This is a genomic window from Rhodococcus sp. UFZ-B548, assembly GCF_903819475.1.
GTDB lineage: Bacteria > Actinomycetota > Actinomycetes > Mycobacteriales > Mycobacteriaceae > Rhodococcus_F > Rhodococcus_F erythropolis.
In genome coordinates, this window is sequence record NZ_CAIJDS010000010.1 from 57,672 (window position 1) to 160,187 (window position 102,516).

At 62.1% G+C, this 102,516-nt stretch carries 93 protein-coding genes (1 of these 93 cut by a window edge); 57 read left to right on the forward strand and 36 right to left on the reverse strand.

What is annotated here, in order from left to right:
• A protein-coding gene (gene lanKC / locus H7C86_RS11685) for a class III lanthionine synthetase LanKC (RefSeq protein WP_182261560.1) crosses the window boundary here: on the forward strand, positions 1-209 show its final stretch. The gene continues 2,374 nt to the left of window position 1, outside the view; the window shows 209 of its 2,583 coding nt (coding positions 2,375-2,583); the start codon falls outside the window, past its left edge; the stop codon is at positions 207-209.
• A 629-nt stretch (positions 210-838) separates the two neighbouring features.
• Here lanKC and H7C86_RS11690 read toward each other — a convergent pair.
• Complete coding sequence (locus H7C86_RS11690) at positions 839-1,462, reverse strand: hypothetical protein (protein WP_182261561.1); 624 nt, start codon at positions 1,460-1,462, stop codon at positions 839-841.
• 1,102 nt (positions 1,463-2,564) lie between these two features.
• On the opposite strand from H7C86_RS11690, the gene H7C86_RS11695 reads away from it, so the two are divergent.
• On the forward strand, positions 2,565-3,803 hold the full coding sequence (locus H7C86_RS11695; protein WP_151531343.1) for an HNH endonuclease signature motif containing protein: 1,239 nt from the start codon (positions 2,565-2,567) through the stop codon (positions 3,801-3,803).
• Between the two features lie 81 nt (positions 3,804-3,884).
• On the opposite strand, the gene H7C86_RS11700 is transcribed toward H7C86_RS11695, so the two are convergent.
• On the reverse strand, positions 3,885-4,772 hold the full coding sequence (locus H7C86_RS11700; protein WP_182261562.1) for an SDR family oxidoreductase: 888 nt from the start codon (positions 4,770-4,772) through the stop codon (positions 3,885-3,887).
• Between the two features lie 232 nt (positions 4,773-5,004).
• Between H7C86_RS11700 and H7C86_RS11705 the strand changes: the two genes are divergently transcribed.
• The 4 genes from H7C86_RS11705 (at position 5,005) to H7C86_RS11720 (ending at position 9,649) form a co-directional block, all read left to right on the forward strand.
• Positions 5,005-6,012, forward strand: a complete 1,008-nt coding sequence (locus H7C86_RS11705; RefSeq protein ID WP_003943163.1) for a diiron oxygenase — start codon at positions 5,005-5,007, stop codon at positions 6,010-6,012.
• 33 nt (positions 6,013-6,045) lie between these two features.
• Positions 6,046-7,773: an FAD-dependent oxidoreductase gene (locus H7C86_RS11710; RefSeq protein WP_019745838.1), complete on the forward strand. Its 1,728-nt coding sequence runs from the start codon at positions 6,046-6,048 to the stop codon at positions 7,771-7,773.
• Positions 7,774-7,985: 212 nt separating this feature from the next.
• Complete coding sequence (locus H7C86_RS11715) at positions 7,986-8,462, forward strand: Zn-ribbon domain-containing OB-fold protein (RefSeq protein WP_019745839.1); 477 nt, start codon at positions 7,986-7,988, stop codon at positions 8,460-8,462.
• On the forward strand, positions 8,459-9,649 hold the full coding sequence (locus H7C86_RS11720; protein ID WP_020909545.1) for a lipid-transfer protein: 1,191 nt from the start codon (positions 8,459-8,461) through the stop codon (positions 9,647-9,649). Before H7C86_RS11715 ends, H7C86_RS11720 begins: the two co-directional genes overlap by 4 nt.
• Before the next feature lie 30 nt (positions 9,650-9,679).
• Here the strand turns inward: H7C86_RS11720 and H7C86_RS11725 are convergent, their stop codons facing one another.
• A complete protein-coding gene (locus H7C86_RS11725) occupies positions 9,680-10,486 on the reverse strand; it encodes an alpha/beta hydrolase (RefSeq protein ID WP_080910312.1) in 807 nt (268 codons plus the stop codon).
• A gap of 168 nt (positions 10,487-10,654) precedes the next feature.
• Here H7C86_RS11725 and H7C86_RS11730 point away from each other — a divergent pair, with 168 nt between their 5' ends.
• On the forward strand, positions 10,655-11,626 hold the full coding sequence (locus tag H7C86_RS11730) for a helix-turn-helix domain-containing protein (protein ID WP_182261563.1): 972 nt from the start codon (positions 10,655-10,657) through the stop codon (positions 11,624-11,626).
• Here H7C86_RS11730 and H7C86_RS11735 read toward each other — a convergent pair.
• Both H7C86_RS11735 and H7C86_RS11740 read right to left on the reverse strand, forming a co-directional pair.
• On the reverse strand, positions 11,587-12,360 hold the full coding sequence (locus H7C86_RS11735) for an ankyrin repeat domain-containing protein (protein WP_182261597.1): 774 nt from the start codon (positions 12,358-12,360) through the stop codon (positions 11,587-11,589). The genes H7C86_RS11730 and H7C86_RS11735 overlap by 40 nt on opposite strands.
• Positions 12,360-13,070 (reverse strand): FadR/GntR family transcriptional regulator, encoded by a 711-nt coding sequence (locus H7C86_RS11740; RefSeq protein ID WP_182261564.1) that lies wholly within the window; start codon positions 13,068-13,070, stop codon positions 12,360-12,362. Before H7C86_RS11740 ends, H7C86_RS11735 begins: the two co-directional genes overlap by 1 nt.
• Positions 13,071-13,286: 216 nt before the next feature.
• Between H7C86_RS11740 and H7C86_RS11745 the strand changes: the two genes are divergently transcribed.
• The 5 genes from H7C86_RS11745 to H7C86_RS11765 all read left to right on the forward strand — a co-directional run bounded on the left by H7C86_RS11745 (position 13,287) and on the right by H7C86_RS11765 (position 20,876).
• A complete protein-coding gene (locus H7C86_RS11745; RefSeq protein WP_133727297.1) occupies positions 13,287-14,726 on the forward strand; it encodes an aspartate ammonia-lyase in 1,440 nt (479 codons plus the stop codon).
• On the forward strand, positions 14,726-16,171 hold the full coding sequence (locus H7C86_RS11750) for an amino acid permease (protein ID WP_182261565.1): 1,446 nt from the start codon (positions 14,726-14,728) through the stop codon (positions 16,169-16,171). The genes H7C86_RS11745 and H7C86_RS11750 overlap by 1 nt, the downstream gene beginning before the upstream one ends.
• A 15-nt stretch (positions 16,172-16,186) precedes the next feature.
• Positions 16,187-17,149: an asparaginase gene (locus H7C86_RS11755; protein WP_182261566.1), complete on the forward strand. Its 963-nt coding sequence runs from the start codon at positions 16,187-16,189 to the stop codon at positions 17,147-17,149.
• Positions 17,150-17,325: 176 nt separating this feature from the next.
• Positions 17,326-20,040 carry a LuxR C-terminal-related transcriptional regulator gene (locus H7C86_RS11760; protein ID WP_182261567.1) on the forward strand — a complete coding sequence of 905 codons (2,715 nt, stop codon included), beginning with the start codon at positions 17,326-17,328 and terminating at the stop codon, positions 20,038-20,040.
• Positions 20,041-20,054: 14 nt separating this feature from the next.
• Positions 20,055-20,876 (forward strand): hypothetical protein, encoded by an 822-nt coding sequence (locus H7C86_RS11765; protein ID WP_020909552.1) that lies wholly within the window; start codon positions 20,055-20,057, stop codon positions 20,874-20,876.
• Here H7C86_RS11765 and H7C86_RS11770 read toward each other — a convergent pair.
• The 3 genes from H7C86_RS11770 to H7C86_RS11780 are packed head-to-tail and all read right to left on the reverse strand — an operon-like array spanning position 20,868 to position 23,953.
• A complete protein-coding gene (locus H7C86_RS11770; protein WP_019745850.1) occupies positions 20,868-22,568 on the reverse strand; it encodes a SulP family inorganic anion transporter in 1,701 nt (566 codons plus the stop codon). The two genes, H7C86_RS11765 and H7C86_RS11770, sit on opposite strands and share 9 nt — an antisense overlap.
• The gene (locus H7C86_RS11775; RefSeq protein ID WP_019745851.1) at positions 22,565-23,278 is read right to left on the reverse strand and encodes a GAP family protein; all 714 of its coding nucleotides are present in this window, start codon (positions 23,276-23,278) and stop codon (positions 22,565-22,567) included. Before H7C86_RS11775 ends, H7C86_RS11770 begins: the two co-directional genes overlap by 4 nt.
• Before the next feature lie 15 nt (positions 23,279-23,293).
• Positions 23,294-23,953 carry a GAP family protein gene (locus H7C86_RS11780; RefSeq protein ID WP_019745852.1) on the reverse strand — a complete coding sequence of 220 codons (660 nt, stop codon included), beginning with the start codon at positions 23,951-23,953 and terminating at the stop codon, positions 23,294-23,296.
• Positions 23,954-24,210: 257 nt separating this feature from the next.
• Here H7C86_RS11780 and H7C86_RS11785 point away from each other — a divergent pair, with 257 nt between their 5' ends.
• Entirely contained in the window at positions 24,211-24,423 is a 213-nt protein-coding gene (locus tag H7C86_RS11785) for a hypothetical protein (protein ID WP_078377385.1), read from the forward strand.
• A 112-nt stretch (positions 24,424-24,535) separates the two neighbouring features.
• On the opposite strand, the gene H7C86_RS11790 is transcribed toward H7C86_RS11785, so the two are convergent.
• Entirely contained in the window at positions 24,536-24,952 is a 417-nt protein-coding gene (locus H7C86_RS11790; RefSeq protein WP_020909554.1) for a hypothetical protein, read from the reverse strand.
• 145 nt (positions 24,953-25,097) lie between these two features.
• On the opposite strand from H7C86_RS11790, the gene H7C86_RS37220 reads away from it, so the two are divergent.
• Positions 25,098-25,571, forward strand: a complete 474-nt coding sequence (locus tag H7C86_RS37220; RefSeq protein WP_259349088.1) for an SRPBCC family protein — start codon at positions 25,098-25,100, stop codon at positions 25,569-25,571.
• A 54-nt stretch (positions 25,572-25,625) separates the two neighbouring features.
• On the opposite strand, the gene H7C86_RS11800 is transcribed toward H7C86_RS37220, so the two are convergent.
• Both H7C86_RS11800 and H7C86_RS11805 read right to left on the reverse strand, forming a co-directional pair.
• Positions 25,626-26,306, reverse strand: coding sequence for a cation transporter (locus H7C86_RS11800; RefSeq protein ID WP_021345930.1), 681 nt, complete (start codon positions 26,304-26,306; stop codon positions 25,626-25,628).
• On the reverse strand, positions 26,297-26,641 hold the full coding sequence (locus H7C86_RS11805) for a helix-turn-helix transcriptional regulator (RefSeq protein ID WP_020909557.1): 345 nt from the start codon (positions 26,639-26,641) through the stop codon (positions 26,297-26,299). Before H7C86_RS11805 ends, H7C86_RS11800 begins: the two co-directional genes overlap by 10 nt.
• Positions 26,642-26,769: 128 nt before the next feature.
• Between H7C86_RS11805 and H7C86_RS11810 the strand changes: the two genes are divergently transcribed.
• Positions 26,770-27,534: an acyl-[acyl-carrier-protein] thioesterase gene (locus tag H7C86_RS11810; RefSeq protein ID WP_029256565.1), complete on the forward strand. Its 765-nt coding sequence runs from the start codon at positions 26,770-26,772 to the stop codon at positions 27,532-27,534.
• On the opposite strand, the gene H7C86_RS11815 is transcribed toward H7C86_RS11810, so the two are convergent.
• On the reverse strand, positions 27,525-28,121 hold the full coding sequence (locus H7C86_RS11815) for a CHAP domain-containing protein (RefSeq protein ID WP_021345932.1): 597 nt from the start codon (positions 28,119-28,121) through the stop codon (positions 27,525-27,527). The two genes, H7C86_RS11810 and H7C86_RS11815, sit on opposite strands and share 10 nt — an antisense overlap.
• A 131-nt stretch (positions 28,122-28,252) precedes the next feature.
• Here H7C86_RS11815 and H7C86_RS11820 point away from each other — a divergent pair, with 131 nt between their 5' ends.
• The 4 genes from H7C86_RS11820 to H7C86_RS11835 all read left to right on the forward strand — a co-directional run bounded on the left by H7C86_RS11820 (position 28,253) and on the right by H7C86_RS11835 (position 31,453).
• A complete protein-coding gene (locus H7C86_RS11820) occupies positions 28,253-28,768 on the forward strand; it encodes a toxin-antitoxin system HicB family antitoxin (protein ID WP_029256566.1) in 516 nt (171 codons plus the stop codon).
• A gap of 65 nt (positions 28,769-28,833) precedes the next feature.
• A complete protein-coding gene (locus H7C86_RS11825; protein WP_020909560.1) occupies positions 28,834-29,709 on the forward strand; it encodes a DUF4097 family beta strand repeat-containing protein in 876 nt (291 codons plus the stop codon).
• Positions 29,710-29,723: 14 nt separating this feature from the next.
• Positions 29,724-30,665: a daunorubicin resistance protein DrrA family ABC transporter ATP-binding protein gene (locus H7C86_RS11830; RefSeq protein WP_019745860.1), complete on the forward strand. Its 942-nt coding sequence runs from the start codon at positions 29,724-29,726 to the stop codon at positions 30,663-30,665.
• On the forward strand, positions 30,662-31,453 hold the full coding sequence (locus H7C86_RS11835) for an ABC transporter permease (protein WP_080910301.1): 792 nt from the start codon (positions 30,662-30,664) through the stop codon (positions 31,451-31,453). Before H7C86_RS11830 ends, H7C86_RS11835 begins: the two co-directional genes overlap by 4 nt.
• Here H7C86_RS11835 and H7C86_RS11840 read toward each other — a convergent pair.
• Positions 31,408-32,202, reverse strand: coding sequence for a 2-phosphosulfolactate phosphatase (locus H7C86_RS11840; RefSeq protein WP_182261569.1), 795 nt, complete (start codon positions 32,200-32,202; stop codon positions 31,408-31,410). The two genes, H7C86_RS11835 and H7C86_RS11840, sit on opposite strands and share 46 nt — an antisense overlap.
• A gap of 12 nt (positions 32,203-32,214) precedes the next feature.
• Positions 32,215-33,042 carry a transglutaminase domain-containing protein gene (locus H7C86_RS11845; RefSeq protein ID WP_080910299.1) on the reverse strand — a complete coding sequence of 276 codons (828 nt, stop codon included), beginning with the start codon at positions 33,040-33,042 and terminating at the stop codon, positions 32,215-32,217.
• A gap of 88 nt (positions 33,043-33,130) precedes the next feature.
• Here H7C86_RS11845 and H7C86_RS11850 point away from each other — a divergent pair, with 88 nt between their 5' ends.
• Complete coding sequence (locus tag H7C86_RS11850; RefSeq protein WP_225989364.1) at positions 33,131-34,144, forward strand: ABC transporter substrate-binding protein; 1,014 nt, start codon at positions 33,131-33,133, stop codon at positions 34,142-34,144.
• Here H7C86_RS11850 and H7C86_RS11855 read toward each other — a convergent pair.
• Complete coding sequence (locus H7C86_RS11855; RefSeq protein ID WP_020971204.1) at positions 34,119-35,411, reverse strand: MFS transporter; 1,293 nt, start codon at positions 35,409-35,411, stop codon at positions 34,119-34,121. The genes H7C86_RS11850 and H7C86_RS11855 overlap by 26 nt on opposite strands.
• A 132-nt stretch (positions 35,412-35,543) precedes the next feature.
• On the opposite strand from H7C86_RS11855, the gene H7C86_RS11860 reads away from it, so the two are divergent.
• A complete protein-coding gene (locus H7C86_RS11860) occupies positions 35,544-36,665 on the forward strand; it encodes an endonuclease/exonuclease/phosphatase family protein (RefSeq protein ID WP_070795484.1) in 1,122 nt (373 codons plus the stop codon).
• On the opposite strand, the gene H7C86_RS11865 is transcribed toward H7C86_RS11860, so the two are convergent.
• Entirely contained in the window at positions 36,636-37,715 is a 1,080-nt protein-coding gene (locus H7C86_RS11865) for an alpha/beta fold hydrolase (protein ID WP_029256572.1), read from the reverse strand. The genes H7C86_RS11860 and H7C86_RS11865 overlap by 30 nt on opposite strands.
• Positions 37,716-37,820: 105 nt before the next feature.
• On the opposite strand from H7C86_RS11865, the gene H7C86_RS11870 reads away from it, so the two are divergent.
• Positions 37,821-38,423 (forward strand): TetR/AcrR family transcriptional regulator, encoded by a 603-nt coding sequence (locus H7C86_RS11870; RefSeq protein WP_020971207.1) that lies wholly within the window; start codon positions 37,821-37,823, stop codon positions 38,421-38,423.
• On the opposite strand, the gene pip is transcribed toward H7C86_RS11870, so the two are convergent.
• The gene (gene pip, locus H7C86_RS11875) at positions 38,411-39,370 is read right to left on the reverse strand and encodes a prolyl aminopeptidase (RefSeq protein ID WP_070795481.1); all 960 of its coding nucleotides are present in this window, start codon (positions 39,368-39,370) and stop codon (positions 38,411-38,413) included. The genes H7C86_RS11870 and pip overlap by 13 nt on opposite strands.
• A 100-nt stretch (positions 39,371-39,470) precedes the next feature.
• Here pip and H7C86_RS11880 point away from each other — a divergent pair, with 100 nt between their 5' ends.
• The 10 genes from H7C86_RS11880 to H7C86_RS11925 all read left to right on the forward strand — a co-directional run bounded on the left by H7C86_RS11880 (position 39,471) and on the right by H7C86_RS11925 (position 55,056).
• The gene (locus H7C86_RS11880; RefSeq protein WP_029256574.1) at positions 39,471-39,929 is read left to right on the forward strand and encodes a hypothetical protein; all 459 of its coding nucleotides are present in this window, start codon (positions 39,471-39,473) and stop codon (positions 39,927-39,929) included.
• 4 nt (positions 39,930-39,933) lie between these two features.
• Entirely contained in the window at positions 39,934-40,530 is a 597-nt protein-coding gene (locus H7C86_RS11885) for a hypothetical protein (protein WP_020909569.1), read from the forward strand.
• Positions 40,531-40,614: 84 nt separating this feature from the next.
• Complete coding sequence (locus H7C86_RS11890) at positions 40,615-41,235, forward strand: TetR/AcrR family transcriptional regulator (protein ID WP_029256575.1); 621 nt, start codon at positions 40,615-40,617, stop codon at positions 41,233-41,235.
• A gap of 9 nt (positions 41,236-41,244) precedes the next feature.
• Positions 41,245-42,105 carry a 3-hydroxyacyl-CoA dehydrogenase gene (locus tag H7C86_RS11895; protein ID WP_029256576.1) on the forward strand — a complete coding sequence of 287 codons (861 nt, stop codon included), beginning with the start codon at positions 41,245-41,247 and terminating at the stop codon, positions 42,103-42,105.
• A gap of 201 nt (positions 42,106-42,306) precedes the next feature.
• Complete coding sequence (locus H7C86_RS11900) at positions 42,307-43,350, forward strand: ParB/Srx family N-terminal domain-containing protein (protein ID WP_021345944.1); 1,044 nt, start codon at positions 42,307-42,309, stop codon at positions 43,348-43,350.
• A gap of 182 nt (positions 43,351-43,532) precedes the next feature.
• A complete protein-coding gene (locus tag H7C86_RS11905; RefSeq protein ID WP_182261570.1) occupies positions 43,533-49,001 on the forward strand; it encodes a glutamate synthase-related protein in 5,469 nt (1,822 codons plus the stop codon).
• A 31-nt stretch (positions 49,002-49,032) separates the two neighbouring features.
• Complete coding sequence (locus H7C86_RS11910; protein ID WP_182261571.1) at positions 49,033-50,805, forward strand: sulfite reductase subunit alpha; 1,773 nt, start codon at positions 49,033-49,035, stop codon at positions 50,803-50,805.
• Positions 50,806-50,851: 46 nt separating this feature from the next.
• Positions 50,852-51,745 carry a hypothetical protein gene (locus H7C86_RS11915; RefSeq protein WP_182261572.1) on the forward strand — a complete coding sequence of 298 codons (894 nt, stop codon included), beginning with the start codon at positions 50,852-50,854 and terminating at the stop codon, positions 51,743-51,745.
• A gap of 132 nt (positions 51,746-51,877) precedes the next feature.
• Complete coding sequence (locus tag H7C86_RS11920) at positions 51,878-53,509, forward strand: ABC transporter ATP-binding protein (protein WP_182261573.1); 1,632 nt, start codon at positions 51,878-51,880, stop codon at positions 53,507-53,509.
• Entirely contained in the window at positions 53,509-55,056 is a 1,548-nt protein-coding gene (locus H7C86_RS11925; protein ID WP_182261574.1) for an ABC transporter ATP-binding protein, read from the forward strand. Before H7C86_RS11920 ends, H7C86_RS11925 begins: the two co-directional genes overlap by 1 nt.
• Positions 55,057-55,067: 11 nt before the next feature.
• On the opposite strand, the gene H7C86_RS11930 is transcribed toward H7C86_RS11925, so the two are convergent.
• The 3 genes from H7C86_RS11930 to H7C86_RS11940 form a co-directional block, all read right to left on the reverse strand.
• On the reverse strand, positions 55,068-55,655 hold the full coding sequence (locus H7C86_RS11930) for a sugar O-acetyltransferase (protein WP_037120624.1): 588 nt from the start codon (positions 55,653-55,655) through the stop codon (positions 55,068-55,070).
• A 258-nt stretch (positions 55,656-55,913) separates the two neighbouring features.
• A complete protein-coding gene (locus H7C86_RS11935) occupies positions 55,914-56,999 on the reverse strand; it encodes an ABC transporter substrate-binding protein (RefSeq protein WP_080910289.1) in 1,086 nt (361 codons plus the stop codon).
• A 54-nt stretch (positions 57,000-57,053) separates the two neighbouring features.
• A complete protein-coding gene (locus tag H7C86_RS11940; protein WP_182261575.1) occupies positions 57,054-57,884 on the reverse strand; it encodes a siderophore-interacting protein in 831 nt (276 codons plus the stop codon).
• A 172-nt stretch (positions 57,885-58,056) separates the two neighbouring features.
• Here H7C86_RS11940 and H7C86_RS11945 point away from each other — a divergent pair, with 172 nt between their 5' ends.
• Positions 58,057-59,643: an AraC family transcriptional regulator gene (locus tag H7C86_RS11945; protein ID WP_182261576.1), complete on the forward strand. Its 1,587-nt coding sequence runs from the start codon at positions 58,057-58,059 to the stop codon at positions 59,641-59,643.
• A gap of 30 nt (positions 59,644-59,673) precedes the next feature.
• Here the strand turns inward: H7C86_RS11945 and H7C86_RS11950 are convergent, their stop codons facing one another.
• On the reverse strand, positions 59,674-59,988 hold the full coding sequence (locus H7C86_RS11950; RefSeq protein ID WP_042953267.1) for a hypothetical protein: 315 nt from the start codon (positions 59,986-59,988) through the stop codon (positions 59,674-59,676).
• 174 nt (positions 59,989-60,162) lie between these two features.
• Between H7C86_RS11950 and H7C86_RS11955 the strand changes: the two genes are divergently transcribed.
• A complete protein-coding gene (locus tag H7C86_RS11955; RefSeq protein WP_182261577.1) occupies positions 60,163-61,278 on the forward strand; it encodes an agmatine/peptidylarginine deiminase in 1,116 nt (371 codons plus the stop codon).
• Positions 61,279-61,314: 36 nt separating this feature from the next.
• Positions 61,315-61,887 (forward strand): TetR/AcrR family transcriptional regulator, encoded by a 573-nt coding sequence (locus H7C86_RS11960; RefSeq protein ID WP_046379538.1) that lies wholly within the window; start codon positions 61,315-61,317, stop codon positions 61,885-61,887.
• Between the two features lie 3 nt (positions 61,888-61,890).
• On the opposite strand, the gene H7C86_RS11965 is transcribed toward H7C86_RS11960, so the two are convergent.
• Positions 61,891-62,547 carry a TetR/AcrR family transcriptional regulator gene (locus H7C86_RS11965; protein ID WP_182261578.1) on the reverse strand — a complete coding sequence of 219 codons (657 nt, stop codon included), beginning with the start codon at positions 62,545-62,547 and terminating at the stop codon, positions 61,891-61,893.
• A 167-nt stretch (positions 62,548-62,714) separates the two neighbouring features.
• On the opposite strand from H7C86_RS11965, the gene H7C86_RS11970 reads away from it, so the two are divergent.
• The 6 genes from H7C86_RS11970 to H7C86_RS11995 are packed head-to-tail and all read left to right on the forward strand — an operon-like array spanning position 62,715 to position 70,492.
• On the forward strand, positions 62,715-64,103 hold the full coding sequence (locus H7C86_RS11970) for an NAD(P)/FAD-dependent oxidoreductase (RefSeq protein ID WP_175470368.1): 1,389 nt from the start codon (positions 62,715-62,717) through the stop codon (positions 64,101-64,103).
• Entirely contained in the window at positions 64,100-65,254 is a 1,155-nt protein-coding gene (locus H7C86_RS11975) for a serine hydrolase (protein WP_182261579.1), read from the forward strand. Before H7C86_RS11970 ends, H7C86_RS11975 begins: the two co-directional genes overlap by 4 nt.
• Positions 65,251-66,291 carry an NAD(P)-dependent alcohol dehydrogenase gene (locus tag H7C86_RS11980; RefSeq protein ID WP_020909584.1) on the forward strand — a complete coding sequence of 347 codons (1,041 nt, stop codon included), beginning with the start codon at positions 65,251-65,253 and terminating at the stop codon, positions 66,289-66,291. The genes H7C86_RS11975 and H7C86_RS11980 overlap by 4 nt, the downstream gene beginning before the upstream one ends.
• 19 nt (positions 66,292-66,310) lie before the next feature.
• Positions 66,311-67,972: a class I adenylate-forming enzyme family protein gene (locus H7C86_RS11985; protein WP_182261580.1), complete on the forward strand. Its 1,662-nt coding sequence runs from the start codon at positions 66,311-66,313 to the stop codon at positions 67,970-67,972.
• Positions 67,969-69,714 carry an amidohydrolase family protein gene (locus H7C86_RS11990; protein ID WP_070795468.1) on the forward strand — a complete coding sequence of 582 codons (1,746 nt, stop codon included), beginning with the start codon at positions 67,969-67,971 and terminating at the stop codon, positions 69,712-69,714. Before H7C86_RS11985 ends, H7C86_RS11990 begins: the two co-directional genes overlap by 4 nt.
• Positions 69,704-70,492, forward strand: a complete 789-nt coding sequence (locus H7C86_RS11995) for an SDR family NAD(P)-dependent oxidoreductase (RefSeq protein WP_029256589.1) — start codon at positions 69,704-69,706, stop codon at positions 70,490-70,492. Before H7C86_RS11990 ends, H7C86_RS11995 begins: the two co-directional genes overlap by 11 nt.
• A 2-nt stretch (positions 70,493-70,494) precedes the next feature.
• Here the strand turns inward: H7C86_RS11995 and H7C86_RS12000 are convergent, their stop codons facing one another.
• The 3 genes from H7C86_RS12000 to H7C86_RS12010 form a co-directional block, all read right to left on the reverse strand.
• The gene (locus H7C86_RS12000) at positions 70,495-70,974 is read right to left on the reverse strand and encodes a carboxymuconolactone decarboxylase family protein (protein ID WP_019745891.1); all 480 of its coding nucleotides are present in this window, start codon (positions 70,972-70,974) and stop codon (positions 70,495-70,497) included.
• A complete protein-coding gene (locus H7C86_RS12005) occupies positions 70,971-72,095 on the reverse strand; it encodes a dihydrodipicolinate reductase (protein WP_182261581.1) in 1,125 nt (374 codons plus the stop codon). Before H7C86_RS12005 ends, H7C86_RS12000 begins: the two co-directional genes overlap by 4 nt.
• 61 nt (positions 72,096-72,156) lie before the next feature.
• Complete coding sequence (locus H7C86_RS12010; protein WP_182261582.1) at positions 72,157-72,837, reverse strand: NUDIX hydrolase; 681 nt, start codon at positions 72,835-72,837, stop codon at positions 72,157-72,159.
• Positions 72,838-72,915: 78 nt separating this feature from the next.
• Between H7C86_RS12010 and H7C86_RS12015 the strand changes: the two genes are divergently transcribed.
• The 6 genes from H7C86_RS12015 (at position 72,916) to H7C86_RS12040 (ending at position 82,963) form a co-directional block, all read left to right on the forward strand.
• The gene (locus H7C86_RS12015) at positions 72,916-74,853 is read left to right on the forward strand and encodes an O-acetyl-ADP-ribose deacetylase (protein WP_182261583.1); all 1,938 of its coding nucleotides are present in this window, start codon (positions 72,916-72,918) and stop codon (positions 74,851-74,853) included.
• A gap of 270 nt (positions 74,854-75,123) precedes the next feature.
• Positions 75,124-76,266: an Ig-like domain-containing protein gene (locus H7C86_RS12020; RefSeq protein WP_182261584.1), complete on the forward strand. Its 1,143-nt coding sequence runs from the start codon at positions 75,124-75,126 to the stop codon at positions 76,264-76,266.
• A gap of 29 nt (positions 76,267-76,295) precedes the next feature.
• Positions 76,296-78,041 (forward strand): Ig-like domain-containing protein, encoded by a 1,746-nt coding sequence (locus tag H7C86_RS12025; protein ID WP_259349089.1) that lies wholly within the window; start codon positions 76,296-76,298, stop codon positions 78,039-78,041.
• A 104-nt stretch (positions 78,042-78,145) separates the two neighbouring features.
• Positions 78,146-80,269: a phosphocholine-specific phospholipase C gene (locus tag H7C86_RS12030; protein ID WP_182261586.1), complete on the forward strand. Its 2,124-nt coding sequence runs from the start codon at positions 78,146-78,148 to the stop codon at positions 80,267-80,269.
• An 80-nt stretch (positions 80,270-80,349) separates the two neighbouring features.
• Positions 80,350-81,732: a cellulase family glycosylhydrolase gene (locus H7C86_RS12035; protein ID WP_259349090.1), complete on the forward strand. Its 1,383-nt coding sequence runs from the start codon at positions 80,350-80,352 to the stop codon at positions 81,730-81,732.
• A 169-nt stretch (positions 81,733-81,901) separates the two neighbouring features.
• Positions 81,902-82,963, forward strand: coding sequence for an alpha/beta hydrolase (locus tag H7C86_RS12040; RefSeq protein WP_021333328.1), 1,062 nt, complete (start codon positions 81,902-81,904; stop codon positions 82,961-82,963).
• Positions 82,964-82,970: 7 nt separating this feature from the next.
• On the opposite strand, the gene H7C86_RS12045 is transcribed toward H7C86_RS12040, so the two are convergent.
• Complete coding sequence (locus H7C86_RS12045) at positions 82,971-83,297, reverse strand: helix-turn-helix domain-containing protein (RefSeq protein WP_019745900.1); 327 nt, start codon at positions 83,295-83,297, stop codon at positions 82,971-82,973.
• A gap of 56 nt (positions 83,298-83,353) precedes the next feature.
• Here H7C86_RS12045 and H7C86_RS12050 point away from each other — a divergent pair, with 56 nt between their 5' ends.
• Entirely contained in the window at positions 83,354-84,238 is an 885-nt protein-coding gene (locus H7C86_RS12050) for an SDR family oxidoreductase (RefSeq protein ID WP_020909596.1), read from the forward strand.
• A gap of 60 nt (positions 84,239-84,298) precedes the next feature.
• On the opposite strand, the gene H7C86_RS37225 is transcribed toward H7C86_RS12050, so the two are convergent.
• Both H7C86_RS37225 and H7C86_RS12055 read right to left on the reverse strand, forming a co-directional pair.
• Positions 84,299-84,427 (reverse strand): hypothetical protein, encoded by a 129-nt coding sequence (locus H7C86_RS37225; protein ID WP_003943237.1) that lies wholly within the window; start codon positions 84,425-84,427, stop codon positions 84,299-84,301.
• A 179-nt stretch (positions 84,428-84,606) separates the two neighbouring features.
• Complete coding sequence (locus H7C86_RS12055) at positions 84,607-85,179, reverse strand: TetR/AcrR family transcriptional regulator (RefSeq protein WP_182261587.1); 573 nt, start codon at positions 85,177-85,179, stop codon at positions 84,607-84,609.
• A gap of 53 nt (positions 85,180-85,232) precedes the next feature.
• Here H7C86_RS12055 and H7C86_RS12060 point away from each other — a divergent pair, with 53 nt between their 5' ends.
• Positions 85,233-85,670, forward strand: a complete 438-nt coding sequence (locus H7C86_RS12060) for a DUF2867 domain-containing protein (protein ID WP_019745903.1) — start codon at positions 85,233-85,235, stop codon at positions 85,668-85,670.
• Here H7C86_RS12060 and H7C86_RS12065 read toward each other — a convergent pair whose 3' ends face one another.
• Genes H7C86_RS12065 through H7C86_RS12075 form a run of 3 tightly spaced genes read right to left on the reverse strand, consistent with a single transcriptional unit; the run spans position 85,671 to position 89,570 of the window.
• Positions 85,671-87,299, reverse strand: a complete 1,629-nt coding sequence (locus H7C86_RS12065) for a sodium:proton antiporter (RefSeq protein WP_046379552.1) — start codon at positions 87,297-87,299, stop codon at positions 85,671-85,673.
• Between the two features lie 37 nt (positions 87,300-87,336).
• Positions 87,337-88,002, reverse strand: a complete 666-nt coding sequence (locus H7C86_RS12070) for a YoaK family protein (protein ID WP_019745905.1) — start codon at positions 88,000-88,002, stop codon at positions 87,337-87,339.
• Positions 88,003-88,016: 14 nt separating this feature from the next.
• Entirely contained in the window at positions 88,017-89,570 is a 1,554-nt protein-coding gene (locus H7C86_RS12075; protein WP_021345977.1) for an MBL fold metallo-hydrolase, read from the reverse strand.
• A gap of 244 nt (positions 89,571-89,814) precedes the next feature.
• On the opposite strand from H7C86_RS12075, the gene H7C86_RS12080 reads away from it, so the two are divergent.
• Positions 89,815-90,792: an ABC transporter substrate-binding protein gene (locus tag H7C86_RS12080; RefSeq protein WP_060937769.1), complete on the forward strand. Its 978-nt coding sequence runs from the start codon at positions 89,815-89,817 to the stop codon at positions 90,790-90,792.
• 33 nt (positions 90,793-90,825) lie between these two features.
• Here the strand turns inward: H7C86_RS12080 and H7C86_RS12085 are convergent, their stop codons facing one another.
• Positions 90,826-91,311, reverse strand: a complete 486-nt coding sequence (locus H7C86_RS12085; protein WP_020971240.1) for a hypothetical protein — start codon at positions 91,309-91,311, stop codon at positions 90,826-90,828.
• A 71-nt stretch (positions 91,312-91,382) separates the two neighbouring features.
• On the reverse strand, positions 91,383-92,261 hold the full coding sequence (locus H7C86_RS12090; protein ID WP_182261588.1) for an alpha/beta fold hydrolase: 879 nt from the start codon (positions 92,259-92,261) through the stop codon (positions 91,383-91,385).
• Positions 92,262-92,343: 82 nt separating this feature from the next.
• On the opposite strand from H7C86_RS12090, the gene H7C86_RS12095 reads away from it, so the two are divergent.
• Positions 92,344-94,284: a BTAD domain-containing putative transcriptional regulator gene (locus H7C86_RS12095; RefSeq protein ID WP_182261589.1), complete on the forward strand. Its 1,941-nt coding sequence runs from the start codon at positions 92,344-92,346 to the stop codon at positions 94,282-94,284.
• A gap of 10 nt (positions 94,285-94,294) precedes the next feature.
• Here H7C86_RS12095 and H7C86_RS12100 read toward each other — a convergent pair whose 3' ends face one another.
• Both H7C86_RS12100 and H7C86_RS12105 read right to left on the reverse strand, forming a co-directional pair.
• Positions 94,295-95,869 (reverse strand): carboxylesterase/lipase family protein, encoded by a 1,575-nt coding sequence (locus H7C86_RS12100; protein WP_182261590.1) that lies wholly within the window; start codon positions 95,867-95,869, stop codon positions 94,295-94,297.
• Positions 95,870-95,981: 112 nt separating this feature from the next.
• Positions 95,982-97,310, reverse strand: coding sequence for a diacylglycerol kinase family protein (locus H7C86_RS12105; RefSeq protein ID WP_020909604.1), 1,329 nt, complete (start codon positions 97,308-97,310; stop codon positions 95,982-95,984).
• Between the two features lie 154 nt (positions 97,311-97,464).
• Here H7C86_RS12105 and H7C86_RS12110 point away from each other — a divergent pair, with 154 nt between their 5' ends.
• From H7C86_RS12110 to H7C86_RS12125, 4 genes are read left to right on the forward strand one after another with little or no spacing between them, the layout of a single operon-like run.
• Entirely contained in the window at positions 97,465-97,899 is a 435-nt protein-coding gene (locus H7C86_RS12110; protein WP_182261591.1) for a hypothetical protein, read from the forward strand.
• A complete protein-coding gene (locus H7C86_RS12115) occupies positions 97,896-98,159 on the forward strand; it encodes a hypothetical protein (RefSeq protein WP_019745914.1) in 264 nt (87 codons plus the stop codon). The genes H7C86_RS12110 and H7C86_RS12115 overlap by 4 nt, the downstream gene beginning before the upstream one ends.
• Positions 98,147-98,791, forward strand: coding sequence for a TetR/AcrR family transcriptional regulator (locus tag H7C86_RS12120; RefSeq protein WP_020909606.1), 645 nt, complete (start codon positions 98,147-98,149; stop codon positions 98,789-98,791). The genes H7C86_RS12115 and H7C86_RS12120 overlap by 13 nt, the downstream gene beginning before the upstream one ends.
• 10 nt (positions 98,792-98,801) lie before the next feature.
• Positions 98,802-99,440, forward strand: a complete 639-nt coding sequence (locus tag H7C86_RS12125) for a DUF5701 family protein (protein WP_182261592.1) — start codon at positions 98,802-98,804, stop codon at positions 99,438-99,440.
• On the opposite strand, the gene H7C86_RS12130 is transcribed toward H7C86_RS12125, so the two are convergent.
• On the reverse strand, positions 99,437-100,870 hold the full coding sequence (locus tag H7C86_RS12130) for an amidase (protein ID WP_182261593.1): 1,434 nt from the start codon (positions 100,868-100,870) through the stop codon (positions 99,437-99,439). The two genes, H7C86_RS12125 and H7C86_RS12130, sit on opposite strands and share 4 nt — an antisense overlap.
• A gap of 68 nt (positions 100,871-100,938) precedes the next feature.
• On the opposite strand from H7C86_RS12130, the gene H7C86_RS12135 reads away from it, so the two are divergent.
• The gene (locus H7C86_RS12135; RefSeq protein ID WP_020971247.1) at positions 100,939-101,571 is read left to right on the forward strand and encodes a TetR/AcrR family transcriptional regulator; all 633 of its coding nucleotides are present in this window, start codon (positions 100,939-100,941) and stop codon (positions 101,569-101,571) included.
• Positions 101,568-102,422 (forward strand): alpha/beta fold hydrolase, encoded by an 855-nt coding sequence (locus H7C86_RS12140; RefSeq protein ID WP_182261594.1) that lies wholly within the window; start codon positions 101,568-101,570, stop codon positions 102,420-102,422. The genes H7C86_RS12135 and H7C86_RS12140 overlap by 4 nt, the downstream gene beginning before the upstream one ends.
• Positions 102,423-102,516: the final 94 nt, after the last annotated feature.

The window sequence follows — 102,516 nt, forward strand, 5'->3', positions numbered from 1 at the left end:
AGACGCTTGCCCAGCAGTTGCAGCTTCTGGGCTTACACAGCCTCAATCACGCAGGAGGACTGCACTTTCCAGGTGAACAGAACCTGAGACTCTCGACAGACTGGGCAACCGGATCTGCAGGAATACTGGCGTCGCTCCGACATACCGGATCGGCAACTGCCCGACAGTCGTTTCCACTGATGTGCGCGTCGAACTGCCACATCGCCTAATTGTTCGGAAGTTATCACCCACGGCAGATTGGAGCACAGAAGTACCAGGCGAAAAACCTGGAATTAAATCAACACCGCAAGCAAACTCGATCGATCAAATCCATCGGCAAGAACGCCGATCAACAAAGGAAATGACAATGGACGCTATTCTCTCCCTTCAAGATCTGTCAGTCGCCGCCGGCAACGTCGGAGACGCAGGCCAACTCGAGCAGAACGCGGCAATCAGTTCGCTCAGTTTCTTCTGCCTCTGACCTCAGGCCGATACCTCGGAGAAGGTCCGGGGTATCGGCTTTCGGAATCCGTGCGGATCACCAGACGAACAGTATTGTTTCATCATGAGACGCATCCGCACTTCACCGAGCTGTATTTGCCGATGATGTGCGCGACCTGGCGGCAATGCCGAGGGCAGATCGGGCGGCCAGCGGCGGTGATATTCCTCCTGATCCTGACAGCCGCGTTTTCAGGTTGGTTCGTTCAGCGTTCGGCGAGAGTTGGGACTTCGGGGACATCTGCTCACGCTGGTACGACGGAGGTGGCAGTTGCCGCACCGACACCGCCTTGACCTTCACGACGCTTTTCGTACTCCTACTTCCCTTCGCCTCCGGAATGCTGGTCGGGTGGTTTGAGTTTCAATAGCTGTCAACGACAAGATGAGGGAATCGGTACCATCCGCCCCCGATGTCTTCCAACTGGAGCTGATTGAAGGTCTTGTCGGACACGCCATCGGGTGCGTACACCCAGCCTGGATTGTCCAAGATGTCCAATCCATCTCGTGCGTCATAGAAATAGACGTGGCCTTCACTGCTGACGTTGGCATAGGAGATATCGAATCTGCCGATTCGTAGATCACGATGATACCCATTGGAATAGGGATCGTCAGGTTCTTGAAGTAGTTGCTGTGCAACGGTTTCGAACTCATCCCGATACTGATCGAAATGTGGCTGCCCCGCGGCCGCGATCCCGAGCGCGATCATCACGAGAACCGGAACAGCGACAACGGACCACAACCATCGGCGTCGCTGCCACCAGCACACTCCGAGCAGCACGATTGCAACAGTCGCGGTGAGGACCCAGAGAACGATCGCACCGGCGATCGAGAGTGCACTATCCGCAGGTTCGGGCCAGGTGAGATGGCATTTCGCTGCGACATACATCGCCGACGCCGACGCTGCGATAAGTGCGTTTACCAAACCAACCCAACGAAGAGCACCGGACCTTCTCGTTGCCTGCGAGTTCGACACTGCCTGATCCATTCGATGAGGATAGCGAGCTGTTTGTCGCGGACTAGCAGTAACCACTTCCCCGATCTCACGATCGATTGTTTCTCGGCACGGAGAAAGTGTCCACGGTGCTATCTTTGCTGAGTATGGGAGGCAGGGCTACGAGGATGGCCGATTTGGACTACCGACGTCAGGAGAGTTCGGCGACTCCCAAAGTCGACAGGTCAATTTTGAGGACGCCTGGATTCGGTGGATCGCAGCAACCAACACCATCGTCACCTCATGATGACGTGACTGTTACGGGCGAGTCGTGAAGATTCGATTATTACGAGCAAGCCAAGCGTCTTTAGCAATATCGCTGATCGCACTAACCTTGGTCTATTTGTTGGACGCATTTTCTTTGCGCCTCCAACATCAGCCCAGCTGGTGCATTGATCACTATGGAATCCCATCACGATTCAATTATCTCCTTCCCGGCCGGGCTGAGAGGGTAGCGGCAGGAATTACAGACTTCTGGGGATGGTTCCCTCCCGGCATGAGCTGTACATTCACTGATGCAGTGACCAAAGAAAGCGAAACGGTGGCACCGGCCGCGGACAGGTCGTACATCGTCGTCGTTCTTGTGGCGCTGATCATGATCTCGGCTGTCGGCGTATTGTTCGGCCGCCGGAAGCGCTGAAGATTGGTTCTGGCTCGGGACTGCAGATGCGCACTCGACACCAGACCGATGAGTAACAAATCGGTGTCCGTCATATCCGGCGCTTCCACTACTCGTCGATCTTCGCGAATCCACCGGCCGTGTTCGAGGGTATTTCTTGCGGTCCTGGTGGTCTTCGTTCCCATCACGCTGGCGATGACACTCCTGGGCCTGGTGCTCGGCTGGACCCATACGCTTGCCGGGGACAGGCGGCAACATGATCGACGCCGATTACACAATGTGCTGGGGCTCAGACAATTCCGACGTGATGCTGTTGCGCTCCGGGTTGATGGTGGCGCTCGCACTCGTCGGCGCACGTGGACTACGTCGGCGACCCGCCTATAACCGACTGTCCGAAATGTCGAAATCGATTTGATAGAAGCAATTTTCGATCCACATTCTCTTGTGTTCGAAACTTTGTTCGATTAAGCTTTCGGCATGGACAGTCGGGATGCGTGGCAGCTGGATGGCGAGGACCTCAAGAGTGAGGTTCTGGATCTGGTGCGTGTCCGGCACGAGTTGCAGTCGCGGATGGTGTTGCTGATCGTGGAGATGTTTTCCCGTGAGGTTCTCGGCGGGAAGGGTTTTCGGGCGATCGCGCAGTGGTTGCATGGTTCGACGAATCTGGAGATCGGTGAGTGCAGCTTGCTGGTCGGGTTGGCGCGGTTGTTGATGCTCGAACCCGTTGTGGGCGATGCGTTTCACCGTGGTGACGTTGATGCGTTGAAAGCCCGTCAGGTCGCGTCGTTCTGTCAGCATCCACCGAAGAACATGACCCCGGCCGATGTGGACAAGGCCCGGGGGATTCTGCTTGGCCTAGCGTCGAAGAACATCGCGGATTGTGATGCGGTGCGGGCAGCGATCCGCCGAATCGAGAAGCAGTACGGCAAGCGTGAGGACGGGGTCCCGGTCGGCGAGGATTCCGAACGTAACGAGTTCTACGCCTCGAAAGGCCTGTACGGCAGAGTAACTGTGAAGGGTGATCTGGATGCGGTCAACGGGGCCCGTCTGATCACGCTGCTGTCGAGCCTGTCCGCTCCGACGCCGGAGAAGGACGGTGTCAAGGACACCCGTACGCCGGCATTACGACGGGCGGACGGGTTTTGCGAATTGTTGCGCCGGTACGAGCGGGCGGGGTTGGGTCCGATCGAAGGCGGCGTGAAACCACACATCACGGTCACCGCGTCCGCGAAAGACATGACGGACCTGCAGGCGTTGAAAGACCTGTTGCCGTCCACCGAGGAGCTGGGATTCGCGTGGACGGATTGGGTGGGCCCGATCAGCATCGACACTGCACGGATGCTCGCCTGCGACTGCACCGTCACCCGAATCTTGTTGGATGAGAATGATGTTCCGCTCGACTGCGGCAAGGAAGCGAGAACGGCAACGGTGCCGCAGAGGCGGGCGTTGGCGGTTCGGGATGGCGGGTGTGCGTTTCCGGGGTGTGGGACTCCGTCGGGGTGGTGCGATGCCCATCATATCGTTCACTGGAACGATGGTGGCCCAACAGATCTCGACAACCTGATCTTGTTGTGCGGTCATCACCACCGGACGATGCACCACACGGAATGGCGGGTGGAGATCGGACCGGATCGAAAGACGGTGTTCTATCCACCGATGTCGATCGATCCGTATCAACAGCCGATCGGCGGGAACAGCCCACCCACAGCGGCGTGAATCGCGACAATCGAATACATCAGCACCGGGGACGAACCATGCCCCGGTGCTGGTGCACGTTTCTGGTCAGATCCCAGCCCCTCAGATCCCGGCCCTTCGCACGAGAGCGTCAGTGGCAGAAGCGGATACAACGTCAATCGCTCGTAACAGCCCCGCGTACCGCGGATACAGCTCGACGGGACGCGTATTGATCGCCCTCAAGATCCACGATGCAGCTTGATCGGCCGTCAGCGCCGGCTGGCTCACGTAATCCGCCGTCGGCGCGATCATCGGTGTTCGTATGAGTGGGAATTGCACTGTGGTGACATCGACACCGGTGCCGTGACATTCCGCGCCGAGGCTTCGGCCGAAGGCACTGAGAGCAGACTTCGACGCGTGGTAGGCACTGAACCTCGACATCACGCCGGCAGTGACTCCCCAGGTTCCGACGTTGATGATGTGTCCGGACTTCGCCTCGAGCATCGCGGGCAGCAGACGCAACGTCAGTCGTGTAGGTCCGAAGTAGTTGAGTGCCATGGTGCGCTCGTAGTCGTGGAATCGGTCGACCGAATCCAACGCGGTACGCCGGATCGAGCGACCCGCATTGTTGACGAGGATGTCGACCGACCCGAATCGATCCGCGATCGTCTCCGCGAGTTCGTCGACGGCTTCACCGCGGGAGAGGTCCGCAGGCACGATGTGCGCCCACCCTCCCCTGCGGTGGATCTCGTCCCGTACGTGTTCGAGGTTTTCCTCACCGCGAGCGACCAGGATCATCTCGGCTCCCCGGCGAGCCAAGAGATGAGCAGTGGCCTCGCCGATCCCCGAGGAAGCTCCTGTCAGAACGATCGTCTTGTCGGAGAGCGTGACGCCTCGTGACGGAACAAGGGAGCGCAGACGCGTCGGCGGACTCAAGGCAATATTGCTGAGCAGCGTTCTGATCACATCGGCCTCGGTTCGATCTTCGCGTGCGTTTCGGTGCGAACCCATCCCTGAACAGCCAACTTCGAGCGCACCGCGGAAATTACTCAAAAGTAAGTTATGGCGCCGTTTCGACCGTGTCAAGAATTCGTCGAGATCCAGGAGTATCTGCCACTAGCTTTTCCTGATACCTCGGGTTACATTAAACCCAGACCGAGTGCCAGCGATCACACAACCGGCCCTCGATTCCACCGAACACCGCGAGAAATACCAGCGGTGACCGAAACGAAGAGGAGACGCCATGACGCTCACATCGCCGCTCGACAAGCGCGGAGAAGCATCCGACGACTCGTACAACGAGACGCTTCGACTCCTGTCCGAGGGCTCGGTGCACAAGCACTTCGACCCGTACCTCGACATCGACTGGGACTCCCCCGAGTTTGCCGTCGTCCCGAACGATCGCCGCTGGATCCTCCCGGCCGAGACAGATCCGCTGGGTGCTCACCCGTGGTACCAGTCGCAGTCCGAGGCCAGGCAGATCGAAATCGGCATGTGGCGCCAGGCCAATGTCGCGAAGGTCGGTCTCCAGTTCGAGAACATTCTGATCCGCGGCATGATGCAGTACGTCTTCTCGCTGCCCAACGATTCGGCCGAGGCGCGCTACTGCACGCACGAGTCGGTCGAAGAGTGCAACCACACGATGATGTTCCAGGAGATGGTCAACCGCATCGGTGCCGACGCTCCCGGCATGAGCCGTCCGATGAAGATGCTTGCACCCTTCATTCCCCTCGCTGCGGGCCCGTTCCCCGAACTGTTCTTCGTCGGTGTCCTCGCCGGTGAAGAGCCGATCGACCACATTCAGAAGAGCATCCTGCGCGCCGGCGGCCAGATCCACCCGATCATGCAGTCGGTCATGGCCATCCACGTAGCCGAGGAAGCGCGTCATATCTCGTTCGCGCACAAGCTTCTGAGCCGTCGCATCCCGCTGATGTCACGCCCGAACCGGTTCGTCCTCTCGCTGCTGTTCCCGATCGTCATGCGCATTCTCTGTGACGCCATCGTCATCCCGCCGAAGTCCTTCTGGAAGCAGTTCGACATCCCGAAGTCCGTGAAGAAGGACCTGTTCTGGGATCTGCCCGAGTCGCGCCAGACCCTGCGCAACTACTTCGGTGACGTCCGCATGCTGGCCACCGACACCGGCCTGATGAACCGTGCCTCGCGCCTGGTGTGGAAGGCCTGCAAGATGGACGGCCGCGCATCACGTTTCCGTAGCGAACCTCACCGCAGCTCGCACAACGCCGCCGCGTAGCTCCCGGACAGTCGAGATCGGACTCATAGCGCCATGCCACACGTAGTCACGCAGTCCTGTTGCAGCGACGCCTCGTGCGTCTACGCCTGCCCGGTCAACTGCATCCATCCGACGCCGGACGAGCCGGACTTCCTCACCGCCGAGATGCTGCACATCGATCCGCAGGCCTGCGTCGACTGCGGCGCATGTGTCTCGGCCTGCCCGGTCGACGCCATCGTCCCCGAGTCGAAGCTGACCGACCCGCAGCGAGTCTTCCTGTCCATCAATGCGGACTTCTACAAGGAAGAGCGGCCCAGGCCGCTTCTCGCCAAGGTCATCCCGGCAGCCCACGTCGACAAGGGCCGACCGCCGTTGCGCGTTGCGATCGTCGGTTCCGGACCGTCGGCGATGTACGCCGCGGACGAGTTGCTGACCCAGCCTGACGTGCAGGTCAACGTCTTCGATCGCCTTCCTGTGCCTTACGGCCTGGTTCGCGCCGGCGTTGCTCCGGACCATCAGAAGACCAAGCAGGTCACTCGCTTGTTCGACAAGATCGCCGCACAAAAGGGTTTCGAGTTCTACCTCAACGTCGAGATCGGCAAGCACATCTCGCACAGCGAACTGCTCGAAAATCACCATGCGGTGCTCTACGCAGTCGGCGCTTCGTCCGACCGTGGTCTCGGCATTCCGGGTGCTGATCTGCCTGGCACGGCATCGGCCACCGACTTCGTGGCCTGGTACAACGGCCACCCCGATCACGCCGACGACGTCTTCGACCTCTCGCATCGCCGCGCGGTCATCATCGGAAACGGAAACGTCGCGCTCGACGTCGCTCGCATTCTGACGGCCGATCCCGAGAAGTTGGCGGGCACTGACATCTCCGCTCACGCACTCGCCGCTCTGCGGAAGAGTCGCGTCGAAGAAGTTGTCATCGTGGGTCGACGCGGAATCGCGCAGTCCGCGTTCACAGTCCCCGAGTTCACCGGCCTGATGGCACTGCCGGACATCGAACTCTCTGTCGGACCCGACGACATGGTTCTCGACTCGGCCACCGAAGAACTGGCAAAACGCGGCGAGCTTCCGCATGCCGTCGAGCAGAAGTTGCGTCTACTCGAAGCCCTGAAGAACCGCGATCACGTCGACGTCGGCAACAAGCGCATCACGTTGCGCTACCTGCTCACGCCGACGTCGATCACCGGCGACGATCAGGTCAGTGGAATCGAGTTCGCTCGCAACGCCCTGGTCGACGCCAACGGAACCGTGCAGATCGAGGCGACGGGCGATACCGAGACCATCGATGCCGGCTTGGTCCTCACCTCGATCGGCTACCGCGGAGTGCCCATCACCGGCGTCCCGTTCGACGAGCGTGCTTCGGTCATTCCGAATGAGAACGGCCGCGTCCTCGAAGCTCCGAACGGCGATCCCGCAACCGGCGTCTACGCGACCGGTTGGATCAAGCGCGGACCGAGTGGGTTCATCGGCACCAACAAGTCCTGCGCGCAGGAAACGATCAGGATGCTCGTCGACGACTTCAACGACGGACGCCTGACCAACCCGGTCGCCGACGACTCCGCAGTCGATCGTCTGGTCCGGGCGCGACAGTCCGACGTAGTCGACCGCGAGGGCTGGCACGCCATCGACAAGGCGGAACTGGAACGCGGCGCTGCGCACGACCGTGTCCGCGAAAAGGTTCTGGATCAGGTCGAGATCACCTCCATCCTCGACGCTGCGGCCCGGGTGAAACCGGCGCGTCGATTCGGTCGACCCGTTCGCGCTCGCTGATCCGCTACAGGTAAACAGCTACTTTCACGCACACGGCCCCGCCTGCAGACTCGTCTGCCCGGCGGGGCCGTCTGCGTTCCGGCAGCGTCCCACTCAGCGAAAATTTTTGCCCGTCAGCGGCCAAAATCGTGTAATACTGCAACCTGTTCCAGTAAGCGGCACAGCGGGCCCACGATCCCCCGGATCAGGCTCGCCAACCAGATGAGGATTGCATGAGCGAGACTGCAACGCCGGCGCCGAACGGGAGTGTGACACCTGCAGTAGAGGGTTGGTTCACCACCGGCGACGAACCTGCTCTGATCGGCACGAAGTGCCAATCCTGCGGCACCATTTCCTTCCCTCGTGAGGCGACGTTCTGCAAGAACCCGAGCTGCTTCAGCGAGGAGTTCGACGACGTGGAACTCTCCCGCCGCGGCACTGTCTGGTCGTACACCGACGCGCAGTACCAGCCCCCGCCGCCGTACATCCCGCGCTCGGATCCGTACGAGCCTTTTGCTCTCGCAGCAGTCGAGCTGCCCGAGGGGATCGTCATCCTCGGCCAGGTGGCCGACGGATTCGGCGTCGACGATCTCAAGGTCGGCAATACCGTCGAATTGGTTGTCGAGCCGCTGTACACCGACGAAACCGGAGTACGTACGACGTGGCGCTGGAAGCCTGTCGCCGCAGCTGATCAGGAGTCGCAGTCATGAGCAAGGACGTCGCAGTACTCGGTGTCGGTATGCACCCCTGGGGCAAGTGGGGCCAGTCGTTCGTGAAATACGGCGTTGCCGCCGCTCGCGCCGCGCTCGCCGATTCGGGCGTGAATTGGCAGGACGTCGACTTCATCGTCGGCGGCGAGACAGTCCGCAACGGTTACGGCGGATACGTCGCCGGAGCCACCTTCGCACAGGCACTCGGCTGGAACGGCGCTCGCGTCGCCACGTCGTACGCAGCGTGCGCGACGGGAGCCCAGGCACTCGACACCGCTCGCGCACGAATCCTGGCCGGCCTCAGCGAAGTTGCCCTGGTCGTCGGCGCGGACACCACCCCCAAGGGTTTCCTCGCTCCCGTCGCCGGTGAGCGTTGGGACGACCCGGACTGGCTGCGCTTCCGCCTCATGGGTATGACCAACCCGGCGTACTTCGCGCTCAACGCGCGTCGTCGCATCGACCTCTACGGCGCCACCGCGGAGGACTTCGCCAACGTGAAGGTCAAGAACGCCAAGCACGGGCTCAATAATCCGAATGCGCGCTACCGCAAGGAAGTCACCGTCGAGAACGTGTTGGCATCCCCCGTGGTGTCCAATCCCCTGCATTTGCTCGACATCTGCGCGACGTCCGACGGCGGCGCCGCAATCTTGCTGACGTCGATGGAATACGCCCGCAAGATGGGCATCGCGGAACCTGTTCGCATCAAGGCTATTTCGACGGTCACGCCGACGTTCCCGCAGACGATCATGGATATGCCGAACTTCTCCACCGATTCCAGCTCCGCCGTCCCGGCTCCGGAGCGCACGTTCAAGGAATCCATCGGCTATGCCGCGTACGAGGAAGCCGGAATCTCTCCCGAAGACGTCGACGTCGCCGAGGTCTACGACCTCGCTACCTCGGTGGAACTGGACTGGATCGAAGACCTCGCGCTGTGCAAGCGGGGCGAGGCCGAGCACCTTCTGCGTGCGGGTGACACCAGTATCGGAGGCCGCATCCCGGTCAATCCGTCCGGCGGTCTCGCATGCTTCGGCGAAGCCGTTCCCGCACAGGCACTTGCGCAGGTGTGCGAGCTCACCTGGCAGCTGCGCGGACAAGCCGAAGGCCGTCAGGTCGAAGGCGCCCGCATCGGTATCACCGCCAACCAAGGTCTGTTCGGACACGGCTCCTCGGTAATCGTTTCCGCCTGACCCTGTTCTACTTTCGTGGCGGTCGCACACTCACCCGTGAGCGGCCGCCACGATCACGTCTGCCACTGCCCCTGGCTGTGAGACCAGCGAGGCATGGGAGGTCGGGAGTTCGCTTGTGTTCGCGCCCATCCGGTTTGCCATGAACCGCTGCGCCGAAGCTGGGATCACGCGATCCTCACCGGCGACCAGATACCAGCTCGGTGTGTTCGCCCACGACGGTGGCCCGCCGAGTTCGAGGTTCGCCCACAAAGCGGCGGACTTCTGGTGAGCCAACATGGTTGCCGCCGTCTCGTCGGAAACGTCTTGAGCGAAGACGGAATGGAAATACTCGTCCGTGACGTAGCCGTCGACGTTCTTCCCGCCGATCGCGTGAGGATCGTCGACGATCTTCAATCCCAGAGCCGGAGGAAGCAATTGGCTGCCAGGGAATCGAATCGGGTCGATCGTGATCTGTACCGGCTCACCCTCCACCGGACCGAACGCCGCGATGTAGACCAGCGACTGGACTTTCGGATCGTGGACATTGGTGATCACCGCGCCGCCGTACGAGTGCCCGACGAGAACGACGGGGCCGTCGATGTCCGCAACCGTCTTCTCGATCACGGACGCGTCGTAAGCCGGCCCGCGCAAAGGATTGTCCGGCGTCACGACGCGATAGCCACGCGAGCGTAGGTCGGCGGCAACTCCGTCCCAACTGGTCGCGTCGGCAAAGGCTCCGTGAACCAGAACGACAGTTGGCTTGGGGCTTGCCACCGCAGCACCGGAACCGAAGATCAGTCCGGCCGCGACTGTCATGAGCATTGCCAGAACTGCTGTGAATACACGTGAGATCTTCATGCGTTTCCTTCACTCTCGTAGGCAAGCGAGAAACTGCGGTAGGCCGGGACACGCCCGTTTCGATCCTAGAAATACCTGCTGCGACGGACGTGACTGTCCGTGCAGACTTCTGGGCTCACGGTGCACAAATTCTGGTTGAGCGTCCACATCCCGGGGCATCAAGGCTGCATGGCTTTGCTCCTGGATACTTCCGTGCTGGAGCCTGACCAACGCACGGACGCCTTCGTCGACGCGATGGGACGCGCATCGGTTCCCTGTGCGATCCACTTGGAGGATCCGGCGGGCGTGAGCGCCCGGATGAACGTGTGGAATCTGGGCGCAGCATCACTGTTCCGCTCCGAGTCGACGGGGATGCGATTGACCAGAACACCGCGGCACGTGCGATCAGCGTCGATGCCGGTTCTCGCGATTGCCCTGCAGGAGAGCGGAATCGGCCATCTAGATCAGCACGATGAACAACGCAGAGTCCCGGCCGGTGAACTACTCATGACGGACCTGACGTCGACCTACGATTTCTCCTGGACGGGAACGGGCGCTTCCCAGTGCCTCTACGTTCCGATGGATCGGCTGGGACTACCGATCGACACCGTGCGAGACGCTGCCACGCGACCTCACCACAGCAACCTGTACCCCTTGATGATCGCGCACGTTCGTGAATTGTTCCGCAGCGCCGATCAGTTGGAGACCGATCCTGCCGCCGAACAATTGGGCGAGGCCTCGATCGAACTGGCGCGCGCTTTGGTCGCATCGATCGCGCATGCAAATCCCGACGCCTCCGCTCCGAGATCGGCACTCACGTTGACATCGATCCGCAGATACATCCGCGAACACCTTCACGATCCGGCGCTGCATCCTGCACGAATTGCCCACGCCCACAACATCTCACTGCGTCAGCTGTACAAGATCTGTTCGGACAACGAATTCCGGCTCGAGCAGTGGATCATCACCCAGCGCCTGCAGAAGGCTCGGGACGAACTGGCTCGACCCGCTACCGTCGACCTGCCGATCGCCACCATTGCGCGCCGTGCGGGATTTGTCGACGCCGGACACTTCAGCCGACGCTTTCGACAGGCCTACGGGCTGAGCCCGACTCGTTGGCGTCAGCTCCGCGATTGCAGCAACGCCACAACGTCTGACTGACCACGGCTTTCGGCATTGTCCAATGCGGTCTTTCCCGACGCATCCCGGATCGAGGGATCTGCCCCGGCGTCGAGAAGCTGAGTGATCACGTCGACGTAGCGCGCCGAGCCGTCGCCGTACACAACGGCCTCGAGAAGCGCCGTCCACCCCGGATCATTGACGTGATTGACCGGTACCCCGGCAGCAATCAGCATCCGGACGGTCTCGACATGCGCGTGTTCACTCGCGGGAATCAGAGCCGTACCGCCGTAACGGTTCACGCTGTCGACATCCGCGCCATGGCTGAGCGTCAGTGCCAGAATCTCGTTCAATCCCTCGGCTCCGGAATACAGGAAGGCCGAATCCTGCATGGAGTCCTTCGCATTCACGTCAGCTCCGGCAAGAATCAACGTAGAAGCCGCAGCGACGGCGTTGTTCTTGGTGGCCTCGACGAGTGGAGTCCGTTCGCCCTCGCCGCGCGCTTCGATGTTCGCGCCGGCAGTCAGGGCAGCGGTAACAGCTGCGGGATCATTGCGGTCCACAGCATCGAAGAGCGCGCGTTCGGATTCCGGCGTCGATGGTGGATTTACACCCGTAGGCGGTACAGCTGCCGTTGTTGTCGCTGACGTTGTTGTCGCTGACGCCGCGGTGGTCGGCGTCAGCGGGGTGTCGGACGAACTGCAACCAGCCAACGCTCCGGTCACCGATGCCGCGAAGATTGCGCAGGCGAGGACAGACCTGCGCGGCCGCACCATCACAGCGAATCACTTTCTTGGACAAGTGTTTCGAGCGTCACCCTGACGGCGTCCAGGTGTTCGGCCATCGCCCTGGAGGCGTGGTCGTAACTCCCGGATGCAATTCCTTCGACTATTCGTTCGTGTTCCTCGTTCGACTTTTCCTCGCGACCGGCAACAAGATTGAGTGTCTCGGATTGCCTTGTCAGCGCTTCACGGATATCGACGATTACCGACTCGAAGACACGATTCCTACTGGCTTTTGCAATCAGTCCGTGAAATTGGGCGTCGAGTGCAACCCATACGAGCGGATCGTCCTCGTCACGCATCTGCTGAACCAGTCCGCGGAGTGCTGCCAGTTCCTCCGCGGTGTGCCGTTGCGCAGCCCATCCTGCGGCCGGAATTTCGACATGAGGCCGTGCTTCGACCAATTCGTTGGCCGCATAGCTGCCGAAATCGAGGTCTCGCGCTATCGAATCACTGACGACGAAGGTGCCGAGCCCGGATTTTGTCTCGGTGAGCCCGAGGGCGTGGCACGAGCGCAGGGCTTCGCGGATAACCGATCGACCGACCCCGTGCCTTTCGGCCAGGGACGCTTCGGACGGGAGACGCTCTCCGACTGCCAGATCGCCGGAGGCTATTGCGGCACGAAGGTCTGCGAGGACTGCCTCGGCAGCACTCACCCGCGCGGCGACTGGTCGCCTGGTGGCCCAGCTGTCTGACAGGTTCATGCCGTCATTGTTGCGACTGCCGAAGTCCCGCGTCAAACATCGCACCTGGTGACGGGTTGACGTGCAGGAGTGAGCGAGGTAACAATTAGACCTGTCAGACAGCCTGATAGCCCGATAGCTGGGCGGGTCTACTACTTGTCCGTCAGCGCTGCGATCCCGAAATACACCCACCGCGCAGAGTGATGCTTGCGCGAAGAGACACGAGGAATTGATCAAGTGCTCGAAACGCGAACAGAACACGATCTGCTCGGCGATCGCGAAGTTCCAGCCGATTCGTACTGGGGAATCCACACCTTGCGCGCGATGGAGAACTTCCCGATCACTGGTCGAACAATTGCCACGAACCCGCATCTGATCCGCGGCATCGCTTACGTCAAATGGGCCGCAGCCAGCGCAAACGAGAAGCTGGGCATCCTCGATGGCCCGCGAGCCGAGGCCATCTCACAGGCATGCAAGGAAATCGTGGACGGCCGGTGGCACGAACAGTTCGTAGTGGATGTCATCCAGGGTGGTGCCGGAACGTCGACGAACATGAATGCCAACGAGGTAATCGCCAATCGCGCATTGGAAATCCTCGGCCACCGGCGCGGCGACTACGAACGACTTCACCCCAATGAGCACGTGAACCTGAGCCAATCGACCAACGACGTCTACCCCACGGCCGTCAACATCTCGACGATCTTCGCTATCGAGGACCTGCTGGATGCACTTCGTGTACTCCAGAATGCGTTCACGACCAAATCTCTCGAGTTCGCCGACACAGTGAAGATGGGACGCACCCAACTGCAGGACGCCGTGCCGATGACTCTGGGTCAGGAGTTCGGCACCTACGCGGTCATGATCGAGGAGGATCGAGCGCGCCTGGCTGAGGCTGCTCTTCTCGTTCACGAGATCAACCTCGGCGCCACTGCTATCGGCACCGGTCTCAACGCGCCTGCCGGCTACGCCGAGGTGGCCTGTTCCGACCTGGGCGCACTAACCGGGCTGCCGCTGGTGTTGGCAACGGATCTGGTCGAAGCGACCCAAGACGTGGGCCAGTTCGTCCACCTCTCCGGCGTACTCAAGCGGGTCGCTGTGAAGTTGTCCAAGGTGTGCAACGATCTTCGGCTGCTCTCTTCTGGTCCGCGAGCCGGATTGAACGAGATCAATCTGCCGCCGGTGCAGGCAGGTTCGTCGATTATGCCGGGCAAGGTCAATCCGGTAATTCCCGAGGTCCTCAATCAGGTCGCGTACGAAGTCATCGGCAATGACGTGACGATTACGATGGCTGCGGAATCCGGGCAACTCCAACTCAACGCTTTCGAGCCGATCATCGTGCACTCACTGTCCGAAGGAATGCGACACCTCGGTGCGGCTTGCCGCATTCTGGCGGACCGGTGCGTACTCGGTATCACGGCCAACACCGAACTGTTGCGCGCGCGAGTCGAAGACTCCATCGGCCTCGTCACCGCGCTCAACCCCTACATCGGATATACCGCGTCCACACGGATTGCCCAGGAGGCGTTGATTTCCGGGCGTCGCGTCGCCGATCTCGTGATCGAAGCGGGCCTGCTCGACCGCGAGGAACTCGATCGGTTGCTCAGCCCCGAACATCTCGCCAATCTCCGCGTTGCGGGCGAGAAGCCTCATGCTACCGCCGTTGCGGAGGAGGTTTGATGACCGTCGAACGGGAAGAGACACCCCACGCCGAGGTTGCCGCTGAAGAGGATCTCGGATATCAGAAGGCGCTCGGCCCCAGACAGATTCAGATGATCGCGATCGGTGGTGCGATCGGAACAGGCCTTTTCATGGGTGCGGGAGGGCGACTCCAACAGGCGGGCCCGGCCTTGGTTCTCGTGTACGCGCTGTGCGGGTTCTTCGCCTTCCTGATCCTGAGGGCACTCGGCGAACTGGTGATGCACCGACCGACTTCGGGATCCTTCGTTTCCTACGCACGCGAATTCTTCGGCGAGAAGATGGCTTTCGCTGCGGGTTGGCTGTACTGGATGAACTGGGCAATGACTGCCGTGGTCGATGTCACGGCTGTGGCGTTGTACATGAACTTCTTCAAGAAGTACTGGGCGCCACTGGGGCACATCGATCAGTGGATGTTCGCTCTGATCGCGGTGGTGTTGGTTCTCGGACTGAATCTGGTGTCCGTGAAGGTCTTCGGAGAGCTGGAGTTCTGGTTCGCGTTGATCAAGGTCGTTGCGTTGACCGCGTTCCTCGGGTTCGGTGTCTATTTCGTACTCTTCGGCACACCCATCGAAGGACATTCCTCCGGATTCAGCCTGATCACCGACAGTGGTGGGCTGTTCCCCAACGGAATACTTCCGGCAGTCGTGGTGATTCAGGGCGTCGTGTTCGCTTACGCCTCAATTGAACTCGTGGGAACCACGGCCGGAGAGACCGAAAATCCCCGGAAGGTGATACCCAAGGCAATCAACACAGTGATCATTCGGATCCTCGTCTTCTACGTGGGATCGGTACTACTGCTCTCGCTGTTGCTCCCGTACACGGAGTACCACGCCGGTGAAAGTCCATTCGTCACATTCTTCGGTTCGATCAACATCCAAGGCGCGGATGCGATCATGAATCTGGTCGTTCTCACGGCAGCCTTGTCTTCCCTCAACGCCGGATTGTATTCGACCGGACGAATACTCCATTCGATGGCGATGGCAGGCTCGGCGCCTGCCTTCGCTGCCAAAATGAACAAAGCCGGAGTGCCGTACGGGGGAATCGCACTCACCGGCGTGGTCATCCTGTTCGGCGTCGGGCTCAATGCTGTTGTCCCAGCGCAAGCCTTCGAAATAGTCCTCAATCTTGCAGCCCTCGGCATCATCAGTGCGTGGGCAGTCATAGTGTTGTGCCAGTTGAAGCTCTGGCAACTTGCGAAACAAGGCAAAGTCACCCGCCCTCCCTTCCGCATATTCGGCGCACCGTACACCGGGATCGCGACACTGGTTTTTCTTGCGGTCGTTATCGTATTGATGGCATTCGACAACCCTGTTGGAACATGGACCGTCGGCTCCATCGCGATCATCGCACCGCTGTTGATGATTGGTTGGTACGGCGCCAGGAATCGCATTCGCGAGTTGGCCATCCATCGACCCGCAGCTTGACGTGAAAGGACCTCAGTGTCGAAAGTCGCAGTCGTCACCACTGGTGGCACCATCGCCAGCACCCGAGATGCGCACGGAATCAGTCGGCCCGCAATCACCGGTGCAGATCTGCTCGGCAATGAGCAGACCGACATCGATCTTCGAGTCGTGGACGTGATGTCGAAGGACAGCTCGAGCATGACCTTCGCGGACATGGATCGTGTTCGCGACGCCGTAGCCGACGAATTGAAGGATCCTGGACTCGACGCGGTGGTCGTGCTTCACGGCACCGACACGATGGAGGAAACTGCGTTCTTGTTGGACCTGCACCACGACGACCGACGTCCGGTGGTCTTCACCGGGGCGCAGCGCACTTTCGACCATCCCGAGTCCGACGCTCGTTCGAATCTGGCCGCGGCGATCGCGGCCGGACTCGACATCTCGTCGCGGGGACGTGGTGTCCTCATCGCCTTCGGCGGTTCGGTCCACCCGGCCGCAGGTACGCGAAAGGCCGACACCACGGCACTTGATGCCTTCCGCTCCTTGCGCATCGATCCGGCACTGCTGCACACTCCCGAACCATTGCCGTGGCATCCCATTTCGAACACCCGCGTCGACATCATCGCCGTGTATCCCGGGGCAGACCGCGTACAGATCGACGCTTGCGTGAGCGCCGGGGCAAATGGACTCGTTCTCGACGGACTCGGTTCGGGAAATGCCAATCCGACGATCGTCGAGGCCGTCCGAGACTGCGTAGGCGCTCACATTCCGGTGGTAGTGACAACTCGTGTGCCCTCGGGGCCAATCTCCCCGGTTTACGGAGGTGGTGGCGGCGGCCACGACTTGATCGCCGCAGGCGCTGTATTTTCCACCGATCTTCGGGCCGGTCAGGCACGTGTACTTCTGGCGGCCTTGTTGTCAGATCCGGATCTCGTGGGCCTGGAAAAGGCATTCGACCGATATTCGAGGTTTGCTCGCACCCCGCCATTCAGGCGGTAGCACTGGCGACGCCGTCGTAGTTCGAACGCACCCCTCGCTAAATCAGGGACTTTGGTCCGAATCTTTTGATTTGGACGCTTAACAAGTGTCCGAATTGGGTAGTTTCACATCATCTAACTCGTTACGTATGTCGATCCAGCGGTCACGTCCAGTGCAGCCAGTCGAACAGGAGTCGGATGAGCAGCCCATTTCGTGATGCCGCTGCAGTGACGCTCGACGCGTCTCACCGCGTCGGGCACACTCACGCGTCGGACGCGCCTGTCAGCGGGCGCTTTCACCCACCCTCTGCAATCAAGGGACTGGTTCCACGTCCCCGGTTGCACCAGAAACTCACCGCGTCCACCACTACCGAGGGCTCGGGGCCCGGGTCCGTCGGGCTGCTTTCTGCACCGGCCGGAGCGGGAAAGACCCTGCTGCTGGCGAATTGGGCTCGTGAGTATTCGCGGGCGTCCCCTGACGTGGACCTCGCCTGGCTGACGTTGGCCGAGCGCGACAACAACGTGTCGGTGCTGTGCGAATCCCTCGCCGAGGCCATCTCGACGCCTCTCGACCCGGCCGGTCGCGCGCCCACCGGGCAAGGGTTCCCGGCACAGGCGGGATCGAGACGACCCGTCGAACAGTGGCTCGCGCACTTCGCGGAAACCGTCGAAGCTCACGATCGCCGAACGACGCTGATCCTCGACGATGTGCACACACTTCACGATCCGATGTCGATCGGTCTTCTCGACCAGATACTCACGCACACGCCGGACAATCTGTCGATCATCGTCGCTGCTCGATACGAACCTCCGCTCACCTGGCATCGTCTCGCGCTCGATGGCCGACTCACTCGCTTCGCATCCACCGATCTCGCCTTCGACCGCACCGAGATCACTGCGATGTTCGGCGAATACGACATCACCCTCGGCGACGACGAGCTCGCAATCGTCGAGAACTTCACCAAGGGGTGGGGCGCTGTTGTTCGCCTGACCGCAGCGTTCCTGGCAGGCCGGAGCGACATCGGTGATGCATTGAACGAGTTCACCCATACGCCGCGCCCGATCGCCGACTTCCTCGTCGACGAGGTCCTGACATCCTTGCCCGAGCATGTCACGACATTCATGTTGCGGACATCCGTCGTCGATTCGTTCTCTGCTCAACTCGCAGAAACGTTGACCGATTCGAATGCGCGGTCCGAGATCGACGCTCTGATTCAATACAACTTCCCCGTGACGCGGACCGACTCCGCTGACCACACCACGTGGTTCAGCTACCACCCCCTTCTCCTCGAACACCTCCGCGCAGAGTTCCGTCGGGTCGATCACGAGGAGAGAAATCGCGCGCACCTTCGAGCAGCAACCTGGTTCGAGAGTCATCACTTCGAACTCGAGGCGCTCGAACTCGAGGTGTCGATCGGCGACCCGTGCCGCATCCTCGCTTTTCTCGAGCGCTGCGGACTGGGCCTCGTACTCGACGGGCACAGCGGAGACGTCGTCCGAGTGCTCGAATCCGCGCCGACGCAGGTCTCCGAATCTCCGATCACCCGCCTGGTCCTGGCTGCGGCCGCCCTCCATTCCGGTGACATGACCTCTGCGACAACGTGCCTCGACCTTCTCGCGGCAACTCATCCGCCCATTGCAGACGACCCTCTGTTCCTGGCCATGAGTCTGGAAATCTCCTGCGCTTCGCCAACTTCTGACAACAATCCATTGGTTTCGCGCCTGGTGCGGCGTCAGAACAGCACTCACTCGGACGTCGAAGCCTACGCTCACCTCGAGGTAGCGACGGCCCTCCTACTCAAACGTGAGTTCGACAGGGCAACTGTCGAATACACCCAGGCGGTCGCGCTCGGAACACTACGAGGCAGGTCGCGATTCGTACTGAAGGCACTGACCGGGCTAGGATTTGTCGCCTCACTCAGCGGGGACATCGAGGCGATGAGGGCACACTCCACCTACGCCATCGACTACGCGGTCGAACACCGAATCACAACGACGGCGGAGTACGAGTTGTCCGCGTCCGTGGTGGCCTTCGCTGCATATCTCTGCGCCACCAGCGAACTTCCGTACCGCATACCGACTATCGGAAACTACCGGAGCACAGATGTTCTCGGCGCCAGCGTCCCGGCATTCGGGTGGCACACCGTCGTCACGTTCGGGCTCCACAGTCTCGGCGACGCGGCCGATCGACGGTCGACCGCTGCCGACGTCCGCGATGCGATGCTCAGCGCAATCGCACTGCGCACCTTCTCATTGGCGACTCTTGCCCTACTCCCACCGGTCGTGAACGCATGCCTGTCGGTCGGCGAAGTGGAATGGGCCGGCCGACTCGTGCGCGATGCGGCTGATCAGTTCGGCGAGACTTCCGAGATACACCTGGCGCGAGCTGCCGTGGCTTTCTCGTCCAACAAGTTCGCAGAAGCACTCGTCGAGGTTTCCGAAGCCCTCGGATCCACCGAAGAGCCTGTGCTCGCCCACACCGTCTACGCCTGGACACTCGAGGCTGGGATCCACGCTGCCACCGGTCACGAGCGCAAGTCGTTTCGTTCGCTGCACAAAGCCCTGCGAGCCGCAGAAACCGGTGGGCTGTTGCGACCTTTCCTCGACTACGGCGCGTCACTGCGTCCGATCTTCGACGAGTTCAGTGGGCACTTCGGCGATCAGGAGGCTTTTGCCGAACAGGTACGCAACCGCATTCGTCCACAAGAGCTGGTGAGTGCACCGATCCTCACACCGGGCGAATACACCGTGCTGCGCGAACTGGCCTCGGGAGACACCACCGAGTCGATCGCCGACACGCTGTTCCTGTCCGTCAACACCATCAAGACGCATCTACGCGGGATCTATCGGAAGTTGGAAGTAAGTAACCGACGCGACGCACTCAAGGCTGCGCGCCGCGGCGGACTCATCTGAGCAAGACTGCTTCCATGCCCCCGAAGCTGTACTCCGATACGCGCGATCGAATGACCGTCTGGGCGAGACGCACACCAAGCCGACGGTTGGCTACCGACGCGACGATCGACGTCTTCGAAGTCGGACTCGTCGACAGCGCCATGACTTTGGCAGCCCAGGCGTTCACGTCCTTGCTGCCGGTGATGATCGCAGCGTCCACCCTGGAAAAGTTGAAGCCCTTGGCCGATGTCGCCAGAGACGACCTCGGGGTGCAGCTTCCCGACGCCGTGATGACCGACACCTCCACTGCGGCCGCGTTCGGGATTGTCGGCTTGCTCATGCTGTTGATCAGTTCCACGTCCTACGCTCGCGCCCTTGGCCGGATGTACGGACGAATCTGGAGTGTGCCGACAGCGACACTTCGCCAGGCATGGCGGTGGATCGCGGTCGTGTTCGTCGTCGCCGCGTCAGTGGTCGGTGCTGCGCTGTGCCGCGAACTGAATGCCGTTCCGAGGGTGGGCAGTCTCCTGGAATTTGTTGCGGTCTACGCAGTGTGGGCACTGGTCTGGACTGCCGTGCCCATGCTGTTGACCGCCAATCGCATGACCACTCGTATGTGTGTCGGGTCCGGCTTGCTCACCGCGACGGGTCTGACCGGACTGCACGTGGCCGGCACTCTATTTCTGCCGCGGATGACCAAGACGTCTCAGGACGAGTTCGGCCTTCTCGGCGTGATGTTCACCGTGATCGGGTGGCTGTTCATCTTCTCTGCCATCGTGGTGGTCGCGTCGTCGATCGTCGGATCGGTCGCAAAAGATGCGGGGCCACTGGGAATCTGGCTGCGGACGTCACGCTGAAGTGTTGTCCCGGCCCTCGAGTGCCTGCGAGACGGTCGGATAGACGTCGACCTTCAGCGCACCCTCGTCAGCCCCGGACAAGACATCGCGGAACTGACCGATGTCGCGGGCCACCCGGAAGCTCACATTCTTGCGAGCCAACGAATCTCGAAGCTGAGCCAACATCTGGGCCGCGCTGACGTCGATGAACGGTGAAGTCTCGGCGTCGAGAATGACCGTCGTGGTCCCGGTAGTCACCATGCCGGTGATCTGATCACGCACGTGATCGGCATTCGCGAAGAAGAGTCCGGATTCGACCCTGACCACCACGACGCCGTCGAGTGTCCTCAGATCAGGATGGCTGCTGGTGTCGACCCAGCGCGTGCCGTCCTTGGCCAGAGCAGCCACGTGCGGTTTGGAGACTCGATACAGGAGCAGCAGCATCGAGACGACGATTCCGATGATCAGACCGGGCAAGGTATCGAACAGGAGAACTCCGAACATCGCCGCGACAGCGGCGGCGAAATCGGCCCGAGCGGCGTGCCCGTAGATGCTGCCCAATCGCTTCGTCCAGACCCGGTACAGCGCTGCGAGAGAAGAGAAATCCACTAGTTCGATCACTGCGGCGATCACCACCGCCGATAGCGTCGCTTCCGGTAGTTTCTCGAACAACCCAGTCAGGAACAGCAGTGTCAGCAGCGTCAATGCGGCGACCACCAACCCGCTGACCTGTGATTTGGCACCCGCTCCCCCGTTGACAGCCGTCTTCGAGAGGCTGCCGTTGACCACCATTCCCGAGCAGATGCCCGATCCGAGATTGGCGGCCCCCAGTCCTACCAGTTCCCGATTGGCGTCGATCGTGTATCCGGCCTTCGCCGCGTATGTCTTCGCAGCGCCGAGACCTTCGGCGAAACCGATGAGTAGAACACCGACGGCCGGCCCCACGAGGTCGAGGTAGTCCTCGGCTCCTACTCCACTCGGCAGGCCCATAGTCGGCAAGCCCGAATCGATGTGTCCCACGATGTCGATGCCACGGTCATCGAGTCCGAACAGCGCCACTGCGGTAATCCCCAGTAGCACAACCAGAAGCGAACCTGGCACCAGCGGGAGCCATCGCTTGACTCCCAGAACCATTGCCAAGCTGAGCAATCCGATGACCACCGTCGGACCGTCGACCTCGCCAAGTTCCTTGATCACCGTCCACGCCTGGACGAAGAAGTTCCCCTCGCCCTTGTCCACGCCCAGGAGTTTGGGTACTTGACCGATGATGATCGTGAGCGCCAAACCGACTATGAATCCCTTGAGAACCGGCTCGGAGATGAAGGATGCGATGAATCCGAGGCGCATGAATCCTGCGAGCAATCCGACGAGTCCGGTCACTATCGCGAGCCCGACCGACAACGCGACAAATCTGGTGTCGTCTCCCGACGCCAGTGGAGCGATCATCGCCGCGGACAACGCGGCAGTGGCCGACATCGGTCCGACGATCAGATGCCGCGAACTACCAGCTGCTGCATACAGAATCAGTGACGGAACTGCAGCGTAGAGCCCGACCACCGGCGGAACTCCGGCGATGGTGGCGTACGCGAGCGCTTCCGGGACAAGGACAGCCCACACCGTGAGGCCGGCGATGATGTCTGGTCGAAGCCAGCCTCGCTGATAGTCGGACAGTGATCCGAAGACCCACCACGTCCGTGTGTGCGGAGCACTCATAGCCCTTGCACCCCTTTACTGATCTGCATCGCCGCGATCAGGACGAGGAGCCCGACGTTCAGCAAGTGCGTGTTGGTGGCTATCCAGGTGCGGATCTTCTGCAGCGGTTCGGTGGCCTCCTCCTTCTTGATCAGGAGAAGGGCGACAGGCACGGCGACCGAGGTCACGGACACGAGAGAAAAAATCACGGCCGAGACGATCTGCGACGTCGGCGCCACGGTGCTGAGGCGAAAGTTCATGGCAGCGGCAATCGCACAGGACATGTCGATGGGATTGAGAACGAACAGCGCGAACCCGAGCACACCCGATCGCATCGGCTGGAAGTGTTCTACCGACTGGAGCATTTTCGGCAGTTGAGGGGCCGCCGCGACAACGTCTCCCGGAGCCACTGCAGCCGCCATTGCCTGTACTCCGCGCCGACTACGCGTGTAGACGAACCAGGCACCCGCGAGCAACGTCACGCCGAGAACGAGGTGGAGGATGGGCACCCACAGGGGTGGGTGTGTTCTCTGATGAACTTGGAGTGCGGTCAAGATGATGTACGACCCGGCCAGGGCGACAACTATTCCGAGATACCACCCGATCAGATACGCGATGCTGTTGAGACGCGCTCGTTCGGAAAAGAGCACGGCGACAACGGCGACAACCGCCAGCGGGCTCATGATGATACCGAGTGCCAGCGGGATCTGTTGCAGTAGCAGCGATCCCATAACTACCTCCCGTTGTCAGAGACCGCCGATGCCCTTACCGATGAGAACAACACCGATAACCAGGATCAACACACTCATCACAGTGGCGTTGTTGTCCTGCAACCACACCTTCAGCTTGGCCAGCGGACCGCGCAGTCGCTCCGCTGCAACGAGGTAACCGATCACGGGCACGCACACTGTCGAGGCAGCGATGATGGTGAAAACCAGAACCGCGACGACTACTTCGCCGGAGCCCAATGACGCAGAGCCGATCGAGATTCCAGCCGCGATACACATCATCAGATTCTTCGGATTGATCGCTGCCAGCGCGAAGCCCAAGCCGAGGCCCTTGGCAGCGGTCATGTCGTCGATGGCTTGCATCCACTTCGGGGTTTCATGCTCGCCACCGCGCCCACGCCATTGCTTCACTCCGAACGCAAGCAGCAACACACCCAACGCCAGCTTGATCCACGACACCGTCGCAGAGGGATCGCCTTCGGAGTCGCCGAGCTTGCTGGACAGGAGCACGAAGATCACAGTGGCGACAACTATTCCGAGTATCCAGCCCAGGGCGAATCCGACGCTGGTGCTACCGGCTCGCTTGGACAACAACATCAAGATCGCCGCGATGATCGGGATGGGCGATACCGCAACACCGACCGCTAAGGGTAGAAGATCCCCGATGACAGATCCCATGCCGACCTCTTCTCTCTCCCGGTCGACACTAGGGGTGACGTTCCTTCGCAGCCTCACACAAAAGGGATGAACGGAGCCGCGATGACATTCACCCGTTGGGGATGACGCCTCGGGAGCGTGTGGGAGCAAGACTGGATCTCACGGATACGGAGTCCTGGATCGAGCGGCGACGCCGATTGCCCCTGACCACACGTGATTTCGAGGCTCGACGCGGTACTGACCGAACCTCATGGCCCTACGAAATGGAGCGGACACTGATGAATGCTCCCACTCGGTATCAATTCCTCATCGACGGCGAAGTGTCGGACCGCGTCAAAGCGGCGTTTCCCGAACTCAGCGTTGCCAGTGCAGCCGGCGGATTCACCAGTTTGTACGGGCCCGTCGCGGATCACACTGCTATGCGAAGCATCATGGCCCGCCTCGATTCCCTCGGCTTGACCGTAGCCGAACTACGAAGGCTCCCAGACTGATCCGAGCCGACTGATCCGAGCCGGCCCTCCGTCGGATCGTCCCCCGCGCACGAGCGATGGTCCCGACCGAGTCGATTCGGTCGGGACCAACTGCTCTCGAGTTGTTCGGCGCCTAGACTCTGTCTGTGTCCCAGGTCGCGACGGCCCAGATCACAACGACGTCGAGCGCGATGACCAGGATCGACCACAGCGGGTAGTACGGCATCCACAAGAAGTTGGCGATGATCGAGAGCGACGCAATGACTATCGCCGCCGCCCTGGCCCACACTGCACCGGTGAAGAGGCCGAGAGCCACCACGATTCCGATGATGCCCAAGATGATGTGGATCCAGCCCCACGTCGTGATGTCGAACTTGTACGTGTAGTTGATACCCACGACAAACAGATTGTTGTCGGCGACCGCCGCAATGCCCTGAAGCAGAGCGACAATGCCTGCGGTGAGCAGCAGAATTGCTGCTGCAAACGTCGTACCTACCGCGAAACCCTGCCGGACAGGGTGATTCGCGGGTTCCCGCGGTGGAGCAGTCATCAGCGTTCCTTTCGACAGAATGCACTTCCCATACTCAGTCTCGAGGGGCTGGGAAGCGAAAACATCACCCGTCGCGGATGAACCGCAGGTCACCGACCCGTACCCGCTTGTCGGCGTCGCAAACCAACATTGGCAGACTGGCACTGTGCAACACACCGTGGTCGTGATTACCGATATCTACGCTCCACCAGCAGTGATCTTCGATCTCGAACTCGACATGGACGAACACTCCGCCTCGCTCAGCGCAACAGATGAGGTGGCAGTCACCAGTACGGGTAGATCGACGCTGGGAGAGGGCGACGAGGTGTCGTTCACTGCTCGGCATTTCGGGTGGAGATTCTCGATGACAAGCCGAATCACGCAGTACAACCGTCCGTACTCGTTCACAGACGAGCAGGTCCGCGGCCCGTTTGCCGCAATGCAACATGAGCACGTCTTCGACGATCAGCCGGGTGGGTGGACGCGGATGCATGACCGCTTCACGGTTACGGCCCCTTTCGGCGTGCTCGGACACCTGGCACTGAGGTTGGCTGTCGGCCCGTATCTGCGCCGTCTTCTCGAGCAACGCGCCGCGCACATCAAGACCCGCGCAGAAGGTGGCACCCCTTTCATCGAGTGAGCACCCTCTCCGACGCGCTGCAGACGGTGTTCACTCAATTGAACCTGTGCTCACTCAGCAGCAGTCGCACTCGTCACCGCTCTCGGGCACCGCCACAACCGGGCAGCACGGATCACCCTTCCACGCGTTGATGCCTTCCTTCACGGCGATGACGGCGATCACCAGTGCCGCAATCGGGTCCGCCCACGACCAGCCGAGCACCGAGTTGAGCAGCAAACCGACCAGCAAGACCGCAGAAAGGTAGGTGCAGAGCAGCGTCTGCTTCGAATCCGCGACCGCCGAAAGCGAACCCAACTCCCGACCTGCTCGGCGTTGCGCATAGGACAGAGCCGGCATGATCGCCAAACTCACTGCAGCCAATACTATTCCGACGCTCGTGTGCTGCGCTTCACCCAGACCGAACAGCGACCGAATCGCGTCGAACGAGACGTACGCAGCGAGCCCGAAGAACGAGAATGCGATCACTCGCAGTGCCGTCTTCTCACGGCTCGTCGGATCCGGAGCCGAGAACTGCCAGGCAACCGCTGCCGCCGAGGACACTTCGATCACCGAATCGAGGCCGAAACCGAACAGTGCTGCGGACGACACCCGTGTGCCCTCCGCCAGCGCGATGATCGCTTCGACGACGTTGTAGCTGATGGTGATCGCCACGAAGATGCGAATTCGTCTCGACAAGAGCGCACGCCGGGCAGTCGAGAGGCCGCCACCGTCAACGGGCGCAACCATCAGCAGCATCCTTCTGATTCACTGTCCGGGCAGTACGACGGATCCACCGCGAGTACGACCCCGAGCAGGTCGTCGAGGGCCTGACCGATATGTGCGTCGGCGAGTTCGTATCTGGTCCGGCGCCCTTCCGGGACGGCCACTACCAAGCCACAACCGCGCAGACAAGCCAGATGATTGGACAGCTTCTGCCTGGTCACAGCCAGTGTTTCAGCGAGGTCGGACGGATACCGAGGGGCGGTTTTCAGTTCGAGCAGTATCCGTGTCCGAGTCTCGTCGGACAAGGCATGCCCGAACCTCGCAAGCACCGCCACGTTGGTCACCACATCTACGCCCTCGACATCCATACGTACGACAGTACATCGAAATCTGTATTCAGAAAACACTGAACTTAGATGGTTCAAGATCCCTCCATCGGGTAACGCAAGCGTGAAGCCACCCGACCGGATAAGCGAACACCGGGAGTCCACATCCGATGAACCGTACAAAAGTCGACGATCACGTAGCGATGGCCGAACTACCGACAACCGGCAGCATCTTCCAGGTCTCCTGGCCGGTGCGTACGGGCGACATCCACACCGACAAGCAACTGCGCCTCGACGCGATCGCGCGCTACCTCCAAGACGCGGGCTTCGACAATCTCGTCGACCGCGGCGCCATGGATACACACCCGCTGTGGATGGTGCGAAGGACGGTGATCGACGTACTCGAACCCGTCGTCTGGCCGGATCGAGTTCATCTGCAGCGCTGGTGTTCCGGACTCTCCAGCAAGTGGTGTTCGATGCGGGTTCGGATCAGGTCCGACAGCGGTGGATTGATCGAGACCGAGGCATTCTGGATCAACATCGACCCGAAAACCGGAATGCCGGCAACCATCAGTGAAAAGTTCACCGCTGCCCTGGCATCGACGGCCGTGGACGAGCATCTTCACTGGCGTCGGTGGATCGACCCCGACACCGACGATTACGCGGATTCTCCATTCCCGTTGCGCTCGAGCGATTTCGACCCTTTCGATCACGTGAACAACGCGATCTATTGGCAACCCGTGGAAGATGCACTGCCTGAAAAATTACGAAGCGAACCCTTTCGCGCGATCCTCGAGTACACCCAGCCCGTCAAGAGAGGTGAGCAGGTGAGCGTGCGAACCGGCACGAACACGCTGCACATCGACGCCGGCGGCGAGGCACGTGCATCCGCTCGATGGTTTGCCCTGACCTCGAACCACAGCGATCAGGGGTGAAGTTTTCCGAACCCCACGACGGCGGAGTCGGATTGCCAGTGAAGATCATGGACCCGCACCTTGCCGAACTCGTTGCCGCCGACCGTGATCGCCGAGTCACCGTCCACTGCCACAACGATGTTGGTGTGCTGACCTACCCATCTCGAACTGTCGTAGATCACCACATCACCCACGCTCGGGGTGTACCCGCTACCGTTCTCGGCGTACGCGCCGATTCCCTGGTAATACTCCTGCAAGGTGTACACCCCCGGGATACGCCAGCTTCCGGAGTTCGGGTTCGACAGCGGTCTACCCGCTTCCCTCATGATCCAGCTGACAAAATCGGCGCACCATTCTTCGTCGATACCGTCGGAATAGAAAGTGCCCGGACGGTCCCGCTCGTGCTCGGATTGCAGCAGTTCGAGCACTCGAGCCTGGTCCGCAGTCACCGAACTGGCGTCGACCGTCGGGAACTCGGCAGTGTCCCAGGGCAGATACCGCGAAGGCGCGACCGCGACGACAACCGCCCCGACCACGATCACGACGCCGAGCACCCCGGCAATCCAGAGCAAGATACGGCGGCGACGGTTGGGTTCGGCAGGACTCACCCTTACGAGTGTGCCAGCCTGCCGAGAATCGAAGCGCCAACCACCCCGATGACCTGGCACTTCTCATCAAACTCACACGAATGTGCCACCAAACTATTGCTATGGCATCAAAGTGGTGCCATAGTGATGCCATGGACTTGACACCGTACGTAGACAACCTTCGCCACGAACTCGCGGTGGCGGCCGAAGCAGGCGGAGAAGACGCAAAGGCCCTCGCCGATCGTTTGACCGCACCGCTGGAATCAGCAGTGCGACTCACCCTTCTCGACGCATTGTCTGCGGCAGCCGCCGAGATCACGCGTGACCTCGCCCCGGGCTCGGTGGACCTGCGCCTACGGGGACGCGAACCCGAATTCGTGGTGGCACCAGCCATCAGCGAACCGGCTCCGGCCCCCGCCGAAGAGGAACCGACTCCGGCTCCGCGCCCCGTCACGGAGTCCGACGACGCCTCGATGACTCGAATCAACTTGAGGCTGGGGCAAGACCTCAAAGACCGGATCGAGGCGGCGGCCAAGGAAGCCGGGATCTCCGTGAACGCGTGGCTGGTTCGCTCGGCTGCAACTGCGCTGGAAGGCGGCATGAGCAGAAGCACTCCGAGACAGCGCACGTCCCAAGGCTCCGAGAGCTTCAGCGGCTGGGTGCACTGACACCGGCTTCACCTTTCGCACGACCCTCTATCACCAACCGAGACAACCTCATCGGGAGTATCACCATGCCTACATTCAGCACACCTGACCCCATCACCTTGAACTTCGACGTGGCAGTCGGACACATCCGGATCGCTGCGAGCAGCCGCAACGACACTGTCGTGGAAGTGTTGCCCAGCAACTCGTCTCGCGAGGTAGACGTTCGAGTCGCCGAACAAACGCGCGTCGAATTCGCAGGTGGCCGGCTACAGATCAAGACTCCGAAACAGCGCGGTCTCGGCATTTTCGGGAAGACAGGATCTGTCGACATCGCCGTTCAGCTTCCCTCCGGCTCGGAACTCGAAGGCACTGCAGCAGTTGCCAGCCTGCGCGCCGAAGGCACTCTCGGACGCTCACGCGTGAAGGTCTCGGCCGGAGATTGCACACTGGACACGACCGGACCGCTCAACGTCAGCACCGGCGCCGGAGCGATCATCGTCGAGCATGTGGCCGGTGACATCGACACGAGCACCGGGTCCGGAAGCATCCGCATCGGCCGCGTCGACGGCAACGCGGAGGTCAAGAATTCCAACGGCGACATCAACATCGGCACGATCACCGGCGCGCTGAAGGCGAAGACCGCCAACGGAAGCGTCGCCGTCGAACACGCCGAATCCGACGCGAGTGCCGCAACCGCCAACGGCGACATCCGTTTCGAGACCATCGAGAGTGGAGTCGTATCCGCCAAGACGGCCGCCGGGCGAATCCATATCGGCGTTCGATCCGGAACCGCCGCACGATTCGACGCTCATACGTCCTTCGGCCGCGTCGACAACCAGATGAATGCCACGCACGGTCCGGCTTCCACCGAACGCCGGGTAGACGTCCGGGCACAAACCAGCTACGGCGACATCGTCATTCGACGTTCGGAGCCCCGAGAAGAATCCAACAAGAAGATCTAGCGAAAGGAACGCTGATGTCCCGTAAACCAGCCATCACCGCGACGGGTCTGAAGAAGGCCTACGACGACAAGACGGTACTGGACGGAATCGACATCTCTGTCGACCGCGGAACCGTCTTTGCACTCCTCGGCCCCAACGGCGCCGGCAAGACCACCATCGTGGAAATCCTCTCGACCCTCGTTCCCGCAGACGGCGGCGACATCCGCATCGCCGGGTACAACCCTTCCGACGATCCTGACGCGGTGCGTTCGCGCATCGGTGTCACCGGACAATTCTCGGCGGTAGACGACTACCTGTCCGGCGAGGAAAACCTTCTCCTCATGGCCGATCTTCACCACCTCGGCAAGGACGAACGCCGCACTCGCACTGACGAACTCCTGGAGATGTTCGATCTGCAGGACTCCGCGGACAAACTCGCGTCGACGTACTCGGGCGGAATGCGCCGACGGCTCGACCTGGCAATGACGTTGATCGGACGACCGGAGATCATCTTCCTGGACGAGCCCACCACCGGCCTCGATCCCCGGAGTCGACGCACCATGTGGCAGATCATCCGGGAGTTGGTCAAGGGCGGTGTCACCATCTTCCTCACGACGCAGTACCTCGAGGAAGCCGATCAACTGGCCGACCACATCGCCGTCCTCGATCAGGGACGGATAGTCGCCCAAGGTACGGCAGCGGAACTCAAACGACGCATTCCCGGCGGCCACATTCGTCTTCACTTCATCGACCGAGACCAACTCGACTCTGCTGCTGCTGTTTTCGACGAGTCTACCCGTGACGATGCCGCCTATGTCCTGCAGGTTCCCAGCGACGGCGGTGTCCGCTCGCTGCGCTCTCTTCTCGACCAACTCGACGCTCACTCGATCGACGTCAAGGAACTCTCCGTGCACACACCGGACCTGGACGACGTGTTCCTGACTCTGACCGCCACCGAAAGGACCGACGCGCGATGACCACCATGACGCTTGCCTATCAGGACTCGAAAACCATGCTGCGTCGCAGCATTCGACACATCCTTCGATATCCGTCGATGACGGTGATGCTTGTCGGGATGCCAGTCGTCTTCCTACTGCTGTTCGTATACGTGCTCGGCGGAACGCTCGGGAACGGCCTCGGCCCAGGCGGTGGCGGCCGAGCCGAGTATGTCAATTACGTTGCACCGGCGATTATTCTGATGACTGTGGCATCAGCGGCACAAGGTACTGCCATCTCCGTCGCAACCGATATGACCGCGGGGATCATTGCACGATTCCGCACGATGGCGATCACGCGCACGTCCGTCCTGACCGGTCACGTTCTCGGCAGTCTCCTTCAGACGGTCGTGAGCCTCGTTGTAGTCATCGCCGTGGCGATAGCCGTCGGCTTCCGGCCTACTGCAGGCTTCGTGGAGTGGGTTGCCGCGTTTGCTCTCCTCATCCTGGTCTCCATCGCGATGATCTGGTTGTCCGTTGCCTTCGGCCTCGTCAGCAAGAGCGTCGAGACGGCCAGTAATCTTCCAATGGTGTTGATCCTCTTACCTTTCCTGGGAAGCGGATTTGTCCCCACCGACTCGATGCCGACCGTGCTGCGATGGTTTGCCGAGTATCAGCCGTTCACTCCGATCATCGAGACTCTTCGAGGACTTCTTCTCGGCGAAGCGATCGGGAACAACGCCATACTCGCGATCGGATGGTGCGTCGCAATCACCTTCCTCTCCTACCTCTGGGCGCGGAGTTTGTTCAATCGACGCCCGGTGCGCTGACCTCGAAACACACGATCTTCGAGAACAGGTACGGTGTCGCTGTCGTCGAGTTCCGAGGCGATGGCGACGTCGTGTGGAAACCCCATGACGATCAACTCGCGTCCTGAGGCACAGTCTCGCAGGCGGTCCTCGTACGAATCCGACACCGCTGTCCAGGCATCCGCCGCCATCCGCGCCTCGGGCGACAGGGAACCTTCCCAACCAGCCGCGGTCAACGCCGTGACAACCCCGCCGGCGCCCCACAGATCCTCCACTGCCGGGCGCAACTCTCCACCGGGCCACTTCTCCCCGGATGCGACTATCGCAACCCGCGATCCCGGACCATGTTCGTGCACAATCCAATCAGCGACGGCGGAAGCGTTCCTCAATGAAGCGCCGACACACACCGCAACCTCGGACGCCAACGCAAACGCGATGGTCGACCCGTTCGGCGACGGCAGTACCAGCCGACTCGGCACCTCGGCCCCGCGAATCGTCTTGGGAGACAGACTGATCTGTCCCTCCCTGGCCACACTTCGTCGTACTGCAAGAACCGCATCGGCATCACGCGCGTAATCGACCGCACTCTCGTCGTTCCAGGAATAGGGAAGTACGTCGATTCCCGCATCGGCGGCGACGCTCAGCGTCGTCGTGAACGAGAGGACGTCTACCACCACTGCCACATCGACGCCGACAGCAATTGCTTCGGCGCCGCGCAGGCCCCAGTCGAATCGAAGTCCGTACTCGAGTTGGCGATGCTCCGGATTCATCGCACCAGCATCTCAGAAACGAATCAGCTTGTCCGGCACGCACAAATCCTCGTGCTCGTACAGCGCTCGCACGGCAACTGGATCGTCGCCGGCGCACACCTCGGCTATATCGTCGAGCAGTAGGTCGTAGTCGGCGCCGGTCTTTCCGTCGTAGGCGTCCGTCATACGACCCCACTCGTCCCACGGCAGGGTTTCGACCTTGTTCATCGCGGCAAGATCCTTCACTGCGTTGCCGCGGATCTCGGCAGGCCCCCAGTTCTGGGTGCCGTACACCCCGAACTGGGACCCGTCGATCTCGCCGCGTCGATACGCCAGCCACGCCTCACCACCACTGAGGAATTCTCCCGGCTGCAGGTTATGGGCGCGAGGAAGGACGTTCTGTCCGAGGATCTCCGAATCGATGCGGATCCACCGCTTGCCGGCGTCGTCCCAGTACTCGGTGATCCAGTGGTCCACGCCCTGTCCCGGTTGAAAGTAGGTGGCAAAACCACAGCGGACGCGAGCGGCAATTCCGCGATAGCGCAGAAACGCACAACTCAAAACAGCAAAGTGCCGACAGGTTCCGACGAGCCGCTTGTCGGGTTCTCGGGCGGAGGTCACCGGTGCCGGATCGAGCGCAAGCAAGCGTTGGAGCAGAACGCTTGCCGGCCGGATCTGGTTTTCGTCGAATCGGTCGGTGGGCAGATTCAGCGACCGCGCATCGGTGGGTTGGACCACCAGGTACGGCACTACCCGGCATATTTGCACGGGGTCGGTGGGGAGCGACTCGAGGGCGAGCGGGTCCACTCCGTCGATGCGGGTGAACGGTCCTGCTGATGTGTAGTCGAGAACCGCCGTCATGGGCGGAGACTAACAAACACTGCCGACACTGCCGCTCCACTATGGTTAGGGTCCCATAACCATGAAACCCGAGGTTGCTGTGAACCCAATGTTGAGCCGCCGTGCCATGCTGTCCGTCACCTTCGCAACAGCAGCAGGTTTTGCCCTTGCTGCCTGCGGCGACAGCGCGAAGGACGAATCCACTCCCGGCACCGAAGGTGCTCACGCCGAGGCCAACGCCTTCCCGGTGACGATCGACCACAAGTTCGGCTCCACCACCATCGGGCAGGCGCCCAGCCGCATCGCAGCGGTCGGCATCGGCGACGCAGACGTTCTGCTTTCCCTCGGGCTGACGCCCGTCCTGGTCCCGGTGTGGAAGGGATCGACCGACGACGGAATCGGAGTCTGGGCCGACTCGGCAGTCCAGGGCGCCGAGCCGACACCACTGGCCAACGCCACCACCGATTTCGACATCGAAACGATCGTGGCAGCAGCGCCTGACCTGATCATCGCCGTCAACAACGCGATCGACGAGGATCTGTACAAGCAGCTCAGCGCCATCGCGCCGACTGTGCTTCACGCCGCCGATCAGACGGATTGGGTGCTGCCCTGGCAGGAAGTCACGACCCGCATCGGTACGGCTGTGGGCGTTCCCGCGCAGGCAAAGCAGGAGGTCCAGGAAGTCGAAGACCTCATCGTTCGCACCCGCGCGGAGAACCCCCAGTTCGAAGGCAAGACAGCAGCTCTCGTCATTCGCTGGAGCGACGGAAATCTGCGGGCGTTCAGCCCTGAGGCAGCGCGCGCTCAGTTGCTCACGCAATTGGGATTCACGGCTCCTGCCGCACTGAAGGATCGGTTCGCGGGCAAGCTGAACTACGAGATCTCCGCCGAAAACTACGACCTCCTCGAGTGCGACTACCTGCTCTTCGACAACTACGAAAAGGCTCGCCCCGAGATGGAGACGCAGCCGGCGTTCACCAATCTGAACGTGGTCAAGACCGGCGGCCTGATCAGCTTGGACCCCATCGTCAGTGACGCGGTGTCCATGCCGAACCCGCTCACCATTCCGTTTGTGCTGGAAGATTTTGTAGCAAAGATCAATCAGACGATCGCGGGTCGATAACCTTCGTTCGACCGGACCACACCCACAACACCACAGCCGACACGGCCACGCAGACCGAAACGATCACCCATGGTGACGCCGGCGCTGCGTGGCCGTTGTCGACTAGGTCGTACACGAATCCGACTCCCACGGTTCCCAGGAGCGCGAGCAGACCGCCGATCGTGTTGAGCATGCCGAAGTGCGCTCCGAGGTTGCTTTCACGACCGAGGATGGCAATGGTGTCTCGCATCGGCGGCACCATCAACATCTGTCCCAGGTGCAGCAGCCCGATCCACACCGCCAGACCGACTATCTGCGTCGACGCCGAAACTGCGGAGTCGACGCCGGTGACCAGCGGAACCAGGAACGACACCGAAATGAGCACAAGCCCGAAGGTGATCGCGCGTCGATGCCCGATGCGGTGGGCAACCGCGACCGTCGGTCCCTGCCCGACGATCACCAACACCGCTGCGCCCACGTAGAACCATCCCAGCGCCGACTGTGAACCGATACCGCGCTCGAGCTGTTCCGGCAGCATCAGGTACAGCTGGCTGTACGCAACCAGCTGAAAACTGCAGAGCGTCGCGAAGAGCAGAAAGTTGTTGTTGGTCAGCACGCTTCGCCAGACGTCGCGCAGCGTATAGGTCGACACCGGGCCGTCGTGGGCATCGCCCGGCCGCGGGAACCAGATGAAGAACCCGACCCACATGATCGCGAACAGCAACGCCGCGCTCGACGCCGTCCACGAGAACGGAAACATCAACAGAGCAGCACCCAATGCCGGACCGATCACGGTTCCCAGACGACTGCACATCTGTTCCACTGCAAACAGATCCGTACGACGCATGACTCCTGAGGTTTCGAGTTCGCGTCCATATTCGGCGTTGGCCGACTCCACTGCGGGTGCGAACAGAGCCGCGGCGAACCCGACCAGAAGCACACCGACGATCACCGCCGCCATACTCTCGGCCAATCCGAGCATCAGGAAACCGACCACGCGAACTGCGATGCCCAGCAGAATGATCGGACGCTTGCCGAACCTGTCGGCGAGGCTTCCACCGATGAAGAACATGCCCTGCTGACTGAACATCCGGAGTCCGAGGACCAGGCCGACAATCCAGGCCGCGAATCCGAGGTCTTCCGAAAGGTGCACCGCGAGAAAGGGGACAACCAGATAGAACCCGATGTTGAACAGCACCATCGAAAGAAGGAGCAACTTCACCACCGGCGGCAGGACACGAACCTTCGCGAAGGTCTTGTTACCGGGGAAACGCTCACTGAGTACCACGACCAGAAGACTATTGCCCGCGCGGTGTTCTGTGGAAATCTGCCATTTTGCAATTGGTTAACTGTCCGTTTAGGTAGCGATGGTAATCATCTTCCGGGGGTTCGAGCACACGACAACGAGAGCCGGGATTTGATGAATGGATTGACGCGCCGTCAGATGGTCAAGGCGATGGCGGTAGCCGCAGGGACAGTCACCGCAAGCGCATTTACCTTGGGTGCCAATACCTCCGTCGCGGGGGCGAACCCCGCGCAGGAGATCAAAGTGCTCTCCCTCAATACCTGGCACGGCGGAACCAAGATCAACGGTGGCCTGCAGCTGATCGCCGACATGATCATCTCGACCCAGGCGTCGATAGTTCTCCTGTCGGAAGCCGGCACTGCGACAACTGTATTGGCCGACATGCTGACCAAATCAGGAACCACCTTCTACGGAGCAGCGTCCTCCGACGTGGGGATTCTCTCCAAGTTTCCGATCGAGGAAACAGCCGACCTGAACTCGATGATCAAGGCAGTCGTGACGGTCGACGGCAAACAAATCGCTGCTTACTCGGCACATCTGGCCTACACGTCCTACGCAACCTATCTACCGCGCGGATACGGCGCGGGTGTTCCCACGCCTGGAGAGTTCTCCGAGTTCGGCTGGAACAAGATGCCGTCCGGTCCGGTCACGGACCCCGAGACGGTTCAGCGTGTGAACGTCAATTCGGGACGACCCCTGGCAATTTCGACGTTCATCGACGATGCGGCCGCAGAACGGGCGAGGGGCAGGTCCGTCATCCTCGGCGGCGATTTCAACGAACCGTCGGCCCTGGACTGGACCGACGGCACGCGAAATCTGTTCGACCACAACGGTGTCGTCATTCCGTGGGAATCCACCCGTCTGCTCGACGAAGCCGGATTTGTCGATGCATACCGCAGCAAGTACCCGAACCCGGCTACACACCCGGGCTTCACCTGGCCGTCCGACAATCCCGACGTCGACACCTCACAGCTCACCTGGGCACCCGAGGCAGACGAACGCGATCGGATCGACTACATCTTCGCCGACCGCGCTTCCGAGCTGAAGTTGGGATCTGTAGGAATCATCGGACCCCGAAAGACGATCGTGCACAACAAAAGAGTGGAGGAGAACTCCCAGGACAACTTCATCGCTTCACCGACGCCGTGGCCGACCGATCACAAGGCCGTTCTTGCGACGTATCGTTTTGCCAGCTTCGGCGGCGGATCATCTACCGGTTCGTGGAGCGGTTCCTGACAGGGCATCTCGTAGCCAGTCGATCATCATCGGCGTCAACTCGGGCAGCTTGGTCACTGCGCAGTGCCCCGCATCCGGGATGACGTGTACCTGCGTGTTCGGGCGCTCTTCGAAGAGTGTTGTGTCCGAGAGCGGGATGTGAACGTCGTCGGCCCCGTTGACCACAAGCATCGGGGTCCGGCCGTCGTCGGCGGTCATCAAGACACTGCGATCGAACGCACGGAGACCCTGTACCAGCGCCTCTTTGGTTGCCGGGGCATCGAAACCCAGTGCGTTTCCGACGATGTCGCCCATGCCGTAGACCAGGCGCTCGGCATTCACGGTCTCGAACGCACCCTTGACCGGGGCGCCGATGTTGATCACCGCATCGACGGCGCCGGTCAACCCCGAGCGCACGGCGAAGTTGCCGCCGAAGGAGACTCCCAGGTGCGCCACCTGCCCGTTGCCGAGAGCGCGAGCCGTCGATACGAGCCCGTCGATCACCTCGTCACCGAAAGCATCAAGAGGAACGGGTGATTCACCAGTTCCCGGCTGATCGAAAGCAACAACCGTCACCCCGGCGTTCGTCGCGAACGCACTGGCCAACGGATGCATGTCCATCTTCCAGCCGTCGACGCCGCCGCTGAGCAACAGGACGGGTGCGTCTTCGTACCGTCCGTCCGCCGAGAGGATGTGTACCGGTAGCTCGATCTCGCCGTTTCGGTAGGGCAGGGAGAGGATTCGACGCTCGAACTCGAGCCCGAATCCTGTTGCTGCCTTGACGTATTCGTCCACCTGATTGCGCAGAGCCCGTCGACGGGATTCGTTGGCCAGCACCGGGAACTTGGCGATTCCGTAGATCATCGCTGCCAGGGAATGATTGCCGGCCGCGGAGTACTTCGCCGCCAGCGCCGACCACTCGTACGACCAACCACCCGGCGCGTCGGCCCAGGTCGAGTTGATGGACGCGCGCAGTTCCTCGAGATCCGAGACGGGGAGCCCGAAGCTCAGAAACTGTCCTGTGCGCTCTTCGAAGAGGCCTCGGTGATCGACAGGAAATTCGTATGACATGGGAAACACCCCTCAATTCATCTCTAACGCAACGATCAGTTGCATTAGCTCAGTGAACCATGTGTCTCCAGCTAACACAACACCTTGTTGCGATAAGGTTGACCCATGACCTCGACACCACAACGGCCCGGAGGGCGTAGCGCCAGGGTGCGCGAGGCCGTCCTGGCGGCCACCGCGGCCGAACTGTCCGAACGCGGATTTGCAGCGATGACCATCGAGGACATAGCCGCCCGTTCCGGAGTCCACAAGACCACGATCTACCGGCGATGGAGCACGCTGTCCCAACTGGTGGCCGACGCGGCCGTCGAGGTATCGGCAACTACCGTCCCCATCCCGGATACCGGTTCCATCGAATCCGACCTGCGCGAGATGGCCAGATCGATAGTCGCACTGGTGACAAGCGAGTCGGGCGGCGCGTTGGTGGCTGCACTGTTCTCGGACGCGGTTCGTACGCCAGAAGTGGCGAGACTCAAGCGCGAGTTCTATTCCGCACGTTACGAACTGGCCGACATAGTGGTCCGCCGAGCAGTCGAACGCGGGGAAATCTCCGAGAAGGTCTCAGCTGCTGATCTTCTGGCGGCCGTCGCCGCGCCCATCTACTATCGCCTGTTGGTCGCCGATCTACCTGTCGACCAGTCGGTTGCCGATCGCGCTGCTGCCGGCGCGCTCGCTGCGGCGCACGCCGGAGCACTCGATCAGACCGAATGAGCCAGTAAATTCAGCGCTTCCACGATTGCCTCGTTGAATCCACCCCCGCCATGCCCGGCGTCGTCGAGCACCACCAACTCACTGCCCGGCCAACGCTGGTGGATCGCCCAGGCAGTGTCGAGTGGTCCGGAAATGTCATACCGGCCGTGCACGAGAATCGCGGGAATCTCGGCGAGACGGTCCATTCCGTCCAGGATCTGATTCGGCGCGAGGAAGCAATCGTTGGCCCAGTAGTGCGTGACCAGCCTGGTCATCACCCGACGGAAGTCCGGATTCTGGTATCGAACACTCGGAGTCCACCCCGGCATCAGCGACACATGTACGTCTTCCCAGCGGCACCACTGCACCGCAGCATTTTCCCGCACAACAGGATCCGGATCGGCGAGCAGTCGCGCGTATGCCGCCGGGACGTTCCCGTCACGCTCTTCCACCGGCAGCGGCGCGACGAACTCTTCCCATTCACGCGGAAATATCCTGCCCATGGCACGGGTGATCCATTCGATTTCCACTCTCGTCCCGCCGGTGATCGCGCCCAAAGCCATCGCGATCACCCGCTCGGGAAACGCTTGGGCGTACACCAGACCCAAACTGACGCCCCAAGAAAGGCCGGAAACGATCCATCGTTCGATACCGAGATGTTCACGAAGACGCTCGATGTCGTCGAGGATGTGCGCCGTCGTGTTCACCGTGAGATCGACGTCCGGGCTACTCGCGAGAGGAAGGCTGCGCCCACAGCCTCGTTGATCGAACAGAACTGCGCGAAAGGTTTCGGGATCGAAAAAACGCCTGGCGCCGACAGTGCATCCCGCACCGGGACCGCCGTGGAGATAGAGAACCGGGACACCGGCCGGGTTACCGACGGTCTCCCAGTAGAGGCTCTGACCATCGGGCACTTCCAACAGTCCCGACTCGTACGGTTCGACGGGCGGGTACAGGACAGCGCTCATGGGCGGTAATTCTTCCATCAACCGACGTGTCCGGTAAGCAGCACGCGTCCGGGCTATGGCCTAGCGTGGACAGGACACCTCTGCGACGGGAGTACACCAGATGCGTGATGGGTTCAGGTTGCCGGGGTACGGCGGCGCCGCGGTATTCCTTCGCAGTCATGCGGCACCCGCCGCTGTCTTCGAATCCGACGTACCCACACTCGTTTTCGACGTAGGCCTGCTCAGCCCCGATCGGTTCAATCAGTATCTCAGCAGACACACCGACGAAGGATTTGTCGAACGGCTGGCGGCGTTCTTCTTTCACGCGGCCGCAGACTTTCATCCCGAGAAATCGCTTCCGGCGTTCACCGACGAACGACTCGGGCTGATGATCTCGGTCTGTTCCAGCACCGATCGAGAGGTGGAACTCGACTTCTCACTCGCCGAGGATCCCGAATCGGAGGACACCGAACGCGACGAGATGACCTTCGAGACAAGCCGAGTCGTCCTCGCGACCTCGGCTCAAACGGTTTCTCGACTCACCGGTGGAGTAACCACCCACTTCGACGGAGAGTGGTGACGACATGGGTTTCCTCTTCGAGGTTCTCGATTTTCCCGACGGCAGTCGGATGACCGACCTGTGGAACAACACGTGGGCCGAGCCGGCAACCGGAGAGGAGATCGCGTCCGGCCACTTCATTCACCTCGGAGACGATCAGCACGTCGACGTGGAGACAGATTTTCTCAGTAGCCACCTCCCCTTCAACGTGGCAGGCTTCGGCGGAGTCTTTCCCGACGGCAAACCCTGGATGTTCGTCATGCAGAAGGCACCGGCCGACCTCGCGACCAGGCTGCGCGGTGAGGACGATCCACACTCGCTTCTGCGCGGATCACTCGACCGCGCCATGTCTTTCAATCCCGATGCACTGGTGGCCGAGGAATTGTCCTGGAGGCATGACGATCTGGTGAAGGTGTACGAGGAAGAGGGGATCCCAGCAGCATCCATCGCCGGCTGGTCGGCCGCGGACCTCCTGCGCGGCCTCTTGGCGCAGTGTTGTAATGCCGAACTTGCCGCCGTCGTCGCCGGATACCCCGAATGTGCCTACCCCGAATCGGCGCATGCGTGCGAAGCAGACGTGTTCTCCGACGTGTTCGCCGGTTGGGTCAGCGGACTGCGGTGATGTGACGGAGGAGACCCCACCCTCTCAATATTTCGGAGTAGACTCATTTATGAGCGTGATCCGAAATGAGACGAGGTGAGCGGGATGACGAAATCGAACCAAGAGTTGGGTCGTCGTGAACGCAACAAACTCGAGAAGCAGACACGCATCTTCGACGCCGCGGCCGAACTGTTCGCGGAAAAGGGCTACAGCGCAGTCACAACTCAAGAAATTGCCGATCGCGCCGATGTAGCCGGTGGCACCCTCTTTCGTTACGCCGCAAGCAAAGCCGAGCTACTGCTCATGGTGTACAACGCGGAGTACCGCAAGCAGATCGAACTGGGAGAAGAGCGTGAGGCCAAATCGACGGGCACAGAAGATCGTGTGCTCGAGCTGGTTTCACCCCTGCTGATCGCGAGTCGCCGAAACGACGAGAACACCGGCATCTACCAACGCGAAGTGTTGTTCGGCGAGCCCAGCGAGTGTTTCCGGGCCGAAGGTCTGGAACTCTCGCAGCGCCTGCAAACGCGGATTGCGCAAATCTTGCTCGAGGGGCACCCCAACCACACCACCCGAACCATCACTGCAGCGCGAACGATTTCCAACGTGCTGCACTTCGAAATAGCCCGCGCGGCATTGGACCGGATCACGGCTGACGAACTCACGAACATCGTTGCCGCACAAGTTCGATTGACGCTTGCCGGACTACCCACCGAAAAGGATTGAGGATCGAAAATGACTGAACTGAAGCAGATCACCGTTCTGGGTACCGGAGTTCTCGGCTCGCAGATCGTCTATCAGACCGCCTATCACGGATTCGACGTCGTCGCGTACGACATCAACGCCGAGGTCATCGAAAGGGCCAAGGCTCGGTTCGACTCGTTGGCCGCGGCCTACAAGGCCGAAAACGTCGAGGGCGCCAAGGAAGGCAAGGCCGACGAAGCGCTACAACGTATTACGTACTCGTACGATCTCGCCGAAGCCGTGACCAAGGCCGATCTTGTCATCGAGGCAATTCCCGAGGACATCGCCATCAAGCGCGACACCTACGAGAAGCTCGCCGCAGTAGCTCCTGAGCACACGGTGTTCGCAACCAACTCCTCGACGCTTCTGCCGAGCGACCTCAAGGAGTTCACCGGCCGCCCCGAGAAGTTCCTCGCACTGCACTTCGCAAATCACGTGTGGGTCAACAACACTGCCGAGGTCATGGGCACCGAGTCCACCGACCCCGCCGTGTACCGCGAGGTCGTCGAATTCGCGAAGAACATCGGCATGGTGCCGATCGAACTCAAGAAGGAGAAGGCGGGTTACGTACTCAACTCACTCCTGGTCCCGCTCCTCAATGCAGCATCCGACCTGCTGATCGACGGCATCGCCGATCCCGACATGGTCGACAAGACGTGGCGTATCGGCACCGGAGCCCCGTTCGGCCCCTTCCAGATCATGGATGTCGTCGGGTTGACCACCGTCTACAACATCTCCTCCCAGGGCGGCGAGAAGCAGCGCGCGTTCGCCGACTACATCAAGAAGAACTACATCGACGAAGGCAAGCTCGGCGTCGCTGTCGGCGAGGGCTTCTACAACTACAAAGGCTGATCAAAAGCCGGGCTGATCAACTGCAGGGCTGATCAACCAACAGAGCTGATCAACCAACAGGCTCACCGCGCGGTGGCTACGACGTGAATTCACGTGGTAGCCACCGCGCGGACGTCTGTTGTCAGTAAGTCCGAAACCACCCTGAGCGATTGTGACGCAAGCTTCTTCACGTGCGAACCCATCCTCAGGAGAGATCCCCACATGCGTCGTTCCGCCATCTCGGCACTCACAACACTGGTACTGCTCGGCGCCGGAACACTGGTCAGCACACCCGCTGTCGCCGCTCCCCTCGCGTGTGGCGGAATCTCCACCGGTTCGTTCTCAGGCTCCGCCGGCGGCTCGGAGTACCTGTGCGCCAAAGAAGGTGACCTTCTGGACGTGCGCATCGGCGACGTTCATGCGACGCAGCCTTCCCTCGGCTACGACGAGGTGTACTACAAGCTCGGGCGATACACGCTCGGAAAAGACACGATCAACAAGAAGTTCGACGACTGGTGCGAGGCGAACGGCCAGATCCAGGCTGCGACCGCTACTCCTGCCTCGACGCTGAAGGACCCGTCGTCCTTCACCTGCCAGCTTCCAGTGGGTCAGGAAACCGCCGAGAGCATCGCGCCCATGAAGACCGTGGTCGTCGGACCCCGCGGCGATCTCTACCTGACCGACGGTCACCACACCCTCACGTCCTTCATCGAGACGGCCGACGGAGGCCCCGACCTGCACGTGCGACTGCGGGTTCTCGGCAACCTCAGCGGCCTGAGTGAAGGCGCCTTCTGGACCGAGATGGAAAAGAACAAGTGGGTCTGGTCGCGTGACGTGGACGGAAACCAGGTACCGGTCCAGTCCCTGCCGAAGAGCGTCGGCCTGGCCAACTTCGCCGACGACAAGTACCGCAGCCTGATGTACTTCTCCCGCGACATCGGATTCGCCGCCGGCACGATTCCGTTCCAGGAGTTCTACTGGGGTGCGTGGGTCCGCGACGCCGCGCCCGTCGACCTCACCAACTGGAATCGCGACGACCTCTCCAGCTACCTGGCCACCGTGAAGTCGGTGACCAAAGCACAGACCGCGTTGGCGGGTGATGCCGTCGTCGACAGCGGGTTCACGGCCGCCGATCTCGGAGTCCTGCCGGCCTGGAACGACGGCAAAGCGGAGTCCAAGGGCGAGTTCGCAAAGCTGTCGAAGCCGTACACAGACGACAAGCCGGGCAAGATCGCCTACGCACTTGCCTACAAAGCAACCCTCTGACCTGCTCAGATCCAAGTCACACCCAGCAAACTTGACTAAGGTAAGCCTCTACTCAGTAGTCTGATCCCATTCGGGTGCCGCTTCATCGAAGCAGCGACGCCCTGCCCTGACGGAAACCATGCCGTCGTATCTGCCCGGTCGATCAATCTCCGGGCAACCAGGACAGGGAGAAGGTTGCTGCAGTGAGCACGTCCATCGTCGGTTTGTACGACCCCGCAGATGACAAGAGCAGTTGCGGGGTCGGGTTCATCACGCGCAAGGACGGCGTGCAGACCCACGATGTCCTGATCAAGGGCAGCGAAGCGCTCTGCTCGGTTCCGCACCGCGGCGGTATGTCCTCCGAGGGCGTCGGCGACGGCGGCGGCGTCTCGGTGGACCTCTCCCTCCGGTTCTTCCGCAAGGTAACCGGGCGCCCCGACCTTCGCGCCGGACGCTTCTGCGTCGGCAACTTCTTCCTTCCGGACGACGACGCCCAGCATGCACGCGCTGCCGCCCTGGTCGAACGTGAACTTCTCGATCGCGGTTTCACCACTCTCGCAGTGCGCGACGTCCCGGTCGACAACTCGGCGATTCGGCCGGCCGCGATCGCGCATCAACTTCCGGTCAGGCAGTGGATTTTCGAGGTCCCCACTCCGCGTCCCGAGCCTGCGGTAGTCGATCGCCTCGTACACGAGGCCCTGCTCGCCATCGAGGCAATCGCGTACAACACGCCTGCACTACGCGGTTTGTACCCACTGTCCCTCAGCGCGAGGACTCAGGTTCTCAAGGGCCGCTTGAACTCCGACGAAGTGATCCCGTACTTCCGCGACCTGGTCGACCCCGATCACGCTGTCCACACGATGTACTTCCACACGCGGTTCTCGACCAACACGGACCCGCATCCCACGATGGCGCAGCCGTTCCGGTTCATGGCTCACAACGGAGAACTGAACACCGACAAGAAGAATCGGCTCTCCGAAGCTGCGGTGGCCAGTGCAAAACGACGTGCGATCGTCCGTCCGCCCGGTCAGTCCGACAGTTGCCGACTCGATCAGACTCTGGAAGCTCGCGTCATCGAGGACAGCGTCGATTTGGTGACAGCTGTGGTCTCGATGATGCCCCCTGCCTGGGAAAACGACACCACTCTCTCCCCCGCAGTGCGTGCGATGTTCGAGTACTTCTCGCTGTACGAGGAGAAGAACGACGGACCGGCAGCGCTGGTGTTCGGCGACGGCACCATCATCGGCGCCCGCCTGGACCGCCTCGGCCTGCGTCCACTTCGCACGATCGAGACACACGACTACGTGTGCGCATTCTCCGAAGCCGGACAGATCGCGTTCGCACCCGAGACGGTGATCCACCGTGGCCGCGTCGAGGCCGGCGGAATGCTGTACTTCGATCATCGCGATCGCCATACCTACACTGCCCGTGAAGCTCTGGAAAAGATCGCCGCACAACGCGACTACCGGTCTCTGCTGGAGCAATCGCGAATCCTGATCGAAGACATTCCCGCCGTACCTGCGGAGAAGGTCAGCTCACCGACGCGCTACAACGGAACGTTCGAGGTTCATCAGCGCTACATGGCGTACTCCCTGGATCAGGAGAGCTTCAAATTCCTGATGGATCCGATGCTCACGCACGGAGCCGAGAAGGTATCGGCCATGGGTTACGGCAACGCCATCAACGCGTTTTCCGATCGTGAAGGCGGTGTGGCACGCTACTTCTCGCAGCGATTCGCCCAGGTCACCAACCCTCCGCTGGACAGCATCCGGGAAGCGGACGGCATGACCCTCCGGGTTGCATTGGGCGCGAAGATGACCGCCGGACAGTCCAAGCAGATCGTCATCTCGTCGCCGATCCTCGGGCATCTGGACATGCTCAAGATCCGTGAACAGCAGCACACCCCGCATCGCCGATTCGAAATGCTCTACCCCGCCGCGGGTGACGCGCAGGCGATGGTTGACGCGATGACCGCGCTCGGCGACGCCGTTGTCGCCTTCGCGGCCGAACAGGGCGGAATCGCAGTCCTGACCGACCGGCACGTATCGCACGAGCGCGCAACACTTCCCGCGATCATGGTCGTCGGAGCGTTGAATCAGCGCCTCATCGACGCAGGCCTGCGATTGCGCGTCTCTCTCATCGTCGAGAGTGGCCAGATCGAGTCCTCCCACCACGTTGCGGCTGCGCTCGGATTCGGCGCTTCCGCCGTCTACCCGCTCTCCGTTCAGTTACGAGCCGAGGAGAAGTTCGCCGCTGATCCGGATGCCGCGTTCAGACGCTTCGCGAAGGCTGCCGAGAAATCCCTCATGAAGACGATGGGACGCGTCGGCCTGTGCACTGTCGAGAGCTACATCGGCGGAGAGTTCTTCGAACCCAACTTCCTCGATACGTCCGACCCTGTTCTGCGCCAGTGGTTCCCCAACATGAAGTCACCGGTGGGCGGCGTCGGTTTCGACACCGTCGCGGTGACCTCGAAGCAGTGGCACGAGCGTGCAAGTGAAGTCGAGGGTGAAAAGGACCTGCCACTGCTCGGCCTGTTCAAGGAGCGCGCAGACGGCGCGGGGCATTCGTTCGGTACCACCGCAGTCCGCAAGTACGTCGAACTCACCGAAGAGAAGATCGCGTTCGACAGTCCCTCAGGTACCGAACAATTCGATGCTCTACGCCTGCTTCCGCTCGGGCGACTCGACGATGCATTCCGCCTCGATGCCGGGGCCTACCGGGCAACGAGTTTCGACCGGTTGACCACCGAACAGATCGACGACTTCGACATCACTGCCGGGTACCGTGATTTTTCGACTGTGATGGCCGCGGAACGATCGCGTCGGCCCGCAGCGTTGCGCGACGTCATCTCTGTTCCCGGCGACGTCACGTTTGCGGTCACGCCAGCCGAGTTCGCCGAGCAGATCAGCCGATTCTCGGTGCACGGCAACACAACGATCGTGATGCGCGGAGTCCAGTGTGAATCCGCCGCAGACGACCGGTACACGCTTAGCCTGGACGGTCCACTGGCCGGTGACAGCGCGCGAGCAAAAGCGCTCGGCGACGCTCTCTGCGCCACCTTTGCCGCCGATATCACCATTGAAGCCATCACACCGGATCTTGCGCTGAGGGCAACCGGCATTGGGGCAGAGTTCCTGTCCAAGCTGAGGGTCGCACCGGCAGGTGTTCCTCTCTCCGCGGTACAGAGCGCCAGCGACATCACCCCGAAGTTGGCGTCGGGTGCCATGAGTCATGGCGCACTGAACGCTCCGGCGCACGAAGCCGTCGCACACGGCACGAACATGGTCGGCGCGATGTCCAACAGCGGCGAAGGCGGCGAACACCTTTCGCGCTACAACACGATTCGTGCGTCGCGCATCAAGCAGTTTGCATCCGGACGCTTCGGAATCTGGGCGGGATACCTCGCCGACCCGATGCTCGAAGAGATCGAGATCAAACTCGGCCAGGGCGCAAAACCCGGTGAGGGCGGGCAGCTTCCGGCCGCCAAGGTCACCGTCGACATTGCTGCTGCCCGCGGCGGAACGCCCGGCGTCGAACTGGTATCGCCGCCGCCGCACCACGACACCTACTCCATCGAGGACCTCGCTCAGCTCATCCACGACTGCAAGGCAGCGCGCATCCGGGTGATCGTGAAGTTGGTGTCCTCGGAAGGAATCGGCACCATCGCCGTCGGTGTCGCCAAGGCCGGCGCCGACGTCATCAACGTCGCCGGAAACACCGGTGGCACCGGCGCCGCTTCGGTGACCAGCCTCAAGTACGCGGGCCGTGCGGCCGAGGTCGGTATCGCAGAGGTCCATCAAGCTTTGTGTGCCAACGGGCTTCGCCAGAAAGTCGTTCTGCGATGCTCGGGCGCGCATCAGACCGGCAGCGACATCATCACTTCCGCGCTACTGGGCGCAGACAGCTTCGAGTTCGGTACGTCTGCGCTGATGATGATGGGCTGCGTCATGGCCAAGAACTGCAACATCAAGTGTCCGGCCGGTCTGACCACCAACCCGGAACTGTTCGACGGCGATCCCCGCGCCATGGCGCAGTACCTTCTCAACATCGCTCACGAAACTCGTGAACTGCTCGCGAATCTGGGAATGCGATCCCTTCAGGAAGCGCGGGGTCGAACTGATCTCCTGCATCTGCTCGATCACCCGTCCATCGTCGGCAATCTGAAACTGGACGCGATGTTCGAGTCCGCTCCGGACATCACCGTCGACAATCCCGTTTACCTCGAGCGTGAGTACGCGCTCGACGAGAAGATCATGGACGAGGTTCGCACGGTGCTCTTCAACCGTGGCGAGGACTCGATCGCCGTGTCCGGATCTGAATTCGCCGAAGGTGCACTGCACCTGGGTAACCGGAACAAGAGCGTCGGTGGGCAGTTGGCGATCGACCTCGAACGCGAACTCAACTACGGAGCGGCCGGCCTTCTCGCTCCGGGGGTACTGACTGACGAGCGTGGGCGACGATATCTGGCTCCGGGCAGCGTGCGCGTCCTGACGACCGGATCTGCTGGCCTCTCGTTCGGCGCATTCTGCAACGACGGCATGCACCTGGAACACACCGGGACATGTAACGACGGTGTGGGAAAGAGCATGAGCGGCGGCGTGATTGCCGTGTGCAGCCCAGGCGGCGGCTCCAGTGACGCCGGCGGAAACGTGTTGATCGGCAACTTCGCGCTCTTCGGCGCCACCGGCGGACGAGTGTTCGTCGAAGGTGAAGCAGGCGATCGCTTTGCAGTTCGCAACTCCGGCGCCAGTGCTGTCGTCGAAGGTGTCGGCGACTTCGCCGGCGAGTACATGACCAACGGTGCTGTCGTGAATCTCGGCGAGTTCGGCAAGGGTGTCGGCAACGGCATGAGCGGCGGGTTCTTCTACCAGTACGACCCTCGCGGCGAACTGGCACTGCGAGCAAGTACCGATTCCGTACTGCTGGGTTCGATCACCGCTGCGACCGATCCTATAGCCGCCGTCCACAACCACGCGGTACAACTCCTGCTCGAACTGCATGTGGAAGCAACGGGATCCGCACTCGGAACCCGACTGCTCGAGAACTGGGAAGTCGAACAGCACTCGTTCGTCTACGCCATGCCCAAGGCATTGATGCTTTACCAGGACAGCGATGCAATCCTGGCTGCGAAGTCGCACAAAGAGCTTCTCGAAGAATTGGCGTCCGCCATCGCAGCACGTCAGGTCCGCACGTTCAAACTCGCAGTGCGCGATGGGCGCCCCGCGCTGAACGGAGCAGTCCCCGCCTACGGCGAGACCGATACCGCGACGATGTATGCGCTGCTCAGTGCGTACACCGTGCTTCACTTCGCACAACAACTCGCCGCCGCCCGCACGCCGGGTGCGTCCGGACCCGACGATCCAGCAGTGCAGAAGGCGGCCCGAAACCTGGTACTGACCGAGGACTTCGCCCTCGTCCAGCACTTGGTCAAGTACTCGAAAGAGATTCTCGCCGGCTACGACGACGAACAGTTGGCTGCGTTGATTGCAGCCAAGCGCGTCGACGACTACAAACAGGCGCTGAGCCTGCGCAACGTGTTGGCCATGGACAGCCCGGCGACGTACGGCTGGATTCTGTTTCAAGACAACAAGAATCGGGACAAGCTCGGATCACTGCCGAACTTCGACGAACTGTTCGCTTCGCGCACGATCCCCGACCTGGTGTCCTGACCTCCTCCCCCGAACGTAGGTGAGCTTCAAAATGGAAATCCCGTACATCCCCGAATACGCACCGTTCAACGGCGACCAACGCGCGTGGCTTTCCGGATTCCTGGCCGGTCTACACTCACGAACTGTCATGCCCGGTCAAACCGGTGCTGCAACAGCGACAGTGGAGAGAACTGCCGGCGCGGCAGTGCACATCCTCTACGGAAGCCAGACCGGCAACGCGGAGTCCGTGGCCGAAGACGCGGCCGCAGCTGCTCGTGCCCACGGTCTCGAACCACTTGTCGCGGGTCTGGACACCGTGGATATCAATGCACTTTCCGCCATGCGCCGGGTGCTCGTCATCACCTCCACCTACGGCGAGGGCGAGATGCCTGACAACGCGCAGCTGTTCTGGGATGCAGTCGAATCCGAGAGTGCGCCCAGGCTGGAGGGTCTCTACTTCGGAGTACTCGCACTCGGTGACACCAGCTACGACGGGTTCTGCCAGTCGGGAAAGAACATCGACGCCCGATTCGAAGCACTCGGCGGGTCCCGGGTTGTCGACCGCACCGATTGCGACGTCGACTACGAGGATCCGGCGGCCGAGTGGATCGTTCGGGCGGTCGCTGCGGTAGCCGGTGTCGACGGTGATGCGGGGGCCGCTGCCTCGCCGGTTGCGTCCACTCCGACGAAGACCAAGTCCCAGTGGACTCGCAAGAACCCTTATCCTGCAACCGTCCTCGCCAACCGACTGTTGTCCGGCGAGGACTCCGCCAAGGAAGTCCGCCACTTCACCTTTGCGCTCGGCGAGGACGGTCTGGACTACGAGGCCGGAGATGGATTGGGCATCCGCCCGATCAACGACCCCGCTCTCGTCGAGGCGATCATCCTTCAGCTCGGTGCGAGCAGTGACTACGTCGTCACCGCGAAGGACGGCTCGTCCGCACCGTTGGACCAGGTGTTGACCAGCGACTACGAGATCTCGATTCCCTCGCGCGATTTGATCGAAGACATCGCCCGACGCAGTGGCGACGCCGAACTGCAGCACATTCTCGACACGGAAGATCGGGAAGCGCTCGATGCGTGGCTGTGGGGCAAGGACGTTCTCGATCTCCTGCAGTTGGACAACAGCATTCGCTTGAATCCCGAAGATCTGCTTGCACTTCTGCGCCCGCTGCAACATCGGGTCTATTCGATCTCCTCCAGCCCGCTGGCCCACGACGGCACCGTGCATCTGACGGTAGCGAGTGTGCGCTACCGCTCGGGCGAGCGGGACCGCGGCGGCGTCTGCTCGACGTACCTGGCGGACCGCGTCGGCGAGGGAGATCGGGTCGGAGTTTTTGTCTCCAAGAACAATTCGTTCCGCCTACCTGCCGATGACACTGCTCCCGTCGTGATGATCGGACCCGGCACCGGTATCGCACCCTTCCGTGCTTTCCTGCACGAGCGTCGCGCACGCAACGCGTCGGGGCAGAATTGGCTTTTCTTCGGCGATCAGCATCAGTCGAGTGACTTCATCTACGAGGACGAGTTGAACGGTCTGACCCGTGACGGTGTCCTGACGCGTCTCGATCTGGCATTCTCGCGTGATCAGTCCGAGAAGGTCTACGTCCAGACTCGTATGCGCGAGCATGGCCGAGACTTGTTCGACTGGCTCGAAAACGGTGCGCACGTGTACGTCTGCGGCGACGCGACCCGGATGGCAAAGGACGTCGACGACGCGTTGCACGAGGTGGTCGCCGAGCACGGTGGGTTGGATGCGGACGCCGCCGAGGATTACGTCAACAACCTCAAACGATCGAAGCGGTATCTACGGGATGTCTACTGAGATGTGCCCGCACCGTGGCGAATGCCGTTGCGCAGCTTTGGCGCGCATGTCGGACCTGGACGCACTGCTTGCGCGTCCAGGGTTCCGCGGCGGACTGATCGACACCACACCTGAGGTAGTCGGCAAAATGTTGCCGCTCTTGGACGACGCCGTAGCGATCACCGTTGCAGGTCCGGTGGCTGTCAACGACTCGGGCAAGTACGCCGTTCCAACAGTTCCCGGCGATCCGCTGGTCTGCACGCCGGGACTTGTCTCCCTACGTTTGAAGCCTTCCGCCCTCGGTTCGGTGGTGACCACTGACCCAGAACAGCACCTGCCCCCGACGCTTCGGATGTTCGATACCCACGGATCGAGTTCACACACTACGTATTTGACCCCGACCTCGGATCGTCTCGCCTTCGAAGCGATGCGAACTGCACCGAGCACTATGAGGGAAACAAGCCCTCCCGCCCAGACATCGAATACTCCCGCCTTTTGGGCCGAGGCCGATCAGCTGACGCAGCTCGACTTCATCCTCGCGGACAGCGGCAGCGAACGTCGTAGCGGCTTGGTCGCTCTGGGTGCCCTCGGCTACCGGAGAATCGATCCTCACCTCATGGCTGCCGGGATGGAGCACCTGTCCTACCATCAACTACCCGTCACGACAGTAGTCGCCGGCAACGGCTGCCTGCAGATTCACCGCGGTCACCTCGACGCCGCAGCCATGTTCGGCGGGACATTGACTCTAGCCTCGGACACCTGCCGAACGATGATCGATCTGAACGGCGTCTCGGAGTGTTGGCTGACCCGCACCCACGGAGTGCACGGTTTGACGACGTCTGTCGAGGTGTACGACTTCCGCCGCAAGTGCGTAGCCGTGTTCACTCAGACTGGCCCAACCGAATCCGCGGTCATGGCCGTATGGGAAGACGTCATGAGTTCCATTTCGGCCGCATCCTGAAGACCGAAGTACGACCCATTCGGGTGTAAGAAATCGGCGCATCGCGATAACTGGACGTGACGACCGAAGCCTAGCCTTGGGTTTCGGTCATTTGTCGTGTCTGCACCCGGACGCTGATTCAAGGAGTTATCCATGCCCCGCCCTCTCGTCGAACCGTCGCTGGTCCCGGCTTTGCGCCCGGCGCTGCCTGCATTGGCCGCCGGGGTGGTCGCGGCGGCAGCGTCGGGGGTCGCGATGCTCGGTGCGCTCTGGAGCGTCGTGCAACTCATCGGTGAACCGTCGATGACTTGGGCCGGGTGGGCATGTGGGCTGTGGCTCACCGGGGTAACGCTCGCGGCCACGTCGTCGTGGCTCTCGCATCACGCCGAGTCGCTCTTCGAGGCCAGGCTTCGACGCCAGCTCGCAGCTCATCTCGTTCGACTGCCCGCAAGTACGCTGTCCCGCTACAGCGGAGACGCACTGAGGAGGCTCGTTTCGGACGACATCTCGGCGCTGCACCATATGACTGCGCACCTACCGGCCGAGTTCGCCACACTCATCGTGGTCCCGGCGGTCACGATCGCTGTGCTGGTCGCCTCAGCCGGCCCCGTGGCGCTACTCGCTCTGGCTCCCGGCATCGTGGCAGCACTGTTCTACTTGTTCGTGATCCCCAGAATGGCCGCTCGGCACAGCGCCGAAAGTGCGGATGTCATGGGCGACATCGTGACCGCTGTCGACGACTATGCCCGCGGTATCCACGTCTGCCGGATCTACGGCGCGCAGACCGGCGCTGCCGCCGACTATGCAGAATCGACAGCACGGTTCACCCGGGGAATGCAGGAGCGCGTTCGACTCGTGGCTACCCCCGCGGCCGTCGCGGTTGCCCTCATGCAGGCGACGGCGACGTTCGCGATCGCCTATGCCGTCGGATATCGCTGGGATGCAACGACATTGGCCGCCACTATTCTCTTCAGCCTCGCAATCGTGACACCGGCCCTGCGGCTCGGGCACGGCCTCGACTACGTCGCGGCTGGACGCGCTGCTGCAGTCCGGCTCGCCGCTGCCCTGGACGAACCCACCCTCCCTGCCGGTGAAGCACTCACCGTTCCGGCGTCGAGTCCCTCCGACCGCCTGGAGATCGTCGACCTGACCGTCATGATCGCGGACCGCAGAGTCGTCGACGGCGTCACGCATGCATTCCGCCCAGCCGCGATCACTGCGATCACGGGACCGAGTGGAGCGGGCAAGTCGACGCTCCTGAAAGCACTGGCCGGCTTCGAGATCCCGGAACTCGGTACCGTCCGCTACGCGGGCCAGAGCGTCGTCACGATCGACGAGAACCTGCGGCCACAGTCCATTCTGCTCACACCCCAGGGCACAGACGTGTTGCCGGCCACGGTGCGCGAGAACATCGCACTGGCCGCCCCCGATGCAACGGACGCAGAATACACCGCCGCACTACGCCGGGCACAGATCGACATCAGCCTCGACACCGACGCCACTTCACTCTCCGGCGGAGAACGTCAACGCGTCGGGCTCGCTCGGGTATTCCTCTCGCCCGCAGCAGTACTGCTGCTCGACGAGCCGACCAGTGCGCTCGACGATCGGACAGCGGCCGAACTGCTGAAGGAACTGCGCCACTTCGCGCACGCTGAAGGGAAGACGATCGTGATCGTCACCCACGACCCTGCTCTTGCAGACGACGCCGACGATCGACTCGACCTCGACAGTCCCAACTCGCACAACGCCGCCTCGCGTAATGCCGCCCTGACTGGAGCCGAATAATGAACAGCGCCAATGCAGCCCGTCGCCGCTTGATCACCATCGGATTCGGTTGGGTGTCCGTTGCAGTCCTCGAGGCGATCGCGTACACCACCCTCGCCCTCTCGATCGCTGATCACCGGTCGCCGGTTCTCGTGCTGGCCACGGCCGCAATCGCTCTCTTCGTGACCGTCCTGGTCTCGCGGGGTGGTTACTTCACCGGGGCTCGACTCGTCGGCGATCTCTACGATGCGCTCGGCGACGCCTTCGCCCGCACCAAGCTGTCGTGGTTCACCGACCACAACCGGGCGCTGCTCGCCACTGTCGCCGGGCGCGGAATCCCGTCACTGATGAGCGTTCCCGCGCACCAACTTCAGACCTTCCTCGTTACGCCACTGATACCGCTGCTCCTACTTCCTGGAGTCGCGGTCGTCGCGGGGCCCGGCGTCATGCTGTTCGTCGGCGGACTGCTCGCCGTGTCGCTCGCGGCTCAGACGCTCGCCCAACGCGCTCTCAGCCGAGCGGACGCGCGCCGGCACGAGGCCGAACTCGCAGCAACGCAGTCGACTCTCGAGCTCACCGATCATCTCGAATTACTGCGCACGGCAGCCGGTCCCACACGTTCCGTCGAACGCATCGAGCGAAGTTGGCGGGATCAGGAAACCGCGCTTGCACGGACCAATCTCGCCGCGGCACCAGCGACATTCATCTCGGCGATCGCCACTATTGTGCCACTGGCAGGCGCAGTGATCTTCCTCGCCGCCACCGGATTCGACGATCCCGCAGCCGCTCTAGCGCTCGTCATCCTCACCGCCCGCGCCGCTGCCCCGCTCGACGAACTCGCTCTGGCCGGAATCGGAGTCAATGAACTGCGTGCAACGGTTCGCGATTATCGGGCCGCGACTTCGGCTCCCGCACTACCCGAGCCCGCGTCCCAGGACGCCGCGCGCCCTGTTGGAACTGACATCAAGGTCGTCGGAGTGGACCACGCTCCGGTTCTGCGCGGCATCAACGCGGAGATCCCCGCCGGGGAGCGTGTTCTCGTCGCAGGGCGCTCGGGTACGGGGAAGAGCACCCTTCTCGGGCTGCTCATGCGCTTCGACGACCCGGACGAAGGCAGCGTCACTCTCGGCGGAGTTTCATTGCGCGACTTGCCATACGACGACCTGGCTGCTCACATCGGCTACGTGCCACAAGATCCACTCGTGTTCTCGGGCACGCTCGGCGAGAACATCGGACTGGGAAGACCGGGCGCTACCGAAACCCAGATCGAGGAAGCCTCCAGGCGCGCTGCCCTCGGCGCCGTTCTCGACCGCTCGACGCTCGGCATTCATCAGGACATCGGTCACCAAGGATCCGCTCTCTCCGGTGGCGAACGTCAGCGGGTGGCGATCGCTCGTGCCTTCCTCAAAGACGCTCCCGTCCTGGTGCTCGACGAGGCTACTTCGGCTCTCGACGAGGGCACCGAGCGCCGCATCGCCGGCGCCGTGCGGGAATTGGCGGCTACCGTCTTCGTCGTCACCCACCGCGACCCCGCCATCTGGGAGCCCACCCGCACGATCACGCTCTGACATCGCAAGCCCTAGTGCTCGCGTTGCAGTCCTTCTACTTCGGCAGGTGTACGACGGACAACCCTTGCAGGCGATCCAGCAGCAACGACGTGATCGGGAATGTCATGCAACACCACACTTCCGGCACCGATCACGGCGTTATGACCGATCGAAACTCCTGCACCGACGGTGACGGAGGCACCGAGCCACGTGTTCTCGCCGATGACGATCGGAGCCGCTCGCTCCCATCCCTCGCGGCGCCGTCGATGATCATCGACAGGGTGCAACGCTGTCATCAGCTGGGCTCCAGGCCCGATCCTCACGTCCGCACCGATCGTGATCAGCGCATCATCCATGAAGAACCCGTTCGCGTTGACGAATGCGTTGGCTCCGAGCCGAATGTTGTGTCCGTAGCTGCATTGGAACCGCGGCACCACCAAAGCTCCGTCACCTACCTCACCAAAAAGGCTAGCGAGAGCCCGTGAGCGGACAGCATCGTCGTCCGCCGCAGCCCCATTGAACGAGTCGAGTCGACGCCAACACTCCAGCCGCCGCTGCCGCAGCTCTTCATCATCGAGATACCACTCGCCACGAGCAAGACGATCCGCCTGTTCTCCCACCCGCGGATCGTCGCACACCGCGCCACCGCACTCCGACTGGGCACACCGCACCCCACCGAGCGCTACAACGGGGCGGCTCCAATGCAGCCCGGACGGCGAACGGGATCGCACACCTTTACCGCCGGACCGATCACCCCGGGTAGCGCGACTTTTTTGTTCCATCGGTGGCCCCAACCCCGGACACCTGCTGTACGAACAACCCGTCGCCACACAATCATGTGGCGACGGGTGAGTGCTTTCCGTTCTCCAGTTGTACGCCTACAGCTTCGCGCTGATGAGCGGCACGATATGTTCAGCCGCCCACGTCGTTCCGATCGGGCCACCGCTCGTGATTGCCCACAGAACATCCCCGCCGTCGGCGGTGCGAGGAGGCAGGCCAACCCAATGACCGGAGGACACAGCGCCGAGTGCTTGGAAGAGCTTCCCGCCGGTCAGCTTGTCGAAATCCTCTTCGCTGCCGGCGGCACTGCGACCGATCAGCAGGAAATCCGCATCGATGTTCTCGAGAAGTTCCTCTCCGACCGTGCTCTGAGTGACGAACTCTTTCGCACGCGGGTTCTCGGCAAAACCAAGCTCACCCAGGAATGTTGCCGGCGCCGAACCTGGCGCTGAAAGATACTGCAACCCATTGCCGGTGCCGTAGAAGATCGCCCAAGTCGCAGTCAGACCCGCGAGTTGCGGGTTCTCCTCACGCACTTTGGCGAAGTACTGATCATGCTCTGCCACAACCTTCTCAGCCGCATTCGAGAGATCGAGGGTCTCGCCCAGAACACGGATCGACTCCTTCCACGGCACGAGCATCCGCGACTTCGTGTCGGGGCTCGTCACCACCGGTGCGATGGAGGACAAGCGCTCGTAGTAATCGCCCATGGACAAACCACCCAGGCCGTCAGCCCAGCCGACGGCGACGATGAGGTCCGGTTCGCTCGCGGCGATCGCTTCGACGGGAAGTGTTCCACCCATCGCGAACTCGAAGGTGTCGAGATTCTCTGCGTCGTAGGGCAACAAGTACGACTGGGAAGCCGATTCCTTCACCATCGACGAGGAGAGGACGGGTTTGACGCCGAGCGCGAGGAGCATTTCCGTGTCGACGGCATTGGGCACGATCGCGGCGATCCGCTCCGGTCGTTTCTCGAGAATACTTGTACCGTATGGCGATTCCAGGGTCAGCGGGTAGGTGGTCGTTCCTTCCGCAGCGGGAAGGGCGTTCCCCTCCGAACCGGGAGAGGACGCCGTTTTCGAGTCTTCGGCCGAGGCCGAGCACCCGGTCACGAGTAGCGCTGCGGCGAGCGCGGCCCCGATCAGTCCGGTGATCCGTGATCGTCTGGTGCGCAGGACTGTCATTTCTGCCTTTCGGTGTTGCTGAGGTGAAGGTGTTGGGTGAGCGATGGAGCCAGGTCAGGAATCTGTACGCACGGCCCCGCCGCGTTTCCAGTAGCCGGTGAAATCGATGTGGGCCTTCGCAATTCCTCGATCACGAATCAAATGACGCCGAAGCGAGCGAACCGTCGCCTGTTCGCCTGCAAGCCAAGCGAATACGCGTCCGTCAGGCCATTCGGCAGCACTGACCGCGTCGAGCAACAAAGTAGTAGCGCCGGGCTCGACCCCCTCGTGCGGCAACCACGTGACACTCACCCCGGACAACTCGCGCACCGATTGGATGTGAGCCGAGTCCGCAATTTCGACGAACACATGCCCCCTGGCATCGGCGGGCAATTCCTCGAGCAGACGTGCGATCGCCGGCAACGCGGTCTCGTCACCGACGGCCAGCAGATACTCGTGATCTTCCGGGAGTCCCTGCGATACAGAGGGGCCCGCGATGTGCATTCGGTCGCCCGGGCTGGCGTCCCGCGCCCAGGTGGTAGCCACTCCGTCGCCGTGAACGACGAAATCGACGTCGAGTTCCCTTGTTTGCGGATCGTAGCGGCGCACGGTGTATGCGCGGGCAAGCGGACGGCGCCCCGCAGCGAAAGTCACACTGCCGTCGACCATTACCGGCAGGACCGGGTCGGTTTCGCCGGGGTAGGTGAACAGCAACCGGATGTCGTCGTCGAAGCCCGTACTCGCGAAGGCGGGTTCGGCAATTCCGTCGGCGTTGGTGAAGGTGTCGAGTTGGGCTCCGGTGAGCGTCACTCTCCGCATGCCCGGCGTCACCTCTGTCACCCGATGTACCTCGAGTTCACGCAAGGTAACGGGGTACGCCGTTGTCGGACGGGTGTTTCGGGGCACGGAAAGTCTCCTCGGAAGCGCACAGACGGGGGGTCCGGCCCACGTTCGATCACGGCGGGTGGGCCGATAAATAAAGCTAGCCTGCCCTAATCGGATAGGGTTATCCGTGCGTGCCGACTTTTTACACTCATCGGTCGGATGGAAGAGAAAGCATCGACGTCGGGAGGGCATCGTGGGACCACGGTTGGTGTTCCCCGCAGGCGAAGTCCCCGAGATCCCCGCGGCTCGGCTCGCCTCGACCGCGAATGAACGCGAGCCACTGCTGTTCTGGGTACATACCGGGCGCGCAGAATTGCAGATCAGCGGCCGTACCCGCGGTGTGACTGCGGGGGCGGCAATCTGGGTACCGGCGGGAATCGCGTACAGCATCCGGGTCGATCCGGGCGCGGTCGCATTTCCCATCCCACTGCCCGCGGCCGACCTGCCGCCCGCGTTGAACCGGGTCATCGACTTCGAGATCCCAGCAGACTGGCAGGACTGGCTCGTCCACCAATTCGCGCACAACTTGGGATTTCTTCGGGGTGAGACGGCAGCGGGAGCCGGACTGATCGAGCTTGTCGCGGGTGTTCACTCCGACGGGAACGACAACTCCCCGTCATACTCCCCACCGCGCTTGCCACGCTCGACCGAAACCCTCGAGATCGCACGCACGCTGCTGCGGACACCATCCGACGACACCGAGCTTTCCCGGTTCGCCCAGCAACTCAAGATCGGTGTCCGCACCCTGCAGCGCCGATTCACCGAGGAAACGGGATTGTCATTCGTGCGCTGGCGTACTTCGGCCCGGATCGCGGCAGCGACCTCATATCTGGCCGCCGGCCGCGAAATCGGCTGGACGGGTAGCCAGGTCGGATTCGCGACACCCGCGGGCTTCACCCGCGCCTTCCGAGAACACACCGGCATGACACCCACCGACTACGCACGCGCCAACCGGCGCCCGACGCCGCCCCGTGAAGACGAGACCCTGGCACAGGGCGTTGCATTGTTGTCCGAAGAAGGCGCCCGGTCAGGATCGGCACCAGCACCCCCGACGATCCCCGCAAGTGGAACGTGGGCACGGGTCAACGACTTTCACGTCGTTGTCTGGATCTACCGAGGCTCCGCCCGGGTCACTTTCGGCGACCGAACCTGGAATCTGCGACGGGGTGACGCGATGTGGCTTCCCGCTGGAGTGCGCAACAGCGTCGAGATCGCCGAAGGCTCTTTGTTACTCCCCCTCGGATCCCAGCCGGGTGCCTCTCCCGTCACCGCACCGCCCCCACGTGTGCTGCACTTCGCGCGCGAAGCGCAGGCGTATCTGCTGCACACGGTGGTCGCCAATTACACCCACCTGCGCCCCGAGATCCACGACCCCGCGCGGATCGCGAGGCTGATTCGAAGTGCCGCGGCAGTGCCCCTACCCAGCGGCGATCAGGCCGATCCAGTCGAAACGATCCTTGCCGCACTCCGGAAGAACCCCGCCGATTCGCGCACTCTGCCGGATTGGAGCGCTCGGCTCGGCGTCGACGAGGACATGCTCCTCAAAGACTTCGTAGCGGCCACCGGCCAGAGCTTCCCGCGCTGGCGCGGTCAGTTGCGGATGACCCTCGCCCGCGCTTATCTCGAGGAGGGCCTCGCGGCCGGAGAGACTGCCCGTCGACTCGGATACGCGCACGCGTCCGGATTCACCAAGGTCTTCATCGCGGCTCACGGCATGTCGCCCCGGGACTACCAGCGCCGCGGATGGCGAGGAACGGTCGAAGGACTCATCGACTCGTGACCTTCCGTCGGATAATTCCTTCAGTTCCCACTACACGAACAGTGCGGCAGCCATTCCGGCAAAAACCAGCGAGATGGCAAACAAGTAGAGACGCAGAATACTGCGGTACCTCTTGCGAGCATGCTCCACTTCATACGAGCTACTCAGCGTTCGGAAGAGAACTATGAGCATCAGAGCGACGGCTGTGAACAGTGTGACCACGATGACCCAGTCCGTCGTGGTTTCCACTGGCGCTTTGCCGTCGTCGCGAATTGCCCACTGAGCCAAAAAGTTCAGCAAGAACCCCAAGATGATGCCAAGCGAAGTCACCATCGGCTGGCGGGTATCCCGAATGTCATCGTTCATGATCACTACTTTCTTGACTAAATTTTCAGTCAGGAGCTAGTCTCTGTGCAAGCAAGTGAGCGCCAGACGCACCTGGTGTGATCGAACAGTAGCTGGATGTTGCCCCACTCGCGCGCGATGAACAGATTCCTCCAAGACCACGCGAGCCCGCGAGAAGCAGAAGGAGTCACCGCAATGCACAGACGTCGGTTCATACAGGCAGGCGCAGCCGCGCTCAGTGGCCTCTTCCTGGCAGGTTGCGGCGATTCCGACTCAGCCTCGGGCGGGAGCAATGGCAGCGACGATCTTCGCGAGTGGGTGATGCCGGAAGAGGGCGATCCGCACAAGCGCACCTGGATGGCGTTCGGCGCCAGTGAAGCGATCTGGGGAGCCGCCCTCCTGCCCGAGGTCCAGCGCAACCTCGCGACGATCGCGCAGACTATCGCGCAGTTCGAGCCCGTCTCGATGCTTGTCCGTTCCGAGGAACTGGACTTGGCACGAACCCTCGTCGGCCCATCGGTCGAACTGATCGCCGCCCCTCTCGACGACCTCTGGATGCGCGACACCGGCCCCGTATTCGTGAAAGGCAACGGGACCAAAGCGGGTATCGATTTCAACTTCAACGGTTGGGGCGAGAAGCAGGATTTTGATCAGGACGGCCAAGTCGCAGCGTTTGTCGCCGCCCGCGCGGGAGTCGAATCATTGCCTACCGACCTGATCCTCGAAGGCGGCGGCATCGAGGTCGACGGCGAAGGAACAGCCATCATCACCGAAAGCTGCGTCCTCAACAACAACCGCAACCCGGGATGGTCGAAGTCGGACGTCGAAGCCGAACTCGGTCCCCTGCTCGGCGTCGACAAGATCATCTGGCTACCGGGAATCGCAGGCAAGGACATCACGGACGGCCACACGGACTTCTACGCCCGCTTCGCGCGACCAGGCGTCGTGGTCGCAGGCCTCGACACGGATCCGGAGTCCTTCGACCACGACGTGACCGCACGCCACCTCGAGATTCTCGAGAACGCGACCGACGCCCAGGGGCGGAAGCTGGAAGTGGTTGTTCTCGAGGCACCTGTTTCGATCAGGCCGCAGTTCGAATCAGATGATTTCGCAGCCGGATACATCAACTTTTACGTGTGCAACGGAGCAGTCATCGCCCCTGAATTCGGTGATCCCGAGGCCGACCAGGCTGCCAGAAGTGAATTGGAGCGCCTCTTCCCCGACCGTCGCGTCGTGCAGATCAACATCGACGCCATTGCCGCCGGTGGTGGCGGCATTCACTGCACCACCCAGCAGGAACCTGCGGACTAGAAGCCCGTCCCGACCACCCTCGTAGAATTCGGACTCGTGTCGAACCGTCAAACGGAAATCTTGGAAGCGGCAGTCCGCGTCATCGCCCAGCACGGCGTGCGCGGGCTGAGGGTGGAAACGCTCGCCGCCGAGGCGGGGGTGTCGACCGCGCTGATCTACTACCACTTCCAGAACCGCGCCGGTGTGCTGCGCCGGGCCCTCGATCACATCAACGATCGCGCCGCGCTGTACACCGAGGATGCCTTCACGGAAACAGACCCGCGCGCGCAGCTCGACCAGATGCTCCTGCTGGAGTTTCAGAACTCGCCGAAGATTCGCGAAAACAGCATTGCATGGGGCGAACTTCGGGCAAGCGCCGTCTTCGCAGACGAGCTACGCGAATCACTACGTACCACAACGCAGAAATGGGCAGACGACGTCGAATCCTTGATCCGGCAAGCTCAGGACGTCGGCCTCGCTGATCCGAAGGCAAGCCCGGCCGACGCCGCCGAACGACTCACTGCACTGGTCGAAGGCCTGAGTGAACGCTGGCTGAGCGGCTCGATTTCCATCGAACGAGCAAGAGAACTCCTCATCGGTGCGATCAGCGTGGAGATCGATCCGAGCTAGCCCCTACCGCTCGCCGCCGCCCTTGGATTCCGGCGACAGGGCCGGGAACCAGATGTCGGTCAGAACCTCGGCCGCCTGCATCCGAGTCACGTCGATCGTCCCCTGCACGGCCCAGCGTGTGAAGAATCGCTCCAGCTGGCTCACGAGCAATTCGACGCGCAACCTCGCCTCGTCATGCTGTTCCACCGGCCACCGACCCAGATACTTGGGCATGGCATTCGGCAGTTCGGTCATACCGTCTCGCGCTGTCTCGCGGAACTCCGGTTCGAGTGCCACGGCCTCGTCCCACGCCGGCAGCAGGCGCTTGTTCTCGTCGAACCAGTCGAAGGCACGTTCCAGCCATGCGGTGAACTCCACGCGAGAGTTCGTGTCGAGGACCCGATCGAGATCGATGTAGAAAGCGAACGCACTCGCCGCTATCCCGGCCGCGCCGATCGTCTTGAGCATCTCCACCTTGCTGGCGAAATGCACGTAGAACGTGGCTCTACTGCATCCGACGACCGAGGAGATGTCGTCGACCGTGACAGCCGCGTATCCCCGTTCCTCGAACAGAGTGCGTGCGGCGTCCACGAGTTTGGCCCGCGTCGCGCGTTTCTGCTCGTCGCGAAGGGTTCCCCGCCTGTTCTTCGGGCCATCGGTAGTCGTGCTCACGTCGCCCACCTTGCTCGCATTTCGACTTCCTGGCAAATCACCGACTCACCGTCATCAAAAAACATTGCGTCATTCATTGACACATCGTCAGCGAATGGCGCACTATGACTCAAGTCACTTCTCGGGCTTCGATTCTTCTTCGCGCACGCCCGAGACAGAACAGAAAGCGATGGCGAATGAGCCCCTCCCCCTTGCCGAGCGTCTGCATCATCGGCGCCGGGCCTACCGGAATCACGACGGCCAAGCGAATGAAGGAATTCGGAATACCCTTCGACTGCTACGAAGCGTCCGACGAGGTCGGCGGAAACTGGTACTACAAGAACCCCAACGGAATGTCGGCCTGCTACCAGAGCCTGCATATCGACACGTCGAAGTGGCGCTTGGCATTCGAGGACTTCCCGGTCTCTGCCGACCTTCCCGATTTCCCCCACCATTCCGAACTCTTCCAGTACTTCAAGGACTACGTCGAGCATTTCGGCCTGCGTGAGTCGATCATCTTCAACACCAGTGTTGTTGCCGCAGAGCGTGATGCAAACGGACTGTGGACGATCACGCGCTCGGACGGCGAAGTCCGCACCTACGACGTCCTGATGGTCTGCAATGGTCACCACTGGGATCCCAACATCCCGGATTACCCGGGCGAGTTCGACGGCGTCCTCATGCACAGCCACAGCTACAACGACCCGTTCGATCCGATCGACATGCGCGGCAAGAAAGTAGTCGTGGTCGGAATGGGGAACTCCGGCTTGGACATTGCTTCCGAACTGGGGCAGAGATACCTCGCCGACAAGCTCATCGTCTCGGCACGCCGCGGCGTGTGGGTGTTGCCGAAATACCTGGGCGGCGTGCCGGGAGACAAACTGATCACCCCGCCCTGGATGCCTCGGGGGCTGCGCCTGTTCCTGAGTCGTCGATTCCTCGGCAAGAACCTGGGAACCATGGAGGGCTACGGACTACCCAAGCCGGACCACCGCCCCTTCGAGGCACATCCGTCAGCCAGTGGCGAGTTCTTGGGACGCGCCGGGTCCGGCGACATCACCTTCAAGCCGGCGATCACCAAACTCGACGGAAAGCAGGTTCATTTCGCCGACGGCACCGCGGAGGACGTCGACGTGGTCGTCTGCGCCACCGGCTACAACATCAGCTTCCCCTTCTTCGACGACCCGAACCTGCTGCCGGACAAAGACAACCGATTCCCACTCTTCAAACGCATGATGAAGCCCGGAATCGACAACCTCTTCTTCATGGGACTCGCTCAGCCCATGCCGACGCTCGTAAACTTCGCCGAGCAACAGAGCAAGCTCGTCGCGGCCTACCTCACCGGTAAATACCAGCTGCCGTCCGCGAACGAGATGCAGGAGATCACCAAGGCCGACGAGGCGTACTTCCTCGCCCCCTATTACAAGTCACCGCGCCACACCATTCAGCTCGAGTTCGACCCGTACGTCCGCAACATGAACAAGGAAATTGCCAAGGGCACCAAGCGTGCCGCGGCCTCGGGGAACAAACTACCTGTTGCGGCGCGTGCAGCAGCACACGAACTCGAGAAGGCGGATCGCGCATGAGCACGGTGAACGGTCACTGCAACAACGAGTTCGAAGCCGTCCGCACCGCCTTCGAGGCGCAACTCGAATCCGGTGAGGAGTTGGGTGGCTCCATCGCCATCACCGTCGACGGAGAAGCCGTAGTAGACATCTGGGGCGGATACGCCGACGAATCCCGTACCACTCCTTGGGGCCCGGACACCATCGTCAACACCTTCTCCATCACCAAGACCATGACGGCTCTGTGTGCGCTCCTGCTGGTCGAACGCGGCCAATTGGACGTGTACCAGAAGGTTGCTCACTACTGGCCCGACTTTGCGGTAAACGGCAAGGAAGACATCGAAGTTCGCCACCTTCTGTCGCATACGTCTGGCGTCTCCGGTTGGGAGCGCCCGATCGAGCTGAAGGACATCTACGACCTCGAGACGTCCACCGCTCGCCTCGCTACCCAGAAGCCTTGGTGGACCCCAGGTACGGCGTCGGGCTATCACGCGATCAACTACGGCCATCTCGTCGGTGAGGTCATTCGTCGCATCGACGGTCGGACCCTCGGCAGGTTCTTTGCCGAAGAGCTTGCCGGTCCACTGGGAGCCGACTTCCACATCGGCACGTCCGGAGAGCATTTCGGTCGAATAGCCACCATGGTTCCGCCGCCCGCGTTGGAGTTCGACCTGTCCACGCTCGACCAGGACAGCATCTTCATCAAGACCCTGACGTGCCCACTGCTCGACTACCCCGAGGTCAACACCGCGCCCTGGCGGGAGGCTGAGATCGGCGCAGTCAACGGCCACGGCAACGCACGTTCTATCGCTCGGATCCAATCCGTGATCTCGAACGGTGGTGTGCTCGACGGCCAGAAGCTGCTCTCGCAGAGCACCATCGACCTGATCTTCGCGATCCAAGCCGACGGTATCGACCTCGGGATCATGACTCCGCTCAAGTTCGGCATCGGATACGGACTGCCGCACCCGGATACCGCACCCCTGGTTCCCGACGGACGCGCCTGCTGGTGGGCCGGTATCGGCGGCTCGATGCTGGTCAACGATCTGGACCGTCGGATGACTTTCGCCTACGTCATGAACAAGATGGCACCCGGTCTGATCGGGTCCGACCGCAGCAACGCCTATCTGAGCGCTGCGTACAACTCCGAGATCAGCGAGGTCAGTTCATGAAGGCAGCTCAGCTCATGGGGCCTGGCCTCCTCGAGATCAACGACGTGCCGATCCCCGAGATCAGTCCATCGGAACTGCTGATTCGGGTGGGCGCAGCGGGAATCTGCCACTCCGATCTGCATCTCCTGCACTTTCCGTACAAGATGCGCGAAGAACCGCTGACCATCGGCCACGAAATTGCCGGAACGATCGAAGCCGTCGGGAGTGGCGTCGACGGCCGTTCCGTCGGAGAGCGTGGCGTCGTCTACCTGTGCTGGTCCTGTGGACAGTGCCGAGAATGCATGAGCGGCAACGAGAACATGTGCCTCGCCGCTGGACGCACCGCGATGCCGCCCTGCCCCGGGCTCGGTCCCGAAGGCGGAATGGCCGAGTACGTCAAGATCCCGGCTCGCTCATTCGTACCCATCGGAGACCTCGACTTCCTGCAGGCCGCACCGCTCGCCGATGCAGCACTGACGAGCTACCACGCCATTCGCGGCGCACGCGAACATCTCCAGCCCGGTGCCACCGCCGTCGTGATCGGCGTCGGCGGACTCGGTCACGTTGCAGTACAGATACTTCGCGCAATCAGTGCCGTGCGCATCATCGCCGTCGATGTCGGACAGGATCAACTCGATCTCGCCAAACGTTGCGGCGCCGACATCACGCTCGAATCGGGACCGGACACCGCGCAGCACATCCTCGACCTCACGTCGGCCAGAGGCGCAGAAGTCATCTTCGACTTCGTCGGTATCGACGCAACTGCACAGATGTCCGTTCAAGCGGTTGCGCCGAACGGCGCGTATCGCATGGTGGGTCTCGGAGGCGGAAACCCCGGAATCACAGCCGAAGCTGCCGGCGGACCTGGCTGGCCGTGGGGCGCATCGATCCGGAAGTCCTATGGCGGCACCAGAAACGACCTCGTCGATTCCATCGCCCTGGCACAGGCCGGTCTGGTAACGGTAGAAGTAGCCCGCTTCGACCTCGCTGATGCCCGCGACGCACTCGACCGTCTCGAACACGGCAAGGTCACCGGACGCGCAGTGCTCGTACCCTAATCTTTGAAAGGCACTTCACGTGACTACTTCCGCTGATACACAAGCATTCATCGCGTCCGTCATAGCTGGGCTGACCGGCCCCGGTGGTCCTTTCGAGATGCAAGTCGAGGATGTACTCGGCAGCTCGATGCCCGTCATGAAGAACCGTGACAAGGCACTCGGCGATGTGCTCGCCGCATCCTTCGATTACGGATCACGCGACTACCTGGTGACCAAGGACCGACGCTTCAGCTACCTCGAGCACGGCGAGGCCGTAGCAGCATTGGCCACTGCGCTGCGCGAGCGTTACGGCGTTCGCAAGGGCGATCGGGTGGGCATCCTCGCCGCCAATACGCCGGAATGGGTGATGACCTTCTGGGCGGCTCAGTCGCTTGGCGCCATCGCCGTCGGGTTCAACTCGTGGTGGGTGGCCCGTGAAGTGCAATACGGCATCGATCACACCACTCCCACCGTGGTGATCGCCGACGCCAAACGCGCACAAGTTCTTTCCGAAGTGAACACCGATGTTCCCGTGCTCACGATGGAAGAAGATCTACCGGCCTTGATGGAGAAGTATTCGGGTTCGGCACTGTCCCGCACGTCCGTCGACGAGGACGATCCGGCCGTCATTCTTTACACGAGCGGAACCAGCGGCCGCCCCAAGGGAGCTGTTCACACTCATCGAAACGTGTTGGCCGTCATCGACTACCACCGCTACAGCGATCGCCTCGCTGCGGCGTTCACCGGCCGACCCAGTGACGGCCGACCCAGTGACTTGCGGTATCTGCTGACCGCGTCGCTGTTTCACATTGCAAGCCTGCATAACCTGGCGATCCCACGACTCGCGACGGGCGGAGCCGTGGTCATCCATCAGGGCGCCTTCGACGTCGACGAAGTCCTTTCCCTTGTCGAACGCGAGAAGGTCACCAACTGGGCGGTGGTCCCCACCATGGCAACCCGTCTCCTCGAACATGGCAGTCTCGAGAAGTACGACCTGACCTCACTGAGCGCCTTTGCACTCGCGTCTGCGCCGTCATCTCCGGCTTTGCAAGACCGCCTGCGCGCGCGACTGCCTTTTGCGCAGCACACCTTGGTCGACAGTTACGGGCTCACCGAATCCTCCACCGGCATTTCGGTTGCCACGCCACCAGAACTCGCCGCGTTCCCCGGAACTCTCGGACGGCCCATCATCGGTGTGAGTGTGGAGGTCCGTGATCCATTCGGTGTTGCGGTTCCCGACGGCGAGGAGGGCGAAATCTGCGCTCGCAGTCCGTATGTGATGTCGGGATACTGGAACGACGAGACTGCAACTGCTGCCGCCATCGGTCCCGACCGATGGCTCCGAACCGGCGACTTCGGAGTTCTCGAAGACGGCCGACTCCGCCTGACGGGCCGCCGGTCCGATCTGATCCTGCGCGGCGGCGAGAACGTCTACCCTCTCGAAATCGAGCAGACTATCGACGAGCATCCCGCGGTACTCGAATGCGCTGTGATCGGCATTGATTCGGCAGACCTCGGCCAAGAAGTGGCGGCCGTTGTCGTTCTTCGCAGCGAGGGAGCGGCGACCGAAGAAGAACTACGCGACTATGTCGCCGAACGACTGGCCTACTTCAAGGTGCCGGTGAAGTGGAAACTGAGCACAACTCCTCTGCCTCGCAATGCAACCGGGAAGACGATACGCACAAAGGTGGCTATCTCATGACCTACGACGCCGTGATCAACAACGGTCTGTGGTTCGACGGCACCGGGGCGAAACCAGCTGTCCGCAATCTGGGTATCCGAGGCGGGCTGGTCACTGCCATCTCCCTCGATCCACTCGACGAAACCGACTGTCCCCGTGTCATCGACGCGCGGCGCAAGTGGGTGATCCCGGGCATCGTGGACATCCACACTCACTACGACGTCGAGATCCTCGAAGGCCCGGCGCTGAGCGAATCTCTCAGACACGGGGTCACGTCGATCTTTGTCGGATCGTGTTCCCTGTCCACCATTCACGCCAGCCCGTCGGACGCCGGCGACCTTTTCGGCCGCGTCGAAGCTATCCCACGCAAGCACGTCGTCGAAGCACTCACGCGGGCCAAGACCTGGAACTCCGCGAGAGAGTATGTTGCTGCACTCGAGGCGCTTCCGCTAGGTCCCAACATTGCAGCCTTCATCGGACACTCCGACATGCGAGCCGCCGAGATGGGACTGGATCGTGCTACCAGGAAGGACGTGCACCCCACCGACACCGAACTCGCGTCGATGGAAGCACAGTTGACCGAAGCTCTCGACGCAGGATTCGTCGGGATGTCCAGTCAGCAATTGTTGTTCGACAAACTCGACGGTGAGACCTGCCGATCACGCACGCTGCCGTCGACGTATGCAACCACGAAAGAACGACGCCGACTCAATGCGATCCTGCGCCGCCGAGGACGGGTATTTCAGGCCGGACCTGACCTCTCCAACCCGATGAGTACCGGAGCGATGGCGTTCTCCAGCGCGGGTATCTGGCGTAAGCGACTCAAGACGAGCATGCTTTCGGCGGCCGACATCAAGTCCAACAAGTTGGCCGTGGTGATCCTCGGCCCACTGGCACACTTGGTCAATCGACTCGGCGGAGACCTGCGCTGGCAGCACCTGCCAGTTCCCTTCGAGGTATATGCCGACGGCATCGACCTGGTTGTCTTCGAGGAGTTCGGATCCGGCGCTGCAGCACTGCATCTGACCGACGAGATGGAACGCAACGTTCTGATGCAGAGCGAGAAGTACCGTCGGCAATTCCGCAAGGACTACGATCAAAAATTCGGCGTCAAAGTCTGGCACCGCGACTTCTTCGACGCCGAAATCGTCTCCTGCCCCGACGAATCCCTTGTCGGCAAGAGCTTCGGGCAGGTCGGCGTCGAACGAGGCGGCCTCCACCCTGTCGATGCATTCCTGGATCTAGTCCTCGAACACGGCACGAAAGTGCGTTGGCGCACAACCATCTCGAACCACCGGCCGGAGATTCTGGACAAGTTCGCCCAGGACAACGGCGTCCAACTCGGGTTCTCCGACGCCGGAGCGCATTTGCGCAACATGGCGTTCTACAACTTCGGCTTACGACTGCTACGACGTGTCTACGATGCCCAAAAGGTCGGCCGTCCCTTCATGACCGTCGAGGCAGCGGTGCATCGCCTCACCGGCGAACTGGCCGAGTGGTACGACGTCGATGCCGGGCACCTTCGATTAGGTGACCGCGCCGACCTGGTTGTGATCGATCCCGCCCATCTCGACGATTCACTCGAGGCGTACGCCGAAAGTCCGGTCGTGGAGTACGACAACCTCTCCCGCATGGTCAATCGCAATGATCAGACCGTCACCGCAGTGTTCGTCGGCGGCGAGTACGTCTTCGGCGACGGAGAAGCAGCACCCGTTCTCGGCAACCGCCGAACCGGAAAGTTCTTGAAAGCAGGTGCCCATTAACACGTCCAGATTTGCCGGCAAAACCGCGGTTGTCACCGGCGCAGCATCAGGTATCGGTGCAGCCATTGCACTACGACTTATCGGCGAAGGCGCACAGGTAGCCGGAATCGACATCGATGCAGAGGGTTTGAAGGAGATAGCCTCCCAGCACGGCGCGTCTTTCCTCGCCGTTCCCGCTGACGTCACCAAGGAATCCGATGTTGCCGAGGCTATTGCCGCTGCGGCAGCGGAATTCGGCGGTATCGATCTGGCTTTCAACGTTGCCGGGGCGTCGAGGGTTGGGCAGATCGTCGACCTCGACGAGGCCGACTGGGACTTCACCATCGACCTGGTGCAGAAGGGCGTCTTCCTCTGCACCAAACATGAAGCGCGGCATATCCGAGAGCACGGTCGCGGTGGTGCGATAGTCAACGTGTCCTCATTGAACGCGCACGTACCGAGCCCCTACGGGAGCGCGTACGCGACAGGCAAAGCCGGGGTCGAGATGTTCAGCAAGAATGCCGCGATCGAACTCGCTGCGTCGGGGATCCGGGTCAATGCCGTTCTACCCGGCCTGGTCGACACGCCACTGGTCGCGCCGGTCATGAACTACGAACCCGCCCGCGACATGTTTCTCAGCCGAATTCCCATGTCCCGAGCGGCAACTCCCGACGAGATCGCAGGCCCCTGCCTCTATCTCGCCAGCGACGACGCCTCGTACATCACCGGAACCAGTCTGGTCGTCGACGGCGGCTGGGAGGTCTCGAACTACCCGGATCTGACGACGCTGGGCAACTAGGTTCAGTTGCCGGGCAACACACATTGAGTATCGAGGCCGAGGACGTGGTTGAGCCGGCCGAAGGCCAACCACGATCCGAGGCACATGCTCAACTCGACGATTTCTCGCTGGGAGTAGTGAGCGGTCATACGTTCCCAGAACTCGTCGTCGAGCCCATGGTGGTCGAGGGCGTATCTCTCGGCGTATTCGGCAGCGAGGCGTGTCCTGTCGTCGAACGCATCTGTGGTGCGCCAGTCGGTGACAGCCTGATCGAACGTCGACTCCACAGTCTCGCCGTCACGCTCGGTGCGCCAGTCCTGACAGAAGATGCACCCGTTGATCTGAGCGATCCGAAGCCTGGCCGCCTCGAACTCGCGGAGTCCGAGAGTGCCGTCCGTGTAAACCTTTTGGGAGAACCCGGCGGCCGCGGGCCCGATGCCGGGGACCATCTCTCCCCACACGTAGCCGATCGGGTTCTTACCTTCGGGTATGTCGATATTCATGTGAGTACCTCCGAGTTTCGGGCACCGAGCTTGCCGACGCCGGGTGTGAGCGGAACGTCCAGCGCGTCGTATAGGCCGGGTTCGGCCTGACGTAGCCACGGAATTGCGTTGACGAGACGTCCTACGGCCGTGGCATTTCCACCGGCCGCGCGGTTTCCACCTTCATCGGTGGCTTCGACGTTGATCTCGATTCGTGGTCGCCCTTCGACGATCACCTTGTGCGCGCCGTCGCCTCCGTCGGGCGGGAGCGGCCAGTCGCGGGCACAGGACGGATGAATACGCGTGACGTGTTCGATCACGATCAGGGGTTCCCCGCCGACGATTCCCTGAACCTCGAATCGCAGTGCGCCTTGGGTGCCGGCCGCGAACTCCCCCATATGTTCGGTCGACACGGTTTCCTCGAGCGGGCGGCGCAGCAAGGTCTCGCGGATCTCGTCGAGTTCCACCCCGAGCGCTCGGGCGATGAGCCGAATCTGCCCGCCCCAGACCATGGTGGGAACACTGGGCGCGACCATCGGAGGTTCGTAGTCCATCGGCTGACCCATCCCGATCAGGTAGCGGACAGAATCCGGCTGTTCGTAGGTCGTGTAGTCGAAGATTTCCTGACACCGGATCTGGTCGATTGTCCCCGCGAGCCCGCTGACGAGAATCGGCAGGATGTCGTTGCCCCAGCCTGGGTCGATACCGGAGACGAACAGAGCGCCGCCGCCCGTCTTGGCTGCAGCTTCGACGGGATCACGAAGTTCGGGAGGCGCAGATTTCGGGTCGTACAGCGCATATACCGACGGCGTGACCACTACAGCTCCGGCGGCCAGCGCCCGCGTGATGTCGGCAACCGCGTCATCGGGCCGGATGTCGCCGGACGCCGCGTAGACCACCGCGCCGGGGGACGCTGCGAGCACGGCATCGGCGTCGTCGGTAGCCGCGACGCCCAGGTGCACTCCCAGATCGGCGAGGTCACCGGCGTCTCGCCCGACCTTTGCGGGGTTGGCAACGATGACGCCGACAAGTTCGAGGGCCGGATTGGCTGTCACAGCGCGAATCGATGCACGCCCGACGTTGCCGGTACCCCACACGACAGTCGGAATCTTGGACTCGGCTTCATTCGAAACTGCACCCATCAATCGGACATTACCCAGCTCAGCGCGTCAGGTCAGCAGAACTGCAAGAATTCGTTTCACTTCATCCGGTCAAAAATGCCATTGCCTGCGCAGCCAGTGCGCCGTCACCCCGCCTCCGGTACGTCTCGGCGGGTCGGCCGTTACCTGGTCTGCTCATCTCGCCGGTACTTTCGAGCGCGTCGAACACCTGTCGGCGGAAGCTGTCCTTCTGGAACGGACGATCGAAGATCACCTCGTACAGTCCCCGAAGTTCGGCGACGGTGAACGTCCCGCCCGACAATCCGTCCGGATCCACGTACGACGCATACCTCGTGCGTAGGTCCGTGACCGCGAGTCGCACCATGTCGGCATGGTCGAACGCGAGTCCCCTCACTGCCTCGTCGTCGTACACATCGACGAGAAGCGCCGAATCGGGCAGTGCCGATTCCGGTAGGCCCGCGGTATGCGCGACCGACAAAACCCATCCACGGTCGTCGCGGTCCGGTCGGTCGAAGATCGCCAACTGGTGAAAGCTCGTCTGGGTCAATTCTGCCTTGACCGACAGGGCACGATCGGCTGCGGCCGTGAGCAATTCGCGTTCGTGCAGAAATGTTCCCGGTAGCGCCAGCGCACCGAGACGGTGCCGAACCACCAGAACTTTCAGAGATCCACCGCTGTAGGTCAGCACCGCGACGTCCACTGCCACAGACGGACGCGGATAGTCCGTCAATCCCTTGCCGCTCGTGCCTGTCCATTTATTCACCCTTGCATGTTATCTCAAACATGATCTATGGTTAGCGCAAAGTTGATCAAACGATCATCGCGAACCGAAGAGGTGGCTATGAAACTCACCGCACAGCAGTCCGATCGAGCGGCCGGCGTTCTGCTCGGCACCGCAGCAGGAGACGCACTCGGCGCCGGCTACGAATTCACCTACCCGAAGGCCGAGGTCACGATCGACATGATCGGTGGCGGCCCGTTCGACTGGGCGCCGGGAGAATGGACCGACGACACCTCGATGGCAGTTGCGATCGCCGAGGTGGCCGCTACCGGAATCGACATCGGAAGCTCTGACGGTCTCGATGCCATTGCAGCACAGTTCATCCGGTGGTACGACTCGAAGCCCGCGGACATCGGCAACCAGACGCGAGCAGTGTTGTCTGCCCGCTCCGAAAGCGCAGCGGCGATGGCGGATCGTGCGCGGGCGATCAGCGGCCGCAAGGCCGGCAACGGCTCGCTCATGCGCACCGCTCCCGTCGCCCTCTCCTACTTGGACGATGCAGAAGGTGCCAGGTCGGCAGCGCACCGGATCAGTTCACTCACGCACGACGACCCGCGTGCCGGACAGGCGTGCGAGTTGTGGACCCATGCCATCCGCCATGCCGTTGTCACCGGCAACTTCGACGGTGTTCGCGGCTTCCTCTCCGTTGCCGATCAGGACGTCGCCGAATACTGGGGCCCGCTGCTCGATCAGGCCGAAACCGGGAACCCGCAGGACTTCTCCAAGAACGGTTGGGTGGTGCATGCACTTCAGACTGCTTGGTGGGCCATCACTTCCACGGACAATGCCGACGCTCGCCACCTCCAGTACGCATTGGAAGCAGCCGTACGAGCCGGCGGGGACACCGACACGACTGCGGCCATCGCGGGTGGCCTCCTCGGCGCCCGTTGGGGAGCGTCGGCGGTTCCCGCCCGCTGGCGCCGAATCATGCACGGCTGGCCGGGATACCGTTCCTCCGATCTGGTTCGCCTGGCGATCAAGACTGCTCGCGGCGGTACCGACGACAAGAACGGATGGCCGTCGACGGCAGAACTCGATTACTCGAAATTCCGCGGAACCCACCACCTGACCACGCATCCGCACGACGACGGCGTCATGCTCGGCGGCGTCGATGCAGTGTCCACTGCGGACTACGACGCCGTGGTCAGCCTGTGCCGCATGGGAACACGGCAGGTCAGCTCCGATCACGTCGAGTTCTGGTTGGTCGACGACGGTCACGATTCCAACGCCAACCTCGAGTTCGTTATCGACGACGCAGCGCGCACCGTCCAGGCGTTGCGGGCCGAGGGAAAGCGCGTACTCCTTCATTGCGTTCAGGCGCACAGTCGCACACCGTCGGTTGCGGCGCGATACTCGATGTTGATCGGACGTGACCCCTACGACGTACGCTCGGCTATGCCGTGGGCTCGCCCGAAGCGTGAACTCTGGAACACGGCAGTCGGAAACACAGCCGTCGGACACACAGCCGTCGGGTACCCAGGAGGATCCATGGCCGCTATTACCGTCGTCGAAGGTGACATAACGACGCTGACCGTCGACGCCATCGTCAACGCGGCCAACTCCAGGCTCCTCGGCGGTGGCGGTGTCGACGGCGCGATCCACCGGGCCGGAGGACCGGAGATCCTGAAGGCCTGCGAGGTATTGCGCAACACCAGCCTTCCCGACGGCCTCCCGGTGGGTGCGGCCGTGGCCACCACCGCGGGAAAGCTCCACGCCAAGGCCGTGATTCACACCGTCGGCCCGAGGTATTCGCGCTCCGAGGACCGATCCGGATTGCTTCGGTCGGCGTACACCCGCAGTCTCGCCGTTGCCGACTCGATCGGCGCACGAACCGTCGCCTTTCCGTTGATCTCGGCAGGGGTCTACGGCTGGCCGAAGGAAGATGCGGTCCGACAGGCCGTTTCAGCGATTCGCGCGGCGAAGACCGAGGTCGAGACGGTCACACTGGTCGCATTCAACAAGGAGACGGCAGAACTGATGCGCCGCGCGATCGCCTGACCGTTTACCGGGCCCACTTCACGCCACGTTAAAGCAGTGCAGAGCGGTCAGAGAAGTGGAGAAATTTCGCCGGTTGGACGTTTGTCCAACAATTTGTCCGAATCGCATATTTCGCGGCTCGCTCTGTGTTCTACTCCTCTCCAGGGTTTGAGCTGGTGGTGAGCAAACGACGAAGACGTATTCGCTTCTCTGTCAGCTCGAGGCCGGTTCCCGGACCCGGCTTCAAGCCGAGAGCTCGATCTTTTCGAGCGCTACTCAAGGAGAATGTGAATGGTGTCGACGTTGATGCGCCGAGGAGTAGGGGTGGCCGCATCCTTGACCGGATGCGTTGCCCTGGTCGTCGGCGGAGCGGGAGTTTCATCCGCCGCTGATGTGAACCTTCCGTTCACGGCATCGTGTCACGGGTGGCAGTTCCCCGGTCCGATCACACACAACGAGACGCGTGATTCCGGCGTCACGATCAGTGCCCCGACCGTGGTTCCGCCGAACTCGACATTCACCTACCGACTCGCCCCCAAGCCGATGACGGTCCCCAATGACGGCTACGACCTCAGGTCCGTCGTGAACTGGACGCGTCTCAAGTTCGATTTCGACATCCCTGCAGGCACCTCCTACGTGGGGGCGCAGATCGTGGCCGGCACCAGCTCGAATCTGGGTGGGGTCGCCCCGACGATCACGCGGGTGAACGATGCCGGTTCACCCGATCCGAATGGGACGCATCTTCGTATCTCCGGCAACAACATCACGGCGGGCAACGGACCCAACACCGACGACAACGGCGGCGGCGGAATCGAGGTCGGTGGAGGAAAGACGTTCCAGCTCCCGGCAGTCGACGTCACCGTCACGTCTGGGGCTGTGGGAACCCAGATCAAGCCCATGCTCCGCGTTTCCGACACCAACTCCGGTTCCTACGACAGTGCCGCCAACTACCTGACCTTCCTGCAACAGGAAACCCTGCTCGGTGGCGTCAAATACTGGCTGACCACCAATTGCTCACCACGCGACAATCGTTCGGCCGGATTGAACGCAGGCGGCCAGCCGCTCGCCGTGATCAATGTCGACTCCAGCCTCGCTCAGACACAGACGCGAATCGACGCACCCGGTAAAGCTGTCGTCGGTGACTCCGTGGAGCTGACGGCAACGGTCACTCCTTGGCCGTCGGGAGGAACAGTGCAGTTCCGTGACGGAGGGGTCGACCTCGGCGCTCCGGTGGCCGTCGTCAACGGTGTCGCAAAGGCCAACCGCACGATGACAACAGCGGGCGACCACAACATCACGGCGTACTACACGGGATCTGCCGGTTTCATGGAATCGATATCGGGCGCCGTGACGATCAACGTGGTCGAACCGTCCGAGCCCGAGCCTGGCACCGGTAGCCTCGGCAGCCTTGGTACCCCCGGATTCGGGTCGTGAAAACTGTGAGCAGAAACCAGGATTCGTCGATGAACTCGAAACTGTTACGCGGCTCTGCGATTGCAACCGTCTCGGTACTGGCCGGCGGCTTGTTCTCCATCGTCGGCGGCGGAATCGCCTCTGCTGCCCCCGAGACCAAGAGCGTGGCCTTCACAACTGCATGCCATGTGCGCGAGATGGACGGTGCGGCAAGCCCGATCACGTTCAACGAGACGCTCGGCTCGGGGGTCACCATCACCGCGCCGACCACCGCGGCACCAGGTGAGACCATCACCTACCGGGTGCAGCCGAACGAGATGAAGGCAAACGGCGGCGGCCATGCCAGCCGTGGAGTCGTGCATTGGGCCCGGATCAAGTACGACTTCGACATCCCGTCGGGCGTCGAATTCGTGAGTTCCCAGCTTGTGGCGGACAGTGCGTACGGCCTCGGATCCGACAGTGCCACTCCAACAGTCACACAGATCGACGACGGCGGCAATCCATCGGCATCCGGTACGCACCTGCGTATCTCCGGATCGAATCGGACCATCGGAAACGGTCCGTCCTCCGCGGTTCGATCGAGTGACGGCATCATCGTCGGCGCCAACACCAAGTTCCGACTCCCCGCAGTCGACGTCACAGTCAAAGCCGGTGCGGCTGGTAGCGAGATCAAGCCTTCGCTGCGAGTTTCCGATCCCGGCTCCGCCAACTACGACGATGACCGAAATGCGCTCACATTCGTCCAGCGCGAAAAGGACGTCTTCGGAGTCAACTACTGGGAGCGCTACAACTGCTCCCCGCGGGACAACAGGAACTCCGGCCTCAACGCCGGTGGGCAGGCCCTGACCACCATCTACGTCAGCCAACCGACAACCACCACAATCCAGATGCCCGGCTCGATCCAAGCCAGCACACCGACAGAGCTTGTCGCAAAGGTGGATCCGGCGCCGGTCAACGGAAACGTGCAGTTCAGGGTGGACGGCGCTGACGTCGGTACACCTGTCACGCCCGGTGCCGACGGCACTGCCCGGCTACCGCATACCTTCTTCACCGCCGGAACCGCGCGGGTCTCCGCAACGTTCCAGGGAGTCAACGGATTCCAGAGTTCCAACTCGACAGAGGCGATAGTCACGGTGACTGCCGCACCTGTCGTCAAGCAAACCGACACTGCCGTGAACGTTCCTACCGATGCAAAGACGGGCGTATCGGTGTCGCTGAGGGCGCAGGTCACGCCGACCCCCACTGGTGGCACTCTCCAGTTCAAGGATGGCGCTGCAAATATCGGTGCCCCGATCCCGGTGGGCGCTGACGGAAAAGCCACTCTGGAACACGCATTCACCTCGGCCGGATCTCATGCAGTGTCGGCCTACTACTCCGGCGCAACAGGATTCATGCCGTCGATGGCATCAGCCCAAACGGTCACCGTGTCTGATCCCGCGCCGTCCGATGTCACCACCTCGACCTCACTGGCAGCTCCTACGACGGCCAAGCAGAATGTCGCGGCAGAACTTTCCGCAACGGTCAGTCCTAATCCGGGCGGGGGTTCGGTTCAGTTCTTCGACGGTGACCAACCCATCGGACAACCCGTTGTCGTCGGTGTCGATGGTGTGGCGCGACTGACGCACACTTTCGCATCGACGGGCGATCATCCGATCAAGGCGGCATACGCCGGGCGAAGCGGATTCACGCAGTCTGCGTCGGACGAATCCGTCGTAAAGGTTTCTGCTGCGCCTGATGATGGCGGAAACGGCGGCTCGGGCAGCCTCGGTTCGCTGGGCGGTCTCTTCGGTTCCTGATCGCATTTCTCTCGACACTGTTGCCGCTGCACCGATTCGGAGCAGCGGCAACAGCATGTCGCGGCCGTAGTCATAGCACTGATTGATTGATCGATGGAGCACAAGTGTCCAGGAATTCCTTTTCTCGACGGTCGTTTCTCGCCGCCGGGGTCGGTGCGACTGCAGTCGCCGCCGCTTCCCTTCTGCCGCCGTCGCTTCAACGTGCACTGGCGACACCCGCAAACTCCGGCGGGCTCGATTCGATCGAGCATGTTGTCCTCGTCATGCAGGAGAACAGATCTTTCGACCACTACTACGGCGCTCTGAGGGGTGTTCGCGGCTTCGGGGATCCGAATGCGTTGCGTCTACGCAGCGGCCAAAGCGTCTTCGAGCAACCCGGGCTTACCGGTCCTGTGCTCCCCTTCCCCATCCGCGATTCCGCTGCTGCACAACGCATGGACGCCCAGAACGTCACCGGGCTGGATCACAGCTGGGCAGGCGGACATGCCGCACTCGCCGACGGCTGGCACGACGGTTGGATTGCGGCAAAGACCGGTACGACGATGGCGTACTACGACCGGCAAGACATTCCCTTTCATTACGAACTGGCGGACTCGTTCACGATCTGCGACGCCTACCACTGCTCCGTTCCGACGTCGACGAGCCCCAACCGGAACTATTGGGTCTCTGGATACACCGGATACGAGCCACTTTCGCCGAATCCAACCGAGTCCGTCCTGCCTTCGGATCCGCCCGGCCCCGAGGGAAGAGCTGTAACCAATGCGGCCTACAACCCCTGGCACGCCGGCTACGGATGGACGACGGTTCCCGAGCGGTTGCAGTCCGCCGGCATTTCCTGGAAGACCTACCAAGAGTGGGACAACTTCGGAGACAACAACCTCGAATACTTCACTGCCTTCAAGAAAGTGGCGGCAGGGCTGCTTGGTCGGCCAAGCCTGCTCCCCTACGAACTGCAGACCTTGGCCGGGTTCTATCTCGCCCTGCCGTCGATGCCGGCGCCGGTCCAGGACGCAGCGGTACTGGCCCTCGAGAATGCTGCAGACCAACTGTCGCCTGCTGATCGCCAACTCTACGATCGCGCACTGTACCGATCCCGGCCCGGCACACTGGCCGCCGAGTTCAGGAAGGACGCCGAGTCGGGCCGACTGCCGCAAGTCAGTTATCTCGTTCCGTCCGAAGTGGATTCGGAGCACCCATCGGGATCGTCACCTGCGGCGAGCGCAACACTGCTATATCAAGTGCTCGACGCCGTCGCCTCCGATCCCGATCTGTGGGCGAAGACGGCCGTGATCGTCAACTTCGACGAGAACGACGGGTACTTCGACCATGTACCGCCACCTCGACCACCGCGCTCGGTCGAAACCGAATGGGTCGGCAATCAGCCGCTCGGCCTCGGCCCGAGGGTGCCGATGACGATCATCTCACCGTGGACTGTTGGCGGTTTCGTTTGTTCACAAGTGTTCGACCACACGTCCGTCACGCAATTCCTGGAGAAGCGGTTCGGAATCACGCAGCCGGAAATCGACCCGTGGCGACGCACGGTGAGTGGCGACCTGACGTCGGCGTTCGACTTCGCCAACCCGCGTAGCCGACCGACTTTGGCGCGCCCGCAGCCCACTCCGCCTCTGGAACCGCGGTGGACACCGACCCCACCCACCGAACAGAGAATGCCCCTGCAGGAAAGCGGCACTCGACCAGCACGGGCCCTTCCCTATCAGCCCGACGCCTACACGACGGTGAACCCGGAAACCGGCTCGTTGACGGTCCATCTGGTCAATGCCGGTGCCGCATCAACTCACCTGGCCTTGTACCCGTACGCAGGTGAGTTCGACGAGCCACGGCATTACGACCTCCTGGGCGAGGTCGATGACATCGTTGCGCTCAGTGATCGCATCTACAGCCTGACCCTGTTGGGTCCCAATGGTTTCAAGCGCGAGTTCAGTGGAGCGACAGACAGTGCGGCAGCTTCGCTCGACGTCTCGACAACCATCGACGCAGGGTCGCGCGCGCTTGTACTGACCGCGAACAATTCCGGAAGTCGTGCACTCTCCGTCGACGTCGACGGGGACCGACGGAAGCTCGCTGCCGGCGCACGCGGCCGGTGGGCGGTGGCGTCGGTGGACGGCTGGTATCAGGCCACTGTGACGGTCGACGAAGATCCTGAATTCAAGCGCGTGCTCGTCGGACACATCGAAAACGGGCGTACCAGCGTAAGCCAACCGACGTGAATCGACACCGAGTGATCAAGACCAGGTCTGAATCCCCAGTCGGACAAGTCAATCCATCCACACATCCAGGAGGAGTTTCCGTGCGCCGTATCCCGCTCTCAGCACTGATAGTCGCGGGCTCACTGATACTGGGCGGCGGAATCGCCGCTGCCGAAGGTAGCCTGCCCACGTCGGGGAGCGCCGGTGGCACTTCGATGTCGCCGTCGTACCTGACCGATGACGCCGGCCGCTCCTTGATCCTGCGAGGGTTCAACACGGCGTCGAGCGCAAAAAGCGCACCCGACGGCATGCCGAAGTTCACCGAAGCCGACCTCGAGCGCGAACATGCAGACATGGGAACAAATTTCGTGCGGTTCCTGATCTCCTGGCGTTCGGTCGAACCGGAACCAGGACAGTACGACCAGGAGTATCTCGACCGCGTCGAGGACCGGGTCAGCTGGTATGCCGAGCGCGGCTACAAGGTCATGCTCGACATGCATCAAGACGTCTATTCCGGCGCGATCACACCAGAGGGCAACAGCGGCAACGGCGCCGGCAACATCGGCAACGGCGCACCGGCCTGGGCGACATACATGGACGGCCTTCCGGTCAGCCCTCAAGACCGCTGGGAGTTGTACTACATCCAACCCGGCGTGATGCGCGCATTCGACAACTTCTGGAACACCACCGGCCAACACCCCGAACTGGTCGAGCACTACGCGAACGCATGGCAGGCGGTGGCCGAACGTTTCGCAGGCAATGACACCGTCGTGGCCTACGACCTGATGAACGAGCCGTGGGGCGGTTCCCTCCAAGGCCCCGCATTCGAAGGCGGGCCCCTCGCTGCCCTGTATCAGCGAACCACCAACGCCATCAGGGAAGTCGATCAGGACAGCTGGGTGTGCGTGGCCCCGCAGGCCGTCGGCGTCAACCAAGGTGTCCCCAGCGGACTGACGAAGATCAACGACCCACGAGCCGGCGAACAGCGAATCGCCTACTGCCCACACCTGTACCCACTGCCCCTCGACCTCGGTGACGGATACTCCGGCCTCTCACGCACACTCACCGACGCGACCATCGACACCTGGCGCGACAGCGTCGAACACATAGCCGGAAACGTACTCGGCGGCGTCCCGGTCATTCTCGGCGAATTCGGGCTCGACACAACACTGCCCGGCGCAACCGACTACATCGACCGCGTCTACACGACCGCCCGAGAACTCGGCGCGGGCGTCTCGTACTGGTCCAGTGATCCAGGGCCTTGGGGCCCGTACCTGCCGGACGGAACACAGACACTCCTCGTCGACACCCTGAACAAGCCGTATCCGCGCGCCGTCGCTGGCACACCCACCGAATGGTCCTCGACCGTCGACCGCCTTCAGCTGACGTTCACCCCGAACCCCGCTGTGACGGCACCGACCGAGATCTACCTACCCGAGAGCGGCTTCCCGGCGGCGTCGACGTCGCAGGCGCCGACATCGTGAACTGGAACCCCCAAAGCCGTCTTCTCACAGTGGAAACCGCGGACGACGCGGGCCCCGTCACAGTCACGGTGACGCCGGCAGGTTGATCGCGAGCGTCGAAGTTCCTGGATATTTGTCCAGTTCTTTCGTAACGTACAAGCGACGGGTGATCAGCCGACGGAAGGCGAGTATGTCCACGGAGAAGATGTCTGTCCAAGATCGTGTTGCGCGGGTGGTGCTCGATGTCGTTGGCGCCTTACCGACTGGCGCGCAGCGCATTCTCGGTGGCAAGCCGAAGGAGATCGACGGACAGACTCTGCACCCCGAGATCCAGCTTGCACTGCGATTGCTCTCGGCAGTGGAAGGTACGAGCTTCGAGCATCTTCCGGTCGAAGAGGGACGAGCTCAGATCGACGCCGAATCGCGACTGTTCGGCGGTACGCCCATCGACATCGAAACGGTTCGCGACCTCGAGATCCCGGCCGGGGACCACGCGATTTCCGCTCGGCTGTATCGCCCCGCCGGGGTCTCCACGCCCGCTCCACTTTTGGTGTACTTCCACGGCGGCGGGTTCGTCCTCGGCAGCCTCGAGAGCGGCGACAGTGTGTGCCGCTTCCTGGCCCGCCACGGCGAAGTCAGTGTGCTGTCGGTGGACTACCGGCTGGCACCGGAGTTCCCCTTTCCCGCCGGGATCGACGACGCCGTCGCCGCATTCCGGTACTGCGTCGAACATGCCGCGGAACTGGGCGCCGATCCGAAATCCATTGCAGTGGGCGGAGACAGCGCCGGCGGGAACCTGGCTGCCGTCGTCGCGCAGTCCACGACCGAAGACGACGTCAAACCCGCATTCCAACTGCTCTTCTTTCCCTGGGTGGACCTTTCGTCGAAGCGCCCGTCGCACAAGATGTTCGGCACCGACTTCTTTCTCACCGACGCCCAACTCGACTGGTATGCAGCCCATTACCTGTCGGGCGGCACTTCGGCTCTCGACCCGCGAGTCTCACCGCTGCTCACTCCGGACCTGGCCGGCCTACCGCCCGCGTACGTTGCGGTCGCCGGTTTCGACCCACTGCGCGACGAGGGCGAAGCGTATGCGAACCGGCTGCGAGAGGCCGGAGTCCCGGTCGCACTGAGGCGCCACAGCGGTTTGATCCATGCCTTCGTCAACACCACCGGCGTCGGCCACACCGGACAAGACGCGATGTTCGAGGCCTGTGGCGCTCTGCGAGTTGGACTTTCGGGCCCGCGCTGAGGGCACGTCAGGAAACGGGGAGTGCCAGATCCGCCCACTCGACCATCGCTTCGAGCACGGAGCGCAGTTCCATCCCCGTCGCGGTGAGTTCGTACTCCACTCGCGGCGGCACCTCGGCGTAAGCAGTCCGGGTCACCAGATCGAACTCCTCGAAACGTTTGAGCCTGGCCGACAGTGTCCTTGGACTGATGCCGGGCAAAGCGCGTCGTAGTTCCGTGAAGCGCATGGGGCCGTGCGTGAGCTCACGAACGATCAGCGTTGCCCACGGTCCGTCCAGGACCAGCAGGAAGCGCGCGACGCCGCACTCCGGAAGAACGTGACCTGATTCACTCATCGATTCTCCATTAGTTCACTTGAAGTAACTGGTTCCCGATGTGAACTATAGGCGTCATGACTTACACAGTGCATGGCGCCACCGGCGCACAGGGTTCTCCCGTTCTCGCAGGATTGGTCGCGGCTCTCGCCGGATCGGCAGGGGCCGAAGTCCGAGCAATCACCCGTAACCCTGACCAGACGTTCGAGGGTGCGAACACCGTCGTCGCGGACAATGCGTCAGTCGACTCTCTCGCCGACGCTTATCGCGGGGCGGACGGGGTGTTCTTTCACCTGCCACTCGCCGGCGACACCGAGACGCTAGCTGGTTATGCCCACAACGTTCTGGCTGCAGCGAGAGCGGCACGCCCTTCGCGGTTCGTGATCTCTACCAGCGGCACGGTGATCGGCGACGCTACTTCGCCGCTTGCCGGTCCCAACACACCCGTTCTCTCCGAGCTCGTCGACGGACTTCGCGCCGAAGGCATCGCGGTGACCGTTCTGACCCCACGTTTGTTCCTCGAGAATCTTCTTCTGCCCACTGTGCTGTCGGGAGTGAAAGACGAAGGCGTCCTGCGTTACCCACTGCGTGCCGATCTCGCGGTCGCATGGAGTTCACATCTCGACGTCGCTGATGCAGCCGTCGCGGCCCTGACTCTCGACGTAGCACCGGACGCGGTCGACATCGGACAGATTCCGGCGATCACCGGTATCGAATTGGCCGAGGCATTCGCCGAACACTTCTCGCGCGCGGTAACTTTCGAAGCCGTGACACCCGATGCCTTCGGTGCATCGATTGCGCCGATCATCGGAGCGGGTGCAGCAGCCGGGGTTTCCCAGCTCTACACGGGACTCGAATCTGCCGACAGCGTCGCGTTCAACTCCGCGACGGGTTCTACTGCTGCCTTGGGTATCACTGCCCGCAGCACGCGGGCCTGGCTGACAGATCTCGGGGTGAACTGACCGGACAACGCAAAAGGCCGGCTCCGCGAAGTATCGCGTGGAGCCGGCCGATTTCCGGGGTTACCGGTGCGTGCGGGTCTTCAACTGGCGGTTCAGCTGCCGACTCCCGAAGTCCAGACCGGCACCGTCACTGGTGGCCAGCACGGTGAGTCCAGCGGCGACCAGCAACGAAATAAGCACAACGCTCATGGTGAGTCACCTTTCTTCCTGTCGTGAAACGGTTTTGCGCCTCCGGGAAATGCCGACATACCCGGCACCCCACTTCAGCTGACCTCAAAGTATCTGTAACTACGGGTTACGCGCAATGTGTGGTCCCTCACCTGAAAGCGCAGGGTGATGCGCAGATCACGCTGCATTCGATGGCGGACTTACCCGGCCAGAACCATGCTCACGAACTCGTCGGCGAGCGCGTGAGCGTCCGCACCGCTGCCAGGAACCACATCTGGCGCACTGTGCACCAATTGCATCTGCCCCAGGTACATCGAATAGGCAAGTACGCCAAGATGTTCCGCTTTCTGCCTGTCCATCCCCAGATCGACCAACAACGTCACGATGTAGGCGACTCGACGCTCGGTGACACGTCGAACCGCCGCCGAAACCACAGGATGGTCGATCCCGGCAAGCAGTTCCAACTCCGCACGGCGACCGGCCAGTCCGGTTGTGACCGCGTCGACCAGGCGACGCAACCTCACCTCTGCCGGTTCGCCGGAGGCCTCGACGGAAGAGATCAGTCGCTCGGTTGCCAGAACTTCCCATCGATCGAGCGCAGCCTGCAGCAATTCGTCACGGTTCGCAAAATGCCAATAGAAGGAACCCTTGGTCGATCCCAGCGTGCGTGCCACCTTCTCCACAGCGACGGCACCTGGCCCGTGGCTGGTCAGAGCCTCGAAAGCAGCATCGATCCACTGATCGCGGGAGAGTCGGGCGCGGGCATTCGTCACCTCCGTACGGTACCGTATGGGTAAGTTCCATACGGCACCGTACGGAGGGTGAAATGACACTCGCATTCAAGGCAATGCCTGCACCGGACTGGGCAGAAGCCACCACGATCACCATCCCGTCTGTTCCGACCCATACATCCGAGGAGTGGGCGCAGGCCGTCTTCGACGTCAGGAATGTCCCCGCACCAGTCCTCGCGATGTTCTGGCTCAGGGAGCGGGTAGTCGGACTGCTCGGCATCGCCAAGGGACGCCCGGACACCTTTACCGTCGACAAGATCGCCGACGGCGAGGCCCTCATCGAAGCGGACGAGAAACACCTACGATTCGTCGCCTCGGTTCAGGCCGACAACGACGCCGGCCTCCTGCACGTCGTCACTGCCGTGGAGCTGAAGAACCGCGCGGGCCGAATCTACTTCGCACCAGTTCAGGTACTACACGGCGTGATCACGCGGGCGATGATGACGTCTGCTCGAAAGAGACTGTGCACGTGATCAACCGTCCGGACCGCCCTTGAGTTCGAGGCTGATCTGATCGGCATCCAGCGCGGCCAGTGCCGATCCGAGCATCCGTGCGTCGAACAGGCCGTCGTCCCGCGCGTCGAGCAGCGCTTGGCGCTGCGCGTCGATCACGTCGAGCCGGGTCTTCTTCTTCGACTGCCCCTCGGGTGGAACGAAACTCGCAGAAGCATCCTCGAGTAGAGCGAGCAAACGTCGATGTTCGTCGAGTTCGGAATCGGTGAGGTCCTGCGCTGCCGGACCGACCGCCACTACGACGCGCTTCAACGTCCCACCCTGAAGGATCAACGAGCCGGCTGCGACCAGGAACGCCACCAAGATCAGAAGCGATCGACTCGGAGTGTCTTCCGGAAGAGTCTGCGCGGCAGCCAGAGTGACCGCTCCGCGCATACCGGCCCAGATGACGATCGTCCCTTCACGCCATCCCAACGGCGCGGCAAGGTAGTAATCGATATCGGCAACCGTCCGCCGTACCCGAATCTTGAACCGTTCCATCTGATTCGCCGAAGGCGCCCGGCGCCTGCTACGCCGCCCTTCGTCCGGTGGGTAATCCTCCGGATTGTCGAGACGATTCGCGATGTCGGAGAGTCTGGGTTTCATGCGTTCGCGAAAGTTTGCCCGCGCTTGGAGTGCTCGCAGTAGCGGCGCGACGTACAGAGCCCGAACCAAGATCGTGAGGAACAGTGCACCCGCAGCGACGAAGAATGCGGTGGGTATTCCCTCGTGGTCGACCCGGACATCGTCGACTATCGACGAGAGTTCGAGGCCCATCACCAGAAAGATCGCACCTTCGAGGACCAGTTCGACTGTGCGCCAGTTCTGGGAGTCCGACAACCGATGACGCGGCGAGAGCTTCCGAGGAGCGTCGTAGCCGGTGACGAGCCCGGCCACGACGGCAGCAACCAACCCCGATGCACCCAACTCTTCGGCGGGGATCGCGGCCAGAAACGGCACCGTGAACGAGATGACCGTGTTGACCGTCGAGTCGGTGACACGGGCACGAACCATCAGGTTGACCTTGCCGACGACAACACCGATGACCGCGGCCACGACGACGGCAAAAGCGAACTTGCCCAACACACTCCACAGCGATACCGACGCGGCCGCTCCGGCGATGGCAGTACGCAACAGGACCAGAGCGGTAGCGTCGTTGAGCAGGCTTTCGCCTTCGAGGATCGACACCACCCGCGGCGAGACCGGGAGTTTCTTGACGATGGACGTCGCGACGGCATCCGTCGGGCTCACAATCGCGCCGAGTGCAATGCCCCACCAGATGCCGAGTCCTGGTATCACCCACGAGAAGAACACACCGAGAACCAGCGCACTCACCACGACGAGGAGAACTGAGAGCCCACCGATAGCACCGAATTCACGCCGAAACTCCATCGACGGCATCGAGACCGAAGCTGAGTACAGCAGCGGCGGAAGCACACCCGCGAGAATCCATTCCGGATCGATGTCCACTGCTGGGACAAAGGGGAGGAGGCTGACAACGATCCCGGCCATCACCAGAATCAGCGGCGCCGCGACTCCGATCCGCGCCCCGAGCGTCGAGGCGGCGACGATTCCGAGTAGCCCCAGCACAACGATGATCAGAGCATCCACAGTTCCCCCGCACTCCGGCTTGTGTACCCCGCTCTTTTTACACCTGTGCCGGTGCCGGGGGCGAGACCCGCCACGCGACGGCGATCAGAAGAACCGTGAATGCCGAAGCAGGCCACAGAGCGTGAAGGCCGATCCACCGATGAACGAGCGCACCGACTACCGCGCCCGCGATCAACCCCGCGCACATCCCGAAGTGCTGCAGCCACGCCCACTTCGGGCCGCCCAGAAAGGCTCCGGTGAGACGCTGGCCCATCTTGACCAGCGCACCGGTCATGTACGTGACACCGATCGTCACCTCACCGTCGCGTTGGAACACCGAGTTGACGGCTCCCATCGCCAGGGCCATCGCCGAAATCGCGCCTGGGGTGACGTCGAGGCTGCTCATCACCGAACCGATGGCCAGCAGTCCAGCCACAACCGCAAGCACTGTGACCTTGCGGGTCCGGACGGAGTACCGCTCCGTGAAGTGGGTGACGACGGTTCCCAGCGCGATTCCCAGGAGGAAGAGCACGATGATGCCGCCTGCCACCCGCGCGGTCGACCACACCCCGTCGGCAAATGCGACGCTCGCCTGCGTCATGTTGCCGCTCATAAACGAAACGAAAGGCCCACCGAGCGTGATGAATCCGAGCGCGTCGACGTAACCGGCCAACCCGGCGAGCGCTGTCGCCAGGCCGATCAGCGACCTGCTGTATCCCGTCACCCGACGAGCTCGGTTCAGCTCAGCTTGCTGGTGCGCAGCTCGTGGCCCTTGGACGTCTTGCACCGGCCGGTCTCGAGATCCCACTGCCAGCCGTGCAGATCGCAGGTGAGGTTGGTGCCGTCGACGACACCGAACTTCGACAGGTCAGCCTTGAGGTGGGGGCAACGACGCTGAATCTCGTAGCCACCCAACTCGATAGACGCGCTGTCGTCGTGCGCCTCGGCGAACCAGCCGTCGGCGTATGCGATGCGTTCGTCGGTGAGGCACTTGAAGAACGTGTAGAGGAACTCGTTGTACCCACCGATGCGCCACGCCGTGAAGCGTGTCGACAGGAAAATGGTGTTGACCCAGTCTGGCTCGTCGTCACGCAGAACGGTGCGAACCAGTTCGGGAGCAATGCGGAAGCCGTAGCGGTACTTACCTTCTCCGTCGATGGGCTCGCGAACGATCCGCTTCGGGAAGTCGAGGACGACAGTCTCCTCTCCCATCACGAGTCCGACGGGGTAGCCGATTCCGTCGCAGATCAGATCGGACTGCGCCATGATCGGCTCGAACTTGGCCTTCAGACCGTCGAGCAGCGGCTCGCCTTCGGCCGGAGCCCACGTAGCCTTCTGCGCGGCGATGACCGGTGCCATCTTCTGCGCCATCTTCTCGATGTACTCGGCCTTGTTCGAGAAGATCTTGTCGACGTCCGCGTCCGGGATGGGATGCGTCAGGGCAACCTTCTCGCTTCCCCGAAGTTCGACGGTCGAGCCGGGGATCATCAGCAGACCACGATCGTTGCCGTTGATGCGCATCTGCTCGAGGAACGTGATCTGGTCGGGGAAGATGTTTCCCTCGTCGCCGTGATCGTCGTTGAGGTAACGCAGGTCGTCGTCGAGGAAGACCGGCGGGCCGGCCGACGGGACAACCCAGGCAGCGTCGACCTGGGAGATGTAGTTGCGGCAGCGGTCCATGCCGCGCTGACGCTTCTGCTTGCCGAAGTTGCGCTTGGTGCCCTTCGGGATGTCGTAGACCATCGGGTACCAGATCGCGCCAGAGTACTGCAGCAGATGGATGTCGACCTTCCCGAAGGCGTCGGTCAGCGGGTCCAGGTCGACGGGCCTGGCGTCGTTCATGTTGAAACAGGTGGTCTCCCCGTCCGAGACGACCAGGCCTGAGTCACCGATCGGACCGTCCGCGGGAGCGCGCAAAGCGATGATCATGATGTCGAGATCGCCCTTGGGACCGCTGACTGTGTGCTTGACGGAGTCTTCCGTCTCGAAGAACTTGTGGAAGCCGAGCTTCTCGAGCTCACGTTTGAGGTCCGGCACCGGGTAATCGGGGAGCAGGACGGTGGCGTCCTTGTTGACGTGCGCGATCAGGTTCTTCGGATCGAAGTGATCCTTGTGCAGGTGCGAAACGTAGAGGTAGTCGCAGTTGCCCAGCGCGTCCCAGTCCAACTCGGTGTTGTCGGGGAACGGCACCCAAGACGCGAAATACGTCGGGGTCACCCATGGATCACACAGGATGGATCCGGCCTCGGTCTGGATGTGAAATCCTGCGTGGCCGACGCTGGTGATCTGCATTGCAACCTCCGAAATCGTACTGCTGGTGCACCCAGCATAGTCGGCGCCATCAGGGCCAAATCGCGATCGAGGAGGCGGCCGGTTGTGACGTCATGCACGTCAAAGGTCGAAAGTGGGTTGTGATTCAGGCGGGCCGGTGACGCCGACAACACTCGGCACGCTGGCGTGTTCGCCGTATTTCTTGGCGCTCGTGGGAGCTGTTTCGCCATTCCCGAAGGCAGCCCCTAAGGCTAACCTAACAAACATGACTCGACTTCTTTCTCCCTCCACGACCGATCGCGACTACTGGGCGATCGTGGACAACCTGACGCGGCGCGGTTTCTTCGGCGTCGGCGCGGGCGTCGCTGCAGCCGCGTTTCTCGCCGCCTGCAGCAGCACGGAAAGTTCGACGCCCGATAACGCGGAGACCTTCGAGTTCACACGCGGCGACGAGAAGCTGATCATTCCGACGGACCCCCAGAACGTCGTTGCCCTCGATCCACGCGACGGCCTCGAATTGTCGATCCTTGCGGGGTACCCGGTGACCGCCTACCCGACCGGCGCCGCCGAACACCTTCGCCGCGAGGTCCCGGATGCCACCGGTGTCGAGATTTTCGCCGAAGGTGCTTCGGATCCCAACTTCGAATACATCTCGACCCTCGGCGCAGACCTTCTCGTCCTCAGCGCCGGCTGGTGGGACACCGGGTCGTACGGCAACGACCGGATGCAGCAGATTGCACCGGTCCTGCCCGTCGGCAAGGACTTCACCCCGGAGTGGCGCAAAGTCATGTCGGACTTCCTCACCGGCATCGGGCGCAGCGATCGCGCCGAAGAAGTACTCGCCGAGTACGACGCCCATGTAGCTCAGGTCCGCCCGACCGTCGAACCGCTGATGGCCGGCAAGAAGGTTGCCTTCGTCGCCGCCGCCGAGGATCAGATCGCGTGGTTCCAGAACGATTTCCGCACCGCCGTCGCCGAGGACCTGGGGTTCGAGGTGCTCCGTGAAGGCCCCGACCTTCGCGTGATGCTCGGGTCGGAGCAGTTCAACCGTCTCGAAGAAGCTGACGTCATCTTCGCCTTGGATCGCAGCGCCTCCGGCAGCGTGTACACCTCGCCGACGTGGCAGCGCCTGCCCGCCGCACAGGCCGGTCGCGTGATTCCGTTCGACTACTACAAGGCCGCGGGATACGCCTTGACCGCCAAGGTTCTCGTCGACGACTTGGCGGCCGGGGTCAAGCGGTAGAACCCGACCTTCGTCAACCCGACGGGGCCCCGATCATTCGGCACCGGCGGCTCGTCCTGTCACGCGGTCCCGAAACTCGCGGAACGCTTGGAAACCACCGGTGAGCGCCCGCGCCAGTTCCTCGGCGCTTTCGACCCAGACGACGTCCTCCAACTCGGAAACGTCGTCGGGCTCGTGATTGCGCTGGGGAACGAGAAACGTCGGGTCACCCTGAGGGTTGACGATCAGGAACCCAGCGGCCGCGCAGAGGTCGTAGACGAACGCGCACTCGGCAGGCGACAGCGTCGCGTGGAAGATTCCACCACTGAGTGGATCGCTCTGCTCGAGCGAGTCGAGATGAAGGTCGGAGAAGGCCCCGTCGATCGTCAATGCCCTGTCGTCACGGTCGACGATCTCGCCTCCGTACGGGCTCTCGACCACGCGCAGCCCGTGCTGATCGAGGAAAGCGGCGACCGCCGCCCGATCAACATCGAGTTGCACGTCTTTCGTCATACGCATGAAGTGCAGCGAGAAACCCATCGATCCCCCTCGTCCATTCGCGACGCACGTGATGCGCTCGCCAGTACCTCGACAGCCGAGAAGCGTCAAAACTACCTCTCGAGTAGGGTCCGGATCGCCTCGACCACTTCGGCAGGCGCCTCTTCTGCCATGAAGTGACCTGCGGACAGCGTGCGGTGCTCGAGATCGGGCGCCCACGCTTTCCACAGGGCCTCGGCGTCGTAACCGAGCATCGAACCCCAGTCCTGCTGAATGACCGTGACCGGCATGTGCAGTTGGTTGTCCGCATCCCGATCGACCCGATCGTGTTCGATGTCGATGCCTGCCGACGCCCGGTAATCGGCAACGATCGACGGCACCGCCTCCCGTGAGGCCCGCAGATATTCCGCCCGCACGTCTACCGGAATCGCTTCGCGGTTCTGCGTCCACACGTCGAGAAAGTACTCGAAGAACGCGTCGGCGCTGGCGCTGATCATCTGCTCGGGAAGACCAGGTGGCTGAGCCATGAGATAGAGATGGAACGCCACAGCAGCATTCGATCCATGCAGGATGTCCCACATATCCAGGGTGGGGAGCACGTCCAGCGAGCCGAGTTGCGTGATCACATTCGGATGATCCAGCCCCGCTCTGACGGCAACCAGTGCGCCACGATCGTGGCCGACGAGGGCGAACTTCTCGTGTCCCAGCTTCTTCGCCACCTCGACAATGTCGGCAGCCATTGTTCTTTTGGAGTAGGTGTCCGGGTTTTCCTCGACCGGTTTGTCGCTGGCTCCGTATCCGCGGAGATCCGGGCAGATGACGGTGTGATCCGACGCCAACGCAGTGGCGACGTGACGCCACATGAGGTGCGTCTGGGGGAAACCGTGAAGAAGGACGAGTGGTGTTCCGTTTCCGCCGACCGCGACGTTGAGCCGCACTCCGTCTGCTGTGGAAATCTGCTGGTAGTCGAAGCCTGGAATGGTGATCGTCATCGGTCGCTCTCGTTGGTCGGGGTGATGGCAATCAGCTTCGCCGTAGTCGATGAGCATTCGATGAGCGCGATAACGTGGGGAAATGCGAGACCACATATTTTTCGGAGTTCTCGGACCCGTGGTCGCGTGGAACGAATCGTCAGGGTTGATCGATCTGAAGGGCCCGCGACACCGAGCGGTTCTCGCTCGTCTGATCATTGCCCGAGGACGTGTTGTTCCGGTGGACGTGATTGTCGACGACTTCTGGGTCGATCCTCCGGCCGGGGCGACCAGTGCAATACGTACGTTCGTTTCCGCACTGAGGCGCGCGCTCGAACCGGATCGTGCCCCGCGAACGAAGCCGAAAGTCATTGTCACCGAAGGCCCTGGCTACGCCTTTCGTGCTGCACCCGACGCGGTCGACGCTTGGGAATTCGAAAGACTGGTACGTGAAGCCGCCGATTCGATGCCGGCGCAATCACTCGAACTGCTCCGAACCGCGCTCCAACTGTGGAGAGGGCCGGCCTACGCGGAGTTCGCCGAGGAACCGTGGGCTCGATCGGAGCGGTCACGCCTCGAGGAACTGCGTCTGACTGCCGTCGAGCGCTTCGCATCCGCGCAACTCGATCTCGGGCGAACTGCCGAAGCGATTCCCGATCTGGACGCCCACGTCACGGAACACCCTTGGCGCGAGGATGGTTGGCGACTACTCGCTCTCGCGCTGTACCGGTCCAACCGTCAAGGCGATGCTCTGGCAGTCCTACGTCGCGCACGCGAGCTACTCGCCGAAGAGTTGGGCATCGACCCCGGGCCACGACTGACCGACCTCGAGTCCGACATTCTCCGCCGCGAAAACCACCTGGATCCTGTAGCGGCAGAACAGATCTTCACTCAGGTTTCGGCAGCGTACGACCGGACCGTAGCGGCAGGATCGAAATCGAGATTGGAGTCAACCGTCGGCCTCCTCCGAAGTTTGGCAGTTACGGGCGGAAGCGGACTCGAGACTGCCCGAAACCAACGACTGACAATCATCGGTGCCGCTGAACAATTGGACGATGTCGAACTCACCGCACGGATCATCGGCAACTACGACGTGCCCGGAATCTGGACACGATCCGACGATCCTCGGCAGGCTGCGCAGATCGTCGCGGCCGCTCAGCGCACCCTCGATCGACTTCCGGTCGGCAACGAACCCGCTCGGGCCAGACTGTTGGCGACAGTTGCACTCGAATCGCGAGGACTGTCCGGTCATCGTGGGCTCGAATGTGCCCGCGCTGCAGTGCAGATCAGTCGCGCTCTCGACGATCCAGGTCTCCTGGCTTTCGCTCTGAACGGGTTGTTCATGCAGACGTTCTGGACTACCGGTCTGGCCTCCGAGCGCGACGGCATCGGCCGTGAACTGGTCGACCTCTCCGCTCGACACGGACTGTCCACCTTCGAGATTCTCGGCCATCTCATCCGTATGCAAGCGCTCGGCGCACTGGGGCAATTCGACGCAGCCGAGCTACACGCCGAGACAGTTGATCGATTGGCCGGACGTCACGAACGGCCGTTGGCAGCGGTGTTCACCACCTGGTTTCGCGCTATGCGAACGGCCACTACCGGCGCAGAAGCGGCGCACTGCGAGAAGCTGTACGAAGCTGCGGCGGTGAACCTTTCCGGTTCCGGCATGCCGGGTCTCGAGGACGGCATACTCCCTCTCGCAATTCTCGCCCTCCGCGTGTGGCGGGGACTGCCGGCAATTTTCGACCCGGCTACGCAATGGGGCCCGTACGAACCCTGGGCCCGGCCACACCTGCTCATCGCACAGGGGCAGGCGAACGAAGCAGCGAAGGCTGTCGAGGCATTGCCGGACCCGCCCAAAGACCTACTCTCCGAGGCACTGTGGTGCCTCACTGCCGCGGCGGCCACTGCAGTCGGCGACAGTCGAGTCAAGGAGCGTGCTCGAGCGGCGCTCTTACCTGCCGCCGCCGAAATTGCCGGCGCCGGAAGCGGAATGCTCACAGCGGGACCCGTCTCGCACTATCTCGCCACACTGCAGTAGACCGTAACCATCAGGTGAATGCAATCACCGTGTCACCCCACGCCTCCCGGATCTCGCAATCCAGATCAGCGACGACGGCATCGTGCTTGTCGATCAACAGTGTCGAGCGTGTGTCGGTGTCGTAAGTGGGCCACCCCGGGTCCGCACCCAGTTCACGATCGGCTCCGGTGCCGTAATCACCTGCAGCTCTGGCGAAATCCAGCCACCTAGCCTGCATGCGCTCTGACACGTGACGCGCCGCGCTCAGCCCACCCAATTTGTAGGTGATGTCCCGCGCTCCGTGATTGATGTTGCCGAAGACGTAGGCAAGTTCGGTCCCGTGGGTCGCACCAATTTTCAGCGCCTTGAGCATCGGCGGCGCGTAGTCGAATCGGTACAACCAGGTCGGTGCAATCTTGCTGTGCGCCTCGGCAATCCACAGCGTGGGCAAACGAAATCCGAAGTCACGGGTCAGCCCGAGACCAGCGCCCAGCTTGGACAGCCCCGAATACGCGCCTTCGATCTGCGAATGATCGGGTAGCTCGAGCCCAGGGTGCTCGTCGGCGATCTCCGCGAACATCGACGTGATCACGACGGGATCGATCGGCATCAACGGCGATTTCATCATCCGGAAGAGCGAAGATTCGTCTTTGTTGGTTCCGATGATAAGCGGAATCGGATGCGCGTTGCCGTGACGGAACGCGCGCACTGGGTAATCAGGGAGCAGATCACCGTCGACGATCGGCGCGAACGCCAAAGTGCCGGGCGTCTCCTGAGGGACGCGAGCAAACAGTTCGTCTGACGGCCCGATCAAGTCTTCGGCAGACGTGGACCGCAGTAGACCCAGATCGCCCCCGCCGCTGAAGATCTCGAGAAACAGCTTCGCGACGATCTCGCCACGTTCACTCCCGTACACCGAAGTGGCGGGGGAACTCTCGGCGATAGCGCGATGAAACAGGCCACGGGCGGACGGCACGGTCATCAGCGTCGTCACAGCGCCGCCACCTGCCGACTCGCCGAACAACGTCACCCGATTCGGATCACCACCGAAGGCCGCGATGTTGCCTTGAACCCATTGCAGCGCTGCAATCATGTCGCGGAGAGCGACATTGGGCTCGAAGGTGTGTTCTTCCGAGTTGAAGGACGAGAAATCGACGAAGCCGAACACACCGATGCGGTAGTTGATCGAGACGACGACAACGTCACCATTTTCAGCCAATGTGGTTGCGTCGAACAGTGGTTGGCTGGATGCTCCGCGAAAGTACGCACCGCCGTGAATCCAGACCATGACCGGTTTACCCGGCGCATCAGAGCCGGCGGAGCCCGGCGCCCACACGTTGAGAAACAGGCAGTCTTCATCCATCGGAATGTTCTCACCGAGCGGGATCATCGCAAGTCGACTTTGCGGTTCACACGGACCGAATTCTGTTGCGTCTTGAATCTCGGTCCACGGCTGTGGCGGAACCGGTGCGCGGAAACGCAACGACCCGACCGGAGGTGCCGCGTAGCGGATCCCCTTCCAACTCGATACCGCACCTTCCGTGGATCCACGAACCGGCCCGTACGTTGTCTCGACTACCGGCGCTTCGCTGGGTGTGATCGTCATTCGATTGCTCCTCGAGGATCCATACCGGCCCTCAATGCTGCCAGCATCCGGTGCAAATCGGACATGTTTGCCGGATTCACTCTGCCGGCAGTCATGCAAGGCTATCGCCAGGTCATGCGCCGGATTTCGTGAACTTAGCCAACTCTCGCAATCGGACCAGATCCCAGGCATGCCTGGGCCTACGGACGCCCGGACGGTCTCGGGGGACTCTGACTCTCAGTGCCTGCGGGCTGACCGTGCACCTGACGGGAGTCGGCATCACCAGAGCCTCGCCGTCGACGCCGACCGGAATCTCGTCGGTGTCGGCGTCGATGATCACCTCGAATCCGGTGCCCTGAGCCAGGCCTCGTTGATGCGCCCGATGGAGTAACCCGACGGCCTGACGGGCGCTGCCGACGGAGATCGCCACGATCCCGAGAGTGCCCCGGTCCAATCGCGGGCGATGACCGAGCCCCGCCAAGTCGTTCATCTCGTACGGTCCGTTGCTGACCAGAACCGCCTGTGGACCCACCGCGGACACGCTCGGGGAGCGCGCGGTCAGCACCGCTCCGGCACGTCCGGCGAGCAGATCCGGGAGTTTCTGCAGGAAGGTGCTGGTCTTGGCGTCGCGGTACTCCGGACTCTGGACAACTTCGGCGTATGCCCCGAACGATGCGTTGTTGACGAAGGTTCGACCGCCGACATTACCCAGATCCACCGTCACCTCGACGCCGTCGACAAGCGCGTCGAGGCACCGTGACGGATCGTCGAGGTCGAGACCCAGATCCGCGGCGAAGTGATTGCGCGTCCCGGCGCTGACGACGAGGAAGGGCAGGTCGTGTTCGGCCGCGACAGCGGCAACCAACGCCTGAGTTCCGTCGCCACCGGCAACACCGAGTAGGTCGGCGCCGTCCGCGACCGCCTGCCTGGCCAAGGCCGTCACGTCGATCTTCTCCGGCCCCTCGAGCAGTACGACCGTGGCCCCTCGTTCCTCGGCCTTGCGTTTCAAGTCGAACTTCTCGACCTTGCCACCGCCGGAGTTCGGATTCATCACGAAGAACGGTTTGGCGGGCGGCGGCGCCGGTCGCTCGACCACCGGCAGTTCCTTCTCCTCCCCCTCCAAAGCGGCGCGGGCGCAGATACCGGCTATGACGAACAATCCGATCGAGAGCAGCACCACCCACAAGAGGCGTTCTCGGATCAGGAAGGCGAGCACCACGATCGGCGTCAGAACCGCCACAGCCAACGAGATCCAGCGGAGGAATCCGCGGGTGGTCAGAAACCAGTACACCGCTACGACGCACACGACCACCCCACCGATCCCCAGGATCAGCATGGTCAAGGTTTTCAGTCCGGCGAAAATCAGGAGCACCACGACGGCAAGAACCAGCGCAGCAAATGCCGCGCGCGCCAACCAACTCTGTTTCGACGAGGGCCGATCCGTGCGGACAGGGGTCGTCATCGAGCCACCTCCCGCAGTTCGCCTCGTCGGATATTCAACTGTTGATATTGCCGTGTCTGTCTCCTCAGGACTAGCCAATTACCTACCCTCGGAAACCCACTTTTCCAGCGCTGATACTTTATGACGACACCTCGTCATAAAAAGGAGAAGGCCCGTGACAACACCGACGTCCGCAGCATGGGGATCTTCGGAGGAGCCTCTGACCGTGGTGCGGAAAGCCGGTCTTCACGGACTGCGGTGGACGGCCTGGCTGGCCGGCGCGACGGGCCTCGCACAATTGGTGTCGATCGGGCTGAACCTAACCGACACCGTCCACGGAATCGTCCCGACCACGTACCCGCCTGTAGACGTGGCCTGCAGCGTTGTCGCGCTCGTTCTCCTGGTCAGCCTGCTTGTCGGCCGACCCGACGGCCCCGCGATGTTGTCGGGTCTCGCCCTCCTCATGGCCATGCTGATGGCGCCGACCCTCCACAAACATGCACCCGAGTCGCTCTGGCTTGCGGGTGCACACGCCGTTTCGGTCGTCGCCGTCGTCATGCTGTCCGTGATGACTTCGAGGTTCTCCAGTGCCGAGTTGGATCGGCCGTGACACCGGATTCACCTCTCTCACTTGCAGCCGAAGAATGGATCACCGATCTGACTGCCGCGGAGATGGAGCGATTGCGCAAACGCACGACGCTCACCGCCGCCGAGGCGCAGGAAGTCTGCCGATCCGTACGCTCGATCGCGCAGCAGATGATGCTTGTACCCGTCTCGATGTGGCAGGGTGATCCACGCCTTGTTGCGGATCTGTTCGACCTCCCCGTGACCATGAATCAGACACAGGAGGATCGACCATGCCGAAGCTGACCGGTGGCGCGACAACCGCAGAACACAAGATCGCGACCCGAGAAGCCATGTTGGACGCGTTCATTCGCGAACTTCACGAGCAGGGCTGGCAAAACGTGAAGCTGCAGACTGTGGCCCAGGCAGCCGGTGTCTCACGGACAGCGGTGTACAACTACTTCCCCGACAAATCTGCGTTACTGCTTGCCTGGTCCACCCGCGAGATGGACAGATTCCTGCTCCTGGCCGAGCGTGAACTCGCGGATCGCGAGAATCCTGTCGACCGAATCGAAATCCTCGTCAAACTGACGCTCGTCGAGTTCTCACTGCAGCGATTCACGGGAATCGCGTTGGTCGAATTGCTGTCCGCGCAGGATCGCGAAAGCTTCCTCGAACATATTGTCCCGCTGTCGGTTCTGGTAGAACAGCTCGTCCAGGAAGGTGTCGACGCCGGCGTCTTTGTCGATTCCGATGCTGCCGCGTCCGCGCAACTCATCCTCGCCTGCGTGGAAAGCCGACGCCCGATGCTCATGGCCGGCGACCGAGTGGACACCGTCGTGGCGACCACCGTCCCGTTCATCATGCGCGCGTTGGGCGTCTCGTGGCCGACTTCCCTCACCGCCGATCCTACCGATCGGCCTGCTCACGATCGGTAGGATCGCAAGTATGCACTTCGACCTCCCGCCCATCGATCAGCAGGCCGAGCGATTGATCGAACTCGGGGTACACGAGATGGCCGGGCTTTCTGCCGGCGACATCAGGGCAGCCGCCGCAGCCGGAAAAGGTGAGGCCGGACTGCTTACCGTGCACGAAAAACTCGCTCCAGCTTCCATTTTGACTCCCCTGCTCGAGCACAAGAACAAGCGGGGCTTCATTGTCGTCGACATGGCCGACGTCGATCTGTTCGCTCCTACCGAGCCGGCCGCGTTGCCTGATACCGCGATGTATCTGCTCGGCGAAGTCGACCGCGGGGATCACCTGGCCAATTGGAGCCCGGACGAAGCACTTCCCGCGATCGTCGATGCCGACCGTACGCCGCTGACCCTCACCGAAGGCATTCACTGGCTGTTGCAGCGTCCCGACGTCCTCGAACGCGGAAAGTGCTTCATGACCATCGGCTCCCGATTGCGTAAGCCTGACGGAACTTTCGACACCAGAACCCCGGCTGTGTGGATCAGCAACGGAACCGGCCGGGATGACAAAGACAACCGCAACGCCCCGAAAGTCGGGTGGTGTTGGTGGGGTAACCGCCACACGTGGTTGGGATTTGCATCGGCCGGCGGGCGGACGTCGCTCCCGGGTTAGAGCACGGTTGCGCGGTCGAATCGGTATCGATCCTTCCACGGCATCGCGTTCTCCAGCATTGCAGCGACAGAGAGCAATTCTGCGTCGCAACCCCATTTCGCCGAGATCATCACGCCGAGCGGAACACCGTCTTCCGTCCAACCGAGTGGCAAGCTGATCGACGGGAATCCAGTTGCGTTGGCGACGATGGTGTTTCCCGTGAAAGCGACCATGTCGATCAGTTCAGTCGCGGGGTCTTCGTCATTGCGTAGCTCACCGACTGCCAACGGCGGTGTTGTCACCGTCGGAGTGACAACAAGATCAGCGTCGGCGTAATCCAGGCTCCACCGCCGCGCCCATGCCTGAACAACTCCGATTGCCGCGGCCAGATCGCCCGACGGCACTTCGTTTGCTCGAACCCGTAAGTGCTGCACTATCGGACGGAGAAGGTGTTCGTACTCTTCTGGAATGGGCTTGGTGCCGGCCAAGGACGAGAACATCGTGGTGAAGGCATCGACGAAGGCGTCGTCTCGGACCTGAGGTCGTTCAAACACGTTGTGTCCCAGGCTCTCGAGAACAACGCCCACCCTCGATACCGCCTCGGAGACTCGTGGGTCCACCGTGCCGCCGGATACCGAGCCATGAGCGAGGGCGACGGTCAGGGGGCGAGAGTGCGAACCTTCTGCCTGGACGACAAACTCTTCGAACGACTTCGGCCGGGGCGGGTGAATCGTCCCGGCGCCAGGTCGCGTCGCCAGAACATCCAGCAGTGCAGCGGTATCGCGAACCGTTCGGGCGATCGGCCCCTTGCTCGCAAAACCGAAGTTGTCGTGACCTGCCACCCCCATCGTGATCAGACCGCGACTCGGCTTGAGGCCCACGACTCCGCACGTACTTGCCGGTGAACGCAACGACCCGGCGGTGTCACTTCCCTGAGCAAACGGCACCAGACCAGCGCCAACGGCGGCCGCGGCGCCACCACTGCTACCGGCAGCACTTCGTGTGCGATCGAACGGACTGCGCGCGGGCGGAGCAACTTCCGGCTCGGTGTAACACGCTGCCCCGAACTCGGGCACCGTCGTCTTGCCGATATCGATCAGACCACCTTCTCGGATCGCCTCGACGATCTCGTCATCGGCGTCCGGCACGAAGTCCCGAAAGAGCGCCGATCCGAAGGTCGTGCGGATGCCGCGAGTCGCGTCGAGGTCCTTGATAGCCGTCGGGACGCCGAACAGGCGCGGAAGCGGTCCGGCGTCCCGCTCGTCCAACCTTCGCTGGGCCTGCTCGGCGAGTTCGATCGCATGTTCCCCGGCGATCGTCGTGAATGCACCCACGTCATCGGAAGTGGTCGCACGATCGACGAAGTACCGTGCCACCTCGGGGATCGAGACCTGCTTCGCGGCGATCACACCGGCGAGTTCGACAGCGGACAATTGATGGAGATCAGTCATCGGGCAGCACTCCTTGTAGGTCAATCGACACTTGTAATTTCGATACGCGTATCGCTATTGTTGTCAGCATGGTATCCGAATCCGCCGGCTCTGCAAGGGCCGGTCGACCAAAAGCATTGAGTCACAGACAGATACTCGATGCTGCGGCCGAGATCGCCGATACGGACGGCCTGGACGCGGTCTCATTTCGAGTGCTCGCCGAGCGACTGGGCATATCGCCGATGTCCGTCCACCGCACTACCGGCGGCATCGACGCGTTGAGGCGAGACCTGATTTCCACCCTCGTGGGAGAAGCCGTCTCGTCGATCGACTGGCCGACCGACTGGCGCGGGGTTGCCCGCACGTTCGCCTACGGTCTACATGCCCTTCTGATGCGCCATCCGCTTGTCCTGGAAGCCCATCGGCAGGCATCGCTGGAAGCACCCGGTGCCGACGATACCGCCCACCGAGTCGTGCGAGCGCTTTCGCAGGCCGGCCTCGATGACGAACAGGCCACTTACGCGTACGGCGCCGTGCATGATTTCGTGACCGGACACGTCGCAATTCAACTGGGACGCGGGGCTTTCGACAGCGCACCCGCCGATCGACGCGAGGCATCGGTGTTCGCGCTTCATCACGATTCCGCCCGAAGGTTCGAATTCGGAGTCACCCTCATTCTGGATGGCGTGGCGTCGATCGCGCAGCGAGGAAGCACAACATGACACGTAGCGTGGCGACAACCGAAATTCGTGGCACCTCGGGGCGCCGTATCGCGTTCTGCGAGTACGGCGATCCGACTGGCAGGCCGGTAGTCGTGGTTCATGGATCACCTGGCAGCCGATACGAGGGGCTCTCACTCGACAACGCGGCTGCGACGGCGGGTCTACGGCTGATCGTCCCCGATCGTCCCGGTTTCGGGCGCACAGATCCACACGCGGACAAGGGATTTCATTCCTGGGACGACGACTACGTCACTCTGATCGATCATCTCGAGTTGGACTCGGCCACACTGATGGGTTTCTCCGGAGGCGGCGGTTACGCGCTCGCAGTCGCTGCGGCCGTACCCGAACGAGTCTCGAAATTGGTGCTGGCGTGCGCCATGATTCCCGGAGCCCCACGAGATACTCTGCGGCGCAGGATAAAACTGGTATCCGCGCTGTACTTTGCCGCCAACTGGGCTCCCCGCATGGCTGGCGCAATGCTTGCGGGAACCGGAGTGTTCTCCAAGTTGCGCAGCGACTCCGTCTCGATCTGGCCGGCCGCCGATCAGGCCGTCATGACCGACGAGTCGCATCGCCCTGCTCTCCAATTGGATTCATCCGAAGGGATCGCACAGGGCGGATCCGCAGGGGTTGTCGACCTGGCGAGGTATCGCCACGAGATGCCAGGGTTGCTTCAATCCATCTCGGTACCAACGGTTTTCCTGCACGGAACCGATGACAGGAACGTACCCATCGAAGTTGCCCGCTGGGCCCACTCGATGATCCCCCACTCTCGCTTCGAAGAGGTCGGCGGGGGCGGTCATTTGTTCGTAGTCGCAGACCCCACTCCACTCATTCGCGCCCTCACATAACCTCTTGACTCGAACTGATGTTCGAGTATTATTGGAGGTGGGGATCGGGGGATTCAATGAGTGTCTTGTTATCGGATGTGGTGTCTGGTTCTGC

What these genes read in the sequence shown, in the direction of transcription:
- H7C86_RS11690 (WP_182261561.1), bottom strand. Translation starts at nt 1,462, where the DNA reads ATGGATCAGGCAGTGTCGAACTCGCAGGCAACGAGAAGGTCCGGTGCT.
- H7C86_RS11695 (WP_151531343.1), top strand. Translation starts at nt 2,565, where the DNA reads ATGGACAGTCGGGATGCGTGGCAGCTGGATGGCGAGGACCTCAAGAGT.
- H7C86_RS11700 (WP_182261562.1), bottom strand. Translation starts at nt 4,772, where the DNA reads ATGGGTTCGCACCGAAACGCACGCGAAGATCGAACCGAGGCCGATGTG.
- H7C86_RS11705 (WP_003943163.1), top strand. Translation starts at nt 5,005, where the DNA reads ATGACGCTCACATCGCCGCTCGACAAGCGCGGAGAAGCATCCGACGAC.
- H7C86_RS11710 (WP_019745838.1), top strand. Translation starts at nt 6,046, where the DNA reads ATGCCACACGTAGTCACGCAGTCCTGTTGCAGCGACGCCTCGTGCGTC.
- H7C86_RS11715 (WP_019745839.1), top strand. Translation starts at nt 7,986, where the DNA reads ATGAGCGAGACTGCAACGCCGGCGCCGAACGGGAGTGTGACACCTGCA.
- H7C86_RS11720 (WP_020909545.1), top strand. Translation starts at nt 8,459, where the DNA reads ATGAGCAAGGACGTCGCAGTACTCGGTGTCGGTATGCACCCCTGGGGC.
- H7C86_RS11725 (WP_080910312.1), bottom strand. Translation starts at nt 10,486, where the DNA reads ATGAAGATCTCACGTGTATTCACAGCAGTTCTGGCAATGCTCATGACA.
- H7C86_RS11730 (WP_182261563.1), top strand. Translation starts at nt 10,655, where the DNA reads ATGGCTTTGCTCCTGGATACTTCCGTGCTGGAGCCTGACCAACGCACG.
- H7C86_RS11735 (WP_182261597.1), bottom strand. Translation starts at nt 12,360, where the DNA reads ATGGTGCGGCCGCGCAGGTCTGTCCTCGCCTGCGCAATCTTCGCGGCA.
- H7C86_RS11740 (WP_182261564.1), bottom strand. Translation starts at nt 13,070, where the DNA reads ATGAACCTGTCAGACAGCTGGGCCACCAGGCGACCAGTCGCCGCGCGG.
- H7C86_RS11750 (WP_182261565.1), top strand. Translation starts at nt 14,726, where the DNA reads ATGACCGTCGAACGGGAAGAGACACCCCACGCCGAGGTTGCCGCTGAA.
- H7C86_RS11760 (WP_182261567.1), top strand. Translation starts at nt 17,326, where the DNA reads ATGAGCAGCCCATTTCGTGATGCCGCTGCAGTGACGCTCGACGCGTCT.
- H7C86_RS11765 (WP_020909552.1), top strand. Translation starts at nt 20,055, where the DNA reads ATGCCCCCGAAGCTGTACTCCGATACGCGCGATCGAATGACCGTCTGG.
- H7C86_RS11770 (WP_019745850.1), bottom strand. Translation starts at nt 22,568, where the DNA reads ATGAGTGCTCCGCACACACGGACGTGGTGGGTCTTCGGATCACTGTCC.
- H7C86_RS11775 (WP_019745851.1), bottom strand. Translation starts at nt 23,278, where the DNA reads ATGGGATCGCTGCTACTGCAACAGATCCCGCTGGCACTCGGTATCATC.
- H7C86_RS11780 (WP_019745852.1), bottom strand. Translation starts at nt 23,953, where the DNA reads ATGGGATCTGTCATCGGGGATCTTCTACCCTTAGCGGTCGGTGTTGCG.
- H7C86_RS11785 (WP_078377385.1), top strand. Translation starts at nt 24,211, where the DNA reads ATGAATGCTCCCACTCGGTATCAATTCCTCATCGACGGCGAAGTGTCG.
- H7C86_RS11790 (WP_020909554.1), bottom strand. Translation starts at nt 24,952, where the DNA reads ATGACTGCTCCACCGCGGGAACCCGCGAATCACCCTGTCCGGCAGGGT.
- H7C86_RS11800 (WP_021345930.1), bottom strand. Translation starts at nt 26,306, where the DNA reads ATGCTGCTGATGGTTGCGCCCGTTGACGGTGGCGGCCTCTCGACTGCC.
- H7C86_RS11805 (WP_020909557.1), bottom strand. Translation starts at nt 26,641, where the DNA reads ATGGATGTCGAGGGCGTAGATGTGGTGACCAACGTGGCGGTGCTTGCG.
- H7C86_RS11810 (WP_029256565.1), top strand. Translation starts at nt 26,770, where the DNA reads ATGAACCGTACAAAAGTCGACGATCACGTAGCGATGGCCGAACTACCG.
- H7C86_RS11820 (WP_029256566.1), top strand. Translation starts at nt 28,253, where the DNA reads ATGGACTTGACACCGTACGTAGACAACCTTCGCCACGAACTCGCGGTG.
- H7C86_RS11825 (WP_020909560.1), top strand. Translation starts at nt 28,834, where the DNA reads ATGCCTACATTCAGCACACCTGACCCCATCACCTTGAACTTCGACGTG.
- H7C86_RS11830 (WP_019745860.1), top strand. Translation starts at nt 29,724, where the DNA reads ATGTCCCGTAAACCAGCCATCACCGCGACGGGTCTGAAGAAGGCCTAC.
- H7C86_RS11835 (WP_080910301.1), top strand. Translation starts at nt 30,662, where the DNA reads ATGACCACCATGACGCTTGCCTATCAGGACTCGAAAACCATGCTGCGT.
- H7C86_RS11840 (WP_182261569.1), bottom strand. Translation starts at nt 32,202, where the DNA reads ATGAATCCGGAGCATCGCCAACTCGAGTACGGACTTCGATTCGACTGG.
- H7C86_RS11845 (WP_080910299.1), bottom strand. Translation starts at nt 33,042, where the DNA reads ATGACGGCGGTTCTCGACTACACATCAGCAGGACCGTTCACCCGCATC.
- H7C86_RS11850 (WP_225989364.1), top strand. Translation starts at nt 33,131, where the DNA reads ATGTTGAGCCGCCGTGCCATGCTGTCCGTCACCTTCGCAACAGCAGCA.
- H7C86_RS11860 (WP_070795484.1), top strand. Translation starts at nt 35,544, where the DNA reads ATGAATGGATTGACGCGCCGTCAGATGGTCAAGGCGATGGCGGTAGCC.
- H7C86_RS11865 (WP_029256572.1), bottom strand. Translation starts at nt 37,715, where the DNA reads ATGTCATACGAATTTCCTGTCGATCACCGAGGCCTCTTCGAAGAGCGC.
- H7C86_RS11870 (WP_020971207.1), top strand. Translation starts at nt 37,821, where the DNA reads ATGACCTCGACACCACAACGGCCCGGAGGGCGTAGCGCCAGGGTGCGC.
- pip (WP_070795481.1), bottom strand. Translation starts at nt 39,370, where the DNA reads ATGAGCGCTGTCCTGTACCCGCCCGTCGAACCGTACGAGTCGGGACTG.
- H7C86_RS11880 (WP_029256574.1), top strand. Translation starts at nt 39,471, where the DNA reads ATGCGTGATGGGTTCAGGTTGCCGGGGTACGGCGGCGCCGCGGTATTC.
- H7C86_RS11885 (WP_020909569.1), top strand. Translation starts at nt 39,934, where the DNA reads ATGGGTTTCCTCTTCGAGGTTCTCGATTTTCCCGACGGCAGTCGGATG.
- H7C86_RS11890 (WP_029256575.1), top strand. Translation starts at nt 40,615, where the DNA reads ATGACGAAATCGAACCAAGAGTTGGGTCGTCGTGAACGCAACAAACTC.
- H7C86_RS11895 (WP_029256576.1), top strand. Translation starts at nt 41,245, where the DNA reads ATGACTGAACTGAAGCAGATCACCGTTCTGGGTACCGGAGTTCTCGGC.
- H7C86_RS11900 (WP_021345944.1), top strand. Translation starts at nt 42,307, where the DNA reads ATGCGTCGTTCCGCCATCTCGGCACTCACAACACTGGTACTGCTCGGC.
- H7C86_RS11910 (WP_182261571.1), top strand. Translation starts at nt 49,033, where the DNA reads ATGGAAATCCCGTACATCCCCGAATACGCACCGTTCAACGGCGACCAA.
- H7C86_RS11915 (WP_182261572.1), top strand. Translation starts at nt 50,852, where the DNA reads ATGTCGGACCTGGACGCACTGCTTGCGCGTCCAGGGTTCCGCGGCGGA.
- H7C86_RS11920 (WP_182261573.1), top strand. Translation starts at nt 51,878, where the DNA reads ATGCCCCGCCCTCTCGTCGAACCGTCGCTGGTCCCGGCTTTGCGCCCG.
- H7C86_RS11925 (WP_182261574.1), top strand. Translation starts at nt 53,509, where the DNA reads ATGAACAGCGCCAATGCAGCCCGTCGCCGCTTGATCACCATCGGATTC.
- H7C86_RS11935 (WP_080910289.1), bottom strand. Translation starts at nt 56,999, where the DNA reads ATGACAGTCCTGCGCACCAGACGATCACGGATCACCGGACTGATCGGG.
- H7C86_RS11950 (WP_042953267.1), bottom strand. Translation starts at nt 59,988, where the DNA reads ATGAACGATGACATTCGGGATACCCGCCAGCCGATGGTGACTTCGCTT.
- H7C86_RS11955 (WP_182261577.1), top strand. Translation starts at nt 60,163, where the DNA reads ATGCACAGACGTCGGTTCATACAGGCAGGCGCAGCCGCGCTCAGTGGC.
- H7C86_RS11970 (WP_175470368.1), top strand. Translation starts at nt 62,715, where the DNA reads ATGAGCCCCTCCCCCTTGCCGAGCGTCTGCATCATCGGCGCCGGGCCT.
- H7C86_RS11975 (WP_182261579.1), top strand. Translation starts at nt 64,100, where the DNA reads ATGAGCACGGTGAACGGTCACTGCAACAACGAGTTCGAAGCCGTCCGC.
- H7C86_RS11980 (WP_020909584.1), top strand. Translation starts at nt 65,251, where the DNA reads ATGAAGGCAGCTCAGCTCATGGGGCCTGGCCTCCTCGAGATCAACGAC.
- H7C86_RS11990 (WP_070795468.1), top strand. Translation starts at nt 67,969, where the DNA reads ATGACCTACGACGCCGTGATCAACAACGGTCTGTGGTTCGACGGCACC.
- H7C86_RS12000 (WP_019745891.1), bottom strand. Translation starts at nt 70,974, where the DNA reads ATGAATATCGACATACCCGAAGGTAAGAACCCGATCGGCTACGTGTGG.
- H7C86_RS12005 (WP_182261581.1), bottom strand. Translation starts at nt 72,095, where the DNA reads ATGGGTGCAGTTTCGAATGAAGCCGAGTCCAAGATTCCGACTGTCGTG.
- H7C86_RS12015 (WP_182261583.1), top strand. Translation starts at nt 72,916, where the DNA reads ATGAAACTCACCGCACAGCAGTCCGATCGAGCGGCCGGCGTTCTGCTC.
- H7C86_RS12020 (WP_182261584.1), top strand. Translation starts at nt 75,124, where the DNA reads ATGGTGTCGACGTTGATGCGCCGAGGAGTAGGGGTGGCCGCATCCTTG.
- H7C86_RS12025 (WP_259349089.1), top strand. Translation starts at nt 76,296, where the DNA reads ATGAACTCGAAACTGTTACGCGGCTCTGCGATTGCAACCGTCTCGGTA.
- H7C86_RS12040 (WP_021333328.1), top strand. Translation starts at nt 81,902, where the DNA reads ATGTCCACGGAGAAGATGTCTGTCCAAGATCGTGTTGCGCGGGTGGTG.
- H7C86_RS12045 (WP_019745900.1), bottom strand. Translation starts at nt 83,297, where the DNA reads ATGAGTGAATCAGGTCACGTTCTTCCGGAGTGCGGCGTCGCGCGCTTC.
- H7C86_RS12050 (WP_020909596.1), top strand. Translation starts at nt 83,354, where the DNA reads ATGACTTACACAGTGCATGGCGCCACCGGCGCACAGGGTTCTCCCGTT.
- H7C86_RS37225 (WP_003943237.1), bottom strand. Translation starts at nt 84,427, where the DNA reads ATGAGCGTTGTGCTTATTTCGTTGCTGGTCGCCGCTGGACTCACCGTG.
- H7C86_RS12060 (WP_019745903.1), top strand. Translation starts at nt 85,233, where the DNA reads ATGACACTCGCATTCAAGGCAATGCCTGCACCGGACTGGGCAGAAGCC.
- H7C86_RS12075 (WP_021345977.1), bottom strand. Translation starts at nt 89,570, where the DNA reads ATGCAGATCACCAGCGTCGGCCACGCAGGATTTCACATCCAGACCGAG.
- H7C86_RS12080 (WP_060937769.1), top strand. Translation starts at nt 89,815, where the DNA reads ATGACTCGACTTCTTTCTCCCTCCACGACCGATCGCGACTACTGGGCG.
- H7C86_RS12085 (WP_020971240.1), bottom strand. Translation starts at nt 91,311, where the DNA reads ATGGGTTTCTCGCTGCACTTCATGCGTATGACGAAAGACGTGCAACTC.
- H7C86_RS12090 (WP_182261588.1), bottom strand. Translation starts at nt 92,261, where the DNA reads ATGACGATCACCATTCCAGGCTTCGACTACCAGCAGATTTCCACAGCA.
- H7C86_RS12095 (WP_182261589.1), top strand. Translation starts at nt 92,344, where the DNA reads ATGCGAGACCACATATTTTTCGGAGTTCTCGGACCCGTGGTCGCGTGG.
- H7C86_RS12100 (WP_182261590.1), bottom strand. Translation starts at nt 95,869, where the DNA reads ATGACGATCACACCCAGCGAAGCGCCGGTAGTCGAGACAACGTACGGG.
- H7C86_RS12105 (WP_020909604.1), bottom strand. Translation starts at nt 97,310, where the DNA reads ATGACGACCCCTGTCCGCACGGATCGGCCCTCGTCGAAACAGAGTTGG.
- H7C86_RS12120 (WP_020909606.1), top strand. Translation starts at nt 98,147, where the DNA reads ATGCCGAAGCTGACCGGTGGCGCGACAACCGCAGAACACAAGATCGCG.
- H7C86_RS12125 (WP_182261592.1), top strand. Translation starts at nt 98,802, where the DNA reads ATGCACTTCGACCTCCCGCCCATCGATCAGCAGGCCGAGCGATTGATC.
- H7C86_RS12130 (WP_182261593.1), bottom strand. Translation starts at nt 100,870, where the DNA reads ATGACTGATCTCCATCAATTGTCCGCTGTCGAACTCGCCGGTGTGATC.
- H7C86_RS12135 (WP_020971247.1), top strand. Translation starts at nt 100,939, where the DNA reads ATGGTATCCGAATCCGCCGGCTCTGCAAGGGCCGGTCGACCAAAAGCA.
- H7C86_RS12140 (WP_182261594.1), top strand. Translation starts at nt 101,568, where the DNA reads ATGACACGTAGCGTGGCGACAACCGAAATTCGTGGCACCTCGGGGCGC.